Raw genomic sequence first — 115,343 nt, 5'->3', positions numbered from 1 at the left:
GTGCGACCACAAACCATACTCAACAAGTTGAACAACAGTTAATGTATCAGAACCCTTTCATGTTAGAGCAATAAAACCTAGAAAGATGACCTTCGCTCACACATTTGCCCTTAGTTAAGTGTGGTTTGAACTGACTATTTAAATTTCTCTCGAATTAGTTCAATCAAGGCTTTGACTTTATTAGGCAGAAATAAGGCCGAGGGATAAATCAGAGTAAGATGCTGCTTCGGATGCGCAAATTGAGGCAGCACCTCGACCAACAAACCGTCTCTCAATGCAGGCTTGGAATGAATTTGAGGAATAAACGCGATGCCGTTTCCTGCTATCGCCATCGAGCGCAGCAAGTTGAGGTCGTCCGAGCGCAACGCCACATGCAGATCTGAATCGAGCAAATCGGCATTGTAACGATTAGTTAAAAGGCGATGCTGCTTAAGATCTTCCACCGTTTTTACTGGCGGATGCGATTCTAGATAGGCTTTTGACGCAACAAAGTGACTACGATAAGGCAAAAGACTGAACTGCACATAGCTGTCATCGGTGACTTTGACCACGCTAGGAAGAAGCTGCAAATCAAACGATTGACGCTTGAGATCGACACTCTCTTGATGGTTTTCAATCTCGACCGAAATATCCGGGTACCGCGTTGTGTACTCGGTGATGATCGCGTTAAACGCGGCAGAGCTCATCAATGCGGAAGGAATGGCTAAACGCACCTTGCCCGTCAGCTCTTGTTGATATTCATGCATGGCATTTAAACCTTGCTGAATATGGTCAATAGGCTGCCCCACCAACTCAAACAAGCGTTTCCCGTGCTCAGTCAACTCAATGCTGCGTGTTGTGCGGATCAAAAGCTGTACCCCGAGCGATTTCTCTAATTCTTGCAGGCGACGACTCACTTTTGAGCGTTGTAGTTGATTCGCCTCTGCCGCTGCACTTATACCGCCGTGAACCACCGTCTGAGTGAATAGGTAAATATCATCAAAACTAACGTTCATTGTCCTATTTTTAGGTCATTTATGTTCGTATTATCATTCTACTGAATTGTGAGTGACTTCTCTATAATCCGCTATCCAATATGTTTAACGGAACTTGTAATGACGGCTGACCAAAAATTCAAACACTGGATGCGAACTTTGATTGTCCTGTTCATCGTACTATTTTTGTACATTATCATTGCTGACCGCCACGCCCCCTTAACGACCGAAGGACGAGTGCAAGGATACGTTGTCCAAGTCGCGCCCGAGGTATCTGGTAAAGTGACCGACGTTCTCATCGAGAATAACCAGTCCGTTCAAAAAGGCGATGTGTTGTTTACGATTGATGATCGTAAATACAAGATAGCACTTGAACAGGCGGAGCTGTCTCTACAATCCGCTTATGAAAAAGAAGCAACGCTGTATTCTCAACGCGAAGCCGCTCTTGCCAATATTGCCCGCGCACAAGCGACATTTGATAATGCACACCGCGAGTACACCCGCTTACTGACACTATCGAAGCAGAAAGTCATCTCTCAATCGACACTCGATAATGCCTTTGCCCAAAATCAGGTATCACGTGCAGCGCTTAAAGCGGAAAGACAAAACTTAAAAGTCATTGAGGCGCAATTAGGCGTTCAAAAAGGTCAAAGCACCGCCGTTCGAATTGCCAAAAACGGCATCGAAAAGGCGCAACTTGATTTGGCAAATACCGCGGTACTCGCTCCCAGTGATGGTGTCGTGACCAACCTGCAACTAGAAGTTGGCACGATGGCAAACACCAACATGCCATTGCTGACATTTGTACCAACAGGATCACTCTGGGTAGCCGCTGATTTTCGTGAAAAGTCCGTCGCGAACGTAGACAAGACTTTCCACGCCCTGGTCACATTTGATGCCAACCCAGGTTCGGTGTACGACTTTGATTTAGCTAGCCGCGATTACGGTGTAGCAGCCGCACAACAAACGCCTAATGGCGCACTAACCAAAGTGGAAGTAAACAACCGCTGGGTACGTGATGCGCAGCGTACACGAGTGAACCTAACCAGCAGCGAAGAGTTACCACCAGCACTGTTTGTCGGCTCTCGTGCTACCATTGTTTTGTACCCAGACAACAACATTTTCTGGCAGTGGATGGCGCAAGCACAGATTCACCTCGCAAGCTGGTTCCACTTCATTTACTAGGTGGCGACAATGAAAACCTTACGAATTTGGTTCGGCTGCTCTTTAGGGCTCGCGCTAAGCATGATCTTCGGTTGGTCTTACGGATTTTTTGCCATCATGATGCCGCTGTTTATTTTGGGCAGAATGGACCACTTTAATCTTTCGGCTTTATTGATTGTGTTTTTCTCTGCGGTGTGGACAACCATACAAGCCACATTTTTACTGGAATACTTGCAGTTTCATCCAACATTAATGACCGTTGCCGTCGGAATCATGATGCTGTTTAAGTGCATTGCAATGATGAACCAGAAAACCTATTTGTTTGGTTACATGGGGCTGTTGGTGGGTTCAATTGTGTTGAACTTTGCCAGCTATAACTTCATGGATATTGAAGAGTTCAACGTTAACATGTGGGTGATGGCGTTCAGCAATATTTTTGTTTGCGCATTCGCGTATTGGTTGTTCCCGGAGCCAAAATCCCCCGCCGAGCACATTGAAATGTCGACCCCAGTGAAAAGCGATATTGACTACATCAGCCAAGTTGCCATGGGTTGGGTAGTAGCGATGGCGGCGTTTATCGTATTCCAAGTAGCGGACTTATATGACTCGCTATCCGCACAAGCTTCCATTTTGATCATCCTAACCCCAATGACTTTAGCGGGCTCGCTCGCCATGGCAAAAATTCGCATCATCGGCACCGCACTAGGCTGCATCGCAGGGATGGTTGTTCAGCTGATATTGGGCAGTTGGTATGGGCATGGGCTACTCTTTTGGCTCGCCTTTACCATTGCAATGGGGCCATTCTGCTTGTGGCTCACCAAGGGGCAAATTAAAGCAGCTATCGCGTTTTCTGCCATGTCTGCCCTATCGGTTCCGCTGACGACCTCATTGGTGCCAGAACAAAAAGACGCGTTCTTTTCGATCTTGTACCGTTTTAGCTCGATTTTCGTTGCGGTTTTGCTCACCGCGATGGTGATGTGGGTGGTGCATCACTGGATTCGTGTGATGTTGCTAAATCATCCTGAGATGAGGAACGTGGAGTTGAATTAAGCCTTGGCAGAGGCTGGAAACGGGAAATGTATGCCGCTCACTTTACTGCGAGTTACTGCGAGCGGCATTTTTATTTAAAACGGTCATCCTAAACATCGAGGAACGAGCGTGATTCAGGATCTACCCACCGAGAGCTTTGAAGTTCCTAGCTTATCGCCATCTCCCAGCGTGTTGTTAGCAGATTCCTAGTCTCGTCTAGACTCGCTGGAATGACCCAACTTTGAATACAAGCCAAATAGTTGGGTACGTGAGTAACGTATCTCTTAACAACCGTCATACTGAACAACGAGGGACGAGGTGATTCAGGAGCTACCCACCGAGTGCTGTGAAGTTCTAAGGTTATCGCCATTTTCCAGTGAGTTGTAATCAGATTCCTAGTCTCGTTTAGACTCGCTGGAATGACCCAATCTTGGATACAAACCAAATAATTGGGTATGTGAGTAACGTATCTCCCAACATCCGTCATCCTGAACAACGAGGGACGAGGTGATTCAGGAGCTACCCACCGAGTGCTGTGAAGTTCTAAGGTTATCGCCATTTTCCAGTGAGTTGTTAGTAGATTCCTAGTCTCGTTTAGACTCGCTGGAATGACCCAACTTTGGATACAAACCAAATAGTTGTGTACATGAGTAACGTATATCTCAACAACCGTCATCCTGAACATCGAGGAACGAGCGTGATTCAGGATCTACTAACCACGTGCTTTGAAGTGCGAAAGTTATCGCCATTCCAGCGAGCTGTAATCAGATTCCTAGTCTCGTTTAAACTCGCTGGAATGACCCTAACTTTAGTTTATGGTGTCGAGCCTAAGTCTTAATATCAACCCACCAACTCTTTACGAATGATCTCCGCTCCCGCACTTAGCGCACTGAGCTTAGCGGTTGATACTTCACGAGACAAAGGCGCCATACCACAGTTGGTACATGGGTAAAGCTTGTCGGCATCAACGTATTTCAATGCCTCTCGCAGTGTATTCGCCACTTCTTCTGGCGTTTCAATTTCGTTGGTTGCAACGTCAATCGCACCAACCATCACTTTCTTACCACGAATCAACTCAAGTAACTCAATAGGCACTCGTGAGTTATGACATTCGAGCGAGATAATATCGATATTCGACTGCTGCAATTTAGGGAATACTTCTTCGTATTGTCGCCATTCAGTGCCTAGCGTTTGCTTCCAATCCGTGTTCGCTTTGATGCCGTAGCCATAGCAGATATGCACCGCCGTTTCACATTTCAGCCCTTCAATCGCACGCTCTAAACATGCAATGCCCCACTCGTTCACATCATCGAAAAACACATTGAACGCAGGTTCATCAAACTGAATGATGTCGACACCTGCCGCTTCAAGCTCTTTCGCTTCTTGATTGAGGATCTTCGCAAATTCCCAAGCCAGCTTTTCACGGCTACCGTAATGATCATCATAAAGCGTATCGATCATCGTCATAGGGCCTGGCAGCGCCCACTTGATAGGTTGCTTAGTTTGCTGACGCAAGAACTTGGCATCTTCAACAAACACGGGCTTTGTGCGACTTACTGGGCCAACCACCGTCGGAACACTTGCTTCATAACGGTTGCGAATGGTCACCGTTTTACGGTTTTCAAAATCTACACCGCTTAAATGCTCAATAAAGGTCGTCACAAAATGTTGGCGAGTTTGCTCGCCATCACTGACGATATCAACGCCTGCCAGTTCTTGTTCTTGCAAAGCGACACGTAGCGCATCGCGTTTGCCATCAATCAGTTCTTCACCTTGCAGTTTCCACGGCGACCAAAGTTTTTCTGGTTCGGCCAGCCAAGAAGGTTTCGGTAAGCTGCCAGCCGTTGAAGTCGGTAATAGTGTTTTCATCGTCATTCCTTTCTAGATTCTCGTTGTCGATTACGCGTAGTTTGCAGACCATTGTTCAAGCACAGATTGATAAGGTTTGATGAAATGCTCCTCGGCAAATTTCCCTTGTTCAATCGCCAGTTGGCTGCGCTCTTCTCGGTCGTAAACGATTTGAGTTAGCGAGTGGTCTAGGTTTTTTAGGTTTGGCTGGTAGCAATTACCGGCAACCGCGTTGGCATTGTAAATCTCAGGTCGGTAAATCTTCTGGAATGTCTCCATCGTGCTTATCGTGCTGATAAGCTCTAGGTTTGAATAATCGTTCAGCAAGTCACCGAAGAAGTAGAATGCCAATGGTGCGACACTGTTTGGTGGCATAAAGTAGCGCACCTGTAAACCCATCTTTTTGAAGTACTGCTCCGTCAACGAAGATTCGTTCGGCTGATATTCAAAGCCCAAAACAGGATGTTGATTTTCGGTGCGTCGGTATACTTTGTTGTCCGATACGCTCAGACAAATCACCGGCAGCTTTTTGAAATGCTGTTTGTAAGACTCAGAATTAACGAAAGCTTTGAACAGTTTGCCATGCAAATCACCGAAGTTAGCTGGGATGCTGAAACGTGGCTGGTTTTTGTTGTGGTCCAACAGCAAAACGCTAAAGTCGTAATCACGAACGTATGAAGAGAAGTTGTTGCCCACAATGCCTTCGATGCGCTCGTTAGTGTTGTGGTCAACAATGTTGGTTTTGAGCACTTCAATTGATGGGAAGGCTTCGCCACTGCCTTGGATATCCATATCAACAGAGATGATTTCAAGCTCTACTGAGTAGCGGTCACCTTGCGCATTATCCCAATGTGCCAACGCATTAAAACGATTGTCGATCATTCGGAGTGCGTTGCGCAGATTCTCTCGGCGGTAGTTTCCACGAGCCAGATTAGCAAAGTTGGTAGTGATTCGCGTATTGTCTGATGGTTGGTAATTCTCATCAAAACGAATGCTTTTGATAGCAAATGTGAAATCGTTATTCATCGTGAGTTGGTATCCTATTTCCTTAGATAAAGCAGACTTTTCCTAACTCTGTGCATGGGGATATTTTTGTTTTTTGGTTTTCCCAATCGTTAGGTTGCGCAGCGTTCACGACGAACAGTTCGTACTAAAAACGGTGGTCGCAGTGCCTAACACCAGAGCAGTCCTTTTTTTATACTTGCTTCACGAGTTGAGTAATATTGGTATTGTTTCACATTGAACATGAAAGAAATTCATAGTGGGAGTTCCAACCCAGAGGGAACTATCGTAGATACTGTTTTTCATTGACACCAATACACGTAACTTGGCGAGCATATTGCTAATATGTGTAATTAAGAAACTGGTAAGGGATTAACAGTACGTAAACCAGTTTTAAGCCTAGAAAACGCATTGTATAAACAAGACGCTACCTGGAATATAGGACAGCGTAGCTTAAATAGCACTTTTCACACTCCATCATTTATTCAAGCATTCGTTTAATTAAAAGCACCTTACATTTTATATCCTCGGAAAGAGGATTATTTAATTATCTTATTTATTTCTTTTCCTATATTTACCATCTCAAATGTAACGTTTAATTTTTCCGTTTTAAAATAACATATAATCTCATACACGAATATGACAAGTTCATTGACGGACTTTGTCACCCAATCATTACATTAAGCTAGAAAAAACCGACAACAAAACAAACATAAGCCACTGTTTTAATTTAAAATTAAATTCAGAAAGCCGTAATGACCACATAACGACACTTTACTTAGTTTGGCATAACAAAAACCTCAACAATAACATGGTTAATAATTATAAATCTCACTTCTATCAATAAGGAGTTCAAACATAACATTAGAAAATAAAAATTAAGTAATAACTTAAAAAGGTAAGACTTAATAACTACATTCTTATTTATTATAGTTGAGTAATGAACTTAAAAACTATGAGACATTAATCCCACGAATCTATACTTTTCCTTTTTTTATTAAAAAACAAGATGCAATATTTCACCGCTCAATTATTGAGCGCCAATTAATAACCAGTCCATAATTATAAAACACCCATAGAGTTATTGTTAAAACCCAATAATAACCTTTATGGGCTGACTAATAGGAAACAACAATGGAAAAACAGCATCTTTCCGCGAGTATTATCGCGCTCGCATTACTTGGTTCTCTAACTCCAGCACATGCTGAAGATACATTAAAAGCTTACACTTCGACCTTGCTACAGCTCGATGATAGCGATGCACGCTCGAAGAAGATCCGCTTAATTTACTCCTTAGAAAATGTCTGGAACCAATCTTTGCTGCCGAATGGAGCTAAGGAAGCCAAGTTGCTTCTAAACGGAGGTTCTGGTTTCGACATGACTAATGTACCGAATAAAGAGCAGATCTATGGTTTTGCCACCGGTGGAGACTACCGTTACACAATCCCAACAGCCTTTAAACTGGCACTGAGTTATTTAAATGGTGCCCCTTTACGTCATATGAGCCATGCTCCAGAAAACACTATTGCAACAGCATCTGTCAGTGAGTCTCTGGACTTTAATCTTGGCTTCAGTGCTTCTGATTCTCCAAATATTAGCGGTGGTATCTCCTGGAGCAACCGCGTAACTTACGATCAACCAGAATTTCAGACGGTGGCTGATTTTGATCAGACCAATGAGAGCATTAATTGGCTTATCGAAAACCAGACTATCCGCCACAATACTCCACCTAAAGACTGGTTATTGTACCGTTGGACCAGCTGTGACATGGGCAACCTAATTGACTATAGCGAATTACCTGTCGTGATGCGCTCTGATTTTAAACCGCAAGTCGGTGTTGTATATCGAAAAAATGATATTCAAGATGGCCTAGATACATCAGAAGTCAAGCTGGTTGCAGGTTGGCGAAAAACCAATTACTACTTTGGTCGTGACTGGTGTAGCTGGTATACCACCCCAGAAAATACCTGGAAGAAAAATCGTGATAGCAGTCAATGGACAGAGACTAGCCGAGCCGTAACTATCTCTTGGAATGACGCGCTCTACCACTAACTTATTAGCCTGCGGCCACGGAATGAATAAGTGGCCGCCGTATTTACTAATGAAATAAACGGTAAGACATGACAAGTAATAAAAAACTCTTGACTGGATCGGCGCTAGCACTTGGTGCAGTACTCGCCATATTTCTAATTAATTCAAATAACAAGAATTCCCAGAGCGATTCTGTTGCAAGCTTTGACGAGCAAATCAAGACAGAGAAAACTGAGACAAGAAGTGTAACGCCTCCTGAGAGCGATGCAACTCAAGAGGTGGTTACCGTTCCAACACCACAGAATGACAATGACGCTACTTCCGACGTCATTCCAGCTACACCTTGGATATCTGCCCCATTAAATGAATTGAGCAATGAACTGTACGATTTTATTGAAGCTGAACAGGTAAGTTACATCAGTACAACCGACTATCCATTCGACGAGCAAAAGCAAAAACAATTGCGAACATTAGCTAAACAAGGGGTTCCTATCTTGTTTGACAACACGGAGTCATCCTATTTGGATAGCTACGGTGTTAGCGAAACCAAAGTCGTTTCAGAGTATTTTGGCACAGCGTCAGAAGGTGATGTCATCATTGCTACCGGAGTGCAGAATGAAGATGGCAGCATTCATTATCTTGTTTTGCCTTTAAAGAGCAAAGATCTCAACGATAACAGTAAATTGATTGAGGACACTAAGCTCGCAATCACTCTACTTAAAGAACAGAAGCATGACTTGATAAAAGAGAGACAAGGCGAGCATAGCGAATAAAAATAAAGGAAGATAGCTTCTCCTATTCCATGGCTATCTTCCTTAAAATAACTCCAGTCTCAATCAAGAAAAATTCATTTATCTTCCCTCCGGCACCCTATCCGAAATCACCTTGCCATCTTTGATGGTGATGATACGTTTGGTGCGCTCTGCTAGGGCGTTATCGTGCGTCACGATGATCAAGGTTCTGCCTTCAGCGTGAAGTTGATTGAACAAGGCTTCAATCTCTGCGCCGGATTTTGAATCCAATGCACCCGTTGGTTCATCCGCTAAGATGATTTGCGGATCGTTGACCAAGGCTCTTGCAATCGCAACTCTTTGCTTTTGACCACCAGAAAGCTGGTTTGGTTTATGATCTAAACGATCCCCTAGCCCGACTTGCTCTAGCAATTTAGCTGCGCGCTGGCGACGTTCTTTGGCTTTGATGCCAGAGTAAACCAACGGCAGTGCCACGTTATCGAGCGCCGTCGCGTATTCCAATAAGTTAAAGCTTTGGAAGACAAATCCGATCTTTTGGTTACGAATGCCAGCCAGGTCATTCGCACTTAAACTTGCGACGTTTTGGCCGCCAAGTTGGTACTCACCATCGGTGGGCTTATCTAAACAGCCGAGCATGTTCATCAACGTTGACTTACCCGAACCGGACGGGCCAAGAATCGAAAGAAACTCGCCTTGATTAATGGTTAAGTCAACGCCGTCTAGCGCGCGAACTTCCGCCTCCCCGCTTGAGTAGTATTTACAGATGTTGGTCAGCTCAACAAGCGGCTTGTTCGACATGTTCTCTCCAGAGTTATTATTGTTATTCACTTTGTAGCGCCTCCAACGGGCTGACTTTTGCGGCTCGGTTTGCAGGTAACCATGCAGATGCCACACCAATGATCACTAAGGTGAGGATGACAATCGCGACAACGACCCACGACAACTCAGGGACAGGTTTACCCAGTTGTTCATAAAAGGCATTGCCCTCTAAAGGAATGGAACTGATGGCAGACACCAGCGCGTACGTCACGCCTAAGCCAAGCGCGCCCCCCATCATCATTGTCAATAAAGACTGCACTAAATAGTGCATGCGAATGGCCGTTGGGGTTGCACCGACTGCCATGCGCACGCCGATATCACGCGTAGATCGCTTTACGGTGGCATACATCACATTGGCGATGCCAACGCCAGCAACAGCTAACGTCACGAAGCCGATAATGCCAAGAAAACTCTGCAAACCTATCAGAAACTGCTGCATACTCTTTTGCTTAAGGAACATATCATCGACTTGGACGACCTGTTCATCACTGACACTTGCCCCGTGCTTACGGGCAATCACTTGCCTGATCGTCTTTGCTAAGGCTTCTCGGTCTACATCGGCTTGTGGTTGCACATTGATGCCACCAATTTCACCGTTGACATGAAATCGCTTCCACGTCGCTAACGGCACAAAGCTGGAATAGTTGATAAGATCCCCCAGCTCTATTTGAGCGCTGTTTTTCTCCAATACGCCCACAACGGTGAACTCCTCATTGCCGATTTTTACCTTTTTCCCCACAGGGTTGACTTGCAATGTGACTGTCGCAAACCAACTAAAGTCCTCATCCGGGTTGAATAAGTCGGCTGCCAGTTCATAACCCAGTACAACGACTTTGCGCGTCTCTTTTTGATCGAGTGGATTTAACCATCGCCCCCCCGCCATCGGCACCAAATTGGTCATGGATTGAAACTCGCTCGTGACCGCTAACGGCTCTTGCCACGAGTTTCTATCACCAACGGTGATGCGCTCTTTCCACTTCGCAGTTGGCGCAACACTTTTTACATCGGGTAACGCTCGAACGACCTCTGAATCGTCCATTTTTAATGTCAGAAATTTACCTTGGTGAAAAGCACCGTGGTCGACGGTGGCCATCCCTCCGGTCAAATAGATCAAGTTGCCGTTACCATTTTGTGCGGTTTTCAATACGCCCTGACGAATACCCTCACCTACCGCCAACATAGCAGCGATACAGAGGGTCGCCCACGCTACTGCCAGAATGGTCAAACCCAGTCTCAGCTTTTCTGCCGCCATTTCTTGGAAAATTTGTCTCATCGGTAACAGCATGACTAGGCCCTCGCACTCAAAGCAATGACTGGCGTGAGACGCGATGCTCGCCTTGCTGGGAAATACGACGCCATCAATGCCAAGATAAGCGTCACAAGTAAAGACCAAGCAATGGAATCTGGCGTGATCACAGGTAAACCAATCCATTCCGGTAATGCCATGCTGCTTAAGACAGATACCACGGCATACGAAAACATCAGACCTAATGCCGTGCCCACGGCTACCAAAATAAGCCCTTCAAGAATAAACTGACTGAGTATGGATTTTTGAGTCGCCCCGATCGCCAAACGCACACCGATTTCACGCGTGCGCTCCGTGACGGATAAAAACATGATGTTGGCAATGCCAAGCGCACCGACCGCCATGGTCATCGCGCCGCTCGCTCCGAGAAAAATCTGAATGCCACGCAAAATTCCACTGATGACCGCCGCACCTTCACTAAAATCAGGTAATTCGACCGCATCTTTATCACTTGGGTCAAAATGAAGCTGCTTGGCGAAAAAGTTCACGATATTTTGTCGAAACGACGGTGCATCCATCCCATCTCTCGGCTTCATCAATACCATCCAAGGTTTCGCATCCCACAAATCGCGGTACGTTGTTTGAGGAATGAAAACCGTGCGGCTATCGCCGAATGAAATGCCAGTGTCCTCACCAACGGTTATCCCAATCACCAAAAACGGAATGCCGTTGACTTTGAGCCTATCCCCGATTTGGATTCCGCCCATTTGCGCAATTTGATCGCCTAACACTGCCACGCGAGTGTGGTTTTTCATATCACTTGGTGACAGGTTTCTCGAACCGGATTGCAGCTTGCGTTGTATTAAAGGAAAGTAAGACGTATCAATACCGCTGACCGTACTCGATAAGTTCTGTCCTTTGAGATTGGTGATATTCGCATCCCATTTGGCGTAAACGCTTGACGCCTGTTGCACGAAGCCTGACTGTTTGATCATGTCGACTTTTTCTTGTGGAATATCAATTTGTCGTCTTGAAGCTAACCCTTGCCACGGTTTACTGGTACTCGACGGAAACACCACTTGCACATTGTTGACCATAAATGAAAACGACTGGGTCTGATGGCGATAAAAGCCTTCGCCAAGTGCGATTAACACCACCACAGAGATCACGCCCCAAGCAATCGCGATAATGGCTAGCACGCTCTTCATGCGATGCGCTATCAACGTTTGCCAAGTTTGTTGCAATAGACTGCTCATGAATGAAAAGCTCGAGAGATCAACGCCATGGTATCGTCATCGAGTTTCCCTGCGGTTTGCAGTAAGCCGATTCTCTTACGCCAGTAGCTGTACAAGTTGGTTTGCAGACTGTTTTTCGCCTCAAACAAGCTGTTGTGTGCGCTGATAACTTCCGACACTTCAAGCAGGCCAGCGTCGTAAAGTTTCTCTTTGCTTTGCAACACTCTAGCGCGCGACTCAACCAGCTCGTTCGCTATCAAAACTTGATTCCAGTTGATATCGACCTGCGTAAACTGCTGAATAACTCGTTTCTGAATATCAATTTCCACTCTACGCATATCTTGCTTGGCACTTAAAATGTTCAACGATGCTTCGTCCACTTTCGCTCGCACTGCACCATTGAGGTCAATCGGCAAACTCAAACTAATCCCAGCGTTAAACTCGCCGTTTGAACGATTATCACCATCGCTGTAGCCCACACTGCCTTTGACTGTCGGGTAGTATCCACCTTTAGCTGAATCTTTCGCGAACTCGCTCGCCTTCACCATCTGCGCCGCCACCAGCAGCTCTGGACTGCTGTCTTTCGCCAGCTTTAGCCATTGCTCCTGAGAGTCCACCAGCATCGGAGGCTGAATTAAAGAATCCGTTCGAATTTGGTCGACACTCTCCGGCATTTGATTAATTAACGCCGCAAGCTCTGCTTTTTTCACTTCGAGATCGGCTTTTGCATTGAGGATACTTGCTTGCTCAGAGACTTGATTCGCTCGCATCTCTTCAACATCAACCGACTTCACTTTGCCTGCTCGATAGCGTTTCTCAATGATGTTGAGAAGTTCCTTCCCCTCCTCCAGCTTGGACTGCGCCAATTTGAGGTCGCCCTGTGCGCTTGCCACATCTAGGTAAGCGGTGAGCAACTTCTGCGCAAGCTCGTTATGCGATTGAGATAGCTCTAACTGTGCTTTGAGATAATTGGCATTCGCTTGATCCAGTTCCGACCACAAACTGCTATCCCAAATAGTTTGAGATAAGGTCGCGCCGTAACTGTTGGAATGGCTTGAGGACTCATTCCAATCCGCTGACGCACTGGCACTTAAACCCGGCAATAACGCACTGCGGCTACTCTGTACGCCAACCTCGCCAAGCTGGACGCCGATTTTCGCCTTTTCGTAATTTGGATCGTTATGCTTTGCTTGTTGCCAAGCTTGTTCAATAGAAATTGCATAGGTAGGCAAACTGAGCGTGGCAGCCAACAATGCAAAGGCGATTTTTGATCGTTGCAGCTTAACCATGCGCCGCTCCCATCATGCTGTTGTCGATAACCTCTTCATCAAGCTCCACGCCATCAAGCACTTCGACATTGATGCCATCTGACAGACCGAGTTTCACCGGTTGTTTATGAAACCCTTGTTCTGAGCTGTCGGGGATCAGAACATTCGGTGCGTCACCATCAAATTGCAGAGCGCGCTCCGGTAGAGTGAGCACGTTTTCAGACTTCTTCAGAATGATTTGAGCCGTCGAAGAAAAACCAGAACGAAGCAATACATCTTGTGGGATCTTGAGTTCTCCCACTTCAACCTCAAAACCGTTATCAAAACTTTTTGCCGAAGCATTGCCCTCTGGTGAGTTGAGGTTCTCAGATTGAATCGCCACTTTGGTTAGCACACCAGAAATCGCCACATCAGGATAAGGCGCAACCGTCAACATAACGGGCATTCCCGGAGACAACTGCGCAGCATCATGCTCACTGACGCTACCTTTAAAAATCAGACTGTTCATGTCGGCCAATGACATCATTTCAGTCGCGGCTTGGCTTGATTGAGTCGAGATGATCGGCTCTCCGACCTCAACTTTCTGGTTGAGTACCGTGCCATCAATTGGCGCGTAGATCGTCGACGTTAAACGCGCATCACCGATAGACGCTTCACCACTGCGGATGAGTTCGAGATTCTGGCGCTTTTGCAATACGTCCGCTTGCGCAGATTTGACTGCCGAGCGCGCACTTACGTATTCGTCGTAGTTACTTGGAATAATGTCCTGCTTGACCAAGCTTTCTAAGTTGGACAGTTTTTGTTTGGCGGATTCCAGATCGGCTTCGCTACGCATGAGTTCTGCCGATGCATCCGTTAATGCTTGGGGAGTTGGGTTTGGTCGTACTTTGATCAGAGGCTGGCCTTGCTTCACCTTTTCACCAACTTTCGCGTAAATTTCACCGACGATACCGTCGATTTGTGACTTGATAGACACGGAGTGTGCAGGGACAATCTTACCAACAGCCACAGCTTGTTTTTCAATCGTACCTTTTTCCACAATCAATGTAGGCAGCAATTCTGGTTGAGCGGCAGATTGGAGATAGAAATACGTACCACCGCCGAGCAGCGCGATGCTCACAGCGGAGACAAGCCAACGTTTCGTCATTATTTATTCCAACAATTATTGGGTAGTCTAATGACTACTCCTAAAACACAAAGTTGAAGGAATAATATCCTGCTTTAATAGCGGTTTGGTTGTCACAGTTGGTAAGGCTTTGTCAGTCGTCTCTGACAATCAAAGATTAAAAAATCTCGACGAATCATTCAGCAAAGACGCTGTCTACGATGGCGACTAACAAGCTCTGTAACCGCTCGTTTCAACCGCCACCCATTTCATTCTGAACAATGTGCAAAATGGTGCTGTTCTGTATCCTCCAATCGCATATCCATACAGTCTTGCGCCTCACGTCCTAAAGCAGGAAAAACCGCATGCGCTTTTAAAATGCCTCGGCTGATAAAGCCACATTTCTCCAACACACGAATACTCGCGTGGTTGCCAATATGCGGGGGTAGTGCGAATGCGCGTTATACCCAAGCTTTGCAGGTAAACAACGCCAAGTTTGCAGGCTTGGGTTGCATAGCCTTTTCCCTGATAGCGAGCAGAAATACCAAAATGGATTTCACTGCTGTCTTGCTCTGGTATCAGCACCAGACAGCCTATAGGAGTTTGAGAAGTGAGTTCTTCAATAGCGAAGACTAATAGATTGGGGGACTTTTTATCATATTGAGCGCGCCATCTTTCGATGGCTTCAAGGGTTTGATTAGAATTTGGATGGGCTTGGCGGTTGAGGAAGCGGCATGCTTGTTCATCGCCTAAATAGTTTTCAAACAGAGGATCTGCATCTGTTGTTTTGAGGTGTCTGATTGCCACTTGTTGAGATTCAACTCTCATCATGATTTAGCTCTGATAAACATTCGGTTTCCAGATTTGCATGAAATTTTCTACTGGAGCAATAGGAGTGAACCCAAACTGTTTGTACAACCCATGAGCATCGCGGGTTGCAAGCATCATACGGCGTAAGCCTTGTAGTTCTGGATGAGCAACAATTTCTGAGATCAACCACTTACTGATGCCTTTACCACGGTGTGCCTCCACAACAAACACATCGGCAAGGTACGCAAACGTGGTGCGATCGGTAATTAACCGAGCAAAAGCGACGAGTTGATTTTCGTCATCCAAAACCGCGAAACAGAACGAATGGCGCAAAGACTTCTCAAAGCGTTCTCTTGGAATACCCTTTCCCCAATAACTGTTTGAAATGAACTGGTAGATAACGTCTAAATCCATGTCATCTAACGACGTGGTAATCCGAAACCCTTGCATTGTATCCCTCAACATTGATTTATATTTTCTTAGCCACACAGACAAGCGAGTTGGCATTCGCCTCAAATGCTTGCGCTGACCAAGACTGGTACTTCTCTATGATTCTGAATCCCGCTTGTTCAAGGAAAACCTCTATGTCTTCCAGCGGACGATATTTTAAATCAATGCTGGAATACTCAATCGTTCCACCTTCAAAATGGCGCTCTTTGTTCAAATACATGATGGACGTTTGCAAGTCATACTCGGCTTTCATACCTAAATAATTCACTTCACCATAAGTTGGAGAAACATAGGTTTGCCACAGCGCCATCTCATGATCCAATTCTAGATTCTCTGGCGTTGGTAACCGCGTATCGAAGACAAATCGCCCACCTTTTTCTAGGTGCTTTGATATTGAGCTCAGTGCGCCTGCCAGCATGTCGTCACTTAAAAAGGCTTGGAATGCATTCCCTGTCATTATGGCTAGGTCAAACTTCTTACCTAACGAAAACTGGGTTGCGTCGAGATGAAGAAAACGTAAGTTACTCCTACTTTTGGCTTTGTCCTTTGCGTGTTTGAGCATCCCTTCAGAAATATCAATGCCAATGGCTTCGTTGAGTTGCTCAGAGACTGGAATCGTGACAATGCCGGAACCACAACAGACATCCAGTACACTTCGAGCATTGGTTTCTTCGATTAACCTTGTGATGAAAGCAATGTCGTAATGGTAATGCTGCTCGTATTGGGCATCGTATTCAATGCCCGACCCGAACTCGGTTAAATCTTGTGTTTTCAAAAACAGTCCTTGTTTGTTACTTATTTCAGTGGTGTGACTTTTTCAGCTCTAGCATCAAGTATCGACACACATAACCAACACCAGATACGTAACCAATCACATTTTCTAAGGAAACCACTTCCAACCCCGCCTGCTGACAGAGTTGTTCAACTTCACATTCGGTATATGCCGTATGCACGACCGATCCACTATAAGTGTTTCGAGGCAAATCTTGTCCATCCGGATCGTGGTATTGAAAGCTGATAAAACATCGTCCATTCGCAGTTAGCTTACGCGAAATGCACTCCAGCAGTTGTTGAGGCTCGGCTAGAAACTCAGTAAAACCAAGTGCGGTGATAAGATCGAAGGTTTGCTCAAACAAAGGGGAAAATGGCTCATCGAGGTTATGAACCGCGACACTTTGATAGAGGTTAGTTTGGCGCGCTTTATCAACCATTTTGGACGAGATGTCTAAACCATGGATGGTGAGATCTGGATAGTGATTTTTTACGACATGACCGATACTGCCTGTCGCACAGGCTAGGTCGAGAGCCAAGCCTTGCTCGATGGGAAAGGTTTTTAACTTCCCAGAAATCCAACGTGGGCCGACGTAATGGCTGTCATCCACCAACTTTTGATAGCGCTCCGACACATCATCATACATTTTTGCTACGTTCATCGTTTCCTCCTTGATAACCAGAACGATGCTCGAATGTAACACGCAATACGCACCTAAGCACTTATTAAATGGCTAATTTTTTATGAAACGTAACCGACTGGTTATTCAGCGCTAACCCGTAGAAATAGATGAAATTTTGAAAAGTACTAGCCCGTGATTACGATGGAATTTTTAAGTGCATAAAGAAAAAATATGTCCTGATAATCTGCTTCGATTATTCAGCGAATCTTATTTCCATCATTCTATTCGCTGTATATAAAAACAATATTTAAATTAACATAACAAACCTATCGCTTATTATTTTCCATTTAAATAATGATTCTTATTTTTAATATCATTCTATAATTAAAGTGCTCAAATTCTCATGTTGTATTAACTTGAGGTTTAATTTATGAAACTAACTCCTTATTTAACTGCTGTTGTTTCGGTCAGCTGCGCTTTTGGCGCATTCGCAGCCGATGATTCAAAAGCACTTTTAGAAGATGCACTGAGTGCTGCACCACCGACTATTCGCGATAAAGTAACAGTGATGGACTGGAACAATAATGTTCTGCAAGAAGGTTCTAGCCAATACACTTGCTTCCCAACGCCTCCTCAATTGGAAGGCACAGCGCCAATGTGTATGGATGGTCCTTGGATGGAATGGGCAGACGCTTGGATGAACAAAAAACCTTTCCAAGCCAAAGCATTAGGTATTTCTTACATGTTAGCGGGTGATGGCGGTGCCAGTAACACCGACCCATTTGCAGAAGGGATGACGGACGATAATCAATGGATTGTGGAAGGACCACACTTGATGATTATTACGCCAGACCAAGCGTTGCTCGACTCTCTACCAACCGATCCAAGTTATGGTGGCCCATACGTGATGTGGAAAGGCACTCCATACGCACACATTATGATTCCCGTTGGAGCGAGAAAATAAAAAGAAAAAATCCGATATTCAGTATTTTGAATATCGGATTTTTATTTCGTTATCGAGCCAACCAAATTCTCGCCAATATTCCTATCGGCGTTGTGATGCCTGTCGTAATAGAGGTCACTTCACCATTTCTTAAAATATAAATGGTTGGAGTCACGCTAATTTTCCATTCACGCATAATATCGCTTGAAGGATCGTTTATGTTTTCAAAACGATATTCTTTTGCCTGCATAAACTGCGCCACGCGCTCATTCGGTCCCGATGAGCCAGAAACGCCAACTACGGCATAGTCATCACTCAGCCAGCTCACGCTTGGGCTTACAAATTTACACGCGGGACACCAAGTCGCCCAAAAATAAACAACGACAGGTTGTTCATGACTTTGCGCGATTGCATCGAAGTATTCACCATCGCTCAATACGGAGCTCAATGGTGGTGCCTCCTGTTTGGGAATATCTTTGGTGCGATACCAATCCATCGCGATAGAAATAACGGTGACAATGAGCACCATCTGTACGATTTGAACGAGCCAATATCGGACTGTTCTACGCTGCTTTGTCGAACTCATTGAATGGATCCTCCACTCGCTTGTTTCACCGCGCTTAAAACAACATCATCAGTCAGAATCACAGGTAACGGGATACCTTGTGGCGCCGCCGGGCCATAGACGATGTTGAACGGCACACCGTAACGCCCATGAGCTCGTAAAAAGTCCGTTACCGAGCCGTCCGGATGTGTCCAATCCCCTTTTAACGTCGCCACATTAGGGCTTTGCAGCAATGAGTAGACAGGATCTTGCCAGATCACGCCGATCTTGTTCGCTTTACACGTGACACACCAATCCGCAGTCACATCCACAAACACCACTCGCCCATTATTGACGTGCTCTTCAATCGCTGAATTAGAAAGCTTTTGCCAAGCTAGATCATCCGGAAGTGGCGTTGCCCATTGGTCAGCAGTGACACTGCCAAGTAGTAAGCCTCCAGCTATCAACACTAACGATGCGGTCCCCGATACAGCAAGTGCTTTCTCACCATACACACGCTTAATTCTTGCCATCATGACGACAAAAGCAACCACAGCGATGAGTGCAATCCATAACATCGGTACATGATTTGCCATTAATGAAAGTAGCCAAACGCTGGTTGCCAACATCATTATGCCAAACACGATCTTAACGACATTCATCCATGGACCGGGCTTAGGTAGTTTCAGCGCGACACTTGGAAACACAGCGACTAAGATCCAAGGCAGTGCCATACCCAATGCTAATGCAGTAAAGGTTGCAAATAACGTTAATACGTCCGCGCCCAAGGCAAAAGCAACGGCAGTGCCTAAAAACGGTGCGGAACAAGGTGTCGCAAGCAAAGTGGCGAACATACCTTGAACGTAGTGACCCACTAGAGAGTTATCACCTTTCGATGCGAGCCATGTATTGGTACCCGATGACAGACGGATTTCAAATAACCCCAACATATTGGCGCCGAACAAAGCAGTGACTAGTACCATCAATCCTAGGAACCAAGGGCTTTGGAACTGCACGCCCCAACCGATCTCGTTACCCGTAAGCTTCAACACCAAAATGAATCCAGCTATCAGCCAGAACGAAGTGAGAATCCCCAGAGAAGAAGCGATAAACTGGGTACGAATTTGACGGCGCTCTACACCATGCGCAGCCACAATACTGCTGAGCTTCATCCCCAATACAGGCAGCACACACGGCATGATGTTCAAGATCAAACCGCCTAACAGTGCAAATAAGAAAATACTCGCTAAAGAGGTAGTTGGCAGTGACGATGTAACCGATCCTGCTTGTGCTTGTGTTACCTCTTCGACCAGCAAGTTATCATCTTTGATGGAAACATATAACGATTGTTCATTAAGCTCTACCTCACCCAGCCAGGTATCAACCGAGTAATTTGCTGTGACGATATCACCTTCTTGCTGAAGTCCATCCAACTTGAAGCTGTAGTCACGAATCGCATCACCAACACCATCCACCAACACTTGAGGATTTTGCCAACCTTGCGTGTTCTTTAGTTTGATTTGTAATTTGGATTGAGTCTCATCCCAATTTGTTTGCGTGACCTCAACAAAAGGCGAAGATTGAGGAACATTACTCACCGCTTGGGCGTAACTGAACATCACGTCTTCGTCCACTTTCAGCTCAGAGGGTAAGAACGTCAATTGAATTTGGTAGTCCGTCAGCACACAAATCGTAGTACAGGAAGAAAGCGTGAGCACTGCATCAATCGTGACGGGTTTCGACATATCGTCGATATGCAGCGTCATTGGGAACAAAGTGTCGCCTTTGTAACCGAGAGTCTCAATGCCCAATAACTCGAACTTTTGCGGATATGGCCATTGCCAATCAACCTTGCTCAGGTTTTGCGAGTTTTGCCAATCTATCGATGGCGCGACACCACCCTCGCCCGGCGATCGCCAGTAAGTTTTCCAGTCTCCGGTTAACTTGACATCCAAATAACCTGTAAGTGTTTTGGCTTGCGGATCTTGTTGACCCGTTAGTACAAAGCGCGTTTGCACTGGAGGATGTTGTGGATTGGTCATCCAACCGGTATCGGTAGTTTGTGCTGAAATATTCAGAGAGAACAAACTCAAAGCCAGCGTCATAAAGAACATAGACGCGAACTGAGTCAGTTTGGTAATTTGATTCATAGTAATTCCTAATAATAAAAACAAATGTGCTAAATCGCTGACGTTATTGGTCAGAAAACACGTTTTTATTCTTGGAATACACAGAGAGTCAGATGGACTCGATACTTACGACCTATCGGCTCCGTCCAATGTTGTGCGCGAATATAAGTGCAGCACATCCAAATAGCCGACGCTAAAAGACCGACAAACAGAACAACAATAAATGCATCGAGTTGATGTTGAGAAAATTGAATTAATTTTTCAGACAATTCGCATTTGCTGGTTTCGTTAGCATCAATGGACTTGACGCTCGAACCCTCATCAGTAAGTGAAACAACAGGCGATACCGTCTCGTACTTCATAGAGCATGACGATGCAAAACCTGAATTTTGCATCAGACACACGATAACCACCCAGCCAATAATCGCTAGTAGCCATTTCACCCGTTTATGTGGTGTGTGATGTCGCTTAGTCAATAAACTCATAAGAATTCAGATAAAGTAGGAACGAAGAAGATAATACGCGAGTCGTCATAAAGCTCAAGTTGTATCCACAAATAACATTAAGAAGCGTCACTCACTAAGCTCTAATCTAGCTTGCCATAAATATATGCCAACTCTGCGACGGTTTTCGCTGAGAACTTTTTCAATAGGTTAGCGCGGTGTACTTCAACCGTTCTCATTGCAATGCACAGCTCATCCGCAATTCGAATATTGCGCTTACCAGCAATGATCAAACGTAAGATATCTTTTTCGCGCGGCGTTAGTGATTCATACGCCGCTCTTGCCGCCACCATATCGAGGCTCGCCGCGGACTGCATCTGACCATGTAATATTGCTTGAGCCAGTTCATCGCCTTTGACTGGTTTTTGGAAAAAGTTGACCGCCCCAGCTTGCAACGCATCGACCGCCATCGGTACATCACCATGACCGGTCAGATAAATCACCGCTAATGGGCTGTGCGCCTCATTCAAAAATTGATGAACTTGCTGACCACGAAGGTTAGGCATTCGGCTATCAAGAATGATACACCCCGCTTGCTGAACGTCCACCTCATCAAGGAAAGACTGCCCATCAGCAAAAGTGGTGACGTTGAAGCCATGTTCTTCCAACATAAAAGCGAGCGAGTCACGCACCGATTCGTCATCGTCAACCACATAAACAGGCAGCTGCTTTTCACTGCTGATCATTAACTGCTCCTAAATACCGATTAGTTTTGATAAGGAAACACAAGCTCAACCAAACAGCCGTGCGGCGTGGTCGAAGCAATGAGAAACTCGCCGCCGTGCATTTCCATTACGTCGCGACAAATCGCAAGCCCCAGCCCAAGTCCTTCTGCTTTAGAGCTCACAAAAGCTTGGGTCGGATTATCTTGCTGTAACCCAGTGCCGTTATCCAATATGCGAATAGAAAGCTGGTTAGCTTGGTAGTCACAATGCAGGGCAATTTTACCTTGGTAGCCCGACGAGTGGTATTTCTCCTGAAACAAAGCACACGCATCAATGGCGTTGTTGATCACATTAACCAAAACCTGCTGAACGCCCACGGAGTCTGCCAACAGTGGACGCATATCTCCTTCAACGCTGGTCACAATGGCGACGTTCTGCTTCTGCATTCGAAAATGGAGCAACTCAATCGTGTCATCAATGAGTACCTGAAGATCGCACGGCGCTTTGTCGACACTACGCTTGCGGATCAACGTTCTTAAGCGCTGAATAATTGCATCGGCTCGTTCCACTTGCCCCTGTATTTTCTCTAGCACAGGCACAATATCTTCATGCGGACGCTTCTTTGCAAGACGCAGCAACCCACCTTCACTGTAATTACGAATGGCTGCCAGCGGTTGATTTAATTCATGAGCCAGACTGCTGCCAATTTCCCCGACAATCGCCACTCTTTGTGAATGTTCTAACTGCTCGCTTTTCTCTTTCAGCCTTAGCGATGTCAGCTCTAATGCTTGTTTGCTTTTGCTAAAACGATACTCAAGCCAAAAATGGTACGCGTTCAATACAATCACAAACATGAACAGTGCCCATGCCCATTCTTGATGACTGCGCAACCAGCGCAGCGCCTCACTCCACCAAGGTTGCTGCAATGGATGTAAATCCAACGCCTGATAGAGTTTATCGATGCTCAACAAGCTAACGGGCGATGTCCAGCCTGACGCGCCAGCGGCAATAATAGCGGGGTGCTCTGGTGGCATAGCAAGCAAGACTTGCGCGATTTTTTTCGCCAGAAGAGACGAGCCGCGTTCTGTTTTGGCAAACGACCAGTTTGGATATAACGGCGTAGAAACAGCACACGAAGAATGTTCATTTGGCTGTTGGTTTAAGACTCGAAAATCACCGTGCTGTAACAGACCTTCATTTTGCATCTGTTCCAGTAGACAAGCAGGCACGACAGCGGCTTCAACATTGCCGTCACGTAATTGGTAGAGATTGGCATCAATTGGGAAACCGAGATAGCGAACATCCGCAAAAAAGTCATTCGGATCGAGTCCCATTTCCACGATTTGATAGCGCAGTGTCAGATAACCACCAAACGCTTTTTCGGACACTGCCGCGACAGGGAATCCAGAAACATCTTTTAATGTTTGGTATGGCGAATTTGCCCGAACCACTAGCGCAGAACCAATGCTATAGTTCGAGTTTTGCGGTGCGCGCCCCGTCAATGTTGCCATCCATGACAGCGCATATTGTCTGCCCAAACGCACAGCCTGACCTGGGTTGGTTAAGATGAAGTCCATGGTCTGAAACTTCACCGCCTCCCCCATTTCGTCCAAATTGAGCGGGTGCAGTTCAAAGTACACATCCGAGATTTGCTGGTTGAGCCAATCGATGGTCGGTTGCCATCTCTGCTCGGCATAAAGGTGACCACGTATCGCTAACACGCCCACTTCGACTTTCTGCTTGGCCTCTGGCTGCACTGCCTTTTGCTGTTGCATTTCTTGTTCAGAAACAGCCCCCTGAGCTAAAGATGCCAAGACAACCAAGCAAACAATCCAAAACTGAAGCAACCGTGGAGTTTTGTTCATGATGAGTCGAATCGTTCCTTCGAAAATAATGAAGCAAGAATAACAGCTACCTTCCCTAAACCACATTTGTTTTAGATCAAGTTTGATCTGGGTATGTGGAAATCCACAATATAAGCCTCGCGGTGCATTTCTCACAATGGAATCAGTCAATTCAAATACAACAAAAAAGCAGGTGAGTTATGGATTCCACCAAACGTCGCTTTCTCAGCGCGGTCACAGCTGGAGCCGCGTTAATTCCAGTCGCGGGTATTGGCACGGCAACCGCGGGAAACATTATTCGCAATAACCAGTCCGCCGATCGAAAAGGACAAGTGGGGAAACGTTATGCCATGGTGGTGGATTTACGAAAGTGCGTCGGATGCCAGGCTTGCACCGTGGGTTGCAGCATTGAAAACCAAGCACCTATCGGTCAGTTCCGAACCACAGTAAAGCAGTACGAAGTCACGCTGGATGATGGCTCTACAACCACACGAGAAGCGAAAGCCTTTATGCTGCCTCGCCTTTGTAACCACTGCGAAAACCCACCCTGCGTGGCTGTGTGTCCGGTTCAAGCGACCTTTCAGCGCGAAGATGGCATCGTCATGGTGGATAACAGTCGCTGTGTCGCCTGCGCGTATTGCGTACAAGCCTGCCCTTACGATGCGCGTTTTATCAATGAGGACACCCTCACCGCAGATAAATGTACCTTCTGTGCTCACCGTCTAGAACAAGGTCTATTGCCTGCCTGCGTGGAAACCTGTGTTGGCGGTGCACGTGTAATTGGTGATTTGAATGATCCATCAAGTGAAGTCCGCCGCTTAATTGCGAAGCACCAAGACGACATCAAAGTGCTAAAACCCAATGAAGAGACCAAGCCACACGTGTTTTACATCGGCATGGATGAACGCTTCACCAGCCATATCGACGGGCAGCCAGCTATTTATGACCCACAAGGAGAGCACGCATGAACATCACCGAAGTGTTAGTCCAACCTCAAGCGATGGCTTGGCTCCCGTGGGCGGTACAGTATTTCTTCTACATCGGTTCGGCTTATGCTGCCGCTATTTTATTCCTAATCGCCCTATTATTTGAAAAACACACCAGCCACAGACTGCGCGCTGCGCTTGTGCTGACGCTGGCCATCGGCGCCATCGTGGGGCCATTAGCGTTAACTGGTGATTTACACCAACCGGGGCGCGCATGGCATTTTTACGCGCACATCACGCCGTGGTCATGGATGTCTTTAGGGTCGCTTTTCTTGCCTGTTTTCTCAGGTTTAGCGGTAGTGACTGCATGGCTGTATCTCCGCCAGGATCTGATCAACTTACGTAATCAGCCAGGGAAAGTACTGCCTCTAATTTCAAAGCTGTCACTGGGTGAATGGGTGCTCTCTCGTAGAGCGATGCTTATGGTGTCCGCCATCACGGTACTATCAGGCATCACCATCGCTGTCTACACAGGCGCTGAAATTGCGGTCGTAAAATCACGCTCGTTATGGCACCAACCCGCGTCACCGATTCTTTGGTTTGTTACTGCTTTTATGGGCGCGGTTGGCTTCTCTCTGCTGATTTGGCTCTTGCTGCCTAGTCAGTCAAAGACGCTAACATCTGGCGATACTAATTTACTAAAAAAATCGGTGGTTACCAGCGGTGTATTAACGCTGATACTGCTACCCATTTGGGCATCCAACAATTCCGCATTTTCGCTCTATTCCAGCGCGCAATGGATACAAAATATAGCTCTGCTCACTTTGGTTATTTTAGGCAGCATCATCTTCGCGCTTATGACGATGAGAAACGCCAAATCGTCAACAACGTCTCGTATGCATCGTGTCATGGGCACGTTTTGTCTGTCGTTGATCACGTTGGCAAGTGCGTGGCTGATTCGCTGGTTTACCATCATGGAAGTACAAACCATCGCCAAGTTCGATGCAGGGCTGTATCCATACCAACTCACTATGGATGGAAATGGCTGGATAGGCATTATCGGCATGCTCGGATTATGGCTTGCACTGGCATTGCTCGGATCAGAGCTGGTTCAACCAAAACCAAATATAGAAGCAAAAGCATCATCACTCACCTTAACTGAACGCTAATCAAAGAGGATTTCATTATGGATAACAAACGCCGTCAGTTTTTGAAATCAGGCATTGCAGTGGGTGGGCTTGGCGCATTCGCTGCAGGTTACGCCACCACCACCAAACACATGCTCGAGGGTGCGCTCGAAGGCACTGCAGGAGAAAAAACGCGTGATATTCACCACGGTAACTCGCTTGAACCAGAATACACGGTCAACAACAAAGGCAACCTGATCCCGAATCCAAATCAGCGCGTTGCGCCATCCATGTGCTTTGGTTGTTGGTCACTGTGCGGGTTGCGTGTACGCATTGATAACCGCAACGACGAGATTTTGCGTATTACTGGCAACCCATATCACCCACTCTCTCATCAGCAACACATTCCGTTCGAAACGCCAGTCAAAGATGCTTATTTAAGTTTGGCAGGAGAAGCGGGCCTTGAAGGTCGCTCCACCGCCTGCGCACGTGGAAACGGGATGCTAGAAATTCGCAACAGCCCGTACCGCATTACTCAGCCCCTGAAACGAGTTGGCAAACGCGGCGAAGGAAAATGGATTCCGATCAGCTACGAACAATTGATAGAAGAAGTCGTAGAAGGCGGAGATTTATTTGGTGAAGGTCATGTTGATGGCCTACGCGCAATTCGCGATTTAACAACGCCTGTTGATCCTGAAAGCCCAGAATATGGCCCGAGAGCCAACCAACTGCTAATGACCAATGCCGGTAACGAAGGCCGAGACGACATTTTCAAACGCTTCGCGTTCAATAGTTATGGTACACGTAACTTTGGGCATCATGGCTCTTACTGCGGCTACGCATTTCGTGCTGGTAGTGGCGCATTTATGAACGATTTAGATAAGAACGCACACTTAAAACCAGACTTTGATAATGCGGAATACATCATCTTCATCGGTATGTCGCCAGCTCAAGCTGGCAACCCTTTTAAGCGTCAGGCGCGCCAACTCGCCAATGCGCGAACAGAAGGTAGCTTGGAATACACCATCATCACGCCAAGTTTGCCTGCGGGTTCATCGAGCTTGGCTGCCGGTGACAACAACCGCTGGGTACCAATCAAACCGGGCACCGACTCTGCCCTCGTGCTTGGCATGATCCAATGGATTATCGAAAACCAACGCTACAACAAAACCTTCTTAGCGCAGCCGGGGGCAAACGCGATGAAGCGAGCAGGCACCGCGCACTGGTGTAATGCTACGCATCTCGTGATAAGCGATGAGCAGCACCCGAGAAACGGCACGTTTTTACGCGCATCGGATCTGAATCTGCCATTCGAGGGCGATGCGTTGTCTGACTCCGACCCGTACGTCATCGTGGATGATCAAAGCGGCGAATTTGGTGTTCATACCCAAGCTGAGGAAGCGGCACTGTTTGTCGATAAGACGGTTTCGCTTGCATCAGGCGAAGTACGAGTAAAATCTTCCCTGCAAAGGCTCAAAGAAGAGACGTTTAAATACAGCCTTGCGTTCTACAGCCAACAGTGTGAGATCCCTGTTGAGCAAATCGCAGAACTAGCGAAACGATTCACCAGCTATGGTACGAAAGCGGTGGTCGATACCCACGGTGGCAACATGCACACCAATGGGTTCTATAACTCGTTTACCATCATGATGCTCAATGCGTTGATTGGTAATATCAATATGAAAGGCGGCGCGATGGCCAAAGCGGGTGGCTACCCAACTTCCGCTGCGGGTCCTCGTTACGACTTCACCAAGTTTGCTGGCAAAGTCGGCCCGAAAGGCGTCTTTTTATCGCGCAGTAAATTCCCATACCACAAAACCAGCGAATACAAACGTCGCGTTGAGGCAGGAAAATCCCCTTACCCAACTCGCGCACCTTGGTATCCGTTTGCAGCGCCACTGCTGACAGAACACCTATCTGCGGCTATTGATGGTTATCCATATCGCGTTAAAGCGTGGATCAACCACATGGCGAACCCGATGTATGGTGTACCCGGTTTGAAAACACTACTGGAAGACAAGCTTAAAGATCCAAAGCAGCTCGGTTTGATTGTGTCTGTTGATGCATTCATTAACGAAACCACCGCGTTGTCGGATTACATTGTGCCAGACACCGTGACTTACGAAAGCTGGGGCATGGCAACGCCTTGGCACGATGTTCCGGTGAAAACCGTTACCGCTCGTTGGCCGATAGTGGAAGCGCGAACAGAGAAAACCGCCGACGGTCGCTCGATTTGCTTAGAGAACTTTCTGATTGATGTTGCTAAGAAAATGCAGCTGGGCGGTTTTGGTGACAATGCAATTCAAGATGCGCAAGGCAACTGGCACGCTCTCCACAGCGCCGAAGATTTCTACTTACGCTCTGCGGCAAACTTGGCTTATGTGAAAGGCGGCGTGCCTGAAGTTTCGGCAGAAGACATTGCGTGGTCCGGCCTAGAGCGTTTAATGCCAGCCATGCAGAAGACGCTGACAGCAGATGAGATGAAACGTGTGGCGTTTATTTTTGCTCGCGGTGGACGCTTTGAAAATGCCAGCGAAGCGTATCAAGGTCAGCAGATGAAGCATAAATGGACACGACCAGTTGCGATATGGAATGAACGTGTCGGCAGCGCAAGAAACACCATGACCGGTGATTTCTACACCGGTTGCCCAACATGGCATCCACAAAAGCTGGCCGATGGCACACCAATGGAAGAAGAGTTCCCAAGCTCAGAATGGCCATTCAGCCTGACGAACTTTAAATCCAACATTCACAGTGCGGTATCCAACCTATCGCCAAGGTTGAACTCGATCAAAGGCGTAAACCCTGTGTACATCCATCCAATCGATGCCGAGCGCGCAGGCATTAAAACGGGAGATGAGTTTGTTATCGAAACTCCATCTGCAAGCACCAAAGCACTTGCGATGATAGTCAGTGGAATTCGCCCTGGCACACTCGGATTTGAACATGGGTTTGGTCATACCGAGCTAGGACAACGCTCGCACTGGATCGGCGATAAACAGCAACCAGTAAAAACTCGCAGCCAAGATGGTGTCAACATTAACGACATCGGATTAATTGACCCAACCCGAGAAGGGAAAGGCGTGTTGTTAGACTGGGTGGTAGGAGCCGCGGCTCGCCAATCATTACCCGCCAAAATACGCAAGGCGTAACGCTGCAAGTTAAAATGCCTCTACCTTATAAGAGCTGCCATTTAGCAGCTCTTCACATCCTCTAAATATGTGGAAATCCACAATACCTTTCCTTATTGACAAGGCCGACAATATCGTCCCAGTGACTACCAAGTAGCACTTGGACATATTAATAAGAATTAAAGTGAGTCAGCATGTCAAAGATTCTTCCAGTGGTGACAGCCTATTTGCTAGCCACCACTATGGGCGCAAGCGCCTCGTCTATTCCGGAAAAAGCCAGCGTATGTAGCGGTTGTCACGGCCAAGATGGCATGGGACAGCCAAATATCGCTCCGATGATCGCTGGTTTAAACGCGAATTATCTCAACACTCAAATCGAACTATTCCTTAGTGGTGAACGCCAAAATGTGGTCATGCAAGGCATGGCGAAGGAGCTTAGCGATCCTGCCGTTCGTAAAGAAGTCATGGATTACTTTGCTAACCTTCCAAGCTACGAGTTCACTAACCCAGAGCAACGCGGCGACCAAGCCGACATTCGTAACCCGTATCGTAAACTGATCTTTCAAGGCGATTGGGATAGAAACATTCCAGCTTGCGCGACTTGTCATGGAGCCAGCGGAATGGGCGTCGACAAATTTCCTCGCCTCGCAAGCCAACATGCTGATTACTTAAAAACGCAATTAATGGCATGGAAAAACGGCACTCGCAGTGGTGACCCGCTCAATATGATGGGTACTATCGCGAAAAATCTCACTGACGAAGAGATTGAAAACCTTTCCTACTACTTTGCCTCATTACGTTATTAGGAGCAGTCATGAAACGTTTCTATTCTTTGTTCGCACTGCCTTTCATTTCTACGCTCGTATTAGCTAACGATCTGTTACCGGACCGCCAGAAAGAGCTACCTGCGATAGAAAAAGAAAATCACGGTGAATACTTAAAACCGCGTGATCTCAGCAAAATTCCAAACACCGCATTTGGTGAGCAAGTAAAACATGGTTATTCCCTATTTGTTAACTCGCAACAAATGCGCGGAAAATACGTTGGTAACGAACAAAACTGTGTGAATTGCCATATGGAAGCAGGACGAAAAGCCAATGCAGCACCGCTGTGGGCGGCTTACATGGCCTACCCGGCTTATCGCAAGAAAAACGATCGCGTAAACAGCTACGCAGACCGTATTCAAGGTTGCTTCGAATACTCCATGAACGGCAAAGCCCCCGCTTACGACTCACCCGAAATTGTTGCCCTCAGCGCTTACGCCTACTGGTTGGCGATGGGCGGCTTGCTCGACAAACATGGTATGACGGATGAACCAATTCCGGAGCTAGACGCAAAAGCGTTGCAAGTTGGTGGAAAAGCAAAAGACTTCCCGCTGCCAGAAGCCATCGCGCAAGCATTACCAATTGAAGAACGAGGTAATCTCTCTGGACGTGGCTACCCAAAAATCGCCGCCCCTGAGCAAGAACCATCACCAGAGCGAGGGGCATTAGTCTACGAAAAGAACTGCGAAACTTGCCATCGCGCCGACGGTTCAGGCATAAAAGGCACCGACGGCCATTCTTACATTCCACCACTTTGGGGCGAATATGCGTATAACTGGGGTGCAGGTATGCACCGTATTAACACCGCGGCCTATTTTATTTACGAAAACATGCCGCTTGGGAAAAGTGTCCAGTTAAGCAAACAAGAAGCGTGGGATGTCGCGGCATACGTCAATAGCCACGAGCGCCCACAAGATCCTCGATTTAAAGGCAACGTGGCCGCAAACGCAGAGAGATATCACCAACATCAAGGCTATTACGGAAAAACAATTAGTGGAAAGCAAGTCGGATCGAATGCTTTCAAGAGCGGAACCGTCGAGTAAAAGACAACCGTTCATCTTAAATACCAGTGCTCCCACCTCCCTGCTCACGTTCTCTGAGCAGGGTTGTTTTACTCTCCTGAAGCAATTCACTTACCCTCTCCAAACCAGCAACGTTAAGTGGTTTTCGGCTTCCAACATACCAATCTTCGCAGTAAAATAATGCGCCAAACGCGACTTTGTTTATATCTTAGAGCTTCCATATACTATGATGCCAAAAGTAAGAAACTCGTAAACTCCTGAATCAAAACAAGCGTGTCTAATGAAAAAAGAGTATTCTTAGGACAAATGAATCCAAAACCTACCCGATGAGTATTCAACCTAATTCCCGTCAGTTAATTTCATGCGAAGAATGCGGACTTGTTGTTCGTATTCCCGATATCGATCAAGGGCAAAAAGCTCAATGTCCTCGATGCGCGCATTCTCTGACAAAAGTGAATGCTAAACCCTATCAAAGCGTGATCGCCATTTCATCGGCATGTTTGATCATGTTGGTGTTAAGCATTTCTTTCCCTTTTATGTCGTTCAGTGTGCAAGGGCTATCGCAAGAAATCACCTTACTGCATGCAGCCAAAATGCTGGCTGAATTTCAAAATGTACTTTTAGGTGTGTTGCTTCTCGCAACGGTCGTCGTATTGCCTGCTATCTATGTCGGTCTCATTCTCTTTCTTCATCTCGAAGCATTAAAAGCGCGTAAACATACGCCATCCAAAAAACAGCAACGAATGGCGAAAGTTTTATGTCGCCTTCTGTTTCGAGTCGAACCCTGGCTGATGGTCGATGTATTCTTGATTGGCGTATTAGTCAGCTTAATTAAAATCGCTTCTCTGGCAGACATTGGAATGGGGACTTCATTCTGGGCGTTCTGCGTTTATACCGTACTGGTAGTCAAATGTATTTCTATGGTTGACAAAAGCTGGCTCTGGGGACACTTCATTCCAGCCATCGTGCTGCCCGATGTAAATGAGGGCGATACGCACCATAACCACAACCATATTGGTTGCCATACGTGTCACCAACTCAACCCAATTGAAGCGAAAAAGCACCAATACTGCATTCGTTGTAAAAGCCCTATTCATAAATACAACCCAGCAGATAATTTACAAAAAGCTTGGGCGCTTTTGTTTGCGTCAGTCATTTTCTATATCCCAGCGAACCTCTACCCTATGATGTATACCGTAAGCCTTGGACATTCAGAAGGTTCAACTATCATGGAAGGGGTAATACTGCTTTGGCATTTAGGTTCTTACCCTATTGCGATGGTAATTTTCTTTGCTAGCGTATTCATTCCAATGGCGAAAATGCTGGCACTCGCGTGGCTGTATTACAATGCGCAAAAAGCGCGATATCTTCCTCCTGAAGAAAGTATTTCACGCTTAAAGATATACCGCTTAACTGAATTTATTGGTCGTTGGTCCATGATCGATATCTTTGTCGTTGCCATCTTAGTTGCACTGGTTCAGTTGCAAAACTTAATGGCGATTTATCCAGGCCCTGCTGCACTCTCTTTCGCGGCAGTGGTCATTTTCACCATGCTTTCTGCAATGATATTTGACTCACGTTTGTTGTGGCAGTTGCCACAAAACGAAGTGCAGGAGCCGATTTCTGACAACTTAAACGAGAAAGCCAAATATGAGTGATGAGAACAACGTAACCGCTCAAATAAAACCGCAAAAGCAGATTTCTGCGATCTGGATTGTCCCGATCCTTGCGCTAGCCATGGGAGCGTGGATGCTGTTCCAATACATCAACAGTACAGGCCCACAAATTACTCTCCAACTGCCAACCGCAGATGGGATTGAGGTTGGTAAAACCGAAATCCGAGCACTGAATGTTAAAGTCGGTCTGATTACCGAAGTCACTCTCAGTGAAAACTACGATCACATCATCGCTAAGGCACAAATGAACAAGGATGCAGAACGCATGCTGCGTGACGATACCATGTTCTGGGTGGTGAAGCCTCGTATTGGCCGTGATGGTGTTTCAGGTTTAGAGACCTTGCTGTCTGGCGCTTATATCCAACTTCAGCCGGGTAAATCTAAAGTAGAAAAGGATCACTTTACGGTATTAGATGTGCCACCAGTCGCTTCTCCTGATGCAGAAGGCCTACGTCTTGTATTAACACACCGCGAAGCTGGCAAACTAGGTGTTGGTGACCCGGTTATTTATAAAGGCTTTACTGTTGGTCGTGTAGAGAAAACCAGCTTTGATGTTGATACTCGCAAAGCGCTGTATCAACTCTTTATTTTCAAACCTTATGACAGCTTAGTGCGCACTCGTACTAAGTTTTGGCTGAATTCTGGTGTTGATTTACAGCTCAATGCCGAAGGGTTTGAAGTTAAGTTTGGCTCGCTAGAGAGCATGCTAACGGGTGGCGTTACCTTCGATACCGTTCCAGGTCTTGAGTCCGGCGAACTACTCACAGAAGACATGGTTAACTTCCGCTTGTACGATGATATTAAGCAGCTGAGAGAAGGCATGTACGATGACTACATTGAGTTCGTCATGTTATTTGATGAATCGGTACGTGGCTTAAAAGCGAATGCGCCTGTTGAGTACCGCGGTCTTCGTATCGGTACCGTGACGAGAGTACCGATGCGTTTACCAACACCAGAAGAAAACTTCTCTGCGAAAAAAATTCCAGTTTTGGTGCGCGTTGAGCTCGGTCGAGTGTACGGAGATTTAGAATCCCAATCTTTATCAATGTTCAAAGAAAAGTTGAAGGAAGAGTTTGCTCGCGGTCTCCGTGGCACCTTAAAGACTGGTAACTTGTTAACTGGCGCGCTTTATATTGATGCAGACTTTTACCCTAATGATGATCAGTACGTTCCAAGTGAATTTGAAGGTTTAGATGTTTTCCCAACCATGCGTGGTGGTTTTGCCCAAGTCCAGCGCCAAGTCAATGACTTCCTAAATAAGATTAATAGCTTACCAATGGAAGAAACGCTTAACTCTCTCAATTCAACGTTAAAAACGTCGGAAAAGACGTTGGCGTCAGCAGAACGTGTCGCGGACAGTATTGATAAACTTTTAAATCAAAAAGAGACTCAAGAGATCCCAACAGATATTCGCCAAAGCTTGCAGCAGCTGCAAAAAACACTCGATGGTTATGGACCAAACTCAACCATGTACAATGAAATGGAAGCCACGCTCAAAGAACTAGAAAGCGTGATGACAGAGTTTAAACCCGTACTTAAACAGCTAAACGAAAAGCCAAACTCTCTCGTGTTTGGAGAAGATGAAATCAGTGACCCAATCCCAGTTAAAGGCCAAAACTAATGAAACGAGTATTCTTTTTGTCTATCGCGCTATTTGTCGGTCTAACGGGTTGCAGTAGCGCTCCAGAAACTAAAGGGGCTTTGTACCTTCTACCTAAGGCGGAACCAGTGACGCTGAGCTCTTCTGATATCTCACAGCGCCCTACTTTAGTTGTTCGTCCAGTAAAACTGGCAAGTTATTTAAACGACAGTGGTATCGTTTACCGAACCTCTGAGACTCAAGTTATCCAGGCAAGAAACAATCAATGGGCGCATAGTATTTCCGAGCAAATCACTCAGAGAGTCGTCACAGAACTACGCCACAAACAGACTCATTACTGGCCGACTGAAATGAACAACCTGTTGGATCAAAATGATGAAGCCAAACTACAGCTTACGTTAAATAAATTTAATGGTAGCTACAAAGGCAATATCGAAATTGAGGGGGAATGGTTACTCATTAATGCTGAAGGTAAGGTAGAAAAGAGTGCACCAATACAAATCTCTCAGCCTCTACAGGACGAAGGCTATGGAGCACTTGTCGACGCACTATCCGTCGGGTTGGAAGAACTGACTTCGGACATTGCCAAAAAAATCTAAGATCGATGTTAATTACAGGGAAGCAAGTCGCTTCCCTTTTTTGTACTGCAAGAAGTTTTTTCGATCGAAATAGATGTAGATAACCAAGCGAGACAAATTGATCTTAGTCAGACTGCAATCCGTTCTTTGGTGCTACTCTACGGCAAAATATAAAGCCCCATCCTATGACCTTATGTTGAGGTCTTGTTGATAAGGTTCTTGAGTAGCAATGTCGATTAACATTTCCGATTTAACCACCGCCCTAAATAAGGTGGAGCATATTCATAAAGTTCAGCTTGAAAATGTGCACCAGTTCTTTAAAGCAAACGAAGCTTTCTCGGTAAAAACGTTCAGCCAACTAATATCTAGTGATTCACTTGATGAGCGATTTAAAACCATCGACAAGGCCTTCTCTTTGCTTGGTGATGTGAAAACATACCTTTTAGAAGCGTCCTACTTAGTTAAGTAAAAATAAAAAAGCCCCTGTAACTTAATTACCGGGGCTTTCATTTTTATCACCGCTAAGTTGTGGAGTTACAACTTGTAGCGATCATCAATGACCGTTGTCTCTGGGAAGGTTTTACCCTCGTCCATCGCTTCCTCAGTCTCTTCTTTTACTTTGGTATCGATCCAGAAATTACCAATATCCATTGGATGAAGCACCCATTCTGTCGCTTTTGTCATGCCATCTTTAGGAATTTTAACCCAGCGCCAATGTGCAACTCGAGAATAAGGCACCATGTATCCAGGAACGATGATATTCGCTTTGCTGACATAGTTTTGGATTTGATGCGATAAATCGTAACGCTTCTCCTGATCAAACTCAGAGTCATAAGCTTCAATCAACTTGTCCAACTCAGGGCTGCTGTAGTTGGTGTGAGCATTCGTTTGTGGTCGATTCGCATTATCCGAGTGTAGATATTCCCAATACGCAGGAATCTCACCAGAACCCATATTCAAGAACGCTAACTGATGCTTTTTCTCAAGAATGTATTTAAACGCAGATGAACCATCAACCAAGTTTAACGTGAACTCAAGACCAGCAAGTTTCGCTTGCTCTTTCAAGTACGCAATACGCGGTGTCCAAGAGTTGTATCCATAGGTGATAGCAAAGCTCAAGCGTTGGCCCTTGTCGTTGACACGAATACCATCTGCGCCAACTTTGTCAAAGCCCGCTTTTTCGAAATGTTTAACCGCCGCATCGGCATCAAACTTAGGCGGTGTATTGTTAGGATCATCGTATTCGCCATGACCAAAGCCGAGTCCATGTGGTTTACGTGAATAATCTCCACGCATGATATTTTCAATCATGCCGTCATAGTCAGTGGCTGCCATAACGCCTTTGCGAACTTCTAGGTTATCCAACATCGGCATCGCGGTGTTCATCCAAAGGCCACCAGCGCCTTGTGGTGCTTCGTTAAAGCCCCAGTACTTTTGGATATAGCCTTTTTTGTACACATCACTATCGGTTTTGTCATGCCAAAAGCTTGGTAGCACCATCTCAAAGTAGTCCAAGTTGCCTTTCTCAAAGTGCTTCATGGCAATATCAGGATCGCGAATCACCTTAATGCGGACTTTTTCTACGTTGTAACGGTTTTTATAGTAGCGGTTGTTATACCCCCACCAATCTTCGCCCACGTGTTTGAATGTCACGCTCTTACCTTTCTTCACTTTATCAATGTAGTAAGGCGCCGCAGTTGGCTCAGATTTAAAGTTGAACTTTCTGACAAAGTTATCAGGCATGCCATCGTTATTTGCGTCCTTTTCTCCTTCAAAGAAGTGTTCCGGACGAGGCTGAAAACCATTACTCGGCATGTTAATCATAACCATGAGCGAGTCATGACTTTGAGCTACAGCAAGATTGACTTTGATCGTGTAGTCGTCAATTTTTTCAACACCAACAACGCTGTTCGTGAAGAAGTCGTTGTACCACGGGTCGATAATGTCTTTTGACGTGTAGTACTTCATCATAAAGACGTAATCATCTGCCGTAATTTTTTCACCATCTGACCACTCGGCCGTTTCATCAAGCTTAAAGAATACGGTTTTGTTGTCCTCTCCAAATGCCCATGACTTAGCAAGTTGGGGGATCCATTTACCAGTGTTTGGATGACGCTGAGCAAGCTTTGGTGAACCATCCATTAAATATTGGCGCAAACCGGAGTTCGCATCTGGACCAACACTTCGTAATGTCTGAGGAAAGCTCTGAATGTAAGTACGATAAGTACCACCTCGTACCGCTTCTTCAGAGGCGAACAGAGGTTCATTGTTATTTGAAATCCATTCTATATCAGCAGGTAGCTCTGCCGCACTCAGTTGAAAACTGGCAGCGGTCAGTGTTGCAAGTACTGAAAATGGCAGTTTTTTAGTCATGTTTCTTCCTTGTTGTGTTTGCGATTAAGGTCGTAGCAAGGAAGACGGAGTGTGAAAGCTGCAAATAGAAAATACGCAGATAGGAAATAATAGGAGCGTAATATGAAGTGACTTCCTGCCAGCTTCTATATTAATTTCAAAGAGTTTCACTAGGTCATCCTAGACCTTACAACGCAGTGAATGCATCCTCGCCATAGTATTCTTTAGGCTTTTGTAACGCAAGTCATCAATAATACATGGTCGCATTTTCTATGCATCACAGTGAGTTATGTTACAAAAGTGTGATCGATACAGTACCAAGCCCTACTTTTCTCATAATAAACCGTAGAACCTTTATCCGAATAAGCTCCCCCCTACACCAATTAAAGCAAGCAAGTAAGCGAGCAGATATAACTGGTTAAAATGAGCAGTTACTTACTACGGTTGGTATTTTTATTAGATACAAAAAAGGTGAGGCATCACAGCCTCACCTTTCTTTATACAATACAAGACTGTGCTTACATACTAGACAAGCTATCATTGATCGATTTCAACACTGCAGCAGGATCCACAGCTTGAGTAATTGGACGCCCAATAACAAGATAGTCAGAGCCTGACTGAATAGCCTCTACTGGTGTCATGATACGGCGCTGGTCACCTTGCTCAGAGCCAGCAGGTCGGATTCCTGGTGTAACTAACTTAAAGTCTTGACCAAGTTCGCTCTTAAGCAATGAAGACTCTTGAGCTGAACATACGACACCATCTAAACCAGCGTTTTTGGTCAATGTCGCCAGACGAATAACTTGATCCTGAGGCGCAATGTTCAAACCAATACCCGCTAAATCACTTTGTTCCATACTGGTTAGTACCGTTACTCCAATCAGAAGTGGGCGATCTTTACCGTATGGCTCAAGAATTTCACGTGATGCCGTCATCATGCGCTCACCACCGCTCGCATGCACATTAACCATCCAAACCCCTAATTCCGCGGCTGCGCGGACCGCCTTAGAACACGTATTTGGAATATCGTGAAATTTCAAATCCAAGAAGACTGAGAAACCACGTTTGTGGAGTTCACGTACGAAATCAGGACCAAATAGCGTAAACATTTCCTTGCCAACTTTTAGGCGACATGACGCAGGATCAATTCTATCTACAAACGCAAGTGCGTCTGCTTGGTTATCATAATCCAGTGCGACAATAACTTTTTGGTCGATCATTTCATCTCCTAACTATTTTGGTTCTTATTAAATAAAAAGTTAAAAAAATGCAGCGGACAGAAATTCTGCCAGCTGCATTAAAATTATTCACCATCCAATCCGCGGATTGGCTTGATCGTCCCCCACCCTTTACAGGATGGGCAGTGCCAATAAAGGGAATGAGTAGAAAACCCACACTTCCGGCATCGGTAGTGTGGTTTCACTTTTAACTGTTCACCCACCATCGCTTGTAGCGTCGATAGACTGTCCTTCGCGCGACCGTCTTCTGCTTCAGCAATGTGGTAGTCAATTAATCGATAAAAGCCCTTCATGGTTGGATTTTTCAGCAGCTGTTTGGTCAGCAGCTCTTGTGCAGCCCCGACGTTCTCGTGGTGAGCAACCAACTGAGCCAACATTAACTCGGCTGATACGCCTGCTTTCTTATCAATACAAGCTCGCAGAAACTCGACAAGTTCATCTTCCTGGCCCAAATGATGGTAGCACTCTGCAATGGTTGGTAAGACATCGCTGATAAAGTCTTTGTCTTGCTCAAGCACACCCGTCAGGTATTTTATCGTGTGTTTATAATCTTCAGACTCTAGATAAATTCGTCCCAAAGCAATACTCGCTCGAACACACTTTGGGTCTTCTGCTAGGGCTTTTTTAAAGTGCTGTATTGCCTTATTAGTATTACCATCGGCTTGGTCGAGCATTGCAATTTCACACCAAAAATGAGCAATATTCGCACGCATTCTGGAGCGTTTATTACCCAACTTAGCCAATTGATTGGCGTAATAAATTGCTTTTTCCCATTCACGTGTTTGTTGGTAAATGGTTACCAATTGCTGAAGGGCCGCTTCTTTGTAATCTGGCTCTTCGACTAACTGTTCGAAGATTTTCTCTGCACGATCGAGAAAACCAGAGACCATGTAATCTTTCGCCAACTGTTGAAGTGCAAGATTCTTTTGATCCAGTGTTAAGCCAGAGCGAGAAATGAGATTTTGGTGAATTCGGATTGCACGGTCGACTTCGCCACGAGACCGGAATAGGTTACCCAACGCAAGGTGAGTATCGATGGTCTCGTTATCAACTTGGAGCAATTCAATAAAGTGATCGACAGCCTTATCTGATTGGTCAGAGAGCAGCAGATTAAGACCCGTCATATACTGACGAGAGATTTGATGAGATTGCTTCTGCTTGTCTTGCTGAGCGCTGCGATGCCCCATATACCAGCCATACGCAGCAGCTATAGGCAACAACAAGAAGAGTAGTTCAAGCATTAAAGTTAAGCCTTATCCTTATGCCTGTTTTTCGATGGCTGGCTTATCAGCAGGTTTGTTTGCATCTGTAGGTTCGTACTTTTTCAGTTTTTTCTTTAAACGACGAACTTGTAGCTGAGTTTTCAGCTGGATACTACCAAAGATAACCCACGCTAAAGCAAAGCCAACCACAAATACCACACCTAATAGTGTAGATAAGTGGAACTCTCCTTTGGCTAGAAGATAGTTAAAAGTCACGAGCTCTTGGTTTTGGGAACCTAACGCCAATGCAATTAAAAAGAGAGCTAAAACAGCAACGATTTTTATAATTTTCATTTACATCACCCTTCTAGGAGTAAGTCGGTAAGATTATGCAGGAAAATGCTTCTTCAGACTACGTATATTAGCAATAATCTATACCCAAGTAACCTCAAGATGCTTAGTTTGTAGACACGCCTAGAAGTTAAAGTTACTTGGGTGTAGAAAGCTGCAAAGAAAACAGCCAGAATCAACAGCTCGCTTCGTAAACTGCTTGGATACATTACAAAAAAGCGGCATACACAAACGTATGCCGCTTTTTTCAAACTAATAAGAGTGCGTTAGCCAATATTTACACGCTCACGAAGCTCTTTACCAGGTTTGAAATGTGGAACGTATTTACCTTCCAATTCCACTTTATCGCCCGTTTTAGGGTTACGACCTACGCGAGGCTCGCGGTAATGAAGAGAAAAACTACCAAAGCCGCGGATCTCGATACGGTCACCGCTCTCTAGCGTAGAGGCCATGTGCTCTAAAATATCTTTTACAGCATCCTCTACCTCTTTCGCTGATAAGTGTGTTTGCTCAGCGCAGAGTCTTTCAATCAGTTCAGACTTAGTCATAGTTGCCCTCTTTGAGTATCTTTATCACTTATTATAGTAAGTAATACTAATTCCAACAAACACTTGCTGACAATTCTAGACAAATTTTATGCAAAATGCGCAATGAAGAAATGCCTTTTATTAAGATAGTTTACCGTCATTAGTATTACTACTTAAATATGCTCAAATATAAAAAAGGAGCCTTGCGGCTCCTTTTTTGCTTAAGCGAGTATATTATTCGCCTTTAGCAGCTTTGAAAGCGTCAGCCATTGCGTTACCGAATGCATTGTCATCTTGCTTGTTGATAGATGCCATTGCTTCTTGCTCGTCAGCTTCGTCTTTAGCTTTGATAGATAGGTTGATTACGCGGTTCTTACGGTCTACACCTGTGAACTTCGCTTCAACAACATCACCAGCGCTTAGGATTAGAGAAGCATCTTCTACGCGATCGCGAGATACTTCAGAAGCACGGATGTAACCTTCAACGCCTTCTGCGATTTCAACAGTAGCGCCTTTAGCGTCAACAGCAGTTACAGTAGCGTTAACTAGAACACCTTTCTTGTTGTCAGCAACGTAAGCATTGAATGGGTCGTTTTCCATTTGCTTGATGCCTAGAGAGATGCGCTCACGCTCAGCGTCTACTGCTAGAACAACTGCAGAGATCTCGTCGCCTTTCTTGTACTCACGTACAGCTTCTTCGCCAGCAACATTCCAAGAAATGTCAGATAGGTGAACTAGACCGTCGATGCCGCCTTCTAGACCGATGAAGATACCGAAGTCAGTGATAGACTTGATCTTACCAGTAACTTTGTCGCCTTTAGCTTGTGCTTCAGCGAATGACTGCCATGGGTTAGCTTTACACTGTTTCAGACCTAGAGAGATACGACGACGTTCTTCGTCGATTTCAAGAACCATAACCTCAACTTCGTCGCCAACATTAACAACTTTAGAAGGGTGGATGTTCTTGTTAGTCCAATCCATTTCTGAAACGTGAACTAGACCTTCAACGCCTTCTTCGATTTCAACGAAGCAGCCGTAGTCAGTTAGGTTAGTTACGCGACCAGTTAGTTTGTGACCTTCTGGGTAACGCTTAGCGATTGCTACCCATGGATCTTCGCCTAGTTGCTTAAGACCTAGTGATACGCGAGTACGCTCACGGTCGAACTTAAGAACTTTAACTTGGATCTCGTCACCAACGTTAACGATTTCAGATGGGTGCTTAACGCGCTTCCAAGCCATATCAGTGATATGTAGAAGACCGTCAACGCCACCTAGGTCAACGAACGCACCGTAGTCAGTAAGGTTCTTAACGATACCTTTAACTTCAGAACCTTCTTGTAGAGTTTCTAGAAGCTCGTCACGCTCAACGCTGTTTTCAGATTCGATAACAGCACGACGTGAAACAACTACGTTGTTACGTTTTTGGTCAAGTTTGATAACTTTGAACTCTAGCTCTTTGTTTTCTAGGTGAGCAGTGTCGCGGATTGGACGTACGTCTACTAGAGAGCCAGGAAGGAAAGCACGGATACCGTTTAGTTCAACAGTGAAACCGCCTTTAACTTTACCGTTGATGATACCAACAACAGTTTCAGCTTCTTCGTAAGCTTTCTCAAGTACGATCCAAGCTTCGTGACGCTTAGCTTTCTCACGAGAAAGTTGAGTTTCACCGAAACCATCTTCAACAGCGTCTAGAGCTACGTCTACTTCAGCGCCAACTTCAACTTCAAGTTCGCCAGCAGCGTTCTTGAACTGTTCAGCAGGGATAGCAGATTCAGACTTAAGACCAGCGTCAACAAGAACGAAACCGTTCTCGATAGCTACTACAGTACCTTTAACGATGCTGCCTTGTTGGAATTCTGTTTCGTTTAGAAACTCTTCAAAGAGTTGAGCAAAAGATTCAGTCATTTAGTTAATCTTCAATAAATTAAACGTCCACGGGTATCCTACCGCATGGGGTTATTAAATTCGCCAGTCATCATCCTTGCGACCAACGCTCTTAGTCTAGCCGAGTATCATTACTCAGCTAGCTTCGATTCGATATATTGTAGTGCCTTTTCTACTACTTCGTCGATAGTCATCGACGTAGAATCTAGCACAAGCGCATCCTCAGCAGGGCGTAGTGGCGCCACTGGGCGGTTACGATCTCGGTCGTCACGCTCTTGGATCTCGCTTAAAAGGTCAGCAAATTTAACATCTAACCCTTTCTCTTGCAACTGTTTAAGGCGTCGATTTGCACGCTCTTCTGCGCTCGCATCAAGGAAGATTTTCGCTTGTGCACTTGGGAATACAATTGTGCCCATATCACGACCATCAGCCACTAGGCCCGGAGCGGCCTCAAATGCACGCTGACGACGTAATAATGCTTCACGAACACGTGGCAGAGCCGCAACTTTAGATGCTGCCATACCCGTTTCTTCTTTGCGAAGCTCCCCTGACACATCTTCGCCTTCTAGAACGACCTTAACTAAGTCACCCTCTGCGATAAATTGAACGTCTAGGTGTGTTGCCAGTGGGACAAGTGCGTCTTCTGACTCTGTGTCGACACCGTGGTGAATCGCAGCGAGTGCAAGTACACGATAAATTGCGCCAGAATCTAAGAGTTGGAAACCCAACTTTTTCGCCAGCAACATACATAAAGTGCCTTTACCTGCACCACTAGGTCCATCTACGGTTACAACCGGAGTTTGAGAGGACATGTTCTTCTCCACCTATAGTTTCTTTTCAGCAATTTGCTCGGTTTTCGAGGCGCGCATTATACGGGTAATCGCCCTTTGGAGCGAGGAAAAATGTCGTGTAAAGCATTACACCTAATGCGCAATTGGATTCATCAATAAACATAAGGTTCAACAAAAACGGCGAGAGCTTCCACCCTCGCCGTTTCAAATGTCATGATCTTAGGTTCGATTAAACAATCGGTTTTTGACCACGCTCAGCTAACTTTAAGATCACACTGTCAGCAATTTTGCCCGCGACACCTGCTAGCTTGTCTGCCAGTTTTTTCTTCTGCACATAATGCACAGAAAGTACGGTTTTATCTTTGCATGCCGCAACAACGATATCATCAGATGTACTAATATCATCCACCAAACCAAGCTCTTTCGCTTGTGTACCGAACCAGTGCTCACCTGTAGCTACTTTGTCTAGGTCCAAACTAGGACGACGCTCGCGAATAAAGTCTTTAAACAAGACATGTGTTTCTTCAAGCTCTTGCTTAAACTTATCGCGCGCTTTATCGGTATTCTCACCAAACATCGTTAGCGTGCGTTTATATTCACCCGCGGTTAGTTGTTCGTACTCAATGTCATGTTTCTTCAACAGTTTGTTGAAGTTAGGAATTTGTGCGATAACGCCAATAGAACCCACAATTGCAAATGGTGCAGAAACAATCTTATCTGCTACACATGCCATCATGTAACCGCCACTTGCCGCAACTTTGTCAACAGAGATAGTCAGAGGAAGACCCGCAGCTTTGATTCGGTCCAGTTGAGAAGAGGCAAGGCCGTAGCCATGAACCATACCACCGCCAGATTCTAAACGAAGTAATACTTCATCACCTTCACGTGCGACAGCCAAAATAGCAGTGATCTCTTCACGTAGAGACGCGACTTCTTTTGCATCTATGCTACCGTTAAAATCAAGAACAAATAGGTGTGGTTCACGCTTGCTATCTAATGAACCGTCTTTGCTCGCTTGTTTGATTTCTTTCTCGCGAGATTTGTTCTTCTCTTTTTCTTCTTTTTTGACGGCTTTATCTCGAGCCTTGATGAAAGCATCGTCATGCAAATGATGCTCTAACTGTTCAACAGATTGTTTGTGTTGCTCTGAAAGGTTGGTAATCTCTAACTCCCCTTTCGCCGCACCCGATTTGCCACCAGCCGATTTTGCAATAATGAGCAGAACAATTATCGCAGCAACCACCGTGATAATTTTGGCCAGAAACAGACCATAATCTAATAAAAATTCCAACGAGAGCTCCTTTATCTCATTTCAGATGACGTTAGTATGTTACGCAGAAACATCAGCGAGAAGGCAGCGCGGTTTGTAACCACTTGTTCTGATTGATAGCATACCTAACGAAAGTTCTGGAATTGGTATAACACATGAATTGGTGTATTGTAACCATCTTGTCACGATTACCAAGATTTTCCATTGAGAAACAGGCGTTTTTTAGCGTCAATTAACTATCATGGACCCTCTTACAATAATAAGGATTTATCGCCGTGAACTACTCCGTTTCAGCTGATGCTCTAAAAGGTAAAGTCATTCTTGTTACTGGCGCTGGTAATGGCATCGGCCGTCAAGCCGCGCTTTCTTATGCCGAGCACGGTGCAACTGTTATTCTCTTGGGTAGAAATGTGCAAAACCTTGAATCTATCTATGATGAGATTGAAGCCGCTGGCTACCCACAAGCTGCTATCATTCCTCTGGATCTCAAGGGCGCAACTAAGCAAAATTACATTGATATGGCAGAGACAATCGAAGGACAGTTTGGTCGTTTGGATGGCCTATTACACAACGCAGGTGTCTTGAGTTCGCTGTGTCCATTTGATCAAATCAAAGAGGAAGATTTCGACGATATCATGCAGATCAACGTGAAAGCAGAAGTGTTAATGACTCAAGCACTACTGCCTGTGATGCGTAAATCAGAAGCTGGGCGTATTATCTTTACCTCTTCGACCGTCGGCCACTCTGGTCGCGCTTTCTGGGGGCCATACGCTATCTCTAAATTTGCCGTAGAAGGCATGATGCAAGTTTTGGCTGACGAGCTGAGTGATACGCCGATCCGTGTTAACGCAATTAACCCTGGTGCAACTCGTACTCGCATGCGTGAAAAAGCATACCCGGGTGAAGATGCAAATACTCTCAAAACGCCATTGGATCTCATGCCGCTATATTTGCACTTAATGGATCCAGCGGTTACCGATGTGAATGGTCAGTGCATCGACGCTCAACCGAAGCGTAAATAACGAATTCAGGTTACCTCACATAATCGATTGAAAAGGCAGCAAACGCTGCCTTTTTTCATTTCTCTCTTCATAAAAATCTTGCGACTTTCTGTCATAGAAATATACTGTACATATATACAGGTATTTATTATGCACGATATTATTCAGCACTTAAAAAGCCAGCACCTTGTTTGGCAAGCAAATTTAACGAAAACAGATCCTCAGCAGTTGCGGACTAGTTCCGGGTTTTCTGAATTAGATGATTTGCTCGGCGGAGGCTTTCCACCTCATGGCGTAGTGGAGATGGAATCTATTGGTAGTATTGGTGAATTGCGTTTGCTCGCTCCTTATTTAAAAGCCACCCAGACCAATGGTGTGACTGCATTTATTCAACCTCCCGCGTTAGTGAATTCTCTGTTCTTACACTACATCGGTTTGGATATAAACCAAGTGTGGGTCGTTAATCCAGCTCATCCCAAAGATGCTCTTTGGGCTGCAGAGCAATGTCTGAAAAGTGGGGTATGCAGTAATGTTTTGTTATGGCAAGAAGAGCTTGAAATACATCAAGTGAAACGCTTACAGGTAGCGAGTGAGCAAGGCACTTGTCCTCTATTCATGCTCAAGCCTAATATGACAAACCGCTTGTCTTTACCTGTTTCATTAAGCCTAAAGCTGCAAGGTAATGTACAAGGCGTCAAAGTGGAAGTTCTCAAGCGAAAAGGCGGTTGGAGCAAAGGCAGTGTCGATATCAGTTTCCAACACCACTACCCACAACTGGTAATGCCAAGCACGACTCACATTCCATCAACGGTGGTCAATTTCCCATTGGCGAACCAAGGTTAGTGATATGGCTTTATGGATTTACTTGCACTTCCCTCGCCTACAGCTAGACGCACTCTTTGGTGATAACCAAAATCAACCCGTGGTGATTGTAGAAAGCCAACGTTGTCAGATCATTCAATACAACGGCATTGCCGAGCAACAAGGTATTAAGCCTGGTATGGGCTTAGGCAGTGCTGCGTCCTTGTGTCGAGATTTACAAGTGCATCCTTATCATCCACAAACCGAATTAAATAAATTACAAGAGGTAGCTCAGTGGTTGTATTTGATCACATCTGACGTTGTATTGATGCCAAACCAAGGTATTTTGCTGCGTGCTACTCCAATGCTCGCTCTGTATGAAGGGTTTGAAAACTATTGGAACAAAGTCAGAGATCACTTATCGGAGCTGAAACTGAGTTTTCAATTCGGATGTGGTTTTTCGCCTCTGTCAGCCAAGTTAATGGCATTGGCAGGAGCAAATGTTCTTAGTGACGACAAATCTCTTATCGAACAAATGTTATTCCCATTACCGCTGCCTCTAACCGATTTATCGAGCTCTATGGTTGAAAAGCTGCACCGCGTAGGCGTTACTTCCTTAAAGGGGTTACTTGAACTGCCGTTGCCAGACATCGCTCGACGCTTTGATATCGATTTGGTGAACTACGTTGGTCGACTGACAGGGCAGTTCAAGCATCCTGTAGACTTTTATCACCCGACCGAATCCTTCCAAGTTTATTTAGAGCTGTTATTTGAGCTCGAAAACGTCCAGTGGATTGAAAAGCCGCTGGCCAAGTTACTTCGTCAACTCGAAACCTTTCTTAAATTAAGAGATAAGGTCGCTTTTGAGCTGTGTTTAACACTCCACCAGCGTGAGAAACAAGAGCAACACCTTCAACTCACTTCTGCGCAAGGTGATTACCTATGTCAGCGTTGGCAGCAGTTAGCGAGTTTAAGCTTAGAGTCACTCTCGCTCAATGGCCCAGTCACAGGGCTAACGTTAAAAGTCGTCCGTCAAGGTGAGCCTCTTAGTGCATCACGCGATCTCTTTGCTGGGCAAAAAGGGAACATGAATGCTTTAGAACTGCTCTCTTTACTGCAAGCTAAATTGGGGAAAAGTGCCGTGTTAAAACCCAACATCGCTTGCGATCCTAGACCAGAAAAGGCCAGTCAGTATCGCCCTGCTGATGCTCCAGATGAAAAGGAGCACGCCATACCATCCATACTACGCCCCGCAATGCAATTGCCCACTCCCATTGCATTGCAAGAGCAAGTCTCTTTGGTCCACGGACCTGAGCGAATCGTTTCTGGATGGTGGGATGGTGATGAGATCATGCGTGATTACTACATTGCACACACCAAGCAAGGCCGCTGGTTATGGATATTTCGCGATCAGCACAAGCACTGGTTTCTTCATGGCTATTTTTGTTAAATCGACAGTTATTTTTGTTGGATCATTATGAGTTACGCGGAACTATTTTGTCAGTCTAACTTCTCTTTTTTGACTGGGGCTTCTCATGCAGAAGAACTGGTACTCCAAGCTGCTTTCTATCGCTATCAAGCTCTAGCCATAACTGATGAATGTTCGGTCGCGGGCGTTGTCAAAGCCCATGCGACCATCGAACAACATAAACTCGATATCAAACAAATCGTTGGAAGTATGTTTTGGTTAAATGATGAATGCCAAATCGTACTGCTTTGCCCTTGTCGCAAGGCTTATGCCGAGTTGTGTCGTATCATCACAAACGCAAGAAGACGAAGTGAAAAAGGCAACTATCAACTGTTCGAATGGGATTTGATGTCGATTCGACATTGCTTGGTATTGTGGCTGCCCACACATCAAGAGAGTGACCACTATTGGGGACGCTGGCTCAATCAACACCACGCTAATCGTTTGTGGGTAGCGATTCAGCGCCATTTGAGTAACAACGATACTGAGTACATTGCGCACTGCGAGCAGTTAGCACATGAATTTCAATTACCTATAACTGCCTGCGGAGGCGTTCTCATGCATGATGTTGAACGCTTGCCATTACAGCATGTACTTACCGCTATAAAGCATCGGTGTAGCGTCGATAAACTCGGTTTTGATCGTATTTCGAATACAGAACGAGCGCTTCGTCCTTTTAAAAAATTGGTTCGGATTTACAAACCAGAATGGCTGGAAGAAAGTACCTACATCGCCGATTTATGCGAGTTTAAGCTCTCCGATTTAAAATACGAATATCCTACCGAGCTGATCCCAGATGGTTATACACCCGACTCTTACTTACGTATGTTAGTCGAGCGTGGTAAAAAGCTGCGTTTTCCTGAAGGCGTGCCAGCAGAAGTCAATCAAACCATCGAGAATGAACTTGCGCTTATTCAAGAGCTGAAATACCACTACTACTTCCTTACCATCCACGACATCGTAATGTTCGCGAAACAACAAGGCATTCTTTACCAAGGTCGAGGTTCCGCCGCAAACTCTGTGGTGTGCTATTGCCTGGAAATTACCGCCGTCGACCCTCGACAAATCGCAGTCTTATTCGAACGATTTATCAGTAAAGAACGTAAGGAACCGCCGGATATTGATGTGGACTTTGAACACGAGCGCCGTGAAGAGGTTATCCAATATATTTACAAAAAATATGGCCGTGAGCGTGCAGCACTTTCTGCAACAGTGATCAGCTATCGCTTTAAAAGTGCCGTGCGTGAAGTCGGTAAAGCGCTAGGGATTGAAGAGACCCAACTAGATTTTTTCATTAAGAACGTTAATCGCCGAGATCGCAGCCAAGGCTGGCAAGCTCAAGTTATTGAACTTGGCTTACAACCAGAATCTCTCAAAGGGCAGCAGTTTATCCAATTGGTCAACGAGATCATTGGCTTCCCACGCCACTTATCTCAGCACGTGGGTGGCTTTGTAATTTCATCTGGCCCTTTATATGAGTTGGTACCTGTTGAAAATGCCTCGATGGAAGATCGCACTATCATTCAATGGGACAAAGACGATTTAGAAAGCTTGAAGCTATTAAAAGTCGATGTGCTCGCACTCGGCATGTTAAACGCCATCAGAAAGTGCTTTCAACTGGTCGAGAAACACCACCAGCGATCCCTCTCGATTTCCGAGATCACTCGCCGACAAGATGATCCACACGTGTACGGCATGATCCAAAAAGCTGACACGATAGGCGTATTCCAAATTGAATCTCGTGCACAAATGAGCATGCTTCCTCGCCTAAAGCCTGCTTGTTATTACGACTTAGTGATTCAAATTGCAATTGTTCGTCCAGGCCCTATTCAGGGTGATATGGTGCATCCTTTTTTAAAACGACGAGATCAAAAAGAGCCAGTCAGTTATCCATCGGAAGAAGTAAAAAGCGTTCTGGAGCGGACTATGGGCGTCCCTATTTTCCAAGAGCAAGTCATCAAGCTAGCCATGGTAGCCGCAGGGTTTAGCGGCGGCGAGGCCGATCAACTCCGTCGAGCGATGGCATCATGGAAAAAGAATGGCGATCTCGCTAAATTCAGGCCAAAATTGATCAATGGTATGCAAGAGAGAGGTTATGACTTAGCGTTTGCTGAGCGCATTTTCGATCAGATTTGCGGCTTTGGTGAGTACGGCTTCCCTGAAAGTCATTCAGCGTCTTTCGCAGTGCTGGCATATTGTTCTGCATGGTTAAAATATTATTACCCAGCCGAATTTTACACTGCATTGTTGAACAGCCAACCAATGGGATTTTATAGCCCATCGCAATTAGTACAAGATGCTCGCCGACATGGCGTCGAAGTATTGCCGGTGTGCGTCAATCATTCAAAATATCAACATCATCTCGTCTCACGTCCGAATGGCAGGCTCGGCGTGCAACTTGGTTTTCGCTTGGTGAAAGGCTTTAACGCAGAAAGCGCACAAAGACTTATTGAGCGCAAACCACTTAATGGTTACCGATCGATTCAAGAAGTAAAGCAGATATTAAGAAGCCGAAGTGACATTGAATTATTGGCTTCAGCCAATGCATTTCAGGCCTTATCGGGGAATCGTTATAACGCACGCTGGGCAGCAATGGATTCCTTATCTGACCTACCATTGTTTCACAAGGTCGAAGAACCCAGTGTTAGCTATCAAACTCAGCCCTCAGAATATGAAAATTTAATTGAGGATTACGCGAGCACGGGACTATCTCTTAGCCGCCACCCGATTAAATTATTAGAAGAAACGGGCAAACTCCCTCATTTTACCCGCATGAGGCAACTGGCAGAGAAACCGCATAGGTCATTGGTCACAGTGGTAGGCGTGGTAACGGGAAGACAATCTCCAGGCACCGCCGCTGGCGTGACATTTTTTACGTTAGAAGATGACACAGGCAACATTAATGTGGTCGTTTGGCAAGCGACAGCACGAGCCCAAAAGCAAGCGTATTTAGGCGCTAAAGTATTAATGGTGAAAGGCATTCTTGAAAGAGAGGGAGAAGTCACGCACGTTATTGCTGGCAAGTTGATTGATTGCACGCACTATTTGAATAATCTACAAAGTAAATCTCGCGACTTTCATTAGTACAGAGATATTAATAAGCGAGGCGTTAAAAAATCAGAGGGAGAGCTGCTCCCCCTCTGATTTCACTATATCTAATCATGCACTTTTAGAAAGCATCTGGCGTAATCGGTCTTGAGCAACTTCAACCAACAGATCTGGTTGGAATTTAGAGATAAAACGATCACAACCTACTTTTTGTACCATGGCTTCATTAAAGCTGCCGCTCAGAGAAGTGTTCAACGTAATAAACAACTTAGACATACGTGGATCTTGGCGCACTTCATGAGTCAGTTTATAACCGTCCATTTCAGGCATTTCAGCATCCGTAATCATCATCAACAGCTCTTTTTCTACGTCTTTCCCTTCATCACACCAGCGCTTTAAAACTGTTAGCGCTTCTAGTCCGTCACGACACTCGATGATATTCATACCCAATTGAGAAAGCGTATCGCGAACTTGATTACGAGCTGTAGATGAATCATCCACAATCAGAACATTACGCCCGACCATTGCTTGGGCAAGTTCTTGATCCAGAATGTCCGCTGAAATCGTGACGTCGTAATGCACGATCTCTGCTAAAACTTTTTCAACGTCAATAATTTCGACAATTTGAGAGGCATCCCCCTCTTTGATTTGCGTGATAGCTGTGAGGTAATTCGAGCGACCAGACGTGGAAGGAGGCGGCTGAATTTCAGTCCATGCCGTATTAATAATGTTTTTAACCGGACCGACTAAGAAGCCCTGCACCGTACGGTTGTACTCTGTCACGATCAAATTTTCTTCTTCCGCTTCACCACGCAAAGCTGGGAAACCTATTGCGCCACGCAAATCAATCACTGGCACCGCTTCACCTCGTAAAGAAGCGACCCCACGAATGTTGTAGTGTGAGCCAGGAAGCTTGGTTAACGGTGGCAGCTTGATGACCTCTTTCACTTTGAACACATTAATCGCAAACAATTGGCGACTATTTAAAGTGAACAGCAGAAGCTCTAGTCGGTTTTCACCAACCAAGTTCGTACGCTGGTCAACCGTATTTAACACTCCGGACATACTACTACCTAAATTATGGATAATTCTTATTTTTACTCGAAATCAATACAGACACATCAAGGTTCTAAACCCAAATAACCTTAAGATATTTGTTTTTCGAGCATGGCTTGAAAGTACAACGGTTTCAGCGCATTACTTCCCTTCTATTTGTATCAGACACAAAGTCACTCTACACATTGAAAGCCATTTGGGTTTATTTACTTGAGCTTTTTAGGAAATTACATGAATGGCGCAGATATAGCAATGCAGCACAACTCAAATTCACCTTCTAGTAATAGGCGATCAAAAAGGGTGAGCTGTTAAGCCTCACCCTAAATCATCTAAAAATGTATAGGCTCGACACCTAAGCACTTCATCATGTTTGAAGCAATTAGCCTTCCACAACCTTCATCAATAACTGACCATCGTACAACGCTTGCTTGATCAACGCGGCACCAGGCATTGTTGCTTGCTTATAGAAACGAGATTCCACCAGCTCAAGATCTTGGTGATAAACCGGTAAACTCTGCTCTTCGATACAGCGACGCACCGCAGGATAAAGTACATCTTTTGCTTGGTTAATCACACCACCGATCAAGATCTTCTCAGGGTTAAATAAGTTGATCACAATAGCAATTGCGGAACCTAAGTAGCGTCCAAGCTTTTCAATCACATCAACTGCCAACGTATCACCGTTCGCTGCCGCTTCACAAATGCTCTCAATACTCATTTCTTCTTGTTCAGCAAGAATAGAGTCTTCGCCATCAGCAATTCGTCTTACGACTTCTTCACGAATGGCTTGAGAACTGGCAACGGTTTCCAAACAACCAATGTTGCCACAATGACAACGTTTTCCATTTGGATCGATTTGAATATGCCCAAGCTCACCAATGTTGCCGTGACGACCTTGCAAAACGCGCCCATCCAGAATGATGCCGGCACCTAAACCATGGTGAATAGAGATAAGAACGGAGTTGTCATTATCTTGAGAATGGCCGAAAAGCTTTTCTGCTAATGCCCAAGCTCGCGTGTCATTGGCAATGAACACTGGCAAGCCCGTTGCTTTGTATATCTCTGGTCCAAGAGCAAGATTTTCGACATTGTAATGAGGCATTTGCAGCACGACACCTTGCTCTGAATTCACAAGGCCAGGCAGCGTAATTGCAATACTGGTAACACGGTCAAGTTGATCCGCGTAAGTTTGGAAGAATTCATCAATTTCGTAGAGCAGACGCTCAAGCACATCGTCTTGGTCACGTTCGTGTATCTCGATTTTAGTATCGATCAACACATCGCCACCTAGCTCATGCAGAGCAATAGTTAAATAACCTCGCCCCAAACGCATTGACAGAAATTGCCACCCTTCGTTGTTGACCTGCAAACCGACGGCAGGTCGACCACGACTCGTCGCTTCTTGTACTGTGGTTTCATGAATCAAGTGCGCTTCAATTAATTCTCGAGTGATTTTGGTGATACTGGCAGGAGCAAGCTCACTCTGCTTGGACAAATCAATTCGAGAAATAGGACCTTTTAGGTCAATTAGTTTATATACACGACCAGCATTGACCTGTTTGATATGATCAATATGGCCCGGTTGAGCCATGTACATCTTGCACTCCGAAATTCTATAACGAGACAATTTTTTTACTTTGCGAACTAATTGTGAAGTGAATTAATAAATCCCCGTGACAAGCATCACGTATAAACCTGTTTGTTTGTGTATTCAATCAAATAACGAAGAATCTACTCCTGTTAAATTGTTTGAAAAATAACTTATTTTTATTCACTAAATTATGAAGCAACTCCTGTTACAACAGCGCATTCTCTCCAATAGAGGCTGAAGCCTATGGAATATCTGTCTGTTTTACCGGGGTTACTCTTAATGTAAACATTCTGTGCATATACTTATACTCAAGCAGCTTTAAGGTGTGGGCTCAGCAACGAGGCGGACCTTGAGAGCGATTGAGGAAAGTAAGGATAGAGTTCAAGTTACCTTTACACATACATTCATCGGAGAATCTATGACTTCCAAACTAAGACGAACAAAAATTGTCACCACGCTTGGTCCTTCAACGGATAAGGACAATGTACTTGAGGAGATCATCAAAGCCGGTGCAAACGTTGTCCGTATGAATTTCTCACATGGAACCAGTGAAGACCACATTCAACGCGCCAAAAAAGTCCGTACTATTGCGGCAAAGCTTGGGCGTCAAGTTGCTATCCTCGGCGACTTGCAAGGCCCTAAAATCCGCGTATCGACCTTTAAAGACGGCCAAGTCATGTTAAATGTGGGCGATAAATTCACATTAGACAGTGATTTACCAAAAGGTGAAGGCAACCAAGAGTCCGTAGGGCTAGATTATAAAGAACTGCCGCAAGATGTGTCACCAAACGACATTCTGTTACTCGATGATGGACGCGTTCAACTGCAAGTCACCAGCGTCGAAGGCAATAAAGTTCATACCCGTGTGATTGTTGGTGGTCCACTATCTAATAATAAAGGGATCAACAAAAAAGGCGGCGGATTGTCAGCCGATGCGCTCACAGAGAAAGATAAAGCCGACATTCTTACCGCCGCAGAAATTCAAGTGGACTACCTTGCTATTTCGTTCCCACGTAACGGCGAAGACATGCATTATGCTCGACGCCTAGCCAGAGATGCGGGCCTCGAAGCCATGCTGGTGGCCAAAGTCGAACGAGCAGAAACCGTCGCGACCAATGAGTCTATTGACGATATTATTCTCGCATCCGATGTGGTGATGGTAGCGCGTGGCGATCTGGGGGTAGAAATCGGCGATCCTGAACTTATTGGCGTCCAGAAAAAGCTGATTCGCCGCGCACGCAGCTTAAACCGCATCGTGATTACTGCGACACAAATGATGGAGTCCATGATTACTAGCCCGATGCCGACGCGTGCTGAAGTGATGGACGTGGCCAATGCGGTTCTAGACGGCACTGACGCCGTGATGCTGTCTGGAGAGACCGCAGCAGGTAAATACCCTGTAGAAACGGTCAAATCCATGGCCGAGGTATGTGTGGGCGCAGAAAAAATGTCTGAGGCAAGCCTATCCACTTATCGCTTAGATCGCACCTTCGAAACCGCTGAAGAAACCATCGCAATGGCAACCATGTACTCTGCGAATCACATGGAAGGAATTAAAGCGATGATCTCGTTAACAGAATCTGGCAGGACTGCGTTGATGATGTCTCGCTTAAGCTCTGGCTTACCAATATTTGCCTTATCACGTAATGAATCCACGCTCAATCGAGCTGCACTATACCGAGGCGTGACACCGGTATATTTCGAGTCAAAAAGTGATGCAGGTTTACCGACAGCTCAAGCTGCGATTGCCAGCCTTAAAGAACAAGGGTTCTTGCACAAGGGTGATTTAGTCATGATAACTCAAGGCGATGTAATGGATGTCGTTGGTTCAACCAACTGCATGCGAATTCTGCAAGCATAACCTTTATACCTAACCCTATTAACCACAGAGATTAGGTACGCACACGAATGAGGCTCCGAAAACGGAGCCTCATTTATTTACACTTCACTTTGTATTTAGCTTATGTCGTTAATACAAAAGGTTATGCACTCTCTCTGCCATCAATTTCAATATTCAGTTGGTCATAGAGTTGAACCAGATTAAACCCCGCCTGAAGTCCGAGTTGATAATCATGCTCTAGTGATTCTTGGTCACTTAACAAAGAAGAAGAACGAAGCCCCTCTTTAGGCGCGATTTGTAAAATGAAAGTATCGTCAGGTGGAGCAGATATAAAGGCCTGAGTGAGCTCAAATGTTTGATAGTGAATCATCAGCATGTCGGCTAAACCTGAGTCAAAATTCTCACCGATTAAATGGCTTAAACGATACAAATTATCAGCACCGAACAACCAACGGCCTCCATTCAATAGCATTTTTCCGGCAAGCTTCGATTGATGGGCGGCATTAATTTTTTGTTGGAAGAACGAAGCCCAATCCAACTTCCATCGATTCACTTTTTGCTGCCATGATTGCTGCACCGAATTAATAGACTCTCGATACCACTCGACAGGCACATCCCCTACTTCACTTTGCGCTCTCGCTTCAATCTCCGAGAACGGTTCTGTTCGGATGACAATAATGTTGCGAGCATTCTGACGCCACGCTTCTTGAACAGGGATAGAAGCCGACACACCACCATCAACAAACTTATTGCCATTAACGTCGACAGGTCCGTGGTACAACTTAGGAATCGCGCATGTTGCTAACATGGTGTTAAACCACGTGTCACCCAAGATTGGTAAATATTGATCCGATAGCGTCTCTACATTTGTTACCGCTGCAAACGCACCTCGCCCTCCTAGTGCACTGCGGCCTAAATCAAGATCAAGCTTGTAAGGGAAATCTTGAATCCGCTCTAACGCCCACTCTAAACCCAAGTACTGCTGTTTTCGAATATAACGAAACAGATTAAAAAACTCAGGAGACGTTGTCAGTTCGGTAATAAAAGCTTTGCCCATACCGTGTTGACGACATAAGTAAGAGCATAAATTGAGTGCCCCAGCAGAGGTACCGTAGAATTCATCGAAAGGATCAAAGTTGGAAAGTAAAAATGCGTCTAATACGCCAGCGGTAAAAATCCCTCTCTGCCCTCCACCTTGCGTGACTAAAGCAGTTTTTCCGTGCCTGAAATGCTCATAAACTTTGACATCAAGCTCAGTGTGGCTTTCTGTGATTATACCGCTGTTACGTATCATAGGCTCACGCCATTTTGTTAAAACGTTTGGTAAAAGTAGTTATCTTAGGCCGTTGTAATCGCAATGATGCCAAACGACAAAAGTACTGCAAAAACAGTCACCACGATGATTAATGCGGATTTTAGATCGTGTTCCATAAACACCTCCTTAATATGTAACAAATTAATAACACCGGTGTGAAATATGTTCAAGATTTGCTTAATTTAGTCGCGCAATTTTGACTAACCCATCACAATTAGCTTAGTCATAATAAGGAGATAGGACATGAACCAAAAACTCAGCTGGCTGGTAGGAAGCATACTGCTCAGCACCGCGGTAAGTGCACAAGCCAATATTATCGTTACTCCATTCATAGGCTATACAGGTGGCGGTCAAGTAGAAGACGAAAGTGGCAATACATACGACCTCGATCCCGCAGTGAACTACGCACTTTCAATCGAGACGCCTTTTGAGAAAGGAAGAATTGGATTATTTTACTCCAACCAATCAACAGAACTTGAAAAGTTATCAAATTCGGCAGACATCCATTACCTGCAATTTCAAAGCAGCATGTACTACCCTGTTGCAGAAAACTGGCAAACCTATATTGGTGTTGGCTTGGGAGCCTCTTACGCAGATGTTGATTGGGTAGACAAAAAATACGGATTTTCGGCTAGCGCTTTTGCAGGGCTGGAATATGAGTTTTCAAAGAACTTTGCGTTGACAGCCCAATTGAGATGGTTGGGAACGGTCGTTGATAACGATACCTCTGGAGCCTGCACCCTACCTAATGACGGCTCAAACTGCATCATTAAGTTCGATACCGATTGGATGAACCAACTCCAATCAAATGTTGGTTTTAGTTTCCGTTTCTAATTTTTTGTACACTTCACTTCGTAGGGCTCTCCGCAAAGAGTGCTGGGCGAGTCCTACACAAAGCAGATAGAAAATATCATCTAAAAATCATCGCTTAGAAAAGTAACGAAGCATTCTCTAGCTGGGTGCGCAAAAGATAGCCGTACGCCCTAGTTCATCAAAATAGTTTTAAACACCAAGTCGATTATTGGATTCTAGTCATTTATTCCATACAACCAACCAATCCCCCACACAAAACCATAATCAAACTCAAATTTAACAAGATTAAAACCAGACAACGCATCTGAGTTAACATTTAGATTCTATTGCGCTAAGTATTATTAGAAGTTAGTCTGATTAGTGAAAACAGATAAATATTTCAGTTTTATCAAACACACATCAAAATTTTAAGATTAATAATCTACTTTCTCTCACAGTAACCAGAATATAGCTCTAGAAAATTATAATAAGCTAGAATTAAGGATAGAAAAGCTGATAGATAACAGCGGTCCTTTCTTCCAACAGTTTACGCAAATATTACTGTGTTACGGAGAGAGCTTCATTCCTCAGGGAGTCGTATAGGAGTCAAATATGAAGCGAGAACAATGGGGATCCCGAGCGGGATTCATCTTAGCAGCAGTCGGGTCTGCTATCGGTTTGGGAAACATTTGGCGTTTTCCATATATGGCCTATGAAAACGGTGGCGGCGCATTTTTTATTCCTTACATTTTCGCCATGATCACGGCCGGTATTCCATTTATGATCCTTGAGTTCAGTATGGGACAAAAGTACCGAGGCTCAGCACCAAAAACGCTAGCGAAAATTCATTCTAAATTTGAATGGCTTGGCTGGTTCCAAGTTGGTGTTGCAGCAGTTATCGCCGTTTACTATGTTGCAGTTATCGGTTGGTCAATTTCTTACTTTGGGTTGTCGTTCACTCAAGGTTGGGGAACCGATACAAACGCATTTTTCTTTAGCGAGTACCTAAAGTTAGGTGACAACTCACCAACAGACTTAGGCAGTATTCAATGGAAGATAGCCTTATCTATGGTGATTGCTTGGGCCATTACTTATACAGCCATTGCCAAAGGCGTGAAATCAGGGATTGAGCGCGCATCTAAAATCATGATGCCAATACTATTCTTGATGGTGATTTTTTTAATCGGACGTATGGTTTTCTTGCCAGGAGCTTTGGATGGCGTTAACTACATGTTTGAACCCGATTTCAGCAAAATTTGGGATGTGAAAGTATGGGCAGCTGCGTACGGTCAGATCTTCTTTACCCTAAGCATCGGCTTCGCGATCATGCTGGCTTACTCTAGCTATCTGCCAGAAAAGTCGGACATCACGAATAACGCGTTTATGACCGTGTTGATCAACTGTGGCTTCTCCATCCTAGCTGGTATTATGATCTTCTCTGTCTTGGGTTACATGGCTCAAGAACAAGGTAAACCGCTAACAGAAGTGGTATCTGCAGGCGTTGGCCTTGCTTTTGTTACTTTACCTGCGGCAATTAACTTATTACCCGCACCATATATTCTTGGTCCTCTGTTCTTCTTTGCACTGGTGGTTGCTGGTCTAAGTTCGCACATTTCTATCATGGAAGCCGTAACATCCGCCATCATCGATAAGCTAAAGTGGAGCCGAAAAAAAGCTGCAAACGTTGTAATTGGAACTGGTTTTGTGGTTTCTATGGCGTTCGCAACAAATGGCGGTCTATTGCTGCTAGACCTAGTAGACCACTTTGCAAACAACGTTGGCATTATGGTAGGCGGCTTGGTTGAGATTGTATTGATGGCGTGGCTATTGAAACGCGTGCCTGAAGTACGTAATTACGTAAATGAGCGCTCTGATTTCTCTATTGGTCAATGGTTTGAGATCTGTTTACGCTTCGTAACACCGATTATGCTCGCCATTATCTTAGCGACTAAGCTTTATGCTTTATTTACTGAAGGCTACGGTGGTTATGATCTAACTGTAGGCTGGGCACTTATCGCCGCACTATTTATCTTTGGTCTAGTGATTAACGCAGTGAATCGCAAGGAGACAGCGAAATGACAATCAGCGCAATTATTATGATGGTTATTGGTTTAGGTATCACTTGGGGCGGCGCTGCCGTTTGTATCAAGCGAGCCATGGATAAACAATAGCAGTATTGCATTCCAAACAAAAAACGCCGGTATTTACCGGCGTTTTTTTATGTTTCTTTTATTCTAGAAACTGTATTTGATGCCAACGGCACCACCAAGTTGTAAGTCAGCACCTTTGTAAAGATCTAGCTCTGGGTGTATTTGACCATAAAGATCCCAGCCGCGTGATAAATCCCAGTTCACACCGAGAGGCACACGCACGCCAAACTCATCATCCCACTCATACCAACCACCAACGCCAACATACCAAGTCACAGGCATGTTTTGATCGAATGTTCCACGTTTAGCGATGTAATCAAACGCCATACCATCGTTACCGATAATGCCGCGATACTTATTATCTAACTCAACAACAACACTCAACTGTTGATCGACAGCCATACCAACAGACAAGTTCGTTGGCTCATTTGCCGCAATTGCGGTACTAGAAACTAGTCCTGCTAATAAAATTAATTTGCTCTTCATACACGTTATCAATTATTAAAAAAAACATCATGCGCTATTCAAACATAGTGGTGTTTCAATATGTCAACGATGAGTAAGCGCGATGTATGAAAAGACTGGCAAAAGTAAAGATGAGTTTAGGATCACACTCAGAAAGCACTTTTAGCAATGAGAGAGGAACTAAAAAAAGAGGCCGAAGCCTCCTTTTATTCATTGTTATGAATGACGGTGATTAGCCGTGGTTACGGATCCACTCATCCATTTCAGTTTTTAGGTTGTCAGACTTAGTACCGAAGATAGCCTGTACACCACCTGCAACAACTACAACACCAGCAGCGCCAAGTTGTTTCAGTTTGTCTTGGTCAACAGCTGCTGTATCTGCAACCGCGACACGTAGGCGAGTGATACATGCGTCTAGACCAGTAATGTTAGCTTTACCACCGAACGCTGCAACCAGTTCACCACCCATGTCAGAGCCAGAAGTTGCTGCCGCACTTTCTGTTTCATCTTCACGACCAGGAGTTTTTAGGTCAAGTGCTGTGATTACGCCACGGAACACTACGTAGTAAATCACTGCGTATACTAGACCAACAGCAATCATTAGACCCATCTTCTGAGCGTTACCAGATAGAACTAGGAAGTCGATCAGACCGTGAGAGAAAGAAGTACCGTGTACAAAGCCTAGAGTGTTAGAAACAATGTATGCAGAACCAGCTAGTAGAGCGTGGATACCGTATAGTAGTGGAGCAACGAATAGGAACGAGAATTCGATAGGCTCAGTAATACCAGTTAGGAATGAAGTCAGTGCAGCTGACGCCATGATACCCATTACTTTTGCGCGGTTTTCTGGTTTAGCACAGTGAGCAATTGCGATTGCTGCAGCTGGTAGACCAAACATCTTGAACATGTAACCACCCGCTAGCTGACCGAAGCCATTACCAGCAGCACGAGATGCTTCATCAGCAACTAGGTAACAAGTTAGCACGCCGTTTTGAGCTTCACCAGCAGCGTTAACACAAGAACCAGCTTCGAAGAAGAACGGTACGTTCCATACGTGGTGTAGGCCGAATGGGATTAGAGAACGCTCTACAACACCGTAGATACCGAATGCTAGTTGTGGGTTTTGGTGCGCAGCCCAATCAGAGAATGCAGAGATTGCACCGCCAATTGGTGGCCAAATTACAGAAAGGATAACACCAAGGATGATCGCTGCAAAACCAGTGATGATAGGCACTGCACGCTTACCAGCGAAGAAGCCAAGATACTCTGGAAGTTGAATTTTGAAGAAACGGTTGAATGCCCAAGCAGCCACACCACCGACAAGGATACCACCTAGTACACCTGTATCGATTTTCTCAACACCCATAACACCCGCCATTACACCTAGCGTTGCCGTCATGATGCCGTAACCAACGATTGCTGCAAGACCTGCAACACCGTCGTTATTAGTGAAGCCTAGAGCTACACCTACTGCAAATAGAAGTGCCATTTGGCCGAATACTGAACCACCAGCTTGCTCCATAAGATTAGAAACGATCTCTGGAATAAAGCTTAGATGGGCAGCACCCACACCTAATAAAATACCTGCAACTGGTAAAACTGATACTGGAAGCATCAGCGCCTTACCAACTTTTTGCAGGTTAGCAAAAAGGTTCTTAAACATGTTTATGCTCCTGATAAATTTATAAGTATTATTTGGGCACTAACGGCACACCCCCGTAGCCTAAAGGTTAGCACCCAATGAAAATGTAACCACAACTGCATTATATTTTCCGGCTCTAAATATATATTGATGACCCTCAAACTTTCCACACAGTTACGAAATTTAGTTTCAAAACAAGTCTTGGATCACACCCAAAAACAGCTGATGAAAAGGTTTGCATTGCAGTTATATTACTGTTTTATAAAGAGTTTATTATTTATATAATTAATTTTAAGGCGTAAATAAAATACGCTCCAATGTTATTTTTAGTAACAAAATTACATTTGTGATTTTTGAATGTTATTAAATCAACATTTTTAGTAAACATTAAACTCATGAGTATATCTGTTGTTTTTATCAACAAAAAAGGAGCATACGCTCCTTTTTTATGCTCTTATTGATTTTTCATCGCAAAAAAAGATTTCGGAAATTTTCGGTGGTTTTTTGTGCCACTTCAGAAAGAGAGCACGATTTGAGTTGCGCAATATAAGAAGCCACCTCGACAACATAAGCAGGTTGATTCTCTTTACCTCGGTGAGGGACTGGAGCCAAGTAAGGAGAATCTGTCTCAATGAGAAGCTTCTCTAGAGGTAGAGTCTTCACCACTTCTTTCAACTCTGTAGCTTGACGGAAAGTGACAATCCCCGAGATAGAAATATAAAACCCCAGCTCAAGTGCAGCTTCAGCAAATGGAAGATCTTCTGTAAAACAGTGGATAACACCACCACATTTCTCCGCCCCACCCTTACGCAAAATATCTAGAGTATCCGCACGTGCGTTTCTAGTATGGATAATTAAAGGTTTGTTAAGCTCCACCGCAAGATCAACGTGTTGCTCAAAACGCTCTTTCTGTAACGCTGCCGTTTCTGGCTTATAATGATAATCCAAGCCTGTTTCACCAATGGCAACGACTTTTTCATTCGATGCGTGGTGACGTAGCACGTCCATCGAAAAGTCGCTTTCAACATCAAGTGGGTGTACACCGCACGAAGCATAAACATTCTCATAAGGCTCAATCATTTCCATCATTTTAGGGAAAGAATCCAGCGTAACTCCCACAGAAAGCAGCTCGGTTACCTTTGCTTGTTTAGCTTTGTTAATAACGTCTTCCACATTGATGTGGAGATCGTCGTAATTCAATTTGTCTAAATGACAATGAGAATCTACGAACATAATACCTCTCGTGATTCAATTAACCAGTTCATTGATAGTAGCTCAAGGTTTAGACCAGGAAAGGCTTGAACCTGAGCTTTGAGGTCCATCAGCGCCTTCGCTGATGAGTACAAACCGTTGTAGTTGTTCGGCTGAAACTTTATAGCGCCAGGAAGCATTTGTGCTTCTGATACACCAAACTGCACTTTCTGAGCGTCTGTCAGTAAATACCACGCCCAGTCTAGTGATTGCTCCGAGTGTTTAGCCATTAAAGAAGCACACTCAGAAATGTCTGAGGCAGGAGAAGACATCGCCTTAATAAAAGTGCGCTCAAAAGCCAAGTAAGCATCGAGATCGCCATTATTTAACGCATCCAATGTTTTTATCGGAGAGCCCATATTCAGTTTTAAGGCGTAAGCAGGAACTTGCTGCGCCCCTTGTTCACGCATCCATTGCATCGCTTGCTCCGTTGACGGCGGCGCAACAACCCAGTGTTGGCAACGGCTACGAATCGTTGGAAGCAGGCGCTCCTGATTGTGGGTAACGAGCAAAAACAAGCACTTTGCCCCAGGCTCTTCTAGCGTTTTTAACAATGCATTCGATGCCGATTCATTCATAGAGTCCGCTGGCTCTATAACAAATAGGCGATAACCATTAAGCTGTGATGATTCCTGAGCAAGACGGTTGCAAGCTCGAACTTGGTCCACCGTTATCGCTTTTCCTTCTTTTTCTGGTTTGATCCAGTGTAAATCTGGGTGGTTGTGTGATTGATTTAATTGACAGCTATGACAAAAACCGCACGCTTCACTGGCGTAATTTTGGCAAAGAAGTGCTTGGCTAAAAAACTCGATAAGTTTTTCGATGCCTAAGCCTTGCTCGCTTTGCAATAAAAGCGCACCTGGTATTCTGTCCGACTCTAGCCCTACTTTGAGGTTATCCCATACTGGCTGCAACCATGGATAATCATTTAACATGAGTCACCTAAATTTAAGTTTCACTTATTATTGACGAGCTAACCACTCGTTAAGAGCGTCCCGAATATCACGCGACACGCCTTCGATCGCCTGCTCAGCGTTAATGATAATGACAGAAGGATCAGCATGAGCAATCTCCAAATAACGCTCTCGTGTACGTTCAAAGAAGCTGATATCCATCTTCTCGATACGATCGAGCTCACCACGCCCACGCGCACGCTCAAGCCCAACGCGAGGGTCGATATCCATATAGAGAGTGAAAGCAGGTTTAAAATCACCAAGCGTTGTGTCTCGAAGGTTTTTCATTAGCGACGCGTCAATCTGACGGCCACCACCTTGATAAGCCTGCGACGACATATCGTGGCGGTCACCCACCACCCACTGACCGTTCGCCAAAGCTGGTTTGATCACGTTCTCAACCAACTGGACACGTGCAGCATATAGAAGAAGCAACTCCGTCATGTCTTTAAGTTCTTCGCCTTCATGCTCTTCTTTCACCAGAGCGCGCATCTTTTCTGCTAGCGGCGTGCCTCCTGGCTCACGAGTATTTACGATATTTTCAATACCTGCCGCTTTTAGCGTATCTAAAACGGTTTTAATCGCAGTGCTTTTACCCGCGCCTTCTAGGCCTTCAACGACAATAAAGTTTGCTTTCATCATTTGTTCTTTCTTAGTTCTCTTAAATAGGCTCGAACAGCACGATTGTGCTCTGCAAGGGATTTCGAAAATACGTGTCCGCCCTTTCCACTTGCTACGAAATATAAATAGTTGCTGCTTTCTGGATTCAAAGCCGCTTCAATAGAGGCTTCACCTGCCATCGCAATTGGGGTTGGAGGTAAGCCATTGATGGTATAGGTGTTATATGGTGTCGGCGTGCGCAAATCTTTCTTACGAATATTTCCGTCGTAAGCATCACCCATACCATAAATAACCGTCGGATCCGTTTGTAAACGCATGCGTTTGTTCAATCGGTTGATAAACACAGAAGCGACGCGCTCACGCTCAGAGTCAATGGCCGTCTCTTTCTCGATGATAGACGCCAGAATCAAGGCTTCATATTTGTCTTGCAATGGCAGCTTTTCTTGACGAGCTTCCCAGTTAGCATCCAGAATCTTATTGAGTTTTCGATGCGCTCGTTTTAATAACTGGCTTTCACTTGCACCCGCCGTGTAATGGTAGGTTTCTGCTAAAAACAGTCCTTCAAGCTTTTCTCGCTCAATACCCAACTTTGCTGCCATGTCTTTTTCTGGTAGATCGGTTAAGTCATGCTCTAAATAAGGAGCACTTTTCAATTGCTCTACCCACTCAGAAAAGCGGTTGCCTTCAACAAAAGTGATCGCAAACTGGTATTCTTTTCCGGTGTTCAGGTGCTCCAATGCTTGCGAAAGCGACATACCAGGCTCTAGTTGATAAGTGCCCGCTCGTACTTGCAACAGTTCTGGATATAAGTGAGGTATTAAACGGATGTACTCCGACGTTTCAATTACCTCATCTTCAACTAAGGCGCGCATGACATGATGAAAGCTTGTACCACTTTCTACAGTAAACAGCTGAGGTTGTTCCAATAGAATAGGCTTTTCAACGTATTGTTTAGCCTGTGAAATTATATAAAAAACAGCTGCTGCGCCTATCACTGCGATCAGCACAACAAAAGCCAACAGTTTTTTAATCACGTAGTTAAATTCCCTTGCAGTCGTTGAGTCAATTTTCCTATCGGAAATATAGTCTTAGAGTTAGATGCCACTATGCTGCGAATTGGTGCTACACCTAATATTGAGTTACACATGAAAGCCTCGTCTGCGCTCAGCAAATCTGGAAGTATAAAACGCCCCTCGATGACTTCAATATGACTTACTTTTAGTAACTCAAGCACCTTACGACGCATTACGCCCGCAACGCCAGATAAGGTCAGCTCCGGTGTAAATACTTTATTACCTTTAACCCAAAAAAGGTTGGCCATTGTAGTTTCAATGACATGGTTTTGCACATTTAACGTTATTGCATCTGCAAACTCGGTATCGTCGATTTCAGCCTTGGCGAGAATCTGCTCTAAACGGTTGTTGTGCTTGTGTCCAGCAAGTAAAGGTTGGATCCCGAGGCGAGTCTCACAAACGCCCAAATCCACGCCTTTTTCTTGCCAAGAAGAGTAATGAGAAGGAAACGCAAAATTGGAGATCGTCACGATAGGGCCTTCAATCCCATTAGGACTATACCCTCTCCCACCAATACCACGGCTAACGTGAATTTTCATCCCAGCTTGTGCGTCAGATAAAGCCGCTTTGCTTGCCCAATCATGCACAACTTGCCAGTCAGGGGAAGAGATCTTCAATGCGTCAAGGCAGGACTTCATACGCTCAATGTGTTCTTGCCAGTAAACCAACTCTCCGTTTTGGGTCAGGATGGTGGTAAAACCTCCATCACCGTATTGGAATGAGCGATCACCCAGCTCTACATGCGTTTGTGGAACTCCATTTACCCAAAACATTCGCGTACCTTCAAATTAGCAGACAACAAATAAAACAAAACGGCTCAATGCTAAGCATCGAGCCGTTAGAATACAAGTTTCGCTTATCTAAATAAGGTTAGATAGTGTTACTCAGCGAACTTTTTGAAGATCAAAGAACCGTTTGTACCACCAAAGCCAAACGAGTTACAGATAGCGTATTCCATACCTTCAACTTTGCGCGCAGTGTGCGGCACAAGGTCAATGTCTAGACCTTCTTCTGGATCATCAAGGTTAATCGTTGGTGGAACGATTTGGTCAACCAAAGACATAACCGTGATAATTGCTTCAACAGACCCTGCTGCACCTAATAGGTGACCAGTCATAGACTTAGTTGATGATACAAGTACTTGCTTCGCACCTTCTTCACCAAGAGCACGTTTCACGCCCTTGATTTCTGCAACGTCGCCAGCAGGAGTAGATGTACCGTGAGCATTCACATAACCTACTTGGGTACCTGTGATGTTGGCGTCACGCATTGCCGCTTCCATCGCAAGTGCACCACCAGAGCCATCTTCGCTTGGAGAAGTCATGTGGTAAGCATCACCAGACATACCAAAACCAACCAGTTCTGCGTAAATCTTCGCGCCACGTGCTTTCGCGTGTTCGTACTCTTCAAGCACCATCATGCCAGCACCATCACCTAGAACAAAGCCATCACGGCCTTTATCCCATGGACGAGACGCTTTTTGAGGTTCGTCATTACGAGTAGATAGCGCTTTAGCTGCACCGAAGCCAGCCATGCCAAGAGGCGTAGACGCTTTTTCTGCGCCACCAGCAACCATCGCATCTGCATCGCCGTACGCAATCATTCGTGCAGCATGACCGATGTTATGTAGGCCAGTAGTACATGCTGTAGAAATCGCGATATTTGGACCACGAAGACCACGCATGATAGATAGGTTACCTGCAACCATATTTACGATGGTCGAAGGAACAAAAAATGGGCTAACTTTGCGAGGGCCTTTTTCTACTAATGCAGTGTGACCTGTTTCAATCAGATCTAGACCGCCAATGCCTGAGCCGATAGCAACACCAACTCGAGCCGCATTTTCTTCGGTAATTTGTAAGCCAGAGTTATCAAGAGCTTGAATACCCGCTGCAATGCCGTACTGGATGAAAAGATCCATCTTACGAGCATCTTTTTTAGACATGTACTCTGTGCAATCGAAATCTTTAACAAGACCTGCAAAACGAGTTGAGAAGTTCGTAGCATCAAAGTGCTCGATATTCACGATACCACTTTGACCTTCTAGCAGGGCTTTCCAAGATGATTCTACTGTGTTGCCTACCGGTGACAACATACCCATGCCAGTGACAACTACACGACGCTTGGACACGATATAATTCTCCGGGAATTGAATATTTCTATGAGAGGATAGAAGAAGTTAGAAAGAACACAGGCGGTCTAGGAGACCGCCTGGGAGAGCTAATTACTGAGCGCTGTTTACGTAGTCGATTGCAGCTTGAACAGTAGTGATCTTCTCAGCTTCTTCGTCAGGAATCTCAGTGTCGAATTCCTCTTCTAGAGCCATAACTAGTTCTACAGTGTCTAGAGAATCAGCACCTAGATCGTCAACGAAAGAAGCTTCGTTTTTAACTTCTGCTTCGTCTACACCTAGCTGTTCAACAATGATTTTCTTTACGCGTTCTTCGATGTTGCTCATTTTTCTTTTCCTTTACAGATTTCGCCTAATGCGATGATTCCGTAGTTTATTCGAACTATTGAAAGTTGCAAGGGGGTCCTTGCTGGTCAAACCACAAAATTAGCGAATTTAACCGAATTTCAATACATTTTTGACTTAAATCATGCACAAATCTTGCGCATAAGCATGACAAGTTCATGACAGTTAACTGCAACTATAGGCTATTTTTCACAATGTAAAATAGCTTATTTTGCACAAACTGTCTCATTAAACCATGTACATGCCACCATTTACATGCAAAGTTTCACCAGTAATGTACGCTGCTTCAGGAGAAGCAAGGAAAACTACTGCTGATGCAATTTCACGTGGGTCACCTAAACGACCAGCTGGCACGTTCGACAACGTTGCCGCACGTTGCTCATCATTTAGTGCCTTTGTCATGTCAGTTTCGATGAAACCAGGGGCAACAGTGTTCACTGTTACACCACGAGACGCAACTTCACGAGCCATTGATTTAGTAAAACCAATCACGCCCGCTTTCGCTGCTGCGTAGTTAGTTTGACCTGCGTTACCCATGGTACCAACAACTGAGCCTACGTTGATGATACGACCCGCACGTTTTTTCATCATGCCGCGTAAAACCGCTTTAGACATGCGGTAGATAGGCGTTAGGTTGGTATCGATGATGTCGTTCCACTCATCATCTTTCATACGCATCAATAGGTTGTCACGAGTAATACCAGCGTTATTCACCAGAATATCGATCACACCAAATTCTTCGTTGATCGTTTTTAGTGTCGCTTCGATAGACTCGACATCAGTCACGTTAAGAGCTAGACCTTTACCGTTATCACCAAGATACTCGCTGATAGCAGCAGCGCCACTTTCAGAAGTAGCCGTACCGATAACCGTCGCACCGCGCTCTACAAGAAGTTCCGCGATCGCGCGGCCAATACCACGGCTTGCGCCGGTAACTAGCGCGATCTTACCTTCTAGATTCATCATGTTGTGTTTCCTTTTCTTATCGCAAGTTTTATCGCTTGATGGATTACTTCGCCGCGTCTAGCGACGCAACATCATTCACTGCTGCTGCAGTTAGCGTTTTCACGATACGTTTTGTTAGACCTGTTAAAACCTTACCAGGACCAAGCTCAAGAAGCTGTTCTACCCCTTGCTCGTGCATAAGCTCGACTGTTTCAGTCCAGCGAACTGGGCTATGTAGCTGACGAACAAGCGCATCTTTGATTTTTGCAGGATCTGTCTCAGCAACCACATCAACGTTATTGATAACTGGCAGCTGTGGTGAGTTAAATTCGATAGACTCAAGAGCTACTGCAAGTTTTTCCGCTGCTGGCTTCATAAGCGCACAGTGTGATGGAACTGAAACAGGAAGAGGAAGCGCACGTTTCGCACCAGCTTCTTTACATAGCGCTCCCGCACGCTCTACAGCGTCTTTGCTACCCGCGATAACTACCTGACCAGGCGAGTTAAAGTTTACTGGAGAGACCACTTCACCTTGCGCTGCGTCTTCACACGCTTTTGCAATCGCATCATCAGCCAAACCGATAATCGCGTACATAGCGCCAGTACCTGCTGGTACCGCCTCTTGCATTAGCTTACCGCGTAATTCAACCAGCTTGATTGCTTCTTTAAAGTCAATCACACCCGCACATACAAGTGCTGAATACTCACCTAGGCTGTGACCGGCTAGGTTTGCTGGTTGCTCTAAACCAAGCTCCTGCCATACACGCCAGATTGCAACAGATGAAGCTAGCAAAGCTGGTTGAGTGCGGAAAGTCTCGTTTAAATCTTCTGCAGGTCCATTTTGAACAAGCGCCCATAGATCGTAACCTAGTGCGTCAGATGCTTCTGCAAATGTTTGTTTTACTACGTCATATTGTTCGCCTAGTTCTGCAAGCATACCTACAGCTTGAGAACCTTGACCTGGAAATACGATAGCAAACTTGCTCATGTTGTTTTCCTTTAAGCAAAGTAAAAAGAAATAAGATGCAACAAGTGCACCTTAAATTTTGAATTCTCGTGAAACTTAGAACTTCACCAGAGCAGAGCCCCAAGTGAAACCGCCACCAAACGCCTCTAGCAATAAAGTCTGCCCGCGTTTAATGCGACCATCGCGCACAGCTTCATCCAGCGCAGACGGTACTGTCGCCGCAGAAGTATTCCCGTGTCGGTCTAGTGTCACCACGACTTGGTCCAAAGACATTGAAAGCTTTTTCGCTGTTGCCGAAATAATTCGATAGTTCGCTTGATGCGGTACTAGCCAGTCTAGTTCAGACTTATGCATGTTGTTGGCTTCAAGCGTATCTTTTACTAGTTTCGATAACTGAGTGACAGCGACTTTGAATACTTCGTTACCTGCCATATGAAGCCATTTGTCAGCATCTTGACCACGCTCAGGTACAGGTAGGCTTAGTAGCTCACCGAATTGACCATCCGAGTATATGTGGGTAGAAATAATACCTGGCTCTTGGCTAGCGCCTACGACAACGGCTCCAGCACCATCACCAAATAGGATAATGGTTGAACGGTCTGTCGGATCACACGTTTTAGACAAAGCATCTGAACCAATAACAAGTACGTTTTTACACATACCCGATTTAATATGTTGGTCTGCAACAGATAATGCGTACACAAAACCAGAACAAGCAGCGGCTAAGTCAAAAGCTGGACAACCTTTAATGCCAAGCTTTGCCTGCACCTGACACGCAGATGAAGGAAAAGTATGGCTACTGCTCGTTGTGGCTACGATAATCAGGTCGATATCGTTTTTATCAATACCCGCCATATCGATAGCGTTTTCAGCTGCGTAGAATGCCATGTCCGCTACAGTCTCATTTTCTGCAGCAATTCGACGCTCTTTAATACCCGTGCGAGCAACGATCCACTCATCACTTGTATCTACCATTTTCTCTAGATCTGCGTTTGTACGCACCTGAGATGGCAGGTAGCTGCCAGTACCTAAAATTTTGCTATACATGAAGACTAATAATGCCTCTCGAGTAAAACCGCTTCCAAACGATCGCTAATACGGCTTGGTACTTGTCGTTTGACCTCGTGTACTGCCTCGCCAAGTGCATTGACAATCGCAGATACATCCGCACTTCCATGGCTTTTTATGACAATGCCGCGCAATCCTAGCAAACTTGCGCCGTTATACTGGTCGGGGTTCAGTGTTTTTAGTTCATTAAATAGCCGAGAAAACAACTTTCTAGCAATCCAACCCTTTATCGTTGACGCCATCATACTGGTTTTAATTTTTTCGATAAAAAGTTGAGCTGTTCCCTCACTGGCTTTTAAGCATACGTTGCCGACAAACCCATCACATACAATGACGTCTGCAACATCATGCAAAATTTGATTACCTTCAATATAACCAACAAAGTTAATCGCGTCGGTCTGAGAAAGCATTTCTGCGCAACGTTTGACTAAATCGTTACCTTTAATCTCTTCTGCGCCAATATTGAGAACAGCAACGCGAGGAGGACAACCTAAGTGTTCTTCTGCTAGTGCACTGCCCATTACAGCAAATTGGAACAAACTATCAGCATCGCACGATACATTCGCACCTAGATCTAGCATCCAAGTACGCTTTCCAGTAATCGTCGGTAAAGCTGAAACTAAAGCAGGACGTTCAATACCAGGAAGTAACTTAAGAATGAAACGCGATAGTGCCATTAATGCACCGGTGTTGCCACCACTAACACAGGCATCCGCCTTCTGCTCAGAAACCAAATCGATAGCCATACGCATGGAACTATTTTGGCTATTACGTAGTGCCAATGAAGGTTTTTCTGAGTTCGAGATAACTTTCTCACTATGAAGAATAGTCAAGCGGGAACTGGTCGAGGTACCGAGTTGAGATAATTGAGACGTGATCAGAGATTGATCACCTATAAGAATCACTTTTAGCTCTGGGAAATGAGACAGTGCCTGCACGGCGGCAGGCACTGTTACGCGTGGACCGAAATCCCCGCCCATTGCATCAAGTGCAACGGTAATACTTTGCAAAGGTTCAACCTTACTTGTTGATAACCTTTTGACCACGGTAGTAACCTTCAGCAGTTACGTTGTGGCGTAGGTGAGTTTCACCAGAAGTCGCGTCTACAGATAGAGCAGCTGTAGTTAGCGCATCGTGTGAACGACGCATACCGCGCTTAGAACGAGTTTTACGGTTTTTCTGTACGGCCATTGACCCTACTCCTATACTATTGGGTTAAAAACCTGAAGAAGAATCGGTTACCACACCTATTACTTTTTCAGACTTTTCAAAACGTCGAATGGATTCGGTTTTTCTTCCTCAATTTCTTCAGGAATCTCACCAAAAACCATGTTATTTGAATCAACGCTACAATCCGCTTCATCGTGCATCGCAATTTGAGGTAATGCTAAGATGAACTCGTCTTCAACCAGTTGTATAAGGTCTAATTCACCATATTCATTTAGATCTACCAAATCATAAATTTCTGGTGCTTCCTGTTCCGTTTTCTCACCGTAGTAAGGAGTAGAAAGGAATTCAACTTCGCACTCATGTGCGAATACCTCATTACAACGCTGACACTCTAAATCGACTTCGATGTTAGCTTTACCAGAGATAACAACGAGTCGCTGTTCATCCATCCCAAATGACAATGAGACTTCTGCGTCGCGTTTTACGCCTTCAGTTGTTTCCGCTAAGCGCTTGAAAAGACTAGCTTGGATGATGCCATCGTAATCTAATCGTTTCTGTGCAGCTTTTGCTGGGTCAACCGTTCGCGGTATTTTTACCTTTTGCATAGGGCGCGAATATTATCTTCCAAATCAAAATTAGTCAAAGAAAAAGGCAAAAAAGTTGTACTTTTTTACGCTTAACATACAGAGCATTAGCCAGAATCATTTTTGATCGATTATCCTATCGGAAATGCTCCCACGAATTGTAATTCAAAATGAAAAATTACCAACTGGTTTTAGCTTCAACCTCCCCTTTTCGTAAACAACTGCTTGAAAAGCTTTCACTACCGTTCATTTGTTTATCACCTGATTGCGATGAAACACCGTTTGACCAGGAAACGCCTCTTGAACTGGTGCAAAGATTGGCCCAAGAGAAAGCAACATCTTGCCAGACGGATAAAGCAAGTTTAGTTATCGGCAGTGACCAGGTTTGTGTCATTAATGGTGAAATCGTTGGCAAACCTTTAAATAGAGACAACGCAATAAATCAACTTTTGGCTCAAAGTGGAAAAGTCATCACTTTCTATACTGGTCTTGCGGTACATAACACCGTCACAAACCATACAGAAGTCGGCTTTGATTCTTTCGAAGTACACTTTAGAGATTTGACGCTTGAACAAATCGAACGCTACGTCGACAGGGAAGAACCTTTTTACTGCGCAGGCAGCTTTAAAAGCGAAGGAATGGGAATTTGTTTGTTTAACAAATTAGTGGGGAAAGATCCGAATACACTTGTCGGGCTACCACTGATTGATTTGATTGATATGTTGCATGTTCAGGGACTCGATGTCCTTTAATCCAAAGACTATAAAAGGGAGCCACAGACTCCCTTTTATAGTCCACTAGGAAAACATGGTTACGCGTTTCTTAAACCCGCCAACACTTTTTCTAACTTCGGTTCCATCGGTGCGTTGATTTCCATCCACTCATCATTTGATGGGTGCTGAAACTTGATGTTTGCCGCGTGTAGGAACAAACGATCTAAACCAACTTGACCTGTGTAAGCATCAAAGCGGCGGTCACCGTAGCGATCATCCCAAGCGATTGGGTGGCCCGTGTATTGTGTATGAACTCGGATTTGGTGAGTTCGACCAGTAATCGGACTCGCTTGAATCAATGTTGCTTGTTCAAACTTTTCCAAAATCTTAAAACGCGTTTCAGACGGCTTACCGTTAGGGTTAACACGAACAATACTGTTCACTTCGTTTTTAAGCAGTGGCGCGTTCACAACCTTACAACTGCTTTTCCATTGTCCCATGACAAGAGCTAAGTAAAACTTCTTCACTGTCTTTTCACGAAACTGGGCTTGCAAGTGACGAAGTGCAGAACGCTTCTTAGCAACCAATAAGATACCTGAAGTATCACGGTCAATACGATGCACAAGTTCAAGAAAGCGAGCTTGAGGACGAAGAGCTCTAAGCGCTTCAATCGCGCCAAACTTTAAGCCACTGCCACCATGCACAGCGGTGCCAGATGGTTTGTTTAGAATCAACATATGATCATCTTCGAAGATGATCATATCTTCCAACTCTGCGACTTTGTTTAGTTTCGTACTTGGCGCGACATCGTCATCTTTTTTCTCGACTGTCACCGGTGGAATACGAACGAGATCGCCTGCTTTTAACTTGTACTCTGCTTTTATACGCTTTTTATTTACACGTACTTCGCCCTTACGCACGATTCGGTAAATCATGCTTTTAGGGATGTCTTTTAATTGGTTGCGCAAAAAATTATCAATGCGCTGACCCGCCATATCTTCGTCAATGTCGACGAACTGGACTTTTGTTCTTATTTCGCTCATGGGCGGTATTGTAAACTCAATTTCGCGCGACTTCACATTATTCTTGTCGTAAAAGAAACACTTGGTAGTACGAACTGGTCTAAATTTCGCCAAGCTTTTGTTTAAATTATTAAAACTCTCGATCGAGTTCTCGATTTGTTTTCTGTCTTGATCAGTTTACACATCTCAATTGCTTATGAAACAGCCAGTTATAAATTAGAAATTTTGAGTTTAGCGGCAAATTTTCTATCGTTTGCGTGAAAGCAGATTGCTGATAGCCACGCGCACTGCTATAGTTCACAGCTGCTAAGGAAGGTTTGGTTACATTTTATTCATTACCAATCATTTATCCTCAAGCAATGTGAGTAGATCGTTGAAGGTCGAGTGCAGCATTGGCGTGAGACACATCGAATTCAACACTCTTGCCACCCTACTCCTCGCATATTCACGTTGAGTACCTACCGCCCAAATAGCGGGTCACAAGTCTACGTTTCCAACAGAAACCACAAGAGGCTTGTGATGACTGAAGTGCCCGAGAGCATCCCCTTCCAGCCGGGAGGCTGCAAAATACAAGCCATGGGATCAGGCACCGTGAAAGAGCGAAAAAACAGTGGCAAGTCGACAAGAAAGATATAAAAGAAAAGACAACGAGAATTTTCAATGAAAAGAATGTTAATTAACGCAACTCAAAAAGAAGAGTTGCGTGTCGCTCTGGTTGATGGCCAGCGACTTTTCGATCTTGATATCGAGAGTCCAGGTCATGAATCTAAAAAAGCGAATATCTACAAAGGACGTATCACACGTATCGAACCAAGCTTAGAAGCCGCATTTGTTGATTACGGCGCCGAGCGTCACGGTTTCCTCCCTCTCAAAGAAATTGCCCGCGAATATTTCCCTGAAGGTTACACCTACCAAGGTCGTCCAAGCATCAAAGAAGTGCTAACGGAAGGCCAAGAAGTTATCGTTCAAGTGGAAAAAGAAGAACGTGGAAGCAAGGGCGCAGCTCTTACTACTTTCATTTCTCTTGCTGGTAGTTACCTTGTTCTTATGCCTAACAACCCTCGTGCTGGCGGTATTTCTCGCCGAATCGAAGGTGACGAGCGTACTCAACTAAAAGCCGCATTAAGTACTTTGGAACTGCCTCAGGGCATGGGCCTAATCGTACGTACTGCTGGCGTTGGCAAGAGTGCCGAAGAACTTGAGTGGGATTTGAATGTACTACTTAACCACTGGGGTGCAATCAAAGGTGCAGCGGACTCTAACCCTGCTCCATTCTTAATCCACCAAGAAAGTAACGTTATCGTTCGTGCAATCCGTGACTATTTACGTCGTGATATTGGCGAAATCTTAATTGACAGCAACACCATCTACGAACGTGCAAAAGAGCACATTCAATTGGTGCGCCCTGATTTCCTTAACCGCGTTAAGAAATATGAAGGCGAAGTTCCACTATTCAGCCACTACCAAATCGAAAGCCAAATTGAATCAGCTTTCCAACGTGAAGTGCGTCTGCCATCTGGTGGTTCTATTGTTATTGACCCAACCGAAGCACTAACGTCTATCGATATCAACTCTGCTCGTGCAACCAAGGGCGGCGATATTGAAGAAACAGCTCTAAACACGAACCTAGAAGCAGCCGACGAAATTGCTCGCCAGTTACGTCTACGTGACTTGGGTGGCTTAGTGGTTATCGACTTTATCGATATGACACCTGTTCGCCACCAACGAGAAGTAGAAAACCGTCTACGTGAAGCCGTTCGTCTTGATCGCGCTCGTGTACAAATCGGTCGTATTTCTCGCTTTGGTTTGTTGGAGATGTCACGTCAACGTTTAAGCCCTTCTCTAGCAGAAGCAAGCCACCACATCTGTCCTCGCTGTAGCGGTACTGGAGTCGTTCGCGACAACGAATCTCTAGCACTTTCTGTGCTTCGTTTAATCGAAGAGGAAGCACTGAAAGACAATACAGCGCAAGTTCTCGCAGTTGTACCTGTGCCAATCGCTTCTTACTTGTTGAACGAAAAACGTCGTTCAGTTAACCATATCGAACGCATTCAAGAAGTGAAGATTACGGTTGTTCCAAACTCTGACATGGAAACGCCGCACTTCGAAGTTATCCGTGTTCGTGAAGGTGAAGAGTTCGATCTGATTTCTTACCTACTTCCTAAAAAACTGGAAGCAATGAAAGAAGCGGAAGGTAAAGAGCCAGCGGAAGTTGACGTAAAACCTAAACGAATCGAAGAACCTGTTCTTAAAGGCTTTGCGGCTCCTTCTCAAACGGCACCTGCACCAGCAGCTAAACCTGCCCCTGAGGCGAAGAAGAAAGAACAGAAAGTTGAACAAGAAGAAAAACCTGGACTGTTCAGCCGTTTGTTTAAAGCACTTGGTAGTTTCCTATTCGGCGGTTCTGAAGAGGTAAAAGAAGAACCGAAACCTCAGGAAGAGAAAAAGCCAAATCGCGATAATCGACGCAACAAACGTGATCGCAATGATCGTCGTCGCAATAACAACCAACGCGATAATCGTGAGAACCGCGACAATCGTGATAACCGTGATAACCGACGTCGTCGTAAGCCTCGTGATGAGCAAGCGAATGAGCAAAACGAAGCGCAACAACAAACCAATAAACAGCAAAACCGCAACCAAAAGCGTAAGCCTAAAGCTCAACAAGCAGACAAAGCCCAAGAGCAAAAAGCAAATGCAAAAGTAGCGGAAAAAGGCCTGCAGCTAGCGGCAGAAGCTCGAACTGAAACAAAACCAGAAGAGAGCAAACCAAAGCAACAAAACGCGAAAGCAGAAAAAGTGAAGGAGCGTCGCCAACGTCGCAAACTGAACAAGTCTGTACGCGTTAAAGACCAAGAAGCGGTTGAGAAGAAAACAGAAGAAACGGCGGTTAAGACTCAAGAAATGGTTGAAACCAAAGTTGAGAAGCCAACAGAAGCAGCGGTAGAAACACAGCAAGACAACAAGCAAGCAGAGTCTAAGCAACGTCGTAACCGTCGTTCGCCACGTCACCTGCGTGCAAGCGGTCAGCGCCGTCGCCGTGGTCGCGATCGCCGTCCTAACCCGTTCCGCCTGCGTAAAGGTGGTGTAGCTTCTCCTGAGATGGCTATGGGTAAAGTAATGCCACGCTACATTCCGAAACCAGCACCTAAGAAAGAAGAGCAAGTTAAGGAAGAAGCAGTAGCAGCAGTACCTACAATGCAAGGTGGTTTTGCTTGCCCAGAAATGGCTATGGGTAAAGTGATTATTCGCCGCGAGCAACCTGTTGTAACAGAAGCACCAGTTGTTGAATCAAAGGTTCAAGAAACAGTTGAAGCGAAAGTTGAATCTCCAGCAGTAGAAGCACCTGTTGTGGAAGCAGTAATCGCAGAAAAAACTGAATCGGCAGTAGTAGAAACAGCCTCTGTAGAGCCTATCGTTGAAACTCCTGCAACTGAACATGCTGAACCGGTTGATGCCATTGTAGAAACGGCACCAGCTGAAGAGCCTGTGGTTGAAGCAGCAAAAGAGATTGCAGCCGAAGCGCCAGTAGCTAAACCAGAGCCTAAAGTCGAAGCCATTAAAGTTGCTGCTAAGCTAAACGCTAGCGCACCGATGACAAAAGCACCTGGCCCTCAAGAGCTACGCGAAATCACTGTTGCAGCAGCGCCGTTCAAAACCGAACGTTACCAAGCTAAAGGTGCGGGTAGCCAAGTGGCTAAAAACCGCGCATCGGCAGAGATGACAAAGCCTAACTTTAACTAGGCTAAATCATTACGTTCAACTGCTTAACGGCATAAATAAATTAAAGGCTACCAGATGGTAGCCTTTTTTTATCTTCATATTTGCCCAATAAATTGTTCATATAAATACCAATTCGTGATCACATTTGTACGCCATTATTCGTATCATTCTTGAACTTAATCACACTTTTCGGTAGCATGCGCCGACTCAAGTTTTCGACACCATTCTGATGCTGCTCTTTTAATACTACGGTTTACACTGCAATGTTTGATTAGAAATCAACCACTCAGTGGCTTGTGCAAATACGAATATGTGTCGGGTTTAACTCATTGCAAAGAGAACTTAAAAACAAACATGTTCGAATTTCCCCAATTTTCTAAGCACTCCGTAAAAAATGATGTGCTATCAGGCTTAACCGTTGCGCTAGCATTGGTTCCTGAAGCTGTCGCATTTGCGTTCGTCGCAGGCGTAGATCCGATGGTAGGTCTTTACGCTGCATTCATCGTTGGTCTTATTACTTCCATTTTCGGTGGTCGCCCCGGCATGATCTCTGGTGCAACAGGTGCCATGGCAGTCGTAATGGTTTCGCTTGTCGCGACTCACGGTGTCCAGTACCTATTCGCAGCCATCATGCTCGCTGGTATACTTCAAATTGCCGCTGGTATGTTTAAATTGGGTAAGTTCATCCGTATCGTGCCTCACCCTGTGATGATTGGTTTTGTGAACGGTCTGGCTATTGTTATCTTCCTAGCTCAGTTGGGTCAGTTTAAAGCGCCAGATATCAACGGCATGCTTACTTGGCTACCACAAGACCAAATGCTACTAATGCTTGGTTTGGTTGCGCTAACTATGGCAATCATTCACTTTCTACCAAAAATCACAACGGCTGTACCCTCTTCACTTGTTGCAATCGTAACGGTGACTGCTTTAGTGGTTGGTTTGGATCTGGAAACTCGCACTGTTGTTGACTTCTTGCGTACAATGTCTGGTGATGAAGCGGCAACACTCGCAGGTTCACTGCCGACCTTCTCTATTCCGGCGGTGCCATTTACGCTAGAAACTCTACAAATCATTCTTCCATACGCGATCATTCTAGCGGCCATTGGTCTAATTGAATCTCTGCTAACGCTGACAGTTTTAGATGAGATGACGAACACTCGTGGTCAATCTAACCGCGAATGTATCGGTCAAGGTATGGCAAACATGACTTGTTCTGTGTTTGGTGCTATGGGTGGTTGTGCAATGATTGGTCAGTCGATGATCAACGTAAACTCAGGTGGTCGCGGTCGTCTATCTGGTATCGTTGCTGCTATCGCTCTATTGATGTTTATCTTATTCGCTTCTTCGTTAATTGAAATGATCCCACTCGCTGCTCTGGTTGGTGTGATGTTCATGGTTGTAATTGGTACATTCGAATGGGCAACATTTAAACTAGCGCGTCGCGTACCGAAGCAAGACTTCTTCGTTATTGTTCTTGTGACCGTTGTTACTGTTCTTACTGACCTAGCCGTTGCCGTAGCGGTTGGTGTTATTGTTTCTGCATTAATGTTTGCATGGCAACACGCTAAGCATATCTATGCCGACACGTGCTTAAACGAGGAAGGTTCAAAAGAGTACAAGATTCACGGTCCTATTTTCTTTGGTTCTGCCGCTAACTTCTTGGAGTTGTTTAACGCGCCTGAAGATCCAAAAGATGTGATTGTCGATTTTGCAGACTCTCGCGTGACGGATCACTCCGCAATTGAAGCGATTGAAACGCTAGCAGAGCGTTACAACTCTCAAGGTAAAACACTACACCTTCGCCACCTAAGTCCAGATTGCCGCAAGCTTTTAGATAAAGCGGGCAGCTTGGTTGAAATAAATGTGAAGGAAGACCCAAGCTACAAAGTGGCAACCGACATTTTAGCGGGTTAATACAAATAAAAAGGGATGGGCTCAGCTCATCCCTTTTCCTATTGTCTTCAAGCCCGGCGATTATAGATTCTTCAAAATCTCCTCTGATGCCTCTTCGATTAAATCAAGCACCAGTTCAAAGCCATCTTTTCCACCATAATATGGATCAGGGACTTCATCGTAATCTGACCCAGAATGACTTAAAAATAACGATACTTTGTGTCGATACTTCAACGGACAAATATCCAATAAATCGGCTAAATTTGCTTTATCTGCGGCTAATATCAGGTCAAACTTTTCAAAGTCATCAATGGTAACTTGACGCGCACGCATTCCTTTAAAAGAGTAACCTCGCTGCTTTCCTGCGGCCATTGCCCTTGAATCCGGTGGGTTTCCTGCGTGGTAGCCAATCGTACCTGCCGAATCAACCTCCACGGCAATACCCAACTCTTGAGCTTTCGCTCTTAACACTGCTTCTCCGGTTGGTGACCGACAAATGTTTCCCATACAAACAACAAGTATTTTCTTCATTTTATTCCCTGAATTATCGGTGGTTTTTCTTCACGATATGTTGGTCTATCATAGCGAGATAAATCAATGAACCCAAATTAGCTTGGGCACAGCACGAAAAGGAATTGAGGAAGTATTATGTCTATCGAAGAAAATAAAGAAGCACGCCATAAGGCTCGCCAACAAAAAGTCAAAGAACAGGTAGACGCAAAAATTGCTGCTGCTCAAGAGGAAAAAGGTCTGCTACTGATCATTACCGGAAATGGTAAAGGTAAATCGACATCAGGGTTCGGTACGATAGCACGCGCAGTAGGTCATGGTTTGAATTGTGCTGTCGCGCAGTTTATTAAAGGTACTTGGGATAATGGTGAGCGCAACCTACTTGAGAAACTCGGCGTTGAATTCCAAGTAATGGCGACCGGCTTTACATGGGAAACTCAAAACAAAGCCGCTGATACCGAAGCAGCGCAAGGCGTATGGCAAGAATGTAAGCGCATGCTCAAAGATGAATCTATCGATGTGGTTCTTTTTGACGAGCTGACGTACATGGTGAGCTACGGCTACATTGATTTAGACGAGGTCGTTGAAGCGCTGAACAACCGCCCTAAAATGCAGTCGGTTGTCATTACTGGTCGTGGCGCTCATCGCACTCTGATTGAAATGGCTGATACCGTTTCTGAAGTGAAGAATGTAAAGCATGCATTTGAGTCAGGCGTCAAAGCGCTGAAAGGTGTCGACTGGTAAAGCTCACCAGCAGAATTAAAAAAGGGTTGGCTAATGCCAACCCTTTTTGCTTTGGCTCGAATCTAATTGAACAGATTCTTTATCAAACCATCGACTGCTTCTTTGGTTTTTTCGTCTTTGATCTTGTCCGTTAGCTTCTCTACGCCACGATCGATTTCTTTCTGAGCTTTCTGCTTCAGAACATCATCAAATACGAGCTTGAATTTAGGATCCGCCCACTTACCAGACACATTGATTGGAATCGTGATATCTTTCAGCTCATCTATATCTTTGCCGCCTTGGCCTTCTAGGCTACCTACGACTGATGTGCTGATAGTAAAGTTAACAGTTTCATTGATGTAGTTTGCGGTGCCTTTACCACGAACACGGAGCAATGGAGACTGAGCTTGCATATTATCCGTTGATACGACACCTTTATTGAGCTTCAATGTCGCCGTCATCGCACTAAAATCTGTTTTCTTAACTTCATTGGTGCCTTCGACTTTTTGCCCTTTAAATTTCGCGTAGTTTTCACGAATCAATTGAGCAACGTTGATGCCATTTACCGCACCGTCAGCAAAATTGATAACAACCGTACCAGAAAGATTCTTCTTGATACCGGTAGGCGTTAGACTCTTACCGGTAACATTCACATCAATGTTACCCGTCCCTTCAAGCTTGTCGTTATCAGCGACATCAATAAGTAACGGTTGAACTTTCACGCCTTTGATTGACTTTTTCACACTGTAAGTCGCTGGTGATTGGCGTGCATCTAACTTCGCTGTCGCTGAGATTGTGCCTTGGTACAGCTTCGAACTAAATGAAGTAAGCTCAAATACGCCACGATTTACAGTGAAGCTCGTTTTTACCGCTTCCATCTTCGCATTTGCCGCTTTGAATTTGTCGATGGTAATGTCACCCTTTACATCTAACGTTTTCAACGCAGACAAATCAGGCTCAACCTCAGACCCAGCTGGAGCACTCTCGCCACCAGAAGCAGGCTTATTACCTTCGGAATCTTGCTGATCTAATCCTAAGAATTCATCAAGATCGATATTTGGGCTGTGGAGAGCAAATCGTACTTTAGGAATATCGCCAAGTGTCACATCTGCCTTACCATCTAAGGCGATAGCATTCGCTGTTAACTTCTCTAGGACAAAACTCAGGTGGTTTTTCGTTAGGTCGAAAGACAGATCAGACACCATGTCGACTTTCATCGGTGACTGAGGTAAAGCATCCCCCTCAAAAGTCGATTTAAGAGTTAACTTATCCAACTGCACTTTGCTGATAGCCTTGTCCACGCTAAGTTGACCAGCACCCTGCATATCTAACTTCATACCACCAGCGTCGCCTTTCATGGCATAAGTCAGGTTATTTACTTTATCGAATTCAAACGTATCTAAACCGATCGTTGCCGATTCAATCTTATTGGCAGGGTCAGAGTATGTCGCATCAAAGTTGATGTTCTTTAGCGCGTAGTTTGCCAAACCTTTTTCTAGCTTAAAGTCGGCCTGACCTTTCGCTGTGAACTTTTGGTCATTCATTTCGCCCTTCACGCCAAAATCAGCCGTTGTCCAGTTGTCAAAAGCGAATTCGGAAAGGTTTAATGAGATATCATAAAGTTTGGTGTAACTACCGGCTTGCTTATCCTGCATTTCTAATGAGCCATTAGAAACCGTAACACCAGCAAGATTAATGCTCCAATCAGAGCCAGCAGGCTGCGTTTCACCATTTTGCGTAGGCGCAGTATCGCTCGCTTGCTCTGCTTGTTGTGTTTGGGCTTTCGTCAATGCATCAATATTCTTGCTGCCATCTTTCTTGGTTTCGATATAGAACTCAGCCCCATCAAGCGTGACGTTTCCAATTTCAAGCTGTTGACTAAAAAGTGGCATGACAGAGATATCTACACCAACGGTATCAACTTTGAATAAATTGGGTTTACTAAAGCCTTGTGGGTTTCGCAATTCTGTATGTCCCAACTCAAAGCCGATCGATGGGAAAAATTGCCAACTGATATCTCCTTCAATCACTAGTTCTAAACCGGTTTGCTTTTGCGCTTGCTCAACAATAAGGGGCTTAAACTGGTTAGGATTGACGAAGATGGTTAACGCTAAAATTGCGACCAAAATGACCACAATCGGTATTGCTAGAATTAAGAGCAGTTTCTTCATTTGTTTTTCCTTGCTCGAGTGTTTTTACAATTATAAGCGCAGACTCCATTTACCGCTGACAGTTCCACAAAAGCGTGAAAAATGTCTGGTTTTAACCTGCAACTGACTAATTTAAAAACAAAAAAAGAAGTGGCACTTAAGGTGCCACTTCTTCTCTTAAAAATAAAGCGATATAGCCGTCTAAAGGCTTAAGCTTTCAAAAGTCTTGCAATGTGAGCTTTTAATACATCGATTGCGATACGGTTTTTACCACCGCGAGGAACAATAATGTCCGCATATTGCTTAGAAGGTTCGATAAACTGCATGAACATCGGACGTACTGTTTGTTGATACTGCTTGAGAACAGATTCCATAGTTCGGCCTCGTTCTTCCACGTCACGCTTAACACGACGAAGCAAGCAAATATCTAACGGTGTATCCATAAATACTGTCGCGTGCATCAAATCACGAAGACGAGGGTCAGTAAGAAGAAGGATACCTTCTAGAATGATCACCTTTTTAGGCGTCATTGTGGTCGTGTTACTTGTTCTTGTGTGTTCAGTGTAGCTGTACTCAGGTACTTCTACTGCTTCACCACGTACCAATTTTTCAAGGTGCTCACACAGTAGGTCGTGGTCCAACGCACTCGGGTGATCGTAGTTCGTCTTTACTCGCTCTTCCATGCTTAGGTGGCTTTGGTCGTTGTAGTAGCAATCTTCCGTGATGACACCGATTTGATGATCGCCTACTTTCGCGCGAAGCTCATTATAAATAGTGCTCGCGATCAGACTTTTTCCAGAAGCAGAAGCGCCAGCAATACCTACGATGACGCATTGATTATTATCAGACATTAGTTTGCACCCGATGATGATTTCTAGTCACATAAAAAGATAAACTGCCTGATTATAGGGAGTTCACCCCATAGTTACTAGCTGGAATTAGGGTTTAGTCATAAGTTTCTGCCTGCTCAGAGGATTAACCTCCGAGCAAACGTTAAAATGTGCAATTATCAACCAATAGGCATAGTAAACTTAGTTCACCATTGTAAAGCTAATCACATCTGGTTTTGCCTTGCCTTGCCAAAACATCGTGCTACATACGCGATCGGCAAGCTGCTTATAATACCCTGCATGCTCACTTTCTGGACGCCTTGCTACCGTTGGCACGCCAGCGTCAATATCTTCTCGCATAGAGATATGAAGCGGAATTTGTCCTAGCAGTGCTAAGCCAAACTCTTGCGACATTTTTTCTGCACCACCCATGCCAAAAATATGCTCTTTCGCGCCACATTGGCTACAAATGTGATAACTCATGTTTTCCACAACACCAATAACCGGGACATGGACTTTGTTAAACATTGCCGCTCCCTTCCTTGCATCGGCAAGGGCTAGGTCTTGCGGTGTAGTGACTAACACACTACCTGTCACCGGAATCTGTTGTGACAACGTCAACTGTATATCACCCGTGCCTGGCGGCATATCAATCACCAAATAATCTAAATCTGGCCAGTCTGTCTCCGTTAATAACTGCGACAACGCTTTTGAAGCCATTGGCCCGCGCCATATTGCCGCTTCTGATTTGTCCACTAGATAGCCGATAGAATGAGTATAGATGCCGTGAGCAAAAATGGGCTCCATCCACTTGCCATCACGAACTTCTGGTTTTGCATCTTCTTGCCCCAACATCATAGGTACAGACGGGCCATAAATATCCGCATCCAACAATCCCACTTTCGCCCCAGATTGAGCAATCGCCAACGCTAAGTTAACCGCAGTCGTTGATTTACCGACCCCACCTTTCGCAGAACTAACGGCAATGATGTTCTTAACACCTTTAACCGGATTGGCCACTTGAGTTTCTAATGCTTTAACTCCAAGGCGAATATTGAATGGGAATTCAGCCACTTTATCTGCGGTTTGTTGCTGTTTAATCCAGTCATGCAATATGGTTTGAAGCTCATTACTTGCGAATGGCAATGTTATCTCAACAGAACCTTGTGCCGTAATCGAAATTGCGCCATGAATATCTGCCCAATTTTCCACCAACTGTGGATGCTGGAATTGGTTAAACCAGTGACAAAAATCTTGTTTTGAAGTGAACTGATGCATAAGTCCTCCTTTTAGATGTCATGCTAACACCGTCCTGCCTCAACCAGAACCCCAAAAAAACTAAGGCATTCCGCAGTTTGACACCTTGGAGTTAGTGAGTTCATGGGGTAGTATTATCCATCAAAATTTATTTATACCTATCAAGAAAAGCGAATATTAAGTATGGCAAACGATCCAAGAAACTTTCCTTCAAGGAAAATGCTGGTAACTTGTGCCCTTCCGTACGCTAACGGTTCGATCCACCTTGGTCATATGCTTGAGCATATCCAAGCGGACATTTGGGTTCGTTACCAACGCCTACGCGGCAACACTGTAAACTTCATCTGTGCTGACGATGCTCATGGCACGCCAATCATGCTTAAAGCGCAACAGATGGGTATTACTCCTGAAGAAATGATTGCCGCAGTTAGCGAAGAGCACCAGAAAGACTTTGCTGGCTTTGATATCAGCTTTGATAACTACCACAGCACACACTCAGATGAGAACCGTGAGCTAGCATCACACATTTATCTTGAGCTGAAGAAAAACGGTTTCATTTCTAGCCGCACAATTTCTCAGTTGTTCGACCCAGAAAAAGAGATGTTCCTACCGGACCGTTTCGTAAAAGGTACGTGTCCAAAATGTAAGTCAGAAGACCAGTACGGTGACAACTGTGACAACTGTGGTGAGACTTACAGCCCAACAGAACTGATCAATCCTAAATCTGCGGTTTCTGGTGCGACGCCAGTAATGAAAGATTCTGAGCACTTCTTCTTCGACCTGCCTCAGTTTGAAAGCATGCTAAAAGAGTGGACTCGCTCTGGCTCGCTACAAGCTGAAACCGCGAACAAGATGCAAGAGTGGTTTGAATCAGGTCTACAACAATGGGATATCTCACGTGACGCGCCATACTTCGGCTTCGAGATCCCAGGTGAGAAGAACAAATTCTTCTACGTATGGCTAGACGCACCTATCGGCTACATGGGCTCTTTCAAAAACCTATGTGGCAAGCGCGACGACCTAGATTTCGACGAGTACTGGAAGAAAGACAGCTCAGCAGAACTGTACCACTTCATCGGTAAAGACATCGTTTACTTCCACAGCCTATTCTGGCCAGCAATGCTAGAAGGTTCCGGCTTCCGTAAACCAAACAACGTATTCGTACATGGCTACGTAACGGTAAACGGCGCGAAAATGTCGAAGTCTAAAGGTACTTTCGTCAAGGCAAGCACTTACCTAGAGCACCTAGACCCTGAGTGTCTGCGTTACTACTACGCGGCGAAGCTAAACAGCCGTATCGACGACCTAGACCTTAACCTTGAAGACTTCACTCAGCGCGTAAACGCTGACGTTGTAAACAAGATCGTTAACCTTGCATCACGTAACGCTGGTTTCATCACGAAACGTTTTGAAGGCAAACTGTCTGACAACTTCGCAGAGCCTGAGCTGTACAACGAGTTCGTTGCTGCCGCTGACCGTATCGCTGAGCTTTACGAAACGCGTGAATTTGGTCGCGCAATTCGTGAAATCACTGCACTAGCGGACAAGGCAAACCAATACGTTGATGAAAAAGCACCGTGGGTTGTAGCAAAAGAAGAAGGCAAAGATCAGGAGCTACAAGACATCTGTTCTGTCGGTATCAACCTGTTCCGTGTACTGATGACTTACCTGAAACCAGTGATGCCTGCACTTGCTGCACGTACTGAAGCATTCCTAAACCAAGAGCTGACTTGGGAAAACATCGCTGCGCCACTAACAGGCCACGAGATCACTAAGTTCAAAGCACTGTTCAACCGTATCGATCCGAAGAATGTTGAAGCGATGATCGAAGCATCTAAAGAAGATGCGGCGGCAGAAATGGCGGCGAAAGAGAAAGCAGAAGCGGAAAAGAACAAGGCTAGCCAAACTGAGCTAGACAAAGAGCCAATCGCTGAAGAGATTGAGTTCGACGCTTTTGCAGCAGTAGATATGCGTATCGCTCGTATCATCTCTTGTGAAGAAGTGCCAAAAGCAAACAAACTGCTTAAGTTCCAACTGGACATCGGTGGTGAAACTCGTCAAGTGTTCTCTGGCATCAAGTCAGCGTACAAACCTGAAGAGCTAGAAGGCAAACTAACGGTAATGGTAGCAAACCTAAAACCTCGTAAGATGAAGTTTGGTATGTCAGAAGGCATGATCCTAGCAGCGGGCCCTGGTGGTAGCGACCTATGGATTCTTGAACCGCACGAAGGCGCTCAGCCTGGCATGCGCGTAATGTAAGTCGCATTCCAAATATAACACTATAAAATCCCTGCCAATTTGGCAGGGATTTTTGATCATATTCACAACTTTGGTGAATCCATGCACCAATAACGACCGTCCAAAAAGAACATTCAATGTAACCAATTGTTTTAATTTAATTTTTGTTTGGCATCAAAACTGCAAACCTTCCTTGCTAGGTCCAAACACTAACAAGGAGTTGGTTATGTTTGTTTTGATTTCCACATTATTATCTATCGCTATTTTAGCCGGAATATATCACTTATCTTCTAAACGAGAGCAGCAACACGCGCGTAAATATCAGCTGTTAACATTATTGCGAGATGTTGTTCATCTGCTGAGACGCCATCGAGCTGCGACGCACTACTCACTTCAATTTCAACAAAATAACGAACAAGAATTAGAAGTTCTTCATAACGATCTCACCAACAAACTGCATCTTTTGGTCGAAACCTCACGCTTTGAAAATAAACCCATGTATCGCGTGCTGCAGATCAAAGTAGGAAAACTGCTTGAACAATGGAACGATCACAGTGTTGCAAGGAACCAGATGGAGCATGGTAAGTTAATTCGTCATTGCTTGTTCTTGATGGATGAAGTCACGATTGCTTGGTTAGCGGTAGAACAACGAGATGATCTACATAATGAGTACCACATGAACTGGCAAAACATCATGGATAGCTTAGAAACCCTGACTCAATTGAGAATTAGCATTCAAGACTTGGGAGAGCAAGGGGGGAATGAGCGTTTCAAAAATTACGCATCGGTTATGACACGTAAGCTAAATCAATTAGCAGTTATCGCTCCGCTTAGTATCGTTTCTCCTGCTTCCACACGCTCAATACAGATATTAAATAACTATGTGACAGGAAGTCATGTCGATTTAACAGAAGCTGAGCTTTATGGAGTCACATCAGAGTTATCGTTGACCATCTTCAATACTTACGACCACGTCCTTTCAGACATCGTTGAAGCATTGTATCTACCGTTGCCCAAACTCTCTGTAGCAAGATAAGCTCTATACAGTACCGTGCCAATTGTCACAACAGGAACGTAACTGGTATCTATTGGTAAAAACAAAAAAACCGCAGACCTTAGGTTCTGCGGTTTTTCATTCATCTAACTTCTTAGCGCTTAGCTGTCATCTTCTGTGAAGTTCGTTGGTAATTGCTTTTTCATCTCATTCCAGATTAGCGCGCTTTCCATACCATAGTGACGAATCACAACTGGCAGTTGTTCACGCTGACCACTTTCACAAGTTTCTAGCAACTGATGGTAAAACTTCAGCGCTAGCTCACGAGAAGCTGGGTTTGAGAAGTAATAGCTACCAACGCGATCATAGAGCTTCTTCAAGCCATTAAAAATCAAACCGTAAATCTGATTCCCTGAATGGAATGCTAGGCGTTGGAACAACATGTAGTCGTAAAAGTTGAACGTTTTAGCAATCAAGATTTCTTGACGCTTCGCTTCATCTTTCTCGTTGTCTTCTTTCACGTTCTGTAAGACTTTCTCAGCATAAGGTGAAGAAGCGATGAAATCGTCCCAAGAAGCAGCATTCATTAAAGCTTCACAAGATTCAATTACATTCTTGATGGTGCGCTCAGAGTTCTCTTTATTTGCTTTAAATGCATAACGCATAAAGATAGGGCTGATGTTGGTACGTGCTGCAAGCAAATCTTCTACAATGTTTGTTGCGTTATCTACGTCCAACGTCATCAACGTATCCAAAATATGCAGACCAGAGGTCTCCATAAATTGGTTTACCTTCGTTGGTTTACCGTGTTGGATTGTTAACCAACCATCACGGGCTAGTCGTTGAAGAACCTCTCGTAAAGTCGTTCGAGTAACACCAATTAGCTCAGACAGCTCGCGTTCAGCAGGTAAAATAGAGCCTGGAGGAAAACGGCCGTTCCAAATGCTCTCGATAATATATTTTTCTGCGAATCCCGCAGGGCTTTTCGCCTTTATGACCATTCTACTTTTTATCCAATATTGATTTCTGAGGGTCGATACTACTCATCATACCACTACTTAACGGTTTGAGAAAATTTACGATCAATAATTGAAACGATTCCACAATATAGAGTTAATACTCTATATGTTATGTCAATCTAGGACGGTCTGACGTGCGAGTGAAAGCGGTAAAATCTGAATTTTCGTTTAATTAAACAGCTCACAAATTGCGGAGAAATAAAGACTACTGCGTCACAATTTTATATTCAAAATATGAAAAATTACTTTGTATATCACAGTTAATATTCTTTCTTAATTTGCCTTTTCTCGTCACTGACCGTCATTTAAAATCCAAGAGGATTTTTTTGAGCCTTTCATGATATAGTAACGCCGTTTTGATCGCGTTATTACATTTAAAAAGTCATTTTAGTCGGTAGCATCACGTTTTGTTATTGACTAATAAATGCCTGAGTGTAGAGTTTGCGGTCGAAAGTGAGCGGTGCTTGAGTTCAGGGGAAGTAACTTGGCAAGACTGCAATAAACAAAGGATTGTTGTTTTACTAAGTTATTGTTTTAAAAGACTAGTTAATAAGTCTAACAAACAGATACTTAAGCACTATTGTAGTGTCTATTCATAATTTTGTTATAAAGAGAATTATCATGCCGATATCGCTCGGAAACGCTTTTATCAAGAACTTTCTTGGTAAAGCGCCTGATTGGTACAAAGTTGCCATTATAGCCTTCTTAATAATTAACCCGATTGTATTCTTCCTAATAAACCCATTTGTTGCTGGGTGGTTGCTGGTTGCTGAATTTATTTTCACGCTTGCAATGGCATTAAAATGCTACCCATTACAACCTGGTGGTTTACTTGCTATTGAAGCCATCGCTATCGGCATGACTAGCCCTGCGCAAGTTAAGCACGAGTTGGTGGCAAATATTGAAGTATTACTGCTTCTGGTATTTATGGTTGCGGGCATCTACTTCATGAAGCATTTATTGCTGTTCATTTTTACCAAAATTTTACTTGGTATTCGCTCCAAAACCCTTCTATCACTTGCGTTTTGCTTTGCCGCTGCATTTTTATCTGCGTTTTTGGATGCTTTGACGGTTATCGCCGTTGTTATCAGTGTGGCGATCGGTTTCTACTCTATCTACCACAAAGTGGCGTCAGGTAATCCGATTGGTGACCATGACCACACACAAGATGACACGATCACTGAGCTAACGCGTGATGACTTAGAAAACTACCGCGCCTTTTTACGCTCATTGTTGATGCACGCTGGTGTAGGTACTGCGTTAGGTGGCGTAACCACTATGGTAGGTGAACCTCAAAACTTAATTATTGCAGACCAAGCGGGTTGGTTATTTGGTGAATTCCTAATCCGTATGTCTCCAGTGACGCTACCCGTATTTTTCTGCGGTCTCATCACTTGTGCTCTAGTCGAAAAGCTTAAAGTGTTTGGCTACGGTGCAAAACTTCCTAACAACGTTCGTCAAATCCTCGTTGACTTTGACAATGAAGAGCGCAAAACGCGTACCAATCAAGACGTTGCAAAGCTATGGGTTCAAGGACTTATTGCTGTTTGGTTGATCGTAGCATTAGCCTTACACTTGGCGGCGGTAGGCTTAATTGGTCTTTCAGTGATCATCTTAGCGACGGCTTTCACTGGCGTTATTGAAGAGCATTCCATGGGTAAAGCGTTTGAAGAGGCTCTGCCTTTCACTGCACTACTTGCGGTATTTTTCTCGATCGTTGCGGTAATCATCGACCAAGAGTTGTTTAAACCAGTTATCGACGCGGTGCTTGCCGTTGAAGATAAAGGCACTCAGTTAGCTCTGTTCTATGTCGCGAATGGCTTACTATCAATGGTGTCGGATAACGTATTCGTCGGTACGGTTTACATCAATGAAGTAAAAACAGCACTCATTGAAGGTCTCATTACTCGCGAGCAGTTCGACTTACTGGCAGTTGCTATCAACACTGGTACTAACCTACCATCTGTTGCTACGCCAAACGGTCAAGCGGCATTCCTATTCCTACTCACCTCGGCTCTCGCTCCATTAATTCGTCTGTCTTACGGTCGAATGGTTATCATGGCGCTGCCTTACACCATCGTTCTTGCGATTGTCGGGCTAATGGGCATTATGTTCTTCCTAGAGCCTGCAACGGCTTCTTTCTACGATGCAGGCTGGATTTTACCTCATAGTGGTGATCTGACTCCCGTAGTCTCTGGCGGTCACTAAAATTTGAGTTGATTAGGAAACTTATCCACGTTAAAAAGCTCTGAGTATTCAGAGCTTTTTCTATTTCAGACAGGAACAAAAACGTGACTATTTTAAATTCACTTAACCAGTTTTCGAAGGGACGCTTATCGTGGCTGCTGCTTCTGCTATTCGTCGTTTTCTTTGAAGCATGTGCCCTCTATTTTCAGCACGTCATGATGCTTGCACCATGTGTCATGTGTATCTACGAACGAGTCGCGATGATGGGAGTGGGTGTCGCTGCAATCGTTGGTCTTATGGCACCAAATAACCCAGTTTTCCGTTGGCTAGGTTTGATTGGCTGGGGATTAAGCTCTTACAAAGGACTGTTGCTTGCTCAGCAGCACGTTGATTATCAGTTTAACCCATCACCATTCGCGACTTGTGATTTATTCGTAACATTCCCTAGTTGGGCTCCGCTTAATCAGTGGGTTCCTTGGATGTTCGAAGCATACGGCGATTGCTCGAAGATTGTTTGGCAATTCCTCGATTTATCAATGCCACAATGGTTAGTAGTTATTTTCGCGGGCAATTTAATTGCTTTAGCATTAATTGTGATCGCACAATTCTTCCCAGCAAGACGCACTAATCCGATTCGTTAATCCTTCCGAGAAATGATAACGAAAAAAGCCGACCATCTGGTCGGCTTTTTACTGAGTAAACATCGCGGCTATTTAACTTAACCACGTTAACTCAACCACGTGATTGACCACAACACTGCTTGAACTTTTTGCCGCTCTCACAAGGACAAGGATCATTGCGCCCGATACCTTTGAATGGGTTTAGGCTTTGAGCCTTATTGCCTACCATCAACTCATCCGCACCTAACGCCACTTCACCGACCATCAAATCAAGCTGGTCGACCAAATCTGCAAGAGCTGGAGGCGTTTCAATACCGGCGTCGCGCATCTGTTGCTGCGTTGCCGACTCATCGATAGCCAGCATCAAAGTGGTCAGTAATGCTTGTAGCATACGCTGCAATCCATCATTGAGCTCAACGTCTTGCCATTGTTCTTCAATCATTGGCCAAACAGACATAAAGCCTTCGGAAAAATCAGCAAGTTGCTCAGGTTCTTTGCCTGTTAGCTCTAACACTGAATATTCATTTCGTTGAATTCGGTTGTGCTGCTTGTGAATTTGCTCTTCTACTGCCGGTTGAATCGCTTTGAATCCTTCACCTAATAGCGGCTCTAACCACTTTTCAGGAGCGAGTGGCTTTGTCGTCAGATTCGCAGCGAGCACTGCGCCTTCGATAAATAGGCAAGATTCATCGATGTGAATTTCGCCTTTCTCAATCAATGTGTATTGCATGACATCTGGTTTCCCATAAATTTGGCGGCATTATACCTCAGAGCATAAAAGCACGTAACCGGGAGTTGCGAGTTTGACTGTATTGAGTGCTTTGAGTCTTTTAATGACAAACTTAGCTGACATCGCTACAATCGCCCTCCTTTTTATCACCAAACTGTATTAGGCAAACTATGCGAGTTGTACTAGGCCCAATGGAAGGCGTTTTAGACCATTTGATGCGCCAAATCCTGACCGAGATAAACGACTATGACCTATGTGTTACGGAATTTGTTCGAGTCATCGACCAGTTATTGCCCGATCATGTATTTCACCGTTTATGCCCGGAGCTGTTGCAAGGTTCTCAAACCGCATCAGGTGTGCCAGTACATGTGCAATTGTTAGGACAAGAACCAAACTGGATGGCTGAGAACGCAATTAAAGCGGCGAGCCTAGGCGCCAGAGGCATCGACATAAATTTTGGTTGCCCAGCCAAAATGGTCAATAAAAGTAAGGGTGGTGCTGCTCTACTTCAGCATCCTGAGCTAATTCACCGTGTGGTTAAAGCTTGTCGAGAAGCTGTTCCAGAGGCTATTCCTGTGACCGCAAAAATTCGTCTTGGCTGGGAAAACCCTGAAGATTGCTTTGAAATTGTTGATGCCATTCAATCTGCTGGTGCAAATGAACTCACCGTTCACGCTCGGACTAAGCAGGGTGGTTACAAAGCGTCTGAGATAAAATGGGATTACATCAACCAAATTCGCGAACGTTTTGATATTCCGCTTATTGCGAATGGCGAAATTTGGAATTATGAAGATGGTCAACGTTGCATTGAAACGACTGGCGTTGACTCTTTGATGGTGTGCCGCGGCGCTTTCAATATCCCTAACTTGGGCAACATGGTAAAACACAACCACCAGCCAATGTCATGGCCCGAGGTGGTTGAGCTACTGATCTACTACTCCAAGTTTGAGATGAAAGGCGACAAAGGCTTGTACTATCCAAACCGCGTAAAACAATGGTTCTCTTACTTACGTCAGGCCTATCCTGAAGCAAAAGATCTATTCAGAGAAATCCGAACGTTTAACAAAGCCGCGCCGATTGTTGAGCATATTCAACGTTATCGTGATGAGTTAAATTCTCAGGTTGCATAAAACCTGAGCATTGCAAAGGGCGAACTGCTCGCCCTTTAAGCGCTTAGTTCTTCGTAGCAAATCTTATTTTTGCCTGTACTCTTGGCTTGATATAACTTTTCATCTGCCGCTTTAAATAACTCATCAAAGCTTTCCACTCGGTTCTCTTTACTGAACACCACACCGCCAGAGATCGTAAAACCTTCTTTAGTCACGCGTGTCGAGCGTTCGTCTATGGCTTTTTTTACCCGCTCTAGAATCAGCTTAATGCCTTCCGAGTCTTCATCGTAAATCGCCAACACGAACTCTTCGCCACCAAATCTTGAGGCGACATCGGTGTGGCGAATATTTTCACGTATACATTTTGCAACTAGCTGAATCGCAGAGTCGCCTACATCATGACCATAGGTATCATTGATCTTCTTGAAGTTATCAATATCGAACACTGCTAATGCAACCTGTTTTTTCGTCATCTTATTGCGCCACACGGTTTGCATTCCTCGACGGTTCAACAAGCTCGTCATCGGATCTCTGGCGGCGAGATCTTTAAAATAACGTCGCTCACTATGCATATTCACATAGAACAATACGACTGTGCTCAAAACGTAAATAGAGATCGCAACAATAAGGCTGTATTTTTCGAAAACCGCTAGGTTCTTAGCTTCATCCCAAAGGTTGTACTCGTAATACATACTGTGATTCGCACTCAATCGATCTAACTCGACTGGTTTGATACGTGTACTGTTTGGAGGAATGGATTGTAAATTGGAAACCAAATGAAACTTACCAACAAGACCTAGTGACGAAGCCATCAACGCATTGACATCAAAATCAATGGACAGCACACCTTGATGCCTCCCTTTTTCGTAAACAGGCACCGTCATACTAATGATTTGGCCTTCCATCGAATCCAACATCGGCCCAGGTCCGGCCAAGGTGATGTTCACTTTATCTTGTGCGGTTTTTTGCCAAAATGGGCGCGCTTTTAGCGTTGACCAAAGCTCTCTAGTGAAGTTTTTCGCGTACGTGTCAGGAGACGAAATGACGTAACCACGTTTATCGATGTAATGAATACCAACGATATGGGATTCAATATCGTGCAGAAAAGACAATGACGGTGCAAAACCCGCCTTTTGTTCAGCTAATTGGTTAATCGTTGAACCTTGCTGACATAAGCTTTCATCGCCCACAATCATGTAATCAAGATCAACCGCAGGTAACCCCTCACTGTAGACACTCTCCAGCAACAAGACGTCTATCGGCCAAATATAACAAAGCCCCTTTTTGACTAAAGAATTGTGCTCTTCAGACAATGGGTTAGCGTAATTCGTATAGTTAGTAAAACTATAATCTAAGGCGGTGAGGACTTTAATACCACGGGACATGGCACGATCAATACGTGCATACTCAGAATCAATATAGCGATTGACCGCATCGTAGTAGTTTTTTGTCGTAACAAGCAAAACCACGACAAATAATGCGAGGGGAAAAAAGATGACAAATGAGAGACTAAATCGCCTTTGGTTAACCATTGAGTACCATGTATGTGAAAGGTAGATCGTCTCTTATCAAACAATGGGATTACGCTGTCTTATCAACTGGCAATGCGTAGTGCGCATTGCCAGATAATCAGATAACCAACAAATGTGTACGCATTGTAGGAGACTGTTTATATATTAAAGAAGTTTAATCAATATAGAATGTAGTGTCACTTCAGTTGCCACAATTTGAAGCTCTGTGCAGGTATATTGACAGAAAGATGACCCTTATAATCAATAAGTTCGCGTACATCCAGAAGTGACGAAAGATGGGTAGCCTCCAAACCAAGTTGCCACAGAGGCAAGTCAATTGAACACTCATCGCCACTTAGATTCATCACAACAACGATCGCTTCACTTCCAAGTACGCGCGCATAAGCCAGCACGTTGGTATCACAATGCAGCCATTGAATACTACCAGACTGTAAAGACTTGTACTGTTTACGTATCGAAATCCATTGCTTGTAAATCGACAGCCATGCTGAGTTTTCAATTTCATTCCAAGGGAAACAGCGACGATTATCCGGGTCCAGCCCTCCCTCTAGTCCGACTTCACTCCCATAGTAAATACAAGGTGTACCGACGTATGTCATGAGCAGAGCAAGTGCGATGTTCATTTTACGCTTATCACCATCAACCAGTGTGATAAAACGAGCAGTATCATGACTATCGAGTTGATTTAGCTGCGATAGCTGATTCGAAAATGGAATTTTTGCTCTGGCTTCGTCCAACCATGCTTTAAACTCCAAACCATCAATGTTGATTGGTTCATACATAATATCTTGCTGCGCGATAAAAGCTCGAACTGGATGAGCAAAACCGTAGTAGTTCATCGCCCCATCCTCTTGATCACCTTGCAACCACTGCGTTGCTTCAAAAAAGTGCTCACCTAGCACATAGGCATTCGGATTGACTGACTTCGTCGCATGGCGAAACGCTTCAACATAATGAGCATTGTTTTTCGCTCCCTCTCCTTCGCCAAGCATATGGATAACATCAAATCGCCAACCATCGACTGAGTATGGAGGGTTAAGCCAGTGCTTAATGACAGATTCTTCGCTTTGATAGATATAGTCACGCACTTGTTCATTTTCGAAGTTCAGAACCGGTAAGTTTCCAATACCCTTCCAACCGATATAATGATTGGTTTCGTCTTCGAAAAAGTAGTAATCGCGGAACTTTGACTGCGGATTGCCATACGCCCCTTCTCCTTTTTGTTGGATATCAAACCAAGGATGATGCACTGACGTGTGGTTAAACACCGCGTCTAAGACAATCTTCATATTCTTACCACAAATCTTCTCACACAGTTCTGCAAACTGAGCATTGGTGCCAAACATAGGATCAACAGTGAAGTAATCCGTAGTGTCGTATTTGTGGTTACTTGGTGAAGAAAAAATCGGATTGAAGTAAAGCGCTGTTACGCCGAGCTGCTCAAGGTAATCCAACCTCTGCTCTACACCTTTGAGATCGCCGCCAAAAAACTCTCTTGCTCCTGTATTTTTGTGAGAGCCTACCGCGTCTCCCCACGATTTAATGATCGCTTCTGAATCATGCTGAGCATAAGCTTTACGAATGTCAGATTCACTTTTACTAGCAGAAAAACGGTCAGGAAAGATTTGATAGAACACTTGCTCTTGGACCCAGCTTGGTGGTTGATGGTTTACATTCAACTTAAAGTGGAACTCTTTGGGTGGAATACGCTTTTGTACGCCTCGTGCATCGAGCCAGTATTGTTGTCCGTCTTTGAGGAGCTTAAACACATAATGTGTGACATCTTGATCTCGATTTGGTCGGAACGATGCTTCCCATAGTAACAATTCCCCAGCTGTTCCAATTTGAGCCATGTCGACCAGATATTCTTCATTGTCCGGCTCAAGACGCACATATACGGAATCAAAATCCAATGTCTCGGTTTTCAGTCTGAATGTTACTTGCTCTTGATTAAAAGCTAAACCATCAATAGTTTGACTATGAAAAATAAATGGCAGGTTCATTATGGGCACTCCTCGTCATCGGATATGCCACTATGTTATTGGAGAATGAGAGACAAGAAATCCTCCTTGCGAGTTGACATATCAGCCAATTTTCCCAAGGAGGATCACACTTAGTAGGCGTAGTGACTGGTAGGATACTGCTTAGTTCAACAAGAGACTGTCATCTGCAAGCTCTTCGCCACGCACTTTGGAGAACATATCCAACAAGTCTGGTACTTGCATGTTAGCGCGCTGCTCTCCAGCCATATCTAGCACAATTTCACCTTGGTGAAGCATTACGGTCCTATCGCCACATGCTAATGCGTCTTTCATCGAATGCGTCACCATCATCACGGTTAAATCGAACTCATCGACAATACGTTTAGTTAAGTCGATAACAAACGCCGCCATACGAGGATCAAGCGCAGCCGTGTGTTCATCAAGCAATAACAACTTACTCTCCGATAACGTCGCCATCACAAGGCTAACGGCTTGTCGTTGTCCACCGGACAGTAAGCCAATGCTATCGCCCAGACGATCTTCTAAACCAAGCCCTAGGATGCTAATTCGCTCTTGGAACAGCTTGCGACGTTTAGCTGAAAGCGCCAAACCCCAACTGCGTTTTTTACCACGCATGTACGCTAAAGCCATGTTCTCTTCTATCGTTAGCTCTCCACAGGTTCCGGCCAATGGATCTTGAAACACTCGTGCGCATTGCGTCGCACGCTGGGCAACCGTCTGCTTGGTGACGTCTTTGCCATCAATGATCACCTGACCACCTATCATCGGTGTCTCACCTGTCACCGCACCAAGCAACGTCGATTTTCCTGCGCCATTAGAACCAATCACGGTAAGAAATTGATGCTCTGGAACCTCTAAAGAGACGCCTTTCAATGCACGATTTTCTAAAATCGTCCCTGGGTTGAACGTGACCTGAATGTTATTAAGTTCAATCATAACGCCTCCCCCGAACCATTTTTTGATGCCGCTTGTTTAGCATCGGTAACGCGTTGTTTCGCTCTCATGCTCTGTTTTAATTTTGGAGCAATAAGCGCGACAGCCACCAATACTGCGGTGACAAGGTTGAGGTCTGACGCTTGCAAACCAAACATGCCAGAGCTCAAAGCGAAAGCTACAGCAAGACGATAAAGCACCGAACCGATGATGACAGCAAATACCGCAACCCAAATTTTTCGCCCCGGAATGAGGGTCTGGCCCAAAATCACAGCAGCCAAACCAACCACAATGGTGCCCACGCCAGAGGTCACATCTGCAAAGCTGTTCGTTTGTGCAAACAACGCGCCTGCGAATCCGACAAAACCGTTAGATAAAGCCAACCCAAAGTAGGTATAAAAACCAGTGCTCGCCCCTTGCGCAGAAACCATACGCGCATTAACGCCCGTGGCCCGTAAACCAAGACCAAAGTCGCTGTTCAGCAGGCGAATGACAAAGAAAGCGGACAGAAGAACTAAGACCCCAACAACCAGAGGGCGAATAAACATCGCATCGCCCAATGCTTCAAACGGAGTGAGAATCGTATCCTCTCCAAGCAACGCCATATTAGGTTTGCCCATAATACGAATATTGATTGAAAATGCCGCGATCATGGTAAGAATGGAAGCTAACAGGTGCAATATACCACATCGAACAGCCAAAAAAGCGGTTACCCACCCCGTCATACTACCGGCTATCATCGCCATTATTGTCGCAAGCCAAGGATTAATACCTGCGACAATCGCCGTTGCAGCCACCGCAGCTCCCATTGGAAAGCTGCCATCCACACTCAAATCGGGGAAATCGAGAACACGAAACGTAAGATACACACCCAAGGCAACTAGGCCATAAATTAAGCCAATTTCGAGTGCGCCAAAAAAAGCAAATGCAGACATAACTGCTCCTTTCTGCATGTTCAGGCTGACGAATACCAACCTGAACTTAAGACTTCTAACGTATACTCCCATTCTTCTCTAGCAGAATGCTCTACACGAGAAGTCCGGCGAGTATCAATTTTGGGGCAAGCCTCTATCAACAGACGTGACGGCCCTAACCCCAAAAAAGAGCGTTACTTATTGCATGCTTGTCGCACGTTCAACCACAGAACTTGGCAGCTTGATACCGAGCTTAGATGCCGCGCTTTCATTAATTACGAGGTCAGAGCCCGTCGCGACTTTTACATCCAATTTGCCTGGTTCTTGACCATCAAGAATCGCCGCCACGTAATCAGCGGTTTGCACACCAACCTGGTAGTAGTCAAAACCTAAGCCTGCAATTGCTCCTTTTTCGACATATGACGTCGCACCACCAAAGACAGGTTTTTTAGCTTGATTCGCTGCCACAATCATCCCTTCAATCGCACTTGCAACTGTATTGTCTGTTGGGGCGTAAAGAATATCTGATTTAGCTGCAATGGCTTGAGTCGCAGACTGAACATCAGCACTTTTTAGGGCGGTCGCTTCAACCACTTGTATGCCTTTTGCTTTTGCACTTTCTTTTAGCAATTCAACCAAAGTCACGGCATTAGCTTCACCTGGATTAAATACAACCCCGATGCTTTTCACCTGAGGAAGAATTTCTTGGATGAGATCGACATGCTGAGCAACGGGTGAAAGATCAGACAGGCCAGTTACGTTTTTGCCTGGTTGTTCCATCGACTTAACCAATTTCGCACCGACCGGGTCTGTTACCGCAGTAAAGACAACAGGAATAGAGCGCGTTGCCGACACCAAGGCTTGTGCCGAAGGCGTCGCGATACCCACTAACACATCAGGATTTTCGCCGACGTACTGACGGGCAATTTGCACTGCAATCGCAGGGTTACCCTGTGCGGTCTTATAATCAAATTCTAGATTTTTGCCTTCTTCGTAGCCTTTCGCTTTTAAACCATCAAGCAATCCTTGACGCGTCGCGTCTAACGCGGGGTGTTCGACAATTTGTGAAACTGCAACGGTTGCAGTGGCGGCCAGTACATTGGCAGAAGAGAAAATAGCAGTAGCAGATAGAACGGCAGTGGCTAATAAACGTTTCGTTTTCATCATAACTCCTTGATGTGACTTCGTCCTTGTTTCGCGAGCATTCAACATGAATATCGACTCGTGAATTCAAATGTTTGAAGGGGGTAATGTTGTGTTCATATAACTGTGCACTTCTTGCGCATCTTGTTTTTATTATTACTACTAAGTCTTAGTAAAGAAAAGAAAGATTTAACACTAAAGCAACATTTGTGATCGGGGGACTTCTTCATCCGGAAAGAATCTTTGGTAAACAAAGCTTCGCTCGCTTCATCAACGACCGTCAAAGTAGGTAATAGAGGCAGGATCAAAAATGGAGCGGCTAGTGCACACTCCATTTCAAACAATTTAAATTAGAACCAACGCTCTAGTGACGATTTATCGAGCTGGCGAAACGCTCGGTTCAGTATTATCGCAAGCTCTTTATAACGAGGGCGAGCTTTAACAGGCTCTAGTGCAAAACCTGTTTCCACAATTTTTTGATGCAGCTCCCGATACCAAGATGCCAGAGAAGGCGGCAGTTTCGTGTTGGCTCGAGCACCAAGCCACCAAATCCCTTGGAGTGGCAAGCTAATCGCAAACAAGGCAACAACAATGGATTGAGGTAACGCGTGGTAATTGTTGAATGCCATTTGAGTGAGTACGCTGATCGCAGCAACAGCTGGCATGACTTTAATGCCAAAGCGAGTCGCCTTAATGATACGCTGTTCCGGAAATATGGCGCTTAGCTCTTTACGAACCGGCCAGATCTCCATGTAATTCTGGCCATCTTTCAGGCTATGGATCAATCCGACTTTATTACTCATACCGCTCTCTCACTAAAAAATAGTTGAACATTTCAACTGAAGGTACAAAAAATTGATGAAAGTTAATATTCTTTCAAATTTTTTTTGTTATCATTGCTTATTATCGCTATCCTTTGCAGACCCTCAATCTCATTGTTGCTGTTATTTACAATTTAAGCAACTCCGAGATATCTATCTGCACGGATCGCATCATAGTGATGGATGGGTTCATCACTATTTCTTTATATGGAATTAGAACAATTTTTGACCAGGATTAGTACGCAGCCTTCTGGGTATCGGCTATTCTTGTGATTAATTTTTCATTCTTTAACTGATTTTTTATCAGACGAATAACAGGTAGTCATACATGTCTAAGCTAGTTTTAGTTTTAAACTGCGGTAGTTCTTCTCTTAAATTTGCCGTTGTTGATGCCGAGAACGGCGACGAGCACTTATCAGGTCTTGCTGAGTGTCTTCACCTTCCTGAAGCTCGCATCAAGTGGAAACTTGATGGCAAGCACGAAGCTCAACTAGGCAATGGTGCAGCTCACGAAGAAGCACTAGCGTTTATGGTAGAAACTATTCTTGCTTCTAAGCCAGAGCTTAAAGCTAACCTAGGCGCAATCGGTCACCGTATCGTTCACGGCGGCGAGCAGTTCACTCAATCTGCACTAATCACTGATGAAGTTCTAAAAGGTATTCAAGACGCTGCAACATTTGCACCTCTTCACAACCCTGCTCACATCATCGGTATCGAAGCGGCTAAGAAAAACTTCCCAGAGCTGAAAAACGTTGCTGTATTTGACACTGCGTTCCACCAAACTATGCCTGAAGAGTCTTACCTATACGCTCTTCCATACAACCTATACAAAGAACACGGTATCCGTCGTTACGGTATGCACGGTACTTCTCACTTGTTCATCACTCGTGAAGTTGCTGGCCTACTAAACAAACCAGTTGAAGAAGTAAACATCATCAACTGTCACCTAGGTAACGGCGCGTCTGTATGTGCAATCAAGAACGGTCAATCTGTAGACACTTCTATGGGTCTTACTCCACTTGAAGGTCTAGTAATGGGTACTCGCTGTGGCGACATCGACCCTGCGATCATCTTCCACCTGCACGACGCTCTAGGTTACTCTGTTGATCAAATCAACACGATGCTAACTAAAGAGTCTGGTCTTCAAGGTCTAACTGAAGTGACTTCTGATTGTCGTTTCGTTGAAGACAACTACGGTGAGAAAGAAGAAGCAACACGCGCAATGGACGTGTTCTGCCACCGTCTAGCTAAGTACGTAGCTGGCTACACTGCTTCAATGGACGGCCGTCTAGACGCAATCACTTTCACTGGCGGTATCGGCGAGAACTCTGGCCCTATCCGTGAAATGGTTCTAAACCGTCTTGGTATCTTCGGTATCGAAGTAGATAGCGAAGCTAACCTTAAAGCTCGCTTCGGCGGCGAAGGCGTTATCACGACTGAAAACAGCCGTATCCCTGCAATGGTTATCTCTACTAACGAAGAGCTAGTCATCGCTGAAGACACTGCACGCCTGACAGGTCTTTAATTGAATTACTGGCTAGCCACTCGGCTAGCCAGATTTTCATTCAAACGAATTTTTAGGGGCTCAACTCCTATTCTTCGAGCTTCATGGAATAAGAGTTGAGCTTTTATCCCCCAAATAGCTAAAGGTACTCTACGAATGTCTCGTACTATTATGCTTATCCCTACTAGCGCAGGCGTTGGCCTAACAAGCGTTAGCATGGGTGTTCTTCGCGCTATGGAGCGTAAAGGCGTTAAAGTTTCTTTCTACAAGCCAATCTGTCAGCCACGTTCAGGTGGTGATCAGCCAGATCTGACTTCAACTATCGTTGGCCACAACAGCGATATGAAGATCGGTGAACCAATGGCGATGTCTGTTGCTGAAAGCCTAATCGGTAACGACAACATGGACGAGCTGCTAGAAACCGTTGTTGAACGTTACAACCAAATCAACAAAGACGCAGACGTTACGCTAATCGAAGGTCTTGTACCTACTCGTAAGCACCCATTTGCAAACCAAGTAAACGCGGAAATCGCGGCAACACTTGGTGCAGAAATCGTGCTAGTTGCGACTCCAGGTACTGATAACCCAGCGCAACTGAAAGAGCGTATCGAAGTAGCATGTTCTAACTTCGGCGGCACTAAGAACAAAAACATCTCTGGCGTTATCATCAACAAGCTAAACGCTCCTGTTGATGAAGCTGGCCGTACTCGCCCTGACCTATCTGAAATCTTTGACGATGCAGATAGCGCAAAACAAAACGAATTGAAAGTGATGGAAATCTTCAACACTTCTCCAATTCGTGTACTAGGTTGCGTGCCATGGAGCATTGATCTGATTGCGACTCGTGCAATCGACATGGCTAAGCACCTGAAAGCAGATATCATCAACGAAGGTGACATCAACACTCGTCGCATCAAGAGCATCACTTTCTGTGCACGTTCTCTGCCAAACATGATTGAGCATTTCAAGCCTGGCTCTCTACTTGTTACTTCTGCAGACCGTCCTGATGTTATCGTTGCTGCTTCTCTTGCTGCAATGAACGGTGTGGATATTGGTGCTGTACTGCTAACTGGCGGTTACGACATCCCTCGCGAAATCGAAGGTCTATGTAAACCAGCGTTCGACACTGGTCTACCTATCTTCAAAGCACAAGGTAACACTTGGCAGACATCTCTAAACCTACAGAGCTTCAGCATCGAAGTACCTGCAGACGATAAAGAGCGTATCGAGTTCATCAACGAGCACGTTGCTGGTCACATCGACGGTAACTGGATCGAGTCAATGACTGAAGGTACTCAGAAGTCTCGTCGTCTAAGCCCACCAGCGTTCCGTTACCAACTAACTGAACTTGCTCGTAAAGCAGGCAAGCGTATCGTTCTTCCAGAAGGTGACGAACCACGTACTGTTAAAGCGGCAGCAATCTGTGCTGAACGCGGCATTGCAGACTGTGTGCTTCTAGGTAACCCAGATGAAATCCGTCGCGTAGCAGCTCAACAAGGCGTTGAGCTAGGTACTGGCGTAACCATCATCGATGCCGATGCTGTTCGTGAAAACTACGTTGCTCGTCTAGTTGAGCTGCGCGGTGCGAAGGGCATGACTGAAGTTGTGGCTCGTGAGAAGCTACAAGATTCAGTATTCCTAGGCACAATGATGCTTGAGAACGACGAAGTTGACGGCCTAGTTTCTGGTGCTGTTCATACTACGGCGAACACTATCGTTCCTCCGTTCCAAATCATCAAGACTGCACCAAATGCGTCTATCGTATCTTCAGTATTCTTCATGCTTCTGCCTGATCAAGTACTGGTTTACGGTGACTGTGCGATCAACCCAGATCCAACCGCTGAACAGCTTGCTGAAATCGCTATCCAATCTGCTGACTCTGCAGCAGCATTCGGTATCGACCCTCGCGTTGCTATGATCTCTTACTCTACTGGTGAATCTGGTAAGGGTGCAGACGTTGATAAAGTACGTGAGGCAACTCGCATCGCGAAAGAGAAGCGTCCTGATCTAGTGATCGACGGTCCTCTACAGTACGACGCAGCTATCATGGAAAACGTGGCAGCGTCTAAAGCGCCTAACTCTCCAGTAGCAGGTAAAGCGACAGTATTCGTATTCCCAGACCTAAACACGGGTAACACGACTTACAAAGCGGTACAACGTTCAGCTGACCTAGTTTCTATCGGTCCAATGCTGCAAGGTATGCGCAAGCCTGTAAACGACTTGTCTCGTGGTGCGCTAGTAGACGATATCGTGTACACAATCGCTCTAACAGCAATCCAAGCAGACCAAGAAGCTAAGTAATCGCTTCTGACATCTAGTTGGACAACTATCCAAAGCCCTCGATTCGTCGAGGGCTTTTTCTATTGTTGGCCACACAGCAAAGAGGCTATGAGCAATAGCACTAATACGCTCTTAAGAATACAGCGCCATAAATACCCCAGCCCCAACCACAACACAACCTGTCATCACTGGTGCGATTCGGTGCCAAAGCTTCTTATCCCCTATCGCGATGACCATCCCCATTTTCACAATGGTATTAACCGAAGCGGCAATCAAAATGCCTAATGCAGCAGTGGTCACGCTTAATGTTTTCGTACTTTGACGTCCGAGGGTTAACGAGATCGCATCAACGTCAGTAATCCCTGATAAAGCAGAAAGGATCAACACCCCCGCATTGCCGAACCAGTCAGACAAAGCGTGAGCGAGCAGCATAATCACCGCCAACACGAGGCCAAAGAACAGTGCCGACTGCAAAGCAAGAGGGTTCGTTTGCTTATTTGATTGCTCAATCTGCTCAACTTCACTTTTGCGCCAAATCCACCATGCCGGAATGTACAGCGCAACCATCATCGCCATCACAATTGGCCAAAGCAGTTTCACTAATTGTGGATTGATAACGGACAGTACGATAAGTAAACGAGGGAACATGGTTCCGCAGCTCAAAAGAATACCACTAGCGAGTAACGGGCTGATGCTCGCTTGCTCACGAGAAAGATGGGAAAACTGCAACGTTAATGCTGTCGAAGAGCTAAGACCAGCAAATACAGACGTAAACAAAATACCTCGCTTCGCCCCGCCGATCTTTATCGCAAAATAACCGACAAACGAGATACTAGCGATCAGCACAACCATCCACCAAATCTCATACGGGTTAAGTGCATTCCAAGGGCCGTAAGATTGATTTGGTAAGAGTGGTAACATGACTATCGAGATAAGTAATAAACGCAGTGCTGCGTCTAACTCATACTCTTGCAGTTTTTGTAGCGCTTGATGTAGCTCTCTTTTGTTATCGAGCACTACCGCGGTTATGACGGCCGCTGCTGCTGCCAAAACAGCCTCACCCGACACGGCAAGGTTACCCAGAACAAACACCACCATGATACTAACCACGCCAGTGATGCTCACATCTCCGCTCTTTTTCTGCTGTATAACAAAAGCGATGCAAGTGAGGATGACTAAAGCGATAAGCGCAAAACCAATGAGTAAAGGTGAATAGATGTTGGCGAGAATACCAACTAAACCACCGAGTAAACCGACTAAAGAAAAAGTACGAATGCCCGCGACACGACTGCCTTCTACGCTATTGCGCATCACCCAGCCACGTTGGGTGCCAACAATTGCCCCCAGTAATAGAGCAATAAGCAGATTCCAAATTAGATGCTCGCCACTGACAAACTCATTGATATCCATGCATCACCCCCGTTAAAAAGCGGTTGTTATATCATTAGTTTATTTCAATATGGGTAAGAAGCTGTGACGATGAGAGGATAATCAGAAAATGGCCCCGGCTCCCCGCTTACCATTGCGTCTTATAATTTCATTATTCTTTTACTTACCACCAAAACGTAATAAAACGAAGCGATCCTCCCTGTTCAATTTATCAGCATTATTTACATTTCAACTGAACTTTCTTACTCGAACTACGTAACGAAGATGGACTGCAATTACGCAAACTCACACATAAGTAAGGAATACATATGAACAACTCCATCAACAACTCACTGCTAAAGCTTGGTTTAGCTGCAATTCTGTTCAGTTTTTCTTCATTCAGCTTTTCAGCCCCAAGCATTAAAGGCGTTGATCAAGACATGTCCGGAGGAACGGTAACCGCAAAAATGGCTCATGCTGACGACAACGGATGGATGGTAGTCCACCGAACAGACGAATCAATGAAGCCTGGCCCTGTTATCGGCTATGCCCCACTAAAGATGGGACAGAATGAGAACGTGAATGCAATTTTGATGGAACCGGTTGAGTCTGGCGACATGCTGATGCTAATGGTCCACGGAGAAAAAGGGGGAATGAAGACTGGCGTATTTGAATATACACTCGGAGCCAAAGAAGATGGCCCTGTAAAAGTCGACGGAAAACTAGTGATGGATGTCGTACGCGCTAAGTAAGACGTACGCACATTTAAAAGTCACTCTCCTACTCCTAGTATTTAGTTGGCATAAAAGTACTTAACGACATTGCTTACCGTTAAGTACTTTTTCATTTCTGATGGAGGCAGCAAACTAGCTAATTATTTCTCTTCCATGAGGAGAGATTAAGTCTAAATCAGGCCCTTTGGGTACGACTTGCGTCGGGTTAATCCCGGTGTGGCTGAAATAGTAGTGACGTTTAATATGGTAGAAATCCGTGGTTTCTTCGACGCCTTCGACTTGATACAGCTCTTTTAAGTATCCTTGAATATTTTCGTAGTCTGCGATGCGCAGCTTGTTACATTTGAAGTGGCCCACATACACGGCATCGAAACGGATCAGAGTCGTAAACAAACGCCAATCAGCCTCGGTAATAGTATTCCCCGCTAAATAACGATGCGTCGCTAGGTGCGAATCGATTTTATCTAGCGCAGCGAATAAAGAATCGAATGCTTCTTCATATGCCTCTTGCGTGGTCGCAAAACCACAGCGATACACTCCATTGTTGACGTTTGGATAAACAAAATCGTTCCATTCGTCAATAACATGCTTTAGCTGTTCTGGATAATAGTCATCGTGGTTTCCTGTTAACTCATTGAACTCCGAGTTAAACATACGAATAATTTCTGACGACTCATTCGACACGATCGTATTGGTCTTTTTATCCCAAAGCACAGGCACAGTTACACGGCCTGTGTAATCTGGTTTGGCCTGCGTATAGATTTGGTGCATACGAGTGTGACCAAATAGTGGCTCAGGAAGCCCCATTTGCCAGCCTTGGCTTAACATATCAGGGCAAACAACCGTGACATCAATATGTGGTTCTAAGCCTTTCAGCTTGCGGAAGATGAGCGTTCGGTGTGCCCAAGGACAAGCAAGAGAGACATACAAATGGTATCGACCAGACTCTGGTTTAAACTCCGCATCAGGTTCGTTTTTAACCCAGTTACGGAATCCGGCATCTTCGCGCACAAATTTGCCACCATTTGATTTTGTGTCATACCAGACGTCATGCCAAACACCTTCGACCAACTTACCCATGATTGCGCTCCTCTCATTCTGTTTATGTCTATATTAGCGTTTCCTATCAAACAGAAAATCACTGAACTTAGGACATCATGTTCAAGAAATTCGAATGTATAAATCAGATGCATAAAAAAAGCGCGACCCGATAAAGGTGTCGCGCTTAAGCCCGTCACAGGCTGAATTTATACACTAACGTGTAAACAAGATACCGCGTGAACGTCGTTACCTTGAATCGTTGGCTTCGTCTTCGCACACTCTTCGGTTGCTTGTGGGCAACGAGTGCGGAACACACAACCCGATGGTGGACTGATCGGCGAAGGAAGGTCGCCTTCCAGCATTTGGATTTTCTTACTGCGCTCAATGTTCGGGTCCGGAATCGGAACCGCTGACATCAATGCGCGTGTATATGGGTGCTTAGGATCAGCAAACAGCGCCTCCGCCTCACCGAGTTCGACAGCATTACCCAAGTACATGACCAAAACACGATCTGAGATATGTTTAACCACTGACAAGTCATGCGCAATGAATACCAGAGAAAGGCCTAGTTCTTTTTGAATCTCTTTAAGCAGGTTAACAACCTGAGCTTGAATAGATACATCAAGCGCCGATACTGGCTCGTCACAAATGATCATCTTAGGCTTAAGGATAAGCGCACGCGCAATCCCGATACGCTGACACTGACCACCTGAGAACTCGTGTGGGTAACGGTTAATAACGTTAGGTAATAGGCCAACTTTCGCCATCATCTCTTTAACGCGGTCTTTCACTTCCTGCTTAGACAGTTCTGGATAGAACGTTTCAAGAGGCTCAGCAATAATGTCGCCAACCGTCATACGTGGGTTAAGAGAAGCCAAAGGATCTTGGAAAATCATTTGGATTTCTTTACGCGTTTCACGACGTTGGACGTCTTTCATCTTAGTTAGATCTTGACCCAACCAAACTACTTCTCCATCCGTCGCTTCAACAAGACCGATGATGGCGCGCGCAAACGTCGATTTACCACAACCTGACTCACCTACTACACCAAGCGTTTCCCCTTCGTATAGTCGAACGTTCACCCCATCAACCGCTTTTAGGCTTGAAGGCTTTGACCAAGGCCATGCCGATTTTGACGCAATGCTGAAGTGAACTTTCAGCTCTGAAATGTCCAGAATTAGCTTTTTATCTACTGCGTTCATTTGTTCCAAGCCTCCCATTCAGAAAAACATGCGCGCTGACGGCCATCACCAAATGGAGTCAGAATTGGCGCTTCACGCTTACAACGATCCATCACTCGGTGACAACGCTCTTGATAAGGGCAGCCCGGTGGTAGACGAAGCAAGTTTGGTGGATTACCAGGAATGGTTGGCAGAATTTCACCTTCCGTATCAAGGCGAGGAATCGCCTTCAGTAGACCCTCTGCATAAGGGTGGCTTGGATTATAGAAGATCTCGTTTACGTTACCGTACTCCATCGTACGACCTGCATACATCACCAGCACCTTATCACACGAACCTGCAACAACACCAAGGTCGTGCGTGATCATGATGATCGCCGTGTTGAACTCGTCTTTAAGCTCATTAAGCAGGTCCATGATCTGTGCTTGAACCGTCACATCAAGTGCAGTTGTTGGCTCATCGGCAATAAGCAGTTTAGGGCGACATAACAACGCCATCGCGATCATTACACGCTGACGCATACCGCCTGAAAACTCATGCGGGTACATCGTGATACGCTTACGCGCTTCAGGGATTTTCACAGCTTCCAGCATGCGTACTGATTCTTCAAATGCTTCCGCTTTGCCCATACCTTTATGCAGCATAAGCACTTCCATCAACTGGTCACTTACCTTCATGTAAGGGTTCAGCGATGTCATTGGGTCTTGGAAGATCATTGCGATCTGTTCAGCGCGAACTTTGTTCAGTTCTTTTTCTGGTAAGTTTAAGATTTCTTTGCCTTCAAACTTTGCGCTACCAGAGATAATACCGTTTTTAGCCAAAAGGCCCATGATTGCGAATACGGTTTGAGATTTACCTGATCCCGACTCTCCAACGATGCCTAAGGTTTCGCCTTGGTTGAGAGAGAAGTTCAAATCGTTTACTGCGGTTACGATACCATCTTGCGTGGTGAATTCGACGCGCAGATCTTTGACATCTAATAAGCTCATCATTGCTTCCTTAATCTTATCTTTTAATTATCTGTCTTTTGGATCCAGCGCATCGCGCAGGCCGTCACCAACGTAGTTGAAGCAGAATAGCGTCACAACCATGAACACGGCTGGGAATGCCAGCTGCCAGATTGCCACTTCCATTGTCTGTGCACCTTCTTGTAGAAGCGCGCCCCAACTTGTCATCGGTTCCTGAACACCAAGACCAAGGAATGATAGGAATGACTCCGTCAGGATCATGCTCGGGATAAGTAGCGTGGAGTATACCGCTACAATACCCAGTACGTTCGGCACGATATGACGAGTGATAATTTTCCAGTTGCTAACACCACACACGTGTGCAGCTTCGATGAACTCCTTGCTACGTAAGCTGAGTGTCTGACCACGTACAATACGCGCCATATCTAGCCATGCGATAGCACCAATCGCGACAAAGATCAGCATGATGTTACGACCGAAGAATGTCACAAGTACGATTACCAGGAACATAAACGGTACCGCGTACAAAATCTCTAGAATACGCATCATCACACGGTCAACTTTACCGCCGATAAAACCAGATGCTGCGCCATAGAGCGTACCAATCAGTACAGCTACAAATGCACCCATGACCCCCACCATCAACGAAATACGACCGCCGATTAGCGTGCGTACGTATAAGTCACGACCTAAGCTGTCGGTACCAAACCAATGGTCAGCATTCGGTGCAACGTGCATTGCGTACCAGTCAGTATCATCAAAGGTGTGCGGTGCGATCATTGGCAGAATAATCACCGCCAACGTCATTAGAACAAGAAGGAATAAGCTCACCATTGCCGCTTTGTTGCGCATAAAACGGATACGAGCATCTTGCCAAAGACTGCGACCTTCAATCTCCAAGTTTTCGGAGAACTTCTCAATCGCTTCTAGGTTTTCTTTTTTCGTTAACATAACCAAACGTCCCTGTTAGTAGCGAATTTTCGGGTCAATCATTGCAAGTAGAATATCTACAATCGCGTTGAATAAAATGAATAGGAAACCAATCAGGATGGTTACACCCATTACTAGCGAGTAGTCACGGTTAAACGCAGCATTAACGAATAGCTTACCAATACCTGGTAGACCAAAAATGGTTTCGATAACAACAGAACCGGTGATGATACCTACGAAAGCAGGACCCATGTAAGAAACAACAGGGAGAAGTGCCGGCTTAAGAGCGTGCTTGATGATAATGTAACGGTAGCTTAGACCTTTAGCACGAGCCGTACGAATAAAGTTACTGTTTAGGGTTTCGATCATCGAACCACGCGTAATACGAGCGAAGGTTGCAACATACAGTAGTGACATACCAATGACAGGAAGCACTAAATACTGCCAGCTACCATCTTGCCAACCGCCCGCAGGGAAGATATTCCAGTGAAGCGAGAACAGATAGATAAGCGCAGGTGCCAATACAAAAGAAGGCATTACCACGCCGAGCATCGCTGTCGACATGATGGTGTAATCAATCCAAGTATTCTGCTTGAGCGCAGCAATGGTACCGACGGTAACCCCCATAATCAGGGTAAAGATAAAGGCGATGAAGCCCACTTTAGCCGAAACAGGTAAGGCAACTGCGATCAGCTCGTTAACAGAGTAATCAAGGTATTTAAATGACGGCCCGAAATCCCCTTGGATAACATTGGTCAAATACGTGGTGTATTGTTCAAATACAGGTTTATCCAAGCCATATTTAGCTTCGATATTTGCCATTACTTCGGGTGGCAATGGACGCTCTGTCGAGAAAGGGTTTCCCGGTGCAAAGCGCATAAGAAAGAAAGATACGGTGATCAAAACCAACATTGTTGGGATCGCCTCAAATATCCTTTTTGCGATGAATTTAAGCATAAACTCACTCTTTCAGTCTGTGACAGTTAAATTAAAGAAGTCGTCCAATTCTTTTGGACTAAAGATAGGCGCTACATGCAATTTCTCACATGTAGAGCCTCATTTTTATAGTTCTATCGAGTTACGAATTACTCTGTGATGTAGAGATCTTTAGAGTAAATCTTGTCTTCCGCGTTATTGACTGGGAAGCCACCAACTTTCGGTGATAGTAGACGTGATTTCACGTACTGGTAGATAGGTGCGATTGGCATATCTTTTGCCATCAACTTCTCTGCTTCTAGGTAAAGCGCTTGACGCTCTTCGTCAGAAGTTGAAGCAAATGCTTTGTTCATGATTGCATCGTACTCTTTGCTGTCGTAGTGAATACCACCAGTAGTGTTATTACTCATCATCAGCGTTAGGAAAGATGAAGCTTCGTTGTAGTCGCCACACCAACCTGCACGAGCAACCTCAAAGTTGCCAGAATCTTTGGTAGATAGGTAAGTTTTCCACTCTTGGTTTTCTAGCGTAACGTCTAGACCAAGCGTCTTCTTCCACATTGAACCCAGTGCAACCGCAAGTTTCTTGTGGTTCTCTGACGTGTTGTATAGAAGGTTAAATTCAAGAGGGTTGTCTGCGCCGTAACCCGCTTCTTCCAATAGACGCGCCGCTTCAGCGTTACGCTCTTCTTGTGTCATTTTGCCGTATGCAGGGATTTCTGGGTTGAAACCCGCCGTGATTTCAGGCGTTAGGAAATAAGCTGGCTTTTGACCCTGTGCTAGGATCGCATCAGTCACGATATTACGGTCAATCGCATAAGAAATCGCTTTACGTACGCGAACATCATCAAACGGCTTTTTCTTCGTGTTGAAGATGTAGTAGTAAGTACACAAGTTACCCGATACAGACACGTCTTCTGGATGCTCTTGCTTCAAACGCTTGAAGTGCTCTGTAGGCAGTTCATTCGTGAAGTCGATTTCACCTGCTAGGAAGCGGTTCATTTCCGCTACTTGGTTTTCGATTGGTAGGAAAGTAACTTGATCAAGCGTCGTGTTTTCGTTGTCCCAGTATTGTTCGTTACGTTTTAGAACTAAACGCTCGTTTACAACCCAGTTGTCAACAACATAAGCACCGTTACCTACAAAGTTCTCAGGCTTCGTCCATTGATCTCCGAACTTTTCAACGGTTGCTTGGTGAACAGGCTTCACTGTTGTGTGGCCCATCATCATCACAAAGTATGGTACAGCAGTGTCTAGCTCAACCACTAACGTGTGGTCGTCAACCGCTTTAACACCCAACTCACTCTTGTCTTTTTTACCCGCAACAATGTCTTTTGCGTTCTTCATCTTGGTGTATTCCATGTACCAAGCGTATGGAGAAGCGGTTGCTGGGTCGACTGCGCGTTGGAAGCTGTATACAAAATCACCTGCAGTAACAGGATCACCGTTAGACCATTTTGCGTCTTCACGTAGGTGGAAAGTGTATGTTTTGTTGTCTTCAGTTTCCCAAGATTCTGCAACACCAGGGATAGTGTTACCGTCCGCATCTTGGTTTACTAGGCCTTCAAGAAGATCGCGAATCACGTGGGATTCTGGAACACCTTGAGATTTATGAGGGTCTATTGTCGCAACTTCTGTACCGTTACCACGCACCAATTCTTGAACAGCAGCAAGTTTTGGCTCTTTAGAATCAGATTTAGCTTCAGGGGCTGGAACCGGAGCAGGCTCAGCAGCTTGTTTCTCTGCAGGCTTTTCGCCACAACCAGCTAAAGCGAGAGAAAGACCAGCACCAATAAATAAAGCGCGCGTGATTTTATTCTTATACATGCGTAAAACTCCAAATTTTTTCGTTAGCATCCATGACTTCTTTGTAAGGGCCTGGAACGGTCAGAGTTTTAGATTTTTTTAGTGCATTTTCTGAGCACAAAAGCCTAAAACCTTACAAAGACTGCGGCACACATTAGCAATCATTGAAGTAATTTGCCATAAAAATGTAGCAAAAAAACCAATAATCCTGACTAAACCACACATATCTAGCAGTAAACTCTAATCAAAAAGTATTCACCAGCCAAATGGAGACCAGAAGCGACATTCCACAGACAAAACTTTCGATTAATCTACATTTAAACCGTTTGATAGCATCTTATGCTAGATATTTACATATTATTTAACATTTATGACAAATGAAGTCTAACAAATAATTGTTTATATATTGGGCTAAAAACTTTTATTGTGAAGAATATCACCAGAGCGAGCACGGGTTGTGTTGAAGTCAAATGAGCAGAATTATGAAGATAAGTACAAAAAAAGCTAAGTGCCATTGACACTTAGCTTTTTTCACTAGAATGAGGAGTGGGTTCTATTTTTCCCAACGCTGCGCAGCTTGGTGATCAGTATCGCGCGACTCAATCCAACGATCTTCACTCGTCGTGCGTTCTTTCTTCCAAAATGGTGCTTTGGTTTTCAAGTAGTCCATAATGAACTCGCAAGCATCAAATGCTGCTCCACGGTGTGCACTTGAAACACCAACAAAGACGATTTGATCACCGCTATCCATGTCACCAACGCGATGAATCACGCGTACGCCCAATAATGGCCAACGTGATTCAGCTTGATCGCAAATGTCGCTCAAGCTCTTCTCAGTCATGCCTGGGTAGTGTTCCAAGTGCAAACCAACAACATTATCGCCAAGGTTAATATCTCGAACTTTACCAATGAATGTTACGACAGCACCAGCAGCCGTACCTTCGGATAAACGTTGATATTCGTGATCAACGGAAAAGTCTTCAACTTGTACAGAGACGCGT

General features: G+C 45.0%; 98 protein-coding genes and 1 pseudogene (1 of these 99 cut by a window edge). 34 read left to right on the top strand and 65 right to left on the bottom strand.

The window, feature by feature from the left end; translation table 11 throughout:
• Nucleotides 1-134 precede the first annotated feature (134 nt).
• Nucleotides 135-995: a LysR family transcriptional regulator gene (locus VEA_RS07590; protein ID WP_005494676.1), complete on the bottom strand. Its 861-nt coding sequence runs from the start codon at nt 993-995 to the stop codon at nt 135-137.
• Nucleotides 996-1,094: 99 nt separating this feature from the next.
• Between VEA_RS07590 and VEA_RS07585 the strand changes: the two genes are divergently transcribed.
• Nucleotides 1,095-2,159 (top strand): HlyD family secretion protein, encoded by a 1,065-nt coding sequence (locus tag VEA_RS07585; protein WP_012841610.1) that lies wholly within the window; start codon nt 1,095-1,097, stop codon nt 2,157-2,159.
• A gap of 9 nt (nt 2,160-2,168) precedes the next feature.
• Nucleotides 2,169-3,188: a DUF2955 domain-containing protein gene (locus VEA_RS07580; RefSeq protein ID WP_006742649.1), complete on the top strand. Its 1,020-nt coding sequence runs from the start codon at nt 2,169-2,171 to the stop codon at nt 3,186-3,188.
• A gap of 819 nt (nt 3,189-4,007) precedes the next feature.
• On the opposite strand, the gene VEA_RS07575 is transcribed toward VEA_RS07580, so the two are convergent.
• Together VEA_RS07575 and VEA_RS07570 are read right to left on the bottom strand one after the other, a co-directional pair.
• The gene (locus VEA_RS07575; RefSeq protein WP_012841609.1) at nt 4,008-5,036 is read right to left on the bottom strand and encodes a methionine synthase; all 1,029 of its coding nucleotides are present in this window, start codon (nt 5,034-5,036) and stop codon (nt 4,008-4,010) included.
• A 30-nt stretch (nt 5,037-5,066) separates the two neighbouring features.
• Complete coding sequence (locus VEA_RS07570) at nt 5,067-6,041, bottom strand: DUF1852 domain-containing protein (protein WP_005457949.1); 975 nt, start codon at nt 6,039-6,041, stop codon at nt 5,067-5,069.
• 1,110 nt (nt 6,042-7,151) lie between these two features.
• Between VEA_RS07570 and VEA_RS07565 the strand changes: the two genes are divergently transcribed.
• Nucleotides 7,152-8,069, top strand: coding sequence for a leukocidin family pore-forming toxin (locus tag VEA_RS07565; RefSeq protein WP_006742651.1), 918 nt, complete (start codon nt 7,152-7,154; stop codon nt 8,067-8,069).
• Between the two features lie 68 nt (nt 8,070-8,137).
• The gene (locus VEA_RS07560; protein WP_006742652.1) at nt 8,138-8,821 is read left to right on the top strand and encodes a hypothetical protein; all 684 of its coding nucleotides are present in this window, start codon (nt 8,138-8,140) and stop codon (nt 8,819-8,821) included.
• Between the two features lie 78 nt (nt 8,822-8,899).
• On the opposite strand, the gene VEA_RS07555 is transcribed toward VEA_RS07560, so the two are convergent.
• The 9 genes and pseudogenes from VEA_RS07555 to VEA_RS07515 form a co-directional block, all read right to left on the bottom strand.
• The gene (locus VEA_RS07555) at nt 8,900-9,598 is read right to left on the bottom strand and encodes an ABC transporter ATP-binding protein (RefSeq protein WP_006742653.1); all 699 of its coding nucleotides are present in this window, start codon (nt 9,596-9,598) and stop codon (nt 8,900-8,902) included.
• Nucleotides 9,599-9,620: 22 nt separating this feature from the next.
• Nucleotides 9,621-10,904 carry an ABC transporter permease gene (locus VEA_RS07550; RefSeq protein ID WP_006742654.1) on the bottom strand — a complete coding sequence of 428 codons (1,284 nt, stop codon included), beginning with the start codon at nt 10,902-10,904 and terminating at the stop codon, nt 9,621-9,623.
• Nucleotides 10,905-10,906: 2 nt separating this feature from the next.
• Complete coding sequence (locus VEA_RS07545) at nt 10,907-12,121, bottom strand: ABC transporter permease (RefSeq protein WP_006742655.1); 1,215 nt, start codon at nt 12,119-12,121, stop codon at nt 10,907-10,909.
• Complete coding sequence (locus tag VEA_RS07540; protein ID WP_006742656.1) at nt 12,118-13,389, bottom strand: TolC family protein; 1,272 nt, start codon at nt 13,387-13,389, stop codon at nt 12,118-12,120. Before VEA_RS07540 ends, VEA_RS07545 begins: the two co-directional genes overlap by 4 nt.
• Nucleotides 13,382-14,515 (bottom strand): efflux RND transporter periplasmic adaptor subunit, encoded by a 1,134-nt coding sequence (locus VEA_RS07535; RefSeq protein ID WP_005376722.1) that lies wholly within the window; start codon nt 14,513-14,515, stop codon nt 13,382-13,384. Before VEA_RS07535 ends, VEA_RS07540 begins: the two co-directional genes overlap by 8 nt.
• Nucleotides 14,516-14,742: 227 nt before the next feature.
• Nucleotides 14,743-15,304, bottom strand: a pseudogene (locus VEA_RS07530) (GNAT family N-acetyltransferase).
• A gap of 3 nt (nt 15,305-15,307) precedes the next feature.
• A complete protein-coding gene (locus tag VEA_RS07525; RefSeq protein WP_012841607.1) occupies nt 15,308-15,733 on the bottom strand; it encodes a GNAT family N-acetyltransferase in 426 nt (141 codons plus the stop codon).
• 19 nt (nt 15,734-15,752) lie between these two features.
• Nucleotides 15,753-16,508 (bottom strand): class I SAM-dependent methyltransferase, encoded by a 756-nt coding sequence (locus tag VEA_RS07520; RefSeq protein ID WP_006742657.1) that lies wholly within the window; start codon nt 16,506-16,508, stop codon nt 15,753-15,755.
• A 25-nt stretch (nt 16,509-16,533) separates the two neighbouring features.
• The gene (locus VEA_RS07515; RefSeq protein WP_012841606.1) at nt 16,534-17,166 is read right to left on the bottom strand and encodes a class I SAM-dependent DNA methyltransferase; all 633 of its coding nucleotides are present in this window, start codon (nt 17,164-17,166) and stop codon (nt 16,534-16,536) included.
• A 391-nt stretch (nt 17,167-17,557) separates the two neighbouring features.
• On the opposite strand from VEA_RS07515, the gene VEA_RS07510 reads away from it, so the two are divergent.
• On the top strand, nt 17,558-18,091 hold the full coding sequence (locus VEA_RS07510) for a hypothetical protein (RefSeq protein WP_012841605.1): 534 nt from the start codon (nt 17,558-17,560) through the stop codon (nt 18,089-18,091).
• Between the two features lie 49 nt (nt 18,092-18,140).
• Here VEA_RS07510 and VEA_RS07505 read toward each other — a convergent pair whose 3' ends face one another.
• From VEA_RS07505 to VEA_RS07485, 5 genes are all read right to left on the bottom strand, one after another.
• Nucleotides 18,141-18,656, bottom strand: coding sequence for a protein disulfide oxidoreductase (locus VEA_RS07505; RefSeq protein WP_041852915.1), 516 nt, complete (start codon nt 18,654-18,656; stop codon nt 18,141-18,143).
• Complete coding sequence (locus VEA_RS07500) at nt 18,653-20,764, bottom strand: protein-disulfide reductase DsbD family protein (RefSeq protein WP_006742659.1); 2,112 nt, start codon at nt 20,762-20,764, stop codon at nt 18,653-18,655. Before VEA_RS07500 ends, VEA_RS07505 begins: the two co-directional genes overlap by 4 nt.
• Before the next feature lie 65 nt (nt 20,765-20,829).
• A complete protein-coding gene (locus VEA_RS07495) occupies nt 20,830-21,228 on the bottom strand; it encodes a hypothetical protein (RefSeq protein WP_041852914.1) in 399 nt (132 codons plus the stop codon).
• Nucleotides 21,229-21,329: 101 nt separating this feature from the next.
• Complete coding sequence (locus VEA_RS07490) at nt 21,330-21,932, bottom strand: response regulator transcription factor (RefSeq protein WP_012841602.1); 603 nt, start codon at nt 21,930-21,932, stop codon at nt 21,330-21,332.
• 20 nt (nt 21,933-21,952) lie between these two features.
• Entirely contained in the window at nt 21,953-23,776 is a 1,824-nt protein-coding gene (locus tag VEA_RS07485) for a sensor histidine kinase (protein ID WP_012841601.1), read from the bottom strand.
• A gap of 179 nt (nt 23,777-23,955) precedes the next feature.
• Here VEA_RS07485 and dsrO point away from each other — a divergent pair, with 179 nt between their 5' ends.
• The 9 genes from dsrO (at nt 23,956) to VEA_RS07440 (ending at nt 35,108) form a co-directional block, all read left to right on the top strand.
• Entirely contained in the window at nt 23,956-24,723 is a 768-nt protein-coding gene (gene dsrO / locus VEA_RS07480; RefSeq protein WP_006742661.1) for a sulfate reduction electron transfer complex DsrMKJOP subunit DsrO, read from the top strand.
• Nucleotides 24,720-25,850 (top strand): NrfD/PsrC family molybdoenzyme membrane anchor subunit, encoded by a 1,131-nt coding sequence (gene nrfD / locus VEA_RS07475; RefSeq protein ID WP_006742662.1) that lies wholly within the window; start codon nt 24,720-24,722, stop codon nt 25,848-25,850. The genes dsrO and nrfD overlap by 4 nt, the downstream gene beginning before the upstream one ends.
• Before the next feature lie 17 nt (nt 25,851-25,867).
• Nucleotides 25,868-28,960: a tetrathionate reductase subunit A gene (locus VEA_RS07470; RefSeq protein WP_006742663.1), complete on the top strand. Its 3,093-nt coding sequence runs from the start codon at nt 25,868-25,870 to the stop codon at nt 28,958-28,960.
• A 221-nt stretch (nt 28,961-29,181) separates the two neighbouring features.
• Nucleotides 29,182-29,745 carry a c-type cytochrome gene (locus VEA_RS07465; RefSeq protein WP_180766580.1) on the top strand — a complete coding sequence of 188 codons (564 nt, stop codon included), beginning with the start codon at nt 29,182-29,184 and terminating at the stop codon, nt 29,743-29,745.
• An 8-nt stretch (nt 29,746-29,753) separates the two neighbouring features.
• Nucleotides 29,754-30,806, top strand: coding sequence for a c-type cytochrome (locus VEA_RS07460; RefSeq protein ID WP_006742664.1), 1,053 nt, complete (start codon nt 29,754-29,756; stop codon nt 30,804-30,806).
• 305 nt (nt 30,807-31,111) lie between these two features.
• On the top strand, nt 31,112-32,443 hold the full coding sequence (locus tag VEA_RS07455) for a paraquat-inducible protein A (RefSeq protein ID WP_006742665.1): 1,332 nt from the start codon (nt 31,112-31,114) through the stop codon (nt 32,441-32,443).
• A complete protein-coding gene (gene pqiB / locus VEA_RS07450) occupies nt 32,436-34,082 on the top strand; it encodes an intermembrane transport protein PqiB (RefSeq protein ID WP_006742666.1) in 1,647 nt (548 codons plus the stop codon). Before VEA_RS07455 ends, pqiB begins: the two co-directional genes overlap by 8 nt.
• On the top strand, nt 34,082-34,660 hold the full coding sequence (locus VEA_RS07445; RefSeq protein ID WP_012841598.1) for a PqiC family protein: 579 nt from the start codon (nt 34,082-34,084) through the stop codon (nt 34,658-34,660). Before pqiB ends, VEA_RS07445 begins: the two co-directional genes overlap by 1 nt.
• A gap of 208 nt (nt 34,661-34,868) precedes the next feature.
• Nucleotides 34,869-35,108: a hypothetical protein gene (locus tag VEA_RS07440; protein ID WP_005397103.1), complete on the top strand. Its 240-nt coding sequence runs from the start codon at nt 34,869-34,871 to the stop codon at nt 35,106-35,108.
• A gap of 65 nt (nt 35,109-35,173) precedes the next feature.
• Here the strand turns inward: VEA_RS07440 and VEA_RS07435 are convergent, their stop codons facing one another.
• The 8 genes from VEA_RS07435 to sohB all read right to left on the bottom strand — a co-directional run bounded on the left by VEA_RS07435 (nt 35,174) and on the right by sohB (nt 44,275).
• Nucleotides 35,174-37,012 carry an extracellular solute-binding protein gene (locus tag VEA_RS07435; protein WP_006742667.1) on the bottom strand — a complete coding sequence of 613 codons (1,839 nt, stop codon included), beginning with the start codon at nt 37,010-37,012 and terminating at the stop codon, nt 35,174-35,176.
• Between the two features lie 497 nt (nt 37,013-37,509).
• The gene (gene pyrF, locus VEA_RS07430; protein WP_005397105.1) at nt 37,510-38,211 is read right to left on the bottom strand and encodes an orotidine-5'-phosphate decarboxylase; all 702 of its coding nucleotides are present in this window, start codon (nt 38,209-38,211) and stop codon (nt 37,510-37,512) included.
• An 83-nt stretch (nt 38,212-38,294) separates the two neighbouring features.
• Complete coding sequence (lapB, locus tag VEA_RS07425; protein WP_005376665.1) at nt 38,295-39,470, bottom strand: lipopolysaccharide assembly protein LapB; 1,176 nt, start codon at nt 39,468-39,470, stop codon at nt 38,295-38,297.
• An 18-nt stretch (nt 39,471-39,488) separates the two neighbouring features.
• Nucleotides 39,489-39,785: a LapA family protein gene (locus VEA_RS07420; RefSeq protein WP_005397112.1), complete on the bottom strand. Its 297-nt coding sequence runs from the start codon at nt 39,783-39,785 to the stop codon at nt 39,489-39,491.
• A 263-nt stretch (nt 39,786-40,048) separates the two neighbouring features.
• Nucleotides 40,049-40,330 carry an integration host factor subunit beta gene (gene ihfB / locus VEA_RS07415; RefSeq protein ID WP_005385816.1) on the bottom strand — a complete coding sequence of 94 codons (282 nt, stop codon included), beginning with the start codon at nt 40,328-40,330 and terminating at the stop codon, nt 40,049-40,051.
• Nucleotides 40,331-40,543: 213 nt separating this feature from the next.
• The gene (rpsA, locus tag VEA_RS07410) at nt 40,544-42,214 is read right to left on the bottom strand and encodes a 30S ribosomal protein S1 (RefSeq protein WP_005385817.1); all 1,671 of its coding nucleotides are present in this window, start codon (nt 42,212-42,214) and stop codon (nt 40,544-40,546) included.
• A gap of 110 nt (nt 42,215-42,324) precedes the next feature.
• Entirely contained in the window at nt 42,325-43,005 is a 681-nt protein-coding gene (cmk, locus tag VEA_RS07405; RefSeq protein ID WP_005397113.1) for a (d)CMP kinase, read from the bottom strand.
• Between the two features lie 208 nt (nt 43,006-43,213).
• On the bottom strand, nt 43,214-44,275 hold the full coding sequence (sohB, locus tag VEA_RS07400; RefSeq protein WP_012841596.1) for a protease SohB: 1,062 nt from the start codon (nt 44,273-44,275) through the stop codon (nt 43,214-43,216).
• Between the two features lie 254 nt (nt 44,276-44,529).
• On the opposite strand from sohB, the gene VEA_RS07395 reads away from it, so the two are divergent.
• From VEA_RS07395 to VEA_RS07380, 4 genes are all read left to right on the top strand, one after another.
• Entirely contained in the window at nt 44,530-45,276 is a 747-nt protein-coding gene (locus VEA_RS07395) for a YciK family oxidoreductase (protein ID WP_006743161.1), read from the top strand.
• Nucleotides 45,277-45,405: 129 nt separating this feature from the next.
• A complete protein-coding gene (imuA, locus tag VEA_RS07390; RefSeq protein ID WP_012841595.1) occupies nt 45,406-46,098 on the top strand; it encodes a translesion DNA synthesis-associated protein ImuA in 693 nt (230 codons plus the stop codon).
• A gap of 4 nt (nt 46,099-46,102) precedes the next feature.
• Nucleotides 46,103-47,506, top strand: coding sequence for a Y-family DNA polymerase (locus VEA_RS07385; protein ID WP_006743159.1), 1,404 nt, complete (start codon nt 46,103-46,105; stop codon nt 47,504-47,506).
• Nucleotides 47,507-47,533: 27 nt separating this feature from the next.
• Nucleotides 47,534-50,608, top strand: a complete 3,075-nt coding sequence (locus VEA_RS07380) for an error-prone DNA polymerase (protein WP_006743158.1) — start codon at nt 47,534-47,536, stop codon at nt 50,606-50,608.
• A gap of 75 nt (nt 50,609-50,683) precedes the next feature.
• On the opposite strand, the gene VEA_RS07375 is transcribed toward VEA_RS07380, so the two are convergent.
• Both VEA_RS07375 and mlc read right to left on the bottom strand, forming a co-directional pair.
• Nucleotides 50,684-51,637, bottom strand: a complete 954-nt coding sequence (locus VEA_RS07375; RefSeq protein ID WP_005398212.1) for a chemotaxis protein CheV — start codon at nt 51,635-51,637, stop codon at nt 50,684-50,686.
• A 370-nt stretch (nt 51,638-52,007) separates the two neighbouring features.
• The gene (mlc, locus tag VEA_RS07370; protein WP_006743157.1) at nt 52,008-53,225 is read right to left on the bottom strand and encodes a sugar metabolism global transcriptional regulator Mlc; all 1,218 of its coding nucleotides are present in this window, start codon (nt 53,223-53,225) and stop codon (nt 52,008-52,010) included.
• Nucleotides 53,226-53,637: 412 nt separating this feature from the next.
• Here mlc and pyk point away from each other — a divergent pair, with 412 nt between their 5' ends.
• Nucleotides 53,638-55,080, top strand: a complete 1,443-nt coding sequence (gene pyk, locus VEA_RS07365; protein WP_005398214.1) for a pyruvate kinase — start codon at nt 53,638-53,640, stop codon at nt 55,078-55,080.
• A gap of 121 nt (nt 55,081-55,201) precedes the next feature.
• On the opposite strand, the gene VEA_RS07360 is transcribed toward pyk, so the two are convergent.
• Together VEA_RS07360 and cydH are read right to left on the bottom strand one after the other, a co-directional pair.
• Nucleotides 55,202-56,353 carry a patatin-like phospholipase family protein gene (locus tag VEA_RS07360; protein WP_005398215.1) on the bottom strand — a complete coding sequence of 384 codons (1,152 nt, stop codon included), beginning with the start codon at nt 56,351-56,353 and terminating at the stop codon, nt 55,202-55,204.
• A gap of 44 nt (nt 56,354-56,397) precedes the next feature.
• Nucleotides 56,398-56,490, bottom strand: coding sequence for a cytochrome bd-I oxidase subunit CydH (gene cydH / locus VEA_RS23855; protein WP_005372970.1), 93 nt, complete (start codon nt 56,488-56,490; stop codon nt 56,398-56,400).
• Between the two features lie 127 nt (nt 56,491-56,617).
• Here cydH and VEA_RS07350 point away from each other — a divergent pair, with 127 nt between their 5' ends.
• The 3 genes from VEA_RS07350 (at nt 56,618) to VEA_RS23850 (ending at nt 59,337) form a co-directional block, all read left to right on the top strand.
• The gene (locus VEA_RS07350; protein ID WP_012841594.1) at nt 56,618-57,208 is read left to right on the top strand and encodes an outer membrane beta-barrel protein; all 591 of its coding nucleotides are present in this window, start codon (nt 56,618-56,620) and stop codon (nt 57,206-57,208) included.
• A 570-nt stretch (nt 57,209-57,778) separates the two neighbouring features.
• A complete protein-coding gene (locus tag VEA_RS07345; RefSeq protein WP_005398219.1) occupies nt 57,779-59,245 on the top strand; it encodes a sodium-dependent transporter in 1,467 nt (488 codons plus the stop codon).
• The gene (locus VEA_RS23850) at nt 59,242-59,337 is read left to right on the top strand and encodes a MetS family NSS transporter small subunit (protein ID WP_005372963.1); all 96 of its coding nucleotides are present in this window, start codon (nt 59,242-59,244) and stop codon (nt 59,335-59,337) included. The genes VEA_RS07345 and VEA_RS23850 overlap by 4 nt, the downstream gene beginning before the upstream one ends.
• A gap of 63 nt (nt 59,338-59,400) precedes the next feature.
• Here the strand turns inward: VEA_RS23850 and VEA_RS07340 are convergent, their stop codons facing one another.
• The 15 genes from VEA_RS07340 to yceD all read right to left on the bottom strand — a co-directional run bounded on the left by VEA_RS07340 (nt 59,401) and on the right by yceD (nt 72,552).
• On the bottom strand, nt 59,401-59,802 hold the full coding sequence (locus VEA_RS07340; RefSeq protein WP_012841593.1) for a hypothetical protein: 402 nt from the start codon (nt 59,800-59,802) through the stop codon (nt 59,401-59,403).
• 211 nt (nt 59,803-60,013) lie between these two features.
• Nucleotides 60,014-61,444, bottom strand: coding sequence for a PTS glucose transporter subunit IIBC (gene ptsG, locus VEA_RS07335; RefSeq protein ID WP_006743155.1), 1,431 nt, complete (start codon nt 61,442-61,444; stop codon nt 60,014-60,016).
• Between the two features lie 444 nt (nt 61,445-61,888).
• Complete coding sequence (locus VEA_RS07330) at nt 61,889-62,656, bottom strand: TatD family hydrolase (RefSeq protein WP_005396993.1); 768 nt, start codon at nt 62,654-62,656, stop codon at nt 61,889-61,891.
• Nucleotides 62,647-63,609 (bottom strand): DNA polymerase III subunit delta', encoded by a 963-nt coding sequence (locus VEA_RS07325; protein ID WP_006743154.1) that lies wholly within the window; start codon nt 63,607-63,609, stop codon nt 62,647-62,649. Before VEA_RS07325 ends, VEA_RS07330 begins: the two co-directional genes overlap by 10 nt.
• Before the next feature lie 27 nt (nt 63,610-63,636).
• On the bottom strand, nt 63,637-64,269 hold the full coding sequence (gene tmk / locus VEA_RS07320) for a dTMP kinase (RefSeq protein WP_006743153.1): 633 nt from the start codon (nt 64,267-64,269) through the stop codon (nt 63,637-63,639).
• Nucleotides 64,266-65,282 (bottom strand): endolytic transglycosylase MltG, encoded by a 1,017-nt coding sequence (mltG, locus tag VEA_RS07315; RefSeq protein WP_006743152.1) that lies wholly within the window; start codon nt 65,280-65,282, stop codon nt 64,266-64,268. The genes tmk and mltG overlap by 4 nt, the downstream gene beginning before the upstream one ends.
• A complete protein-coding gene (pabC, locus tag VEA_RS07310) occupies nt 65,279-66,094 on the bottom strand; it encodes an aminodeoxychorismate lyase (RefSeq protein WP_006743151.1) in 816 nt (271 codons plus the stop codon). Before pabC ends, mltG begins: the two co-directional genes overlap by 4 nt.
• A 107-nt stretch (nt 66,095-66,201) precedes the next feature.
• The gene (gene fabF, locus VEA_RS07305; protein ID WP_005396984.1) at nt 66,202-67,452 is read right to left on the bottom strand and encodes a beta-ketoacyl-ACP synthase II; all 1,251 of its coding nucleotides are present in this window, start codon (nt 67,450-67,452) and stop codon (nt 66,202-66,204) included.
• A gap of 93 nt (nt 67,453-67,545) precedes the next feature.
• Nucleotides 67,546-67,779 (bottom strand): acyl carrier protein, encoded by a 234-nt coding sequence (acpP, locus tag VEA_RS07300; protein ID WP_004406112.1) that lies wholly within the window; start codon nt 67,777-67,779, stop codon nt 67,546-67,548.
• 246 nt (nt 67,780-68,025) lie between these two features.
• A complete protein-coding gene (fabG, locus tag VEA_RS07295) occupies nt 68,026-68,760 on the bottom strand; it encodes a 3-oxoacyl-ACP reductase FabG (RefSeq protein WP_031780596.1) in 735 nt (244 codons plus the stop codon).
• A gap of 46 nt (nt 68,761-68,806) precedes the next feature.
• Nucleotides 68,807-69,730 (bottom strand): ACP S-malonyltransferase, encoded by a 924-nt coding sequence (gene fabD / locus VEA_RS07290; RefSeq protein WP_012841591.1) that lies wholly within the window; start codon nt 69,728-69,730, stop codon nt 68,807-68,809.
• 75 nt (nt 69,731-69,805) lie between these two features.
• Nucleotides 69,806-70,756 carry a beta-ketoacyl-ACP synthase III gene (locus VEA_RS07285; RefSeq protein ID WP_005396980.1) on the bottom strand — a complete coding sequence of 317 codons (951 nt, stop codon included), beginning with the start codon at nt 70,754-70,756 and terminating at the stop codon, nt 69,806-69,808.
• 5 nt (nt 70,757-70,761) lie between these two features.
• Nucleotides 70,762-71,787: a phosphate acyltransferase PlsX gene (gene plsX / locus VEA_RS07280; RefSeq protein WP_012841590.1), complete on the bottom strand. Its 1,026-nt coding sequence runs from the start codon at nt 71,785-71,787 to the stop codon at nt 70,762-70,764.
• A gap of 10 nt (nt 71,788-71,797) precedes the next feature.
• The gene (gene rpmF, locus VEA_RS07275) at nt 71,798-71,968 is read right to left on the bottom strand and encodes a 50S ribosomal protein L32 (RefSeq protein ID WP_005396978.1); all 171 of its coding nucleotides are present in this window, start codon (nt 71,966-71,968) and stop codon (nt 71,798-71,800) included.
• A gap of 59 nt (nt 71,969-72,027) precedes the next feature.
• Nucleotides 72,028-72,552 (bottom strand): 23S rRNA accumulation protein YceD, encoded by a 525-nt coding sequence (yceD, locus tag VEA_RS07270; protein ID WP_005396977.1) that lies wholly within the window; start codon nt 72,550-72,552, stop codon nt 72,028-72,030.
• 149 nt (nt 72,553-72,701) lie between these two features.
• Here yceD and VEA_RS07265 point away from each other — a divergent pair, with 149 nt between their 5' ends.
• Nucleotides 72,702-73,283 carry a Maf family protein gene (locus tag VEA_RS07265; RefSeq protein ID WP_012841589.1) on the top strand — a complete coding sequence of 194 codons (582 nt, stop codon included), beginning with the start codon at nt 72,702-72,704 and terminating at the stop codon, nt 73,281-73,283.
• A 59-nt stretch (nt 73,284-73,342) separates the two neighbouring features.
• On the opposite strand, the gene rluC is transcribed toward VEA_RS07265, so the two are convergent.
• Nucleotides 73,343-74,287 carry a 23S rRNA pseudouridine(955/2504/2580) synthase RluC gene (gene rluC / locus VEA_RS07260; protein ID WP_005396975.1) on the bottom strand — a complete coding sequence of 315 codons (945 nt, stop codon included), beginning with the start codon at nt 74,285-74,287 and terminating at the stop codon, nt 73,343-73,345.
• Nucleotides 74,288-74,926: 639 nt separating this feature from the next.
• Between rluC and rne the strand changes: the two genes are divergently transcribed.
• Nucleotides 74,927-78,010: a ribonuclease E gene (gene rne, locus VEA_RS07255; RefSeq protein ID WP_006742828.1), complete on the top strand. Its 3,084-nt coding sequence runs from the start codon at nt 74,927-74,929 to the stop codon at nt 78,008-78,010.
• Between the two features lie 333 nt (nt 78,011-78,343).
• Nucleotides 78,344-79,903, top strand: a complete 1,560-nt coding sequence (locus tag VEA_RS07250) for a SulP family inorganic anion transporter (protein ID WP_005396973.1) — start codon at nt 78,344-78,346, stop codon at nt 79,901-79,903.
• Nucleotides 79,904-79,963: 60 nt separating this feature from the next.
• On the opposite strand, the gene VEA_RS07245 is transcribed toward VEA_RS07250, so the two are convergent.
• Nucleotides 79,964-80,413, bottom strand: a complete 450-nt coding sequence (locus VEA_RS07245; protein WP_012841586.1) for a low molecular weight protein-tyrosine-phosphatase — start codon at nt 80,411-80,413, stop codon at nt 79,964-79,966.
• Nucleotides 80,414-80,530: 117 nt separating this feature from the next.
• Between VEA_RS07245 and cobO the strand changes: the two genes are divergently transcribed.
• Nucleotides 80,531-81,136: a cob(I)yrinic acid a,c-diamide adenosyltransferase gene (gene cobO / locus VEA_RS07240; protein ID WP_005396966.1), complete on the top strand. Its 606-nt coding sequence runs from the start codon at nt 80,531-80,533 to the stop codon at nt 81,134-81,136.
• Between the two features lie 62 nt (nt 81,137-81,198).
• On the opposite strand, the gene VEA_RS07235 is transcribed toward cobO, so the two are convergent.
• The 3 genes from VEA_RS07235 to apbC form a co-directional block, all read right to left on the bottom strand.
• The gene (locus tag VEA_RS07235) at nt 81,199-83,286 is read right to left on the bottom strand and encodes an AsmA family protein (RefSeq protein WP_006742826.1); all 2,088 of its coding nucleotides are present in this window, start codon (nt 83,284-83,286) and stop codon (nt 81,199-81,201) included.
• Nucleotides 83,287-83,474: 188 nt separating this feature from the next.
• On the bottom strand, nt 83,475-84,116 hold the full coding sequence (gene udk / locus VEA_RS07230; RefSeq protein WP_005396962.1) for a uridine kinase: 642 nt from the start codon (nt 84,114-84,116) through the stop codon (nt 83,475-83,477).
• A gap of 180 nt (nt 84,117-84,296) precedes the next feature.
• The gene (gene apbC, locus VEA_RS07225; RefSeq protein WP_005396960.1) at nt 84,297-85,373 is read right to left on the bottom strand and encodes an iron-sulfur cluster carrier protein ApbC; all 1,077 of its coding nucleotides are present in this window, start codon (nt 85,371-85,373) and stop codon (nt 84,297-84,299) included.
• Nucleotides 85,374-85,535: 162 nt separating this feature from the next.
• Between apbC and metG the strand changes: the two genes are divergently transcribed.
• Together metG and VEA_RS07215 are read left to right on the top strand one after the other, a co-directional pair.
• Nucleotides 85,536-87,611, top strand: a complete 2,076-nt coding sequence (metG, locus tag VEA_RS07220) for a methionine--tRNA ligase (RefSeq protein WP_006742825.1) — start codon at nt 85,536-85,538, stop codon at nt 87,609-87,611.
• A 205-nt stretch (nt 87,612-87,816) separates the two neighbouring features.
• Nucleotides 87,817-88,626: a hypothetical protein gene (locus VEA_RS07215; protein ID WP_012841585.1), complete on the top strand. Its 810-nt coding sequence runs from the start codon at nt 87,817-87,819 to the stop codon at nt 88,624-88,626.
• 119 nt (nt 88,627-88,745) lie between these two features.
• Here the strand turns inward: VEA_RS07215 and fadR are convergent, their stop codons facing one another.
• The gene (gene fadR, locus VEA_RS07210) at nt 88,746-89,585 is read right to left on the bottom strand and encodes a fatty acid metabolism transcriptional regulator FadR (RefSeq protein ID WP_005396954.1); all 840 of its coding nucleotides are present in this window, start codon (nt 89,583-89,585) and stop codon (nt 88,746-88,748) included.
• 639 nt (nt 89,586-90,224) lie between these two features.
• On the opposite strand from fadR, the gene nhaB reads away from it, so the two are divergent.
• Both nhaB and dsbB read left to right on the top strand, forming a co-directional pair.
• Nucleotides 90,225-91,811, top strand: coding sequence for a Na(+)/H(+) antiporter NhaB (gene nhaB / locus VEA_RS07205; protein WP_005396952.1), 1,587 nt, complete (start codon nt 90,225-90,227; stop codon nt 91,809-91,811).
• An 83-nt stretch (nt 91,812-91,894) separates the two neighbouring features.
• Nucleotides 91,895-92,431: a disulfide bond formation protein DsbB gene (dsbB, locus tag VEA_RS07200; protein ID WP_005396949.1), complete on the top strand. Its 537-nt coding sequence runs from the start codon at nt 91,895-91,897 to the stop codon at nt 92,429-92,431.
• 91 nt (nt 92,432-92,522) lie between these two features.
• Here dsbB and VEA_RS07195 read toward each other — a convergent pair whose 3' ends face one another.
• Nucleotides 92,523-93,140, bottom strand: coding sequence for a YecA family protein (locus tag VEA_RS07195; RefSeq protein WP_006742821.1), 618 nt, complete (start codon nt 93,138-93,140; stop codon nt 92,523-92,525).
• A 170-nt stretch (nt 93,141-93,310) separates the two neighbouring features.
• Between VEA_RS07195 and dusC the strand changes: the two genes are divergently transcribed.
• Nucleotides 93,311-94,270, top strand: coding sequence for a tRNA dihydrouridine(16) synthase DusC (dusC, locus tag VEA_RS07190; protein WP_006742820.1), 960 nt, complete (start codon nt 93,311-93,313; stop codon nt 94,268-94,270).
• A gap of 35 nt (nt 94,271-94,305) precedes the next feature.
• Here dusC and VEA_RS07185 read toward each other — a convergent pair whose 3' ends face one another.
• From VEA_RS07185 to yfbV, 6 genes are all read right to left on the bottom strand, one after another.
• Nucleotides 94,306-95,781 (bottom strand): sensor domain-containing diguanylate cyclase, encoded by a 1,476-nt coding sequence (locus VEA_RS07185; protein ID WP_006742819.1) that lies wholly within the window; start codon nt 95,779-95,781, stop codon nt 94,306-94,308.
• Between the two features lie 176 nt (nt 95,782-95,957).
• On the bottom strand, nt 95,958-97,784 hold the full coding sequence (gene malZ, locus VEA_RS07180) for a maltodextrin glucosidase (RefSeq protein WP_006742818.1): 1,827 nt from the start codon (nt 97,782-97,784) through the stop codon (nt 95,958-95,960).
• A gap of 141 nt (nt 97,785-97,925) precedes the next feature.
• Nucleotides 97,926-98,720 (bottom strand): ABC transporter ATP-binding protein, encoded by a 795-nt coding sequence (locus VEA_RS07175; protein ID WP_006742817.1) that lies wholly within the window; start codon nt 98,718-98,720, stop codon nt 97,926-97,928.
• Complete coding sequence (locus VEA_RS07170) at nt 98,717-99,652, bottom strand: ABC transporter permease (RefSeq protein WP_012841584.1); 936 nt, start codon at nt 99,650-99,652, stop codon at nt 98,717-98,719. The genes VEA_RS07175 and VEA_RS07170 overlap by 4 nt, the downstream gene beginning before the upstream one ends.
• 177 nt (nt 99,653-99,829) lie before the next feature.
• Nucleotides 99,830-100,795 carry an ABC transporter substrate-binding protein gene (locus VEA_RS07165; protein WP_012841583.1) on the bottom strand — a complete coding sequence of 322 codons (966 nt, stop codon included), beginning with the start codon at nt 100,793-100,795 and terminating at the stop codon, nt 99,830-99,832.
• A gap of 329 nt (nt 100,796-101,124) precedes the next feature.
• Nucleotides 101,125-101,577, bottom strand: a complete 453-nt coding sequence (gene yfbV / locus VEA_RS07160) for a terminus macrodomain insulation protein YfbV (RefSeq protein WP_012841582.1) — start codon at nt 101,575-101,577, stop codon at nt 101,125-101,127.
• Nucleotides 101,578-101,923: 346 nt separating this feature from the next.
• On the opposite strand from yfbV, the gene VEA_RS07155 reads away from it, so the two are divergent.
• Together VEA_RS07155 and pta are read left to right on the top strand one after the other, a co-directional pair.
• Nucleotides 101,924-103,120, top strand: coding sequence for an acetate kinase (locus tag VEA_RS07155; protein WP_005396635.1), 1,197 nt, complete (start codon nt 101,924-101,926; stop codon nt 103,118-103,120).
• A gap of 135 nt (nt 103,121-103,255) precedes the next feature.
• Nucleotides 103,256-105,400: a phosphate acetyltransferase gene (gene pta / locus VEA_RS07150; RefSeq protein ID WP_005396636.1), complete on the top strand. Its 2,145-nt coding sequence runs from the start codon at nt 103,256-103,258 to the stop codon at nt 105,398-105,400.
• 111 nt (nt 105,401-105,511) lie between these two features.
• On the opposite strand, the gene VEA_RS07145 is transcribed toward pta, so the two are convergent.
• The gene (locus VEA_RS07145; RefSeq protein WP_006742814.1) at nt 105,512-106,789 is read right to left on the bottom strand and encodes an MgtC/SapB family protein; all 1,278 of its coding nucleotides are present in this window, start codon (nt 106,787-106,789) and stop codon (nt 105,512-105,514) included.
• A gap of 287 nt (nt 106,790-107,076) precedes the next feature.
• Here VEA_RS07145 and VEA_RS07140 point away from each other — a divergent pair, with 287 nt between their 5' ends.
• Complete coding sequence (locus VEA_RS07140) at nt 107,077-107,499, top strand: DUF7282 domain-containing protein (protein ID WP_012841581.1); 423 nt, start codon at nt 107,077-107,079, stop codon at nt 107,497-107,499.
• A 114-nt stretch (nt 107,500-107,613) separates the two neighbouring features.
• On the opposite strand, the gene VEA_RS07135 is transcribed toward VEA_RS07140, so the two are convergent.
• The 7 genes from VEA_RS07135 to moaE form a co-directional block, all read right to left on the bottom strand.
• Entirely contained in the window at nt 107,614-108,561 is a 948-nt protein-coding gene (locus tag VEA_RS07135; protein ID WP_006742813.1) for a glutathione S-transferase family protein, read from the bottom strand.
• 167 nt (nt 108,562-108,728) lie between these two features.
• Nucleotides 108,729-109,742, bottom strand: coding sequence for a murein tripeptide/oligopeptide ABC transporter ATP binding protein OppF (gene oppF / locus VEA_RS07130; RefSeq protein ID WP_006742812.1), 1,014 nt, complete (start codon nt 109,740-109,742; stop codon nt 108,729-108,731).
• The gene (oppD, locus tag VEA_RS07125; protein ID WP_005396641.1) at nt 109,721-110,692 is read right to left on the bottom strand and encodes an ABC transporter ATP-binding protein; all 972 of its coding nucleotides are present in this window, start codon (nt 110,690-110,692) and stop codon (nt 109,721-109,723) included. The genes oppF and oppD overlap by 22 nt, the downstream gene beginning before the upstream one ends.
• A 27-nt stretch (nt 110,693-110,719) precedes the next feature.
• The gene (gene oppC / locus VEA_RS07120) at nt 110,720-111,622 is read right to left on the bottom strand and encodes an oligopeptide ABC transporter permease OppC (RefSeq protein WP_005396642.1); all 903 of its coding nucleotides are present in this window, start codon (nt 111,620-111,622) and stop codon (nt 110,720-110,722) included.
• A 15-nt stretch (nt 111,623-111,637) separates the two neighbouring features.
• Nucleotides 111,638-112,558: an oligopeptide ABC transporter permease OppB gene (gene oppB / locus VEA_RS07115; RefSeq protein ID WP_006742810.1), complete on the bottom strand. Its 921-nt coding sequence runs from the start codon at nt 112,556-112,558 to the stop codon at nt 111,638-111,640.
• 128 nt (nt 112,559-112,686) lie between these two features.
• Nucleotides 112,687-114,363, bottom strand: coding sequence for an ABC transporter substrate-binding protein (locus VEA_RS07110; protein WP_012841580.1), 1,677 nt, complete (start codon nt 114,361-114,363; stop codon nt 112,687-112,689).
• Nucleotides 114,364-114,895: 532 nt separating this feature from the next.
• Nucleotides 114,896-115,343, bottom strand: partial view of a molybdopterin synthase catalytic subunit MoaE gene (moaE, locus tag VEA_RS07105; protein WP_012841579.1) — the 3' portion only. The gene runs 8 nt beyond the window's last position; the window shows 448 of its 456 coding nt (coding positions 9-456); its start codon lies beyond the right edge, outside the window — the gene reads right to left on this strand; the stop codon is at nt 114,896-114,898.

This window comes from Vibrio antiquarius, from assembly GCF_000024825.1.
In the GTDB taxonomy this organism is placed as follows: Bacteria; Pseudomonadota; Gammaproteobacteria; order Enterobacterales; family Vibrionaceae; genus Vibrio; species Vibrio diabolicus.
This window is presented reverse-complemented; position numbering and strand designations above follow the sequence as displayed.

What these genes read in the sequence shown, in the direction of transcription:
- lapB (WP_005376665.1), bottom strand. Translation starts at nt 39,470, where the DNA reads ATGCTTGAACTACTCTTCTTGTTGTTGCCTATAGCTGCTGCGTATGGC.
- VEA_RS07330 (WP_005396993.1), bottom strand. Translation starts at nt 62,656, where the DNA reads ATGTTCGTAGATTCTCATTGTCATTTAGACAAATTGAATTACGACGAT.
- yceD (WP_005396977.1), bottom strand. Translation starts at nt 72,552, where the DNA reads ATGCAAAAGGTAAAAATACCGCGAACGGTTGACCCAGCAAAAGCTGCA.
- VEA_RS07215 (WP_012841585.1), top strand. Translation starts at nt 87,817, where the DNA reads ATGTTTGTTTTGATTTCCACATTATTATCTATCGCTATTTTAGCCGGA.
- mlc (WP_006743157.1), bottom strand. Translation starts at nt 53,225, where the DNA reads ATGTACATGGCTCAACCGGGCCATATTGATCATATCAAACAGGTCAAT.
- VEA_RS07145 (WP_006742814.1), bottom strand. Translation starts at nt 106,789, where the DNA reads ATGGATATCAATGAGTTTGTCAGTGGCGAGCATCTAATTTGGAATCTG.
- cobO (WP_005396966.1), top strand. Translation starts at nt 80,531, where the DNA reads ATGTCTATCGAAGAAAATAAAGAAGCACGCCATAAGGCTCGCCAACAA.
- VEA_RS07505 (WP_041852915.1), bottom strand. Translation starts at nt 18,656, where the DNA reads ATGAGTTCGACAAAGCAGCGTAGAACAGTCCGATATTGGCTCGTTCAA.
- VEA_RS07420 (WP_005397112.1), bottom strand. Translation starts at nt 39,785, where the DNA reads ATGAAAATTATAAAAATCGTTGCTGTTTTAGCTCTCTTTTTAATTGCA.
- cmk (WP_005397113.1), bottom strand. Translation starts at nt 43,005, where the DNA reads ATGTCCTCTCAAACTCCGGTTGTAACCGTAGATGGACCTAGTGGTGCA.
- oppF (WP_006742812.1), bottom strand. Translation starts at nt 109,742, where the DNA reads ATGGGAGGCTTGGAACAAATGAACGCAGTAGATAAAAAGCTAATTCTG.
- VEA_RS07540 (WP_006742656.1), bottom strand. Translation starts at nt 13,389, where the DNA reads ATGGTTAAGCTGCAACGATCAAAAATCGCCTTTGCATTGTTGGCTGCC.
- VEA_RS07375 (WP_005398212.1), bottom strand. Translation starts at nt 51,637, where the DNA reads ATGTCCGGAGTGTTAAATACGGTTGACCAGCGTACGAACTTGGTTGGT.
- VEA_RS07440 (WP_005397103.1), top strand. Translation starts at nt 34,869, where the DNA reads ATGTCGATTAACATTTCCGATTTAACCACCGCCCTAAATAAGGTGGAG.
- fabD (WP_012841591.1), bottom strand. Translation starts at nt 69,730, where the DNA reads ATGAGCAAGTTTGCTATCGTATTTCCAGGTCAAGGTTCTCAAGCTGTA.
- pabC (WP_006743151.1), bottom strand. Translation starts at nt 66,094, where the DNA reads ATGTTTTGGGTAAATGGAGTTCCACAAACGCATGTAGAGCTGGGTGAT.
- nhaB (WP_005396952.1), top strand. Translation starts at nt 90,225, where the DNA reads ATGCCGATATCGCTCGGAAACGCTTTTATCAAGAACTTTCTTGGTAAA.
- cydH (WP_005372970.1), bottom strand. Translation starts at nt 56,490, where the DNA reads ATGGAACACGATCTAAAATCCGCATTAATCATCGTGGTGACTGTTTTT.
- VEA_RS07525 (WP_012841607.1), bottom strand. Translation starts at nt 15,733, where the DNA reads ATGCAAGGGTTTCGGATTACCACGTCGTTAGATGACATGGATTTAGAC.
- VEA_RS07535 (WP_005376722.1), bottom strand. Translation starts at nt 14,515, where the DNA reads ATGACGAAACGTTGGCTTGTCTCCGCTGTGAGCATCGCGCTGCTCGGC.
- VEA_RS07340 (WP_012841593.1), bottom strand. Translation starts at nt 59,802, where the DNA reads ATGAAGAGCAAATTAATTTTATTAGCAGGACTAGTTTCTAGTACCGCA.
- VEA_RS07435 (WP_006742667.1), bottom strand. Translation starts at nt 37,012, where the DNA reads ATGACTAAAAAACTGCCATTTTCAGTACTTGCAACACTGACCGCTGCC.
- VEA_RS07175 (WP_006742817.1), bottom strand. Translation starts at nt 98,720, where the DNA reads ATGATTGAACTTAATAACATTCAGGTCACGTTCAACCCAGGGACGATT.
- VEA_RS07555 (WP_006742653.1), bottom strand. Translation starts at nt 9,598, where the DNA reads ATGTCGAACAAGCCGCTTGTTGAGCTGACCAACATCTGTAAATACTAC.
- VEA_RS07285 (WP_005396980.1), bottom strand. Translation starts at nt 70,756, where the DNA reads ATGTATAGCAAAATTTTAGGTACTGGCAGCTACCTGCCATCTCAGGTG.
- oppB (WP_006742810.1), bottom strand. Translation starts at nt 112,558, where the DNA reads ATGCTTAAATTCATCGCAAAAAGGATATTTGAGGCGATCCCAACAATG.
- VEA_RS07585 (WP_012841610.1), top strand. Translation starts at nt 1,095, where the DNA reads ATGACGGCTGACCAAAAATTCAAACACTGGATGCGAACTTTGATTGTC.
- nrfD (WP_006742662.1), top strand. Translation starts at nt 24,720, where the DNA reads ATGAACATCACCGAAGTGTTAGTCCAACCTCAAGCGATGGCTTGGCTC.
- fabG (WP_031780596.1), bottom strand. Translation starts at nt 68,760, where the DNA reads ATGAATCTAGAAGGTAAGATCGCGCTAGTTACCGGCGCAAGCCGTGGT.
- imuA (WP_012841595.1), top strand. Translation starts at nt 45,406, where the DNA reads ATGCACGATATTATTCAGCACTTAAAAAGCCAGCACCTTGTTTGGCAA.
- VEA_RS07135 (WP_006742813.1), bottom strand. Translation starts at nt 108,561, where the DNA reads ATGGGTAAGTTGGTCGAAGGTGTTTGGCATGACGTCTGGTATGACACA.
- VEA_RS07500 (WP_006742659.1), bottom strand. Translation starts at nt 20,764, where the DNA reads ATGAATCAAATTACCAAACTGACTCAGTTCGCGTCTATGTTCTTTATG.
- rne (WP_006742828.1), top strand. Translation starts at nt 74,927, where the DNA reads ATGAAAAGAATGTTAATTAACGCAACTCAAAAAGAAGAGTTGCGTGTC.
- VEA_RS07510 (WP_012841605.1), top strand. Translation starts at nt 17,558, where the DNA reads ATGAAACTAACTCCTTATTTAACTGCTGTTGTTTCGGTCAGCTGCGCT.
- VEA_RS07560 (WP_006742652.1), top strand. Translation starts at nt 8,138, where the DNA reads ATGACAAGTAATAAAAAACTCTTGACTGGATCGGCGCTAGCACTTGGT.
- yfbV (WP_012841582.1), bottom strand. Translation starts at nt 101,577, where the DNA reads ATGAGTAATAAAGTCGGATTGATCCATAGCCTGAAAGATGGCCAGAAT.
- VEA_RS07470 (WP_006742663.1), top strand. Translation starts at nt 25,868, where the DNA reads ATGGATAACAAACGCCGTCAGTTTTTGAAATCAGGCATTGCAGTGGGT.
- malZ (WP_006742818.1), bottom strand. Translation starts at nt 97,784, where the DNA reads ATGAACCTGCCATTTATTTTTCATAGTCAAACTATTGATGGTTTAGCT.
- apbC (WP_005396960.1), bottom strand. Translation starts at nt 85,373, where the DNA reads ATGCATCAGTTCACTTCAAAACAAGATTTTTGTCACTGGTTTAACCAA.
- VEA_RS07570 (WP_005457949.1), bottom strand. Translation starts at nt 6,041, where the DNA reads ATGAATAACGATTTCACATTTGCTATCAAAAGCATTCGTTTTGATGAG.
- VEA_RS07575 (WP_012841609.1), bottom strand. Translation starts at nt 5,036, where the DNA reads ATGAAAACACTATTACCGACTTCAACGGCTGGCAGCTTACCGAAACCT.
- fadR (WP_005396954.1), bottom strand. Translation starts at nt 89,585, where the DNA reads ATGGTCATAAAGGCGAAAAGCCCTGCGGGATTCGCAGAAAAATATATT.
- VEA_RS07385 (WP_006743159.1), top strand. Translation starts at nt 46,103, where the DNA reads ATGGCTTTATGGATTTACTTGCACTTCCCTCGCCTACAGCTAGACGCA.
- VEA_RS07350 (WP_012841594.1), top strand. Translation starts at nt 56,618, where the DNA reads ATGAACCAAAAACTCAGCTGGCTGGTAGGAAGCATACTGCTCAGCACC.
- VEA_RS07455 (WP_006742665.1), top strand. Translation starts at nt 31,112, where the DNA reads ATGAGTATTCAACCTAATTCCCGTCAGTTAATTTCATGCGAAGAATGC.
- udk (WP_005396962.1), bottom strand. Translation starts at nt 84,116, where the DNA reads ATGTCTGATAATAATCAATGCGTCATCGTAGGTATTGCTGGCGCTTCT.
- VEA_RS07590 (WP_005494676.1), bottom strand. Translation starts at nt 995, where the DNA reads ATGAACGTTAGTTTTGATGATATTTACCTATTCACTCAGACGGTGGTT.
- VEA_RS07380 (WP_006743158.1), top strand. Translation starts at nt 47,534, where the DNA reads ATGAGTTACGCGGAACTATTTTGTCAGTCTAACTTCTCTTTTTTGACT.
- VEA_RS07195 (WP_006742821.1), bottom strand. Translation starts at nt 93,140, where the DNA reads ATGCAATACACATTGATTGAGAAAGGCGAAATTCACATCGATGAATCT.
- oppC (WP_005396642.1), bottom strand. Translation starts at nt 111,622, where the DNA reads ATGTTAACGAAAAAAGAAAACCTAGAAGCGATTGAGAAGTTCTCCGAA.
- VEA_RS07445 (WP_012841598.1), top strand. Translation starts at nt 34,082, where the DNA reads ATGAAACGAGTATTCTTTTTGTCTATCGCGCTATTTGTCGGTCTAACG.
- VEA_RS07165 (WP_012841583.1), bottom strand. Translation starts at nt 100,795, where the DNA reads ATGAAAACGAAACGTTTATTAGCCACTGCCGTTCTATCTGCTACTGCT.
- VEA_RS23850 (WP_005372963.1), top strand. Translation starts at nt 59,242, where the DNA reads ATGACAATCAGCGCAATTATTATGATGGTTATTGGTTTAGGTATCACT.
- VEA_RS07360 (WP_005398215.1), bottom strand. Translation starts at nt 56,353, where the DNA reads ATGATACGTAACAGCGGTATAATCACAGAAAGCCACACTGAGCTTGAT.
- VEA_RS07155 (WP_005396635.1), top strand. Translation starts at nt 101,924, where the DNA reads ATGTCTAAGCTAGTTTTAGTTTTAAACTGCGGTAGTTCTTCTCTTAAA.
- VEA_RS07490 (WP_012841602.1), bottom strand. Translation starts at nt 21,932, where the DNA reads ATGATCAGCAGTGAAAAGCAGCTGCCTGTTTATGTGGTTGACGATGAC.
- metG (WP_006742825.1), top strand. Translation starts at nt 85,536, where the DNA reads ATGGCAAACGATCCAAGAAACTTTCCTTCAAGGAAAATGCTGGTAACT.
- VEA_RS07345 (WP_005398219.1), top strand. Translation starts at nt 57,779, where the DNA reads ATGAAGCGAGAACAATGGGGATCCCGAGCGGGATTCATCTTAGCAGCA.
- dsrO (WP_006742661.1), top strand. Translation starts at nt 23,956, where the DNA reads ATGGATTCCACCAAACGTCGCTTTCTCAGCGCGGTCACAGCTGGAGCC.
- VEA_RS07140 (WP_012841581.1), top strand. Translation starts at nt 107,077, where the DNA reads ATGAACAACTCCATCAACAACTCACTGCTAAAGCTTGGTTTAGCTGCA.
- VEA_RS07235 (WP_006742826.1), bottom strand. Translation starts at nt 83,286, where the DNA reads ATGAAGAAACTGCTCTTAATTCTAGCAATACCGATTGTGGTCATTTTG.
- VEA_RS07250 (WP_005396973.1), top strand. Translation starts at nt 78,344, where the DNA reads ATGTTCGAATTTCCCCAATTTTCTAAGCACTCCGTAAAAAATGATGTG.
- VEA_RS07185 (WP_006742819.1), bottom strand. Translation starts at nt 95,781, where the DNA reads ATGGTTAACCAAAGGCGATTTAGTCTCTCATTTGTCATCTTTTTTCCC.
- VEA_RS07110 (WP_012841580.1), bottom strand. Translation starts at nt 114,363, where the DNA reads ATGTATAAGAATAAAATCACGCGCGCTTTATTTATTGGTGCTGGTCTT.
- pqiB (WP_006742666.1), top strand. Translation starts at nt 32,436, where the DNA reads ATGAGTGATGAGAACAACGTAACCGCTCAAATAAAACCGCAAAAGCAG.
- pyk (WP_005398214.1), top strand. Translation starts at nt 53,638, where the DNA reads ATGACTTCCAAACTAAGACGAACAAAAATTGTCACCACGCTTGGTCCT.
- VEA_RS07265 (WP_012841589.1), top strand. Translation starts at nt 72,702, where the DNA reads ATGAAAAATTACCAACTGGTTTTAGCTTCAACCTCCCCTTTTCGTAAA.
- VEA_RS07545 (WP_006742655.1), bottom strand. Translation starts at nt 12,121, where the DNA reads ATGAGCAGTCTATTGCAACAAACTTGGCAAACGTTGATAGCGCATCGC.
- dusC (WP_006742820.1), top strand. Translation starts at nt 93,311, where the DNA reads ATGCGAGTTGTACTAGGCCCAATGGAAGGCGTTTTAGACCATTTGATG.
- VEA_RS07325 (WP_006743154.1), bottom strand. Translation starts at nt 63,609, where the DNA reads ATGTTAAATGATTATCCATGGTTGCAGCCAGTATGGGATAACCTCAAA.
- rluC (WP_005396975.1), bottom strand. Translation starts at nt 74,287, where the DNA reads ATGAGCGAAATAAGAACAAAAGTCCAGTTCGTCGACATTGACGAAGAT.
- pyrF (WP_005397105.1), bottom strand. Translation starts at nt 38,211, where the DNA reads ATGATCGACCAAAAAGTTATTGTCGCACTGGATTATGATAACCAAGCA.
- VEA_RS07460 (WP_006742664.1), top strand. Translation starts at nt 29,754, where the DNA reads ATGAAACGTTTCTATTCTTTGTTCGCACTGCCTTTCATTTCTACGCTC.
- tmk (WP_006743153.1), bottom strand. Translation starts at nt 64,269, where the DNA reads ATGATGAAAGCAAACTTTATTGTCGTTGAAGGCCTAGAAGGCGCGGGT.
- VEA_RS07580 (WP_006742649.1), top strand. Translation starts at nt 2,169, where the DNA reads ATGAAAACCTTACGAATTTGGTTCGGCTGCTCTTTAGGGCTCGCGCTA.
- VEA_RS07515 (WP_012841606.1), bottom strand. Translation starts at nt 17,166, where the DNA reads ATGAACGTAGCAAAAATGTATGATGATGTGTCGGAGCGCTATCAAAAG.
- VEA_RS07245 (WP_012841586.1), bottom strand. Translation starts at nt 80,413, where the DNA reads ATGAAGAAAATACTTGTTGTTTGTATGGGAAACATTTGTCGGTCACCA.
- rpsA (WP_005385817.1), bottom strand. Translation starts at nt 42,214, where the DNA reads ATGACTGAATCTTTTGCTCAACTCTTTGAAGAGTTTCTAAACGAAACA.
- VEA_RS07495 (WP_041852914.1), bottom strand. Translation starts at nt 21,228, where the DNA reads ATGAGTTTATTGACTAAGCGACATCACACACCACATAAACGGGTGAAA.
- VEA_RS07465 (WP_180766580.1), top strand. Translation starts at nt 29,182, where the DNA reads ATGGGCGCAAGCGCCTCGTCTATTCCGGAAAAAGCCAGCGTATGTAGC.
- acpP (WP_004406112.1), bottom strand. Translation starts at nt 67,779, where the DNA reads ATGAGCAACATCGAAGAACGCGTAAAGAAAATCATTGTTGAACAGCTA.
- VEA_RS07170 (WP_012841584.1), bottom strand. Translation starts at nt 99,652, where the DNA reads ATGTCTGCATTTGCTTTTTTTGGCGCACTCGAAATTGGCTTAATTTAT.
- VEA_RS07550 (WP_006742654.1), bottom strand. Translation starts at nt 10,904, where the DNA reads ATGCTGTTACCGATGAGACAAATTTTCCAAGAAATGGCGGCAGAAAAG.
- ihfB (WP_005385816.1), bottom strand. Translation starts at nt 40,330, where the DNA reads ATGACTAAGTCTGAACTGATTGAAAGACTCTGCGCTGAGCAAACACAC.
- rpmF (WP_005396978.1), bottom strand. Translation starts at nt 71,968, where the DNA reads ATGGCCGTACAGAAAAACCGTAAAACTCGTTCTAAGCGCGGTATGCGT.
- oppD (WP_005396641.1), bottom strand. Translation starts at nt 110,692, where the DNA reads ATGAGCTTATTAGATGTCAAAGATCTGCGCGTCGAATTCACCACGCAA.
- pta (WP_005396636.1), top strand. Translation starts at nt 103,256, where the DNA reads ATGTCTCGTACTATTATGCTTATCCCTACTAGCGCAGGCGTTGGCCTA.
- VEA_RS07485 (WP_012841601.1), bottom strand. Translation starts at nt 23,776, where the DNA reads ATGAACAAAACTCCACGGTTGCTTCAGTTTTGGATTGTTTGCTTGGTT.
- VEA_RS07565 (WP_006742651.1), top strand. Translation starts at nt 7,152, where the DNA reads ATGGAAAAACAGCATCTTTCCGCGAGTATTATCGCGCTCGCATTACTT.
- ptsG (WP_006743155.1), bottom strand. Translation starts at nt 61,444, where the DNA reads ATGTTTAAGAACCTTTTTGCTAACCTGCAAAAAGTTGGTAAGGCGCTG.